The following is a 115,343-nucleotide window of genomic DNA, read 5'->3' as shown; positions in this document are numbered from 1 at the left end:
GCACAATCATGGGTATTGTCTACGGTTGGAATCAAACAAATATTGATGATTATTACTTGGGTTTTATCTATTTACCTGCCTTTATCGGAATAAGCATAACTAGCATACTCTTCGCACCTATCGGTGTTAAAGTTGCTTATCGCCTACCAATTCCTAGAGTTCGTCAAATATTTGCATTATTCCTATTCTTAGTCGTAGTGAAAATGATGTATACGCTTATTACAGGATAAGCGCCTGTTCTGAAAATCATATTCCGTTAAATTATTCTATAAAAACAAGCAATACTAAAATCTAACATTTCTAATAATGTTAGATTTTAGTAAGTTAGGGTATTTATAGATAAAATAAAATGAACGAATCTCATTAGGTAATCTTCACCTAATTAAAACAAATATATTTAAGTATCACGGATAGCTTATTCTTTTCTCACTTTGACTTGTAAAGCAAAAACAGGATCCGTTGTACCACACATAGTACGCCCTACTGTGGCTTTTATTTTTATCCGTACATTGCCACTTTTAGGTGCTGTTCCTTGTAAATGAGCAAAAATGATAGGACGCTCGTCTTGATGTATGACATGCTTTTGCCAATCTTCATCTGTAATAAGAGAAAGCCACTCCCCATCTTTATTTTTGATCATTAATGTCACAGTAACCCATTCAGGACTTTCCACAATATAATATGGAGCTAAACCAGAAAATACCCCAATTTCAATCTGTTGATCATAATTTTGATTAACAACAGCTTCTGGCATATAGATTTTTTCTTGTGATTCTGACGGTGTAAATAAAATACTGGTACTGCATGCAATACCATAGAACATGCTACAGCCATTTAGCACACCACAAAAAATAAGCAAAAATAGACTCTGAGCTAAATTTTTTATAGAAAAATACTTAAAAATTATACTTCCATGCATGCTTTTATCACTCCATTGAAAAAATTTAAACTATTATCGGAGAATTTAAATCAACCCTTATATCATCTCAAATATCATTTTATTGTTTAGCATTAAATACCGTTCCTTGCTGCCAATCAAGGACTGAAATTCCTATTTTATTTGCTAATTTAATAACCACAGGAAGAGTTTCATCTACTTTAGAGTAAACAAAACCAATAACTGGGATTTTGGTCATAAAGTTATTAATTAAAGGTCCATCACACCACACACTATCATCTATTTCATCATCAGGTAATTCGCAAAGGCATGGATATAAATAAGAAATTTCTTGATAAAAACGCAACATTGATGGGCTTAATTCTTGAATATCTTCATCTTCATATTTTTCGAAGTATTCACACGCTTTTTCAAAATCATCCGGAATAGGAAAATCAAATAATGCAATATTATAACTCATTTTAACTCCTACACTCTATTTGCGTAAATTTAATCTACAATATCGCTACGACGATAAATGTATAAATAATAAGGCTTATGTGAATACATTATTTCTATATCCCCTTCTTTAGCCTCAATACTCTCTATATCAGAAAATACAAATATTTTATTCTCACTTAATGACTCATATTCGATTACCTCTAACTCCTTACAGTTATTTACCTCTGTTAACAATGCTTTTTTATCTTTAACTAAAGGATAAATATTTTTCATTTTCTGAGCTAAAAGATCACAGACCGAATCAATGTCATCGCCACCAAAATAGGATAGCTCTACGCCAATTAATTTACCTTTATAAAATTTTAATGCATTTCTATCAGAGTCTTTCTCAAACGGAGGCTCATTATTAAAAAAACAAGTGACAATATCTTCCTCTGTTTCACACACGCCATTTTTTATAAAAGGAATATCATCAATTGATCTTCCAAAATCTAATTTCAAAGGTTCATTACTTTTAAAACCAAAACCAGATAAAAATACTATCATGCCAATACCTATAAATAGCTTTTTCATATTGTATATTCCTTTAAAAACAAGTTCATTACCCTATATGAGCTGTAACTACTTCTCCTGAACCACACAATGTTAATTGATTCATTAAGCTATCGTAACAGTATTAAATTGTTATTTTTTTATTTTTACCTATCTCATTATAAATGCGATTTTGCTACTTTACGTGTAAGCAAGAGGGATATACTCTTATGAGTATTACTAATCTATATGGCTTATAACTATAGATAAAATATATTTAGCTGTTATTTCAGCAGGTTTTTGTTAAAATAATTAGCAAAATAGCAACAAATTAGTGATTCATTTGCCTCATTTTATCAATTTAGATGAAATGATTTCAGGCACAAAACCCGAAATAGATAGTATAAAGGAGTACGCAATGTCTTTCGAATTACCAAAATTACCTTATGCGTTAGATGCTCTTGAGCCACATATCTCTAAAGAAACATTAGAATTCCACTATGGTAAACATCACCAAACCTATGTAACCAACTTAAACAATCTGGTTAAAGGTACTGATTTAGAAAGCAAATCTTTAGAAGAAATCATTAAATCTACTGATGGTGGCATCTTCAATAACGCGGCTCAAGTATGGAACCACACTTTCTACTGGAACTGTTTAGCACCAAATGCAGGTGGCGCACCAACAGGTAAAATTGCTGATGCTATCAACAAAGCATTTGGCTCTTTTGAAGAGTTTAAAAAGCAATTTAATGATGCAGCCGCTAAAAACTTCGGTTCTGGTTGGACTTGGTTAGTTAAAAAAGCTGACGGTTCAGTTGCCATTGTTAACACCTCTAATGCGGCAACGCCAGTTTCAGGTGCAGACAAACCTCTGTTAACTGTGGATGTATGGGAACACGCTTACTACATCGATTACCGTAATGCCCGCGTTAAATATTTAGAAGAGTTCTGGGCACTGGTTAACTGGTCATTTGTTGAAGCTAACCTAGCTTAATTGAACTTAGTGATCAAAAGTGAATGATTGTGATTCATTTTTGGTGACATAATAACAAAGGGCCTTGAGCCCTTTGTTATATTCAGATATTCGATAATTTATTATTACAATTGATCGGATATTTTATAAAGCAGTGATTAGAACAACATAGTTGAAAATAAAACAATCATAACAAGCGCTGCTACTGCTGTGCTCAAACCAAATTTCAGATCCGTATCCATCTATATCTCCCTCAATATGATTATAATACACGTTATTAACCATAACCTTGTCATGGTTAATTATTATCACATATCAAAATTTGCTAAAATAGCGACCAGTGCACAATTTATAACATTGATTAATACTTTCACTTTTGAGCTAGATCATACAAAATTCATAGCTAATCGCTAAATTATTGCCAGTGTTTGCCCTATGTATGACTATACTGGCAGTTAAACCACAAAATTAGATAAAAGAGACCAATGAAGGTCAGGAGTTTTCCACACCATGGCAACAATAAAAGACGTGGCAAAACGCGCAGGCGTATCAACCACGACTGTTTCTCATGTGATCAACAAAACACGTTTTGTTGCTGAGAACACACGGGCAGCAGTTTGGGCCGCTATAAAAGAATTAAATTATTCGCCTAGTGCCGTTGCGCGTAGTTTGAAAGTCAATCACACCAAATCTATTGGCCTGTTAGCCACGTCCAGTGAAGCTCCTTACTTTGCTGAAGTGATTGAAGCAGTTGAAAACAGTTGTTATAGCAAAGGCTATACACTGATTTTATGTAATTCACATAATAATCTTGATAAACAAAAAGCCTATTTAGCGATGCTGGCACAAAAACGCGTTGATGGGTTATTAGTGATGTGTTCTGAATATCCCGATCATCTTCTGACTCTTTTGGAAGGCTATCGTAATATTCCCATGGTTGTCATGGATTGGGGTAAGGCCCGTGGCGACTTTACAGATACTATTATCGATAACGCTTTTCATGGTGGTTATATCGCTGGCCGTTATCTTATCGAACGAGGTCATCGTGATATCGGTATTATTCCTGGACCATTAGAGCGCAACACCGGTGGTGGTCGTCTACAAGGCTTTCTAAAAGCCATGGAAGAAGCCAAAATCACAGTAAAAGATGAGTGGATTGTACAAGGTGACTTTGAACCTGAGTCAGGTTATAAAGCGATGTATCAAATGCTAAATCAAAAACAACGCCCTACTGCAGTTTTTTGTGGCGGTGATGTGATGGCAATGGGTGCAATCTGTGCTGCAGATGAGCTAGGTTTACGTGTTCCTTTTGATATTTCAATCGTAGGTTATGACAATATTCGTAATGCACGTTATTTTACCCCTGCACTAACCACAGTCCACCAGCCCAAAGAACGTTTAGGTCAAATGGCCTTATCAATGTTGCTTGATCGCATCGTTAACAAACGTGAAGATGCCCAAACAATCGAAGTACACCCTCGATTGGTTGAGCGTCGTTCAGTTGCTGATGGTCCTTTTATCGACTATCGTCGCTAATTCCTATTCAGTTATCTGATGTCTAGCGAAGCCATTCCTCATTTAAGGTTTGGCTATTTCCAAGATAATCTAACAACCACGTTAAAGCAGGCGATTCACTTTTATCAACCCACGTCAGACAGCATGGACTGTCTGGCAATGGCTGTGCAAGTTTTAAAGTAACTAGCTTTCCTTGGGCTATCAATGGCTCAGCACGATGCCAAGGTACCATTCCTACACATAATCCTGCCAACAAACACTCAAGCCCCATATCCCATGTTGGTACAACCATTCTACGTTGGTTATTTAACGCCCAAGTGTCACGCTTTGGTAAACTACGTGATGTATCCTCTAAACATAAGCTAGGATAAGGTCGCATTTCATCATCGGTTAATGGATGTTCTGCTTTAGCTAATGGGTGATCAACATGACAAACACAGCGCCAAGGCATAAAACCCATATCCCTGAAACTATAACGTTCACCAATCGGTGACGCTCTTGTTGCACCAATGGCTAAATCAACACGACCATTAACTAAGGAGTCCCACACCCCATTAAACACTTCTGGGTAGACATACAACTCAATATCAGGAAAATGGCGATAAAAATCGAGAATAAGTTGTTGTGTTCTTTCGGGTTTAACAATGCCATCAACTGCTATACTAAATTGACCACGCCACCCATTGGAAACCTGTTGACATAGGTGTCGAGTGTCATTCATTTTTTTGATAACAGATCGCGCTTCTTTGATGAAAATTTTACCCGCATCGGTTAATTCTACATCACGGTGACGGCGCTCAAATAAAGGAACGGCGAGCCATTCCTCTAATTGCCGAACAGTATAACTAACGGCGGAGGGCACTCTGTGCAATTCTTGAGCAGCGGAGCTAAAACTTCCTGTTCTTGCGACTGCATCAACAACTTCTAAAGAGTATTCTGACCACATAGAGTTTATTCCTTTGAAAATTTTTCACAGCATTAACCAAATATTCCCGTTTCACAAGTAAAATAAGTCTTAGTTACAATACATAAAATGTTCTACATCACATAGCATAGAAAATAAAATGAATACTAAAACGTCCACACAATCAAAAACACCTATGAGCTTCATGGTGTACCTAGCAGGTTTGAGTATGCTGGGTTACTTAGCAATTGATATGTACTTGCCTGCATTCGGTATGATGCAGCGTGAACTTGCTATCAGCGAAAGCGCTATCAGTAATAGCTTAAGTATCTTTTTATTTGGTTTTGCTGTTGCTCAGTTACTTTGGGGACCACTTTCTGACAAAGTTGGTCGTAAACCTATTCTTCTTATTGGATTAAGCCTTTTCTCTTTAGGCTGCCTTGGTATGTTGTGGGTTGAAAGTGCAACGGGTTTACTTGCGATGCGCTTCTTACAAGCTTTTGGTGTCTGCTCTGCAGCTGTTATTTGGCAAGCATTAGTTATTGATCGCTTCGATGAATCTCGCGCTCAACACGTTTTTGCTTTAATTATGCCACTGGTTGCATTATCACCTGCACTCGCCCCTTTAATTGGTGCATCACTATTAAATCACGGCGGCTGGCGTATGATTTTTATGCTATTAATGGCAGTAACACTTGTTTTAATGTTACCAACATTAATGCTGAAAAATATTAAACAAAAATCAATCTCCGATGCAAACCAATCTACTGCGTCATTTATGACATTACTGAAATCCCCTCTCTATACAGGTAACGTATTAGTTTACGCTTCTTGTAGTGCAGGTTTCTTTGCTTGGTTAGCAGGTTCACCTATTATTCTTGAGAAGATGGGTTACTCACCACAGGATATCGGTTTAAGCTATATTCCACAAACTATTGCCTTTATGGTCGGTGGCTATGGTTGTCGTATTTTACTGTCAAAAATGACGGGTAAAGCATTATTACCACTGCTGTTAATTGGCTATGCTGTTAGTATGACTGCATTATACCTTGTTGCTAAATTTACTGAGCCAACATTAACCACGATCTTAATTCCGTTCTGTATTATGGCTGCAATGAATGGTGCTTCTTATCCAATCGCTGTATCTAATGCTTTATCGGCTTATCCTGAAATCAGTGGTAAAGCAGCCGCATTACAAAATGCTCTACAACTGGGTCTTTGTAGTTTAGCAAGTTTTATCGTGTCTGCATTTATCAGCCAACAACCGCTTATTAACACCACAGCAATTATGGCGTTAACAGCGATCCCAATGGCGGTTGGCTACTTTATTCAGCGTAATAAATCCGTTAGCAAACACACAGTTCAAACAGCAGAATAACCACACCTCTCCTTTTAGGAATATTCTTAAAAAGGCCATTTTATAAAAAATGGCCTTTTTCTTTTCTAGAGAAAAATAATCTACGTCTCTATACTTATCTATACGCTGTAGTGGCGTTTTATTTATTTTTCTTTCGGATTTTGAGGCATTAAACAGATTATTAGCTGATTATGTCAGATTAGTTGTCTTATTAATTCTATTCGTTCAATCCATATTGAACACAATACCATTTTAATACTGTCAATCTGTACACGTCCTTTTTTAGCTTTATGTCTCAAAACCCGCTTAGTTTACGCCGGAGAGTATATGAGTACATCTTGTGTAGAAGAAGGCCGAAAGACCTCTAATGATCCTTATAAAAGGATCGCTATAGAACTATTAACTCATGCAGATATTCGAGTAAATGGCTCTGAACCTTATGATATTCAGGTTCACAATCAAAATTTTTATAAAAGAGTATTGCAACAAGGCTCATTAGGTCTCGGTGAAAGCTATATGGACGGTTGGTGGGATTGTGAGCGACTTGATATATTCTTTCATAAAGTATTGCGTGCAGGCCTTGAAAATAAGCTTCCGCAAAACCTACGTGATATTTTCAAAATTGCAACGGCCCGTCTTTTTAATCTACAAACACAAAAACGTGCATGGATGGTTGGTAAAGAGCATTACGATCTTGGTAATGATTTATTTACATCTATGCTTGATCCTAATATGCAATATTCCTGTGGCTATTGGAAAAATGCAGATAACTTAGCACAAGCTCAAGAACACAAATTAGATCTTATTTGCCGGAAGCTAGATTTAAAACCCGGAATGACTTTATTAGATATCGGTTGTGGTTGGGGTGGGCTTGCCGCTTACGCAGCAAAACATTTTGGTGTTTCTGTCACAGGTGTCACCATTTCTGTTGAACAGCAGAAATTGGCACAGGCACGATGCCAAGGACTTGATGTTAATATTATTTTAGAAGATTATCGCGATTTACATGAACAATTTGATCGCATCGTTTCTGTTGGGATGTTTGAGCATGTTGGCCCTAAAAATTATGCAACCTACTTTAAAGTAGTTCGCCGTAACTTAAAAGAAGACGGTCTGTTTTTACTGCATACCATTGGATCTAATCGCGATAAAGTGAATGTAGATAGCTGGATAAGTAAATATATATTTCCTAATGGTTGCTTGCCGTCAATTCAAAAAATTGCACATGCCATGGACGGTAAGTTTGTAATGGAAGATTGGCACAACTTTGGTGCTGATTATGATAAAACACTGATGGCATGGTATCAGCGCTTTTTAACCTGTTGGCCAGAGATTGAATCAAATTACACACCGCGCTTTAAACGCATGTTTAGCTATTATCTAAATGCCTGTGCTGGTGCATTTAGAGCCAGAGATATTCAATTATGGCAAATCATGTTAAGCCCTAAAGGGCAAATTGGTGGTTTACAAATTCCACGTTAATTTTTATTAAAAACAAAAAAGCCAGTTTAATCAATAGACTGGCTTTCTTTTTAATCTGGTTTAAAAAGCAATAAAGCTAATAAGTCATAATGTTATTATTACTCTTCGTTTTCACTTTGCTGTGCTGCTAATAAAGCTTGTTGCTGTGCTTGCTGTGCCATAACACGTTCAACTGTATCCACAATCGCTTGAGTTTGAGGATCAAGTTCAATATTCACTTTATCGCCAAGGCGTTTACGACCGAGTGTCGTTCTATCTCGTGTTTCTGGAATAAGATGAACACAGAATCGGTTATTAACCACATCACCAATAGTCAGACTAATACCATCAATACCGATAAAGCCTTTATGCAAAATATATTTCATCAACGATTTATCGAAGATGCGAAACCAAATTTGTAAATTGTTTTCTGAAGTAATAATTTTGGCAACTTCGGCGGTTGTGACAATATGGCCAGACATCACATGCCCGCCTATTTCATCACCATATTTAGCTGCGCGTTCAATATTAACTTCAGAGCCCACGTTTAATTCACCAAGGTTAGTGAGGCGTAACGTCTCTTTCACTAAATCAAAGCTAATGTGCGTACCTTCGATTTTAGTAACCGTTAAACAGCAACCATTGTTCGCAACAGAGGCTCCTGTCTCTAAGTTACCGACTAACTCTTTCGGTAATTCAATGATATGGGTACGAAAATCGCCTTTATCTTCTATAGCAATAACTCGCCCTTTTCCCTGAACAATACCTGTAAACATCTTACATCTCCTTGGGTAGATAAACTGGTAAACTCAATTTAGGCTTATGCTAGTTAGAATAACATAGCTCTTATTAATACAAAGGAACAATTATCGTATTTATTCCTTGCTGAGAATTGCCGTTAAATATAACGTAAAAACACCTAATAAATTATCAAAATCCTGTGTTTAAAAAGCTAAGCATCTTTCGTTGCTAATTAAACTTTTATCATTAGAATATGCCTTCTTGAGGATCTCTTTACGCCATTTTAACAATACGGCGTTTGTTCTCTTCCTTTCCTTCCTTTTTCTTATAATAAATAAAGGTGTATGCGTGCAGAAGTACATAAAAGAAGCGCGTAGCTTACTTGCTTTAGGTATCCCCGTTATCATCGCGCAATTTTCCCAAACGGCAATGGGTGTGGTTGATACTGTTATGGCGGGTGCTGTAAATGCGACAGAAATGTCCGCAGTGGCAGTAGGCACGTCTATTTGGTTACCAACGATTTTACTGGGTCAAGGCATATTAATGGCATTGACGCCAATCGTTGCACAATTAAATGGCTCAGGACAACGAAAACATATTGCGGATCGTACACAGCAAGGTTTTTGGCTCGCGACGTTCTTATCAATCATGGTTATAGCTATACTTTATAACAGCCGATTTATTATTGAAGCACAGCATGATATTGAACCTGAATTGGCGGAAAAAGCTATTGGCTTTATCCACGCCATTATGTGGGGTGCTCCTGGCTGTCTTTATTATCAAGTTTTGCGAAGTCAATGTGAAGGGTTATCCAAAACGAAACCCGGTATGATCATTGGTTTTATTGGTTTATTAATTAACATCCCTGTTAACTACGCCTTTATTTACGGTAAATTTGGTGCGCCACAATTAGGGGGGATAGGTTGTGGTGTTGCAACTGCCTCTGTTTTCTGGGCAATGTTCTTGATGATGCGTTATTACGTGCGTAGAGCACCAACACAGCGAGATGTAATGCCAGTAAAACGGTTAGTGCCTCCGCAATTCCACACTATAAAACGTATTACTTTTTTAGGCCTACCTGTTGGCTTGGCATTATTCTTTGAAGTAACACTTTTCGCCGTTGTTGCATTATTAGTATCACCTTTGGGCGTTACTGCAGTGGCAAGCCATCAAATTGCACTGAATTTTAGCTCATTGATGTTTATGTTCCCTCTATCATTGGGTATAGCAGCAACTATCCGTGTGGGTTATAACTTGGGGCAACGTTCTACAGAACAGGCTCGTATTTCAGCGATTACAGCCCTTGCAGTTGGTTTAATACTGGCAAGCTGTACCGCCGTTTTCTCTATTATCTTTAGAGAAAAAATTGCCTTAATGTATAACGATAATATTGAAGTTGTGACATTAGCCTCTCATCTAATGTTATTCGCTGCCCTTTACCAGTTATCAGATTCAGTACAAGTTATTGGCTCAGGTGTATTACGTGGGTATAAAGATACGCGTTCTATCTTCTTTATTACTTTTATTGCCTACTGGGTCATTGGTCTGCCTTCAGGTTATATCTTAGGGCGTACTGATTATTTGGTTGAAGCGATGGGCCCTGCCGGTTTCTGGATTGGCTTTATTCTTGGTTTAACCGCATCAGCGATTATGATGGGTTCCCGTATTTGGTGGATCCAGCGTCAATCTGATGAAGTGGTGTTATTACGCTCAGAGCGTTAAACAAAAAGGTTAATTTGGCAAGAGAATGACACAAATATCAACAAATAGCTTTAAATACGAGCAGTTGAGTATAAATTTGTGTTTTTCCTCTTGCCAGAATCAGATCATCTCGTTAATATTCGTTCCCGTTGTTACCCAGAATAGATAATGCGTCCATAGCTCAGTTGGTTAGAGCACCACCTTGACATGGTGGGGGTCGGTGGTTCGAGTCCACTTGGACGCACCATTTATTTTTCAACAACATCTCAATACAGTGCGTCCATAGCTCAGTTGGTTAGAGCACCACCTTGACATGGTGGGGGTCGGTGGTTCGAGTCCACTTGGACGCACCATTTCTCTTTTTTTCTGATTTTTACTCATCTTACCTACCCTACAAAATAATTAATTTGGCTTGCAAAAATTTATTGCGCAACAAAACGTTTAAAAAACAAGCAATCAGCACCGTATTTTGATCACATCACTTAAATTTACCTTTTTTCGATTTTCTTCATAGAAATTAACCTCTATAATACGAAACATAATTTTGTTGAAAGGTTTCAGCGTATTGATTTACGGGCATCTTTAGAAAACAGAACAAATGAATCGTGATAGACTATAATGTAAGATGTCTACCAACCTTTGATACAAAATAGTGACAAGTTTTTTATGATGTTGCTGGATCATTAACATGTTGCGCAACTTATCCATTAGAGATGAGTTTACATATTCTGTTTCGCACAGTTGATTAAAAATAGCGACATTAATCCTTATTCATCCATTACAATACAACCATTAAATAGACTGCCATGAAAAAGACAAAAATTGTTTGCACCATCGGACCAAAAACCGAATCTGAAGAAAAACTGAATCAATTACTGGACGCGGGCATGAATGTTATGCGTCTAAACTTCTCTCACGGTGACTATGAAGAGCATGGCAACCGTATCAAGAACCTGCGTAACGTTTGCGCTAAAACAGGCAAAAAAGCCGCTATTTTATTAGATACTAAAGGTCCAGAAATTCGTACCATCAAATTAGAAGGTGGTAACGATGTCGCTTTAGTTGCTGGCCAAACTTTCACTTTTACTACAGACAAATCTGTTGTTGGTAATAAAGAGTGTGTAGCTGTAACTTATGAAGGTTTCGCAAAAGATTTAACCGTTGGTAATACTGTATTAGTTGATGATGGCCTTATCGGTATGAAAGTAACAAAAGTTACTGATACTGAAGTCGTTTGTGAAGTTTTAAACAACGGTGACTTAGGTGAAAACAAAGGCGTTAACTTACCTGGCGTTTCTATCGGTTTACCTGCATTAGCAGAAAAAGATAAACAAGATCTTATCTTTGGTTGTGAACAAGGTGTTGACTTTGTTGCAGCTTCATTCATTCGTAAACGTTCTGATGTTGAAGAAATGCGTGCACACTTAAAAGCACACGGTGGCGAAAACATCATGATCATCTCAAAAATTGAGAACCAAGAAGGTTTGAATAATTTCGATGAAATTTTAGAAGCCTCTGACGGTATCATGGTTGCACGTGGTGACTTAGGTGTTGAGATCCCAGTTGAAGAAGTTATCTTTGCACAAAAGATGATGATCGAAAAATGTAACGCAGCGCGCAAAGTGGTTATCACTGCAACGCAAATGTTAGATTCAATGATCAAAAATCCACGCCCTACTCGTGCTGAAGCGGGTGACGTTGCGAATGCTATCTTAGATGGTACTGACGCAGTTATGCTGTCAGGTGAAAGTGCGAAAGGTAAATACCCAGTAGAAGCGGTAACTATCATGGCCACGATTTGTGATCGTACTGACCGCATCATGAAATCACGTCTCGAAGTAAGCCAAAAAGGTGCAAAACTGCGTGTTACTGAAGCAGTGTGTCGCGGTGCGGTTGAAATGGCTGATAACTTAGATTCACCACTTATCGTTGTTGCTACTTTCGGCGGTAAATCAGCACGTTCTATCCGTAAATATTTCCCAACAGCACCAATCTTAGCATTAACAAACAATGAAGAAACTGCTCGTCAACTTCTGTTGGTTAAAGGTGTAACAACTCAATTAGTTAACGAAATTTCTTCTACTGATGACTTCTACCGTATCGGTAAAGAAGCCGCATTAGCGAGTGGTTTAGCTCATGCTGGCGATCGCGTTGTTATGGTAACAGGCGCATTAGTTGATAGCGGAACAACAAATACTTCATCTGTTCACGTTCTGTAATTCACATAGTACATTAATTATTCAAAACGCCACTTTTTAAGTGGCGTTTTTTATTATTCACCCATATTTTATTTATTTCTTCTCTTTTCTTTTCCACTTCTTCTATCCTTTTAGTAAGCCTTTTATTCATATACGCTAAATAAGGATATAAAATGTCTGATGACACAATAAATACTAATGTTTTTGCTTGTACTACCCTCGCGATTAAAGATAAAAAAAATCGTATTTACCATGGTAGAACAATGGAATTCTCAACAGACAAACCCGCTTCAATCTTTGCATATTATCCTAAAGCACATACTTTCCAACAGAATGCTCCTGACGGTACACCAGGACTAAAATATGCCGTTAAATACCCTTTTATTGCCATTACAGCGCCAATTAATTTAGAAGGGACAAAAGACGTACTTGAGGGCGTCAATGCTCAAGGCCTTTCTTTTAGCTTGAATATGCTTCCTGATTCAAAACTCGATGATATTACCCCGCAAGATTACGCAACATCAGTACCTATTGCGGCCATCGGTGAATGGGCTTTAGCACAATATGCAACCGTTGAAGAGTTAAGACAAGCCATTCCTAAGACGGCTTTTTGGTCACAAAAACTATTACTTTTACGCAATTTACCCAGCCCTTTTCATTATGCTTTTTACGATAAAACTGGAGCTTGTATTGTTGTTGAAGTTTCTGATGGTCGTTTGCATATTTATGATAATCCGACTTATTGCATGACCAATGGCCCATTATTTCCATGGCATCTTACTAACTTAAATAATTACACTCATCTTTCTAATGTTAATATTTCCACCAGCACATTGGGAAATGTTAAAGTCAAACAACCAGATAGCGGGATTGCTTTAGCTTCCTTACCAAGCTCTGATACTTCTGTCGATAGATTTATTCGTGCGGTTTACTATACAACGTATTATCACCAAGTGTCTGATCCTGATATACAACTCGTTGAATTAGCACATATCATGAACCGTTTCGATCGTCCTAAAAATTCCACAATCGATCCATTACTAGGCCATGACACGTTAAAAGCGCTTCATACTAGTGAATTTTCAGTGTGGACAACGCTCACAGATTTAGAACGAGGAATACTCTTTTTTAGAGGGTATAACAATCTTAACTTCCAAAAATTTACGCTTGAAGCATTTAAAAATGAGGCAGAACCTATTTTCATAAAAGTAAATTTAGAAGGTAATTTATAGATAAATGCATGAGCAATAATAAAAAAGAGCAGATAATATGTTTTTCTATCAGACTTTTATGAATAAAATTCTTTTGTGAAATAACACGCATTTTTTGTACTGAATATTTGCGTTTTAGGTGTTATTTTTTCTATTGTTCAGTTAATGAGTAAGTAGAATATGGTAAATAAACCCAGCATTTTCTTATATCTGTGCCATACTTATTAATGGCTTCATATAAATGCTACTTGTTCCTTTACACAAATTAATAATAGAGGTTGTAACTATGAAAGCGAAACTTGTACTAGGTGCGGTAATTCTGGCTTCAGGCTTATTAGCAGGTTGTTCTTCTAGTAATAATGCACAGTTAGATCAAATCTCTTCTGATGTAAGTAGCCTGAATTCTCAAGTTCAACAACTAAGTAGTGATGTACAATCTGCTCGTGCTGAAGCTAAATCAGCTTATGACGAAGCCGCTCGTGCTAATCAACGTTTAGATAACCAAGTCACTACTTATAAAAAGTAAGTTGACTCACCGATAAGCTCAAAAGCTTTAGGTAAGCATTAATCACAAAGCCCTAACGTCGTTAGGGCTTTAATTTATATCAGATTATATTCTTTTAGGTTTTCTTGAAGCTTGGAGAATTCCTCAATTTTATATTCTATTTTTTTCTTTCAATGCTTTTTTATGATTATTCAATTCATCTTTGTATTTTTCATGCATATTACTAAGAAAATCAATAAATTTACTATTTTCATTGTTTACAGTACTCTTTTCATTTCCTGTTTTATGTTCAATAATAAAATTATCTTTAATTAAACACTCTATTTGTGATTTCAAGTACAAATTCAACCCTGGATGAATTTTGTTTTTATGAATGCACTAGCTTGTTCATGTATTTCATACAATGCCACCAACATTAAGTTGATTTGCTTATTTGGATGACCATCAGTAAACGATAGCTTATTATTCTGTTGTTTTAAAAGCTCATTCTTGACTAAACTAAATAGTTCAGTGGTATTTCCAGACAGTGAATTCTGTTTAAATCGAGAACTGATAGTGGCCTCAAGCGACAGTTTTTTTTCATTTATGGTGTCATATTTATGATTAATCGGTACTGTAATACGATTAATCAATTTTGCACATATCCAGTTTATATTTTCTTTTTTTACGTTCTTCACTACCTAACAACAATGTTTTGGCACTATTTTTAATTGATATTAATAAATCGGATAGCTGGCTAAATTTGTTTTCAATACTAGAAGTAACACGTTCAAAAGTACTAACCATGTTATTTGAATCAATTTCATAACTGCAATTTACCTATATCAACAAAAGATATTTTTGATATTAAGGAAGTAATCGTTAATTTAATGTTAAATAATACACTTTTATGATTTTAAATTGTTTTTATATAAATTAGCTACCTATAAAAAAACAGATGCTTATAAGCATCTGTTTTTTTCTATAACTTTATGGGATATCTAATCAATAGTCACATCCATAGGTATACCCGAGCGACGAATAAGCTCTGCATCGACTTTATTTTTATCGACTTTGCCACTTTCATACCAAGCATTAAATTGCTTCGTAAATGTAAAAGGCATGGTTTGTGGGTCGTCATCTTCATTGCGGGACAGTGGCTGATGAACTTCAATAAATTGTCTACCGTCTGCTGTTTCAGTAAATTTAATCGGTTTATTGATAATCTGAACTCGGCTTCCTTTAGGCACTACATTAAATAATGTCTCAATATCATTTGGACGTAAACGAATACAGCCTGAGCTCACTCTTAAACCGATACCAAAATCAGCGTTAGTACCATGAATAAGGTACTCCCCCCTGCTATGAGCCAATCTTAACGCATAAGCCCCCATAGGGTTTTCAGGGCCAGCAGGAACAACCGCAGGTAATGTTATTCCTTTTGCTGCATAATTTTTGCGAATATTGGCCGTTGGTGTCCAAGTGGGATCTTTTATAAGTTGAGAAATAGAAGTCACCATTTCAGGTGTTTCACGCCCTAATTGGCCAATACCGATAGGATAAACATCAACTGTACCACCTTCTTTGGGATAATAATAAAGGCGCAATTCGGCAAGATTGATAACAATACCTTTTCGTACAGTATCAGGTAGAATCATCTGCAACGGAATAGTTAATGTTTTACCGGCATCGGGTAGAAGAGGATCAATACCTGGGTTTGCTTCCATCATATTGAGCAATCCCACTTGATATTCAGACGCTATCGCTTCTAGTGAACGCTTGTCATCCGGCACAATGTAAGATTGATTATTACCAATAATACGCTGGCCATCATCAGGTAATAGGTATTCTGTAGCATAAGATAAGTGACTACTCATCCCTAATAGCGATGCACCCAAGAGAGTTAACCATTTTTTCATCGTTTATCCCGTGTGTTAGAAATAAAATAAACTGACTATTATGATGATAACATTATCATTGTTATGCTATTCATATAATTAGTCAGTTTAGATCATTAATGAGGGATCAGGTAACATTTACGCCACAGTGTATTCTGAAAAACGCCTAATAAGCGTTGTCACCATTGCATGTAAACCTTGTGTTCTAGATGGTGTTAAGTGACTTTCCAGGGCTAATGATGAGAAATAATGTTTTACATCCGTCGCTAAAGCTTGCTCAACTGTTTTACCTTGAAATAAGATAATAACCAAGGCAACTAGTCCTTTAACAATGCCTGCATCACTATCACCAGCAAGGATAAGTTGCTTACTCTCATTAAGAGAAACAGCGATCCAAACTTGGCTTTGACAACCTTCAATAAAGTTAGCTGAAATGCGTTGTTCATCTGTTAAAGGAGGAAGACGCTCACCTAGCTCCATCATATAAAGATAACGTTGTTCCCAATCCTGACAACGAGAGAAATTGCGTAATAATTTTGCTTCATCTGGCAAATTAGCAACTGCCATGAATAACCTCTTTGTTTTAATCTTTAACCTAATAGCATTTCGATACGCAATAGCGCATTAACCAGTGCATCTATATCGTTTTTATTGGTATACAACCCAAGAGATGCGCGACACATTGCTGGAACTTGATAATAATCCATAATTGGCATAGCACAATGATGCCCGGTACGGATCGCAATACCATAATTATCAAGAAAAGCCCCCACGTCATAAGCGTGATGTTTACCTAAATTAAAAGCTATCACACCTTGGCGAGAATCATTGCCATACAGCGTTAACGATTTTACTTTTTGTAGCTGCTCTTGTGCATACTTCATTATACTATTTTCATTTTCCGCAATATTATTCATGCCTAAATTTGAAAGATAATCTAATGCGGCACCTAAACCAATCATCCCCATAATGTTAGGCGTACCGGCTTCAAAACGCCAAGGCGCATCCGCATAGGTAATATCACCATTGATGTGGACATGTTTTATCATTGCACCACCGCCTTCCCAAGGTGGCAATTCATCGAGTACTGCTTTTTTACCGTACAACAAACCAATCCCTGTCGGTCCATAAAGCTTATGAGCACTACAAACAAAAAAGTCACAATCAAGTTGTGAAACATTAATGGATTGATGCATTGCGCTCTGCGCACCATCAACCAAAATATGTAATTCACCACCTTGTTGAGAAGCATATTGCCGAGCATCATAAATAATTTGTGCAACAGGATTCACTGTACCTAATACATTTGATTGATGCGTAATACTAAGTAATTTTGTTCGTTCATCAATTAAACTAGGCAACTGACTTAAGTCCAGCGTACCATCTTGCAATAATGGTAAAATACGGACATGAAAACCATACTGTTTTGCCAGCATATACCACGGAACAATATTCGCATGGTGTTCCATTTCTGTGATGATGATATTATCACCATCGTTTAAGAACCGTTGGCTATAAACATTCGCAATTAGATTGATCCCTTCCGTTGTTCCTTTAACAAAAACGATCTCTTCTTCGCTATTGGCACCTAAAAAATCACAGGCTTTTTTACGGACATTTTCAACTAACGTTGTCGCATTCGCACTTAACGTATGAATGCCGCGATGAACCGCGGCATATTGTGTTAAGGCAAACTGCTTTTCATGTTCAATGACGCAAGCCGGTTTTTGAGCACTTGCGGCACTGTCGAGATAAATCAAGGGTTTTCCTTTCACTTGTTGTGAAAGGATTGGAAAGTCATCTCGCGCTTTTTCAATGGAATGCGTCATAATGCCTTATTTTATACCTCTAATAAGCGCTGATTAATTCTGTCTAATACAAGCGATTTAATCACACTATTTTCTATCGATTCAGTTAACTCAGCGGCAAATGCATGAATAATCATTTTACGAGCGTCACTTAAAGTAATACCCCGTGAACGTAAATAAAACAATTGTTCATCATCAATTCTACCTACCGTGGCACCATGACTACATTTCACATCGTCGGCATAAATTTCAAGCTGTGGTTTAGTATCAATTTGCGCTTTATCACCCAACAACAGATTGTTATTAGTCATTTGACCGTCTGTTTTTAATGCTTGTGGCGTAACAGTGATCATACCGTTAAATACGGCTTTTCCTGCATCCATTGCAATACTTTTATGTAGTTGGCGACTTTGGCAATTTTTCTCACCATGAACTAACCAAGTACGAGTATCCGCAATTTCACCTGCTTTAGGTAATACAACGCTATTCATCGAAAGCTCTGTATTTTCACCTTTTAGCGCAGAACTCGTGTGATGACGGCTGAGTTTAGCACCCAATAAGAAAGCATAACTATTAACACGCGCATCACGACCTATAGTCATATCATTATGTGCAAAGTGCTGACTTTCTGCATTTTCAAAACTTAATTTTATATGGCTAAAAGAGGCATTATCACCAATCGTTGCCGTTAATCTTGCGCCTGTAAAATGACGATTTTCATTGTTACTGCTGATATAGTGCTCAATGACCTGCATTTGTGTATTAGCACCCACATCAAGATGAAAACGATAATTCGCGTTATTCACCTCTGCACCATGCTCACCTTGTGTAATATTAAGGATATAAAGTGGTTTATCCGCAATAACACCGTTTTTCAGTGTAATAAGCAAAGGATGTGGCGCTAAACTTTCAACTAAATGCAGAAAAATTTCACCATTGACGGCTTCTGGTAACTCGCTCTGGTTATCAAGTAAGGTTACTTGATAAGGGCCAAATTCTTCACTACTTTCTGTTGGCGAAAACGTACCATTCACCATCACAATACGATAGCAATCAAGCGCTAAAGCATGTTTAGCAATTAAATTTTGCACATCAAAAGGTGGCAGCTGTTGATAACTTTGGCTTAACGTCTCATCTAATGGCGTATAGTGCCAATCTTCATGACGATAAACAGGAAAACCTACTTTCTCAACTTGCAACCAATGATTGTGAGCGTTGAGGTTATCGTCACCTTTACGTTGATGATATAACTCAGAAAACGTTTTTAGTGCTTGTTGATTACGTAGTTCAACTTGGCGCTGTTTTTCACGCTTTTCATTGAGGGTCAATAAGCCAGCCATAACCTTGTTCCTCCAATTTTTGCGCCAATGAAAAATCACCTGATTTAATGATTTTTCCCTGATAAAGCACGTGCACAAAATCAGGTTTAATATAATCAAGAATACGTTGGTAGTGTGTTACAACAATAAATGCACGTTTACCATCACGTAGGCTATTAACACCATTAGACACGATTTTTAATGCATCAATATCAAGTCCTGAGTCGGTCTCATCTAAAATGCATAGTTCAGGCTCTAGTGCTGCCATTTGCAAAATATCGTTACGTTTTTTCTCACCACCTGAAAATCCCACGTTAACAGAACGTGTTAACAAATCTTGAGGCATATCCAGTAATTTGATTTTATCTTCAATAAAATCTTCAAAATCAAAGCGATCTAACGGCTCTTGCCCACGATATTCTCTTACTGCATTCACTGAAGATTGTAAGAAAAACTGATTACTAACACCGGGTATTTCAACAGGATATTGAAATGCCATAAAAATACCTTCGCCTGCGCGATCTTCAGGTTCTAATTCTAATAAATCTTTATTTTTGAAAGTAATAGAACCTTCATCTACTTCATATTCTTCACGACCAGCAAGTGTTGCAGATAAGGTACTTTTACCTGAACCATTTGGCCCCATAATCGCATGAACTTCACCTGCACGAACTTGCAAATCTAGTCCTTTCAGGATTTCATTGCCTTCAACACTGACATGTAAATTTTTAATATCTAACATAATATATGCCTTCGGTATCGTTACACCCAGAATTTGATTAATACTTAACCAACGCTATGTTCTAAGCTGATTGCTAATAATTTTTGTGCTTCTACAGCAAATTCCAGCGGTAATTCTGAGAACACGTCTTTACAAAATCCGTTTACAATCATTGAGATTGCATCATCTTCACTTAATCCACGCTGACGACAATAAAACAGTTGATCTTCACCAATACGTGACGTTGTCGCTTCGTGTTCAAGCTGTGCTGAGTTATTCATTACCTCAACATATGGGAAAGTATGTGCGCCACATTGCGTACCAATTAACATGGAATCACATTGTGTAAAATTACGGGCATTTTTTGCACTAGGGAGAACTTTCACAAGTCCACGGTAACTATTTTGACTTTTACCCGCAGAAATACCTTTAGAGATAATGGTTGATTTGGTATTTTTGCCAATATGGATCATCTTAGTACCGGTATCTGCTTGTTGATTGCCATTAGTTAGAGCAACCGAGAAGAATTCAGCAGTAGAATTATCCCCTTTTAAAATCACGCTTGGGTATTTCCAAGTGATTGCAGAACCTGTTTCTGACTGTGTCCACGACATCTTGGCGTTTTCGCCTTCACAGATAGCGCGCTTAGTTACAAAGTTAAGGATGCCTCCTTCACTATCGCCACCAGAGAACCAGTTTTGTACAGTAGAATATTTTACTTCAGCATCTTTATGGATAATGACTTCAACCACAGCGGCGTGAAGTTGATAACTGTCACGAACCGGCGCTGAACAACCTTCGATATAACTGACATAACTGCCTTCATCAGCGACCAGAATAGTTCGTTCAAATTGACCTGTTTGAGCCGCATTAATACGGAAATAAGTCGATAATTCCATTGGGCAACGTACCCCTTTTGGAATATAGACAAAAGTTCCATCAGACGCGACTGCGGCATTTAGTGCGGCAAAATAGTTATCATGGCTTGATACAACGGTGCCTAAATATTGACGCACTAAATCAGGATATTCTTGAATAGCTTCGCTAAATGAGCAGAAAATAATGCCATGTTCAGCAAGCTCTTCACGATATGTTGTTGAAACTGAAACAGAGTCAAAAATCGCATCAACTGCAACCGCTTGCCCTTCTCTTACAGGGACACCCAGTTGGTTAAAGGCATCTTCAACTTCTTTAGTTAAATAATCTTGGGCAGCTTGTTTATCACTAGTTACTGCTTCATTTGCACCACCAGCACAACTACCGTTAGCACAACATGAACTGCAAGAAGGTGCAGAATAGTAGCTATAATCTTGATAATTAAGCGATGGATAATCTGCTTTTAGCCAATGCGGCTCTTCCATTTCTAACCAATGGCGATAAGCATCTAAACGAAATTCCAGCATCCACTCTGGCTCGTTTCTTTTTGCCGATATTGCACGTACAACCGCTTCATTTAATCCTTTTTCTAAGGTATCGGTTGATATATCGGTATAAAAACCTTCTTTATAGTGGTGATCGCTTAGCCATCCCTGAACTTCATCACCAATTTCAACATTGCTCTGAGACATAATCTGACTTCACTATGTTATACCCCAAAGCTCTCACCACATCCGCAGACGTTTTGAGCTTTAGGATTATTAAATTTAAACATTTGATTAAGTCCTTCACGAACATAATCAACAACAAGCCCATCGATGAATGGCATTGCTTTTAATGAAACAAACAGTTTTGCACCATTATGTTCATACACAATATCATCTTCATTTGGGCCTGTAGCGAGTTCAATAACATAACCATACCCAGTACAACCAGAGGGTTTGATATTTAAGGAAAGCCCCTGTTTTTCAGGGTTTTTCTCAACTAAATGGCAAATATGTTTTGCTGTATTATCCGTCAGTACAATGCCTTGCCAAGCTGTGTCGTTAAGAGAAAAAGTTTCAACGTTGTTTGTCATTTCTGACCTCATTTCGAAAGGAGATTGATATCTTTCCTGACACTAATGGTAATGATAACCCTTATCACTTCAACCATGTCTTTTGAAAGGATATTATGCAAATGTATGTTTTTTGTTCTGTTATTGCGTTAAATTTGTTAAATTTTATTTTTAACGCTATGTAATATATCACTTTTATCTTTTTTTATAACAAAAAATAAAACTTTTAATTTTTATTATATTTCGCACAATAAGCATATAAGTTGCAATATAAATACACTTTATATGTTATCACTGAAATCGAGAGAAAAAAGCATAAAAATATGTATCTACACGATGATGTTTACTGTACACACGTTTCATTTTTATGCTTGTTATGCGGGATAAGATAGCACCACTGATGGAATAACTTCTTATTGTATTGTGTGTTTGCTGAACTTATTTATTAATTGAAATGGTTTGAATATGTTCTCTTGTACATTCAATAACTTGTTTGTATTTCTGCTTGTTTGATTGGCTATTTATTGTACTAATAAATTGTAATTGCCAAACGCGATTTGTGCTTAGATCTGCCACTAAAACACCTTCATAGCTTACATTTTCTCTTGCCATATTCCCTTCAAAAAGAACATGTCTGCTTTCAACACTCGGAATGGTTAATGGCTTTATTGATGTAGAAATTTCATTCATACCATCAATTATCGCAATATTATCAACGATGCCTTGTGCTCCAGCATCCACATCGTAAGTCATTGCATCGGCCATTTTAAAATAAACCAGACGAACTTCTGATAAATCGCAAATAGGCTTTGACTTATAAACTATCATTTCTGTTGTAACGTCCTGAACATTATCAGGCAATATTTTAAAATAGTTTTCAGTATCTTCTCTGCTCATTGAAAATGAAGTGGGATACGCCATATTAAAACCAGAAATAGTTTGTACTGGAATATTACTTACATCATTACTCGTTTTAGAGGTAGAATTATTATCACATCCGGTGAGTAATAAACCTGCAATTAATAATGCTGCGGTGTTGAATTTTGAAATAGTTAACATTGTGAGCGTCTTTTATTTTATTATGAAGATAATGATTATCATTAAAAATAAAATCTAAATAAAGAATAATTTCTATTTTTGTTCTCTATTTTTATTCTTTTTCTCATTATCTATAAATAAAAACGCACAAAGCGAGTATTTCACTTTGTGCATTTAATTTTTTACTTTCTTAAGAAATAACTGATGTGGTTAATCTTGAAATACATACTTGACGATCTTCATCATCAAATATTTCTATTGACCAAACTTGGTGAGAACGCCCTAAATGAATAGGTTTACATACCCCTCTCACCTTACCTTCTCTGGCTGAACGAATATGATTAGCGTTAATTTCTAAACCCACAATTTTCTGTTCACCTTCGGTACAAAGATACCCAGCAACCGATCCTAGGGTTTCAGCTAAAACAACAGAAGCACCACCATGCAGCAAACCTAGAGGTTGTTTTGTACGATGATCAACAGGCATTGTTCCTTCAAGATAATCATCGCCGAGGCACGTTAATTCAATACCTAAATGGCTCATCATATTATTTTGGCCAATATGATTAAGATGCTCGATTGTCGTTTCACGTTTCCATATCATGGCATAATCTCCAATAGCGCCTGTAGTGGGTGTTTAAGCTCAATATTATCAATACGTTTTACTTGACTACGACACGAATACCCTGTGCTTAAGCAACGCATTGTCGGCAATGTTTTTAGTGCATTACCCCATGAGAGTTGGTAAATGCCTAATGAGTTTTCATAATTGTTCAGTTCATGTCCATAAGTACCAGCCATTCCACAACATCCTGTGCTTACAAATTCGAGTTGTTGCCCATAACGTTGGAAAATTGTCTGCCACTGTTTCATGCTTTGTGGTAGTGCCGTTACTTCCGTACAATGCCCGAAAAGATACCATTTTTCAGCATCATCGCGAACAGCTATTGGTTCACTCACTAATTTATTTAACCATTCATGAACGAGTTGAACCTTAAAATCACCCCGTTTATCACCCAAAATTTCACGATATTCATCGCGATAACAAAGCACTAATGCGGGATCAACTCCCACCATTGGAATATCTAATTTTGCAACACGATTAAGCATGGTTGACGTTTTTTGTGCCGTTTTACTAAATTGTTGTAAAAAGCCTTTAATATGTTGCGCTTTTCCATTGGGTGAAAAAGGCAATAAAACAGGTTTAAACCCAATTTTTTCAATAAGTTTGATAAAATCCGCGACCACTTTTGCGTCGTAATAGCTGGTAAAAGGATCTTGCACCACCAGCACATAATGGCTTCGTTGCTTATCAGATAAACGTTCTAAATCTTCTAACGTCATATCTAGAGCGTGGTGACCTGCTAATTGTTGTTTTAATGTTGGCGATGACAGTAGCGGTAAATCTACCATTCCTATAGTATGTTTACTTAATGACTGCACCAAGGGTTGCTTCATAAAGAAATTAAAGAATCCTGGCGCTTTAGCCATGATAGGGGTTGTTAATTCAACATTCGCAACAATATGATCTTTTAATGGCCGTAAGTAGCGCTGGTGGTACAATTCAGTAAATTTAGAACGAAATGACGGTACGTCAATTTTAATCGGACACTGAGTTGAACAGGCTTTACAAGCTAAACAGCCATTCATAGCCGCTTTCACTTCATGAGAAAAGTCATATTCGCCACGTTTGGCTTTCCATGTATTACGTGTTTTTTCAATCAAACTTCTTAAGCTAGGTTTATTATTTTCTAGGCTAGATCCAAGTTGTTTTGGGTTAACACCTTGCTCTGTTAATAAACGTAACCACTCTCTTACTAGTGCAGCTCGCCCTTTAGGTGAATGAATGCGTTGCCCACTAATTTTCATGGAAGGACACATTGGACTTTTCGCATCGAAATTAAAGCAAAGCCCATTACCATTACAGTCTAAAGCTCCTTTAAAATCTTGACGAACAGATAAAGGGATGGTGCGGTCAAAGGTGCCTCGTTTAATGGTATCAACTTGTTTCATAGGTTCATCAACCTCTAACGGAGGGCAGATTTTCCCAGGATTAAGCCTATTTCGAGGATCGAATATCGTTTTGATTTGACGCAGTTCATGATAGAGCGTTTCACCGAAAAATTCGGGGCTGTATTGCGCTCTAAAGCCTTTTCCATGTTCACCCCAGAGTAACCCACCATATTTGGCTGTTAACGTGACAATGTCGTCTGAGATAGATTTCATCAACAATTCTTGTTGTGGATCGCACATATCAAGTGCGGGTCTTACGTGTAATACACCTGCATCGACATGCCCAAACATGCCATAATTGAGTTGATGACTGTCAAGTAACGCTCTAAATTCGGTAATATAATCAGCAAGATGTTCTGGTGGTACACAAGTATCTTCCACAAAGGGAATGGGCTTTGCTTGCCCTTTTGCATTACCTAATAAACCCACCGCTTTTTTACGCATGGCATAAATACGGTTAATATCCGCTAAATCATCACACACTTGATAACCGATAACACCACTTTGCCCCTCTTTCATTAATGAATCTAAACGTTGACATAATGATGTAACTTGAGAATGAATTAATACTTCATCATCACCCGCAAACTCAACAATATTAAGGCCTTGCATATCTTTATCTGGTACATCTGTGATCAATTCTTTGACGGAATGCCACACAATATCTTCACGAGCAAGATTCAAGACTTTGGAATCAACAGTTTCAACAGAAAGTGCATTGGCTTTAACTAAAAAAGGCGCGTTACGCAATGCAGAGTCAAACGAATCATATTTTACGTTGACTAAACTGCGCTGTTTGGGAATTGGCGTAATATCCAACGTTGCTTCAGTAATAAAAGCCAGCGTGCCCTCTGAACCAGTTAAAATTCGGGTTAAATCAAAGCGTTTCATGTCATCACTAAAAACATGACGCAAATCATATCCCGTTAAAAAGCGGTTTAATTTAGGGAATTTTTCAAGAATAAGTTTTCGTTGTTCTTTGCAACGGGATAAAACAGTTCGATAAACCTTTCCAATAGCAGAGCTTTCTTGTGCGATATTCTCGGCTAATGCCGTATCCATGGCGCGGGTTTCAAGCAGTTCACCACCTAACAAGACAGCCCGAACACCAAGGACATGATCAGAGGTTTTACCATAAACCATAGAACCTTGCCCTGAGGCATCGGTGTTAATCATTCCACCTAATGTGGCTCGGTTACTGGTAGAAAGTTCAGGTGCGAAAAAAAAGCCATAGGGTTTTAAAAACAGATTGAGCTCATCTTTTATCACACCAGCTTCAACTTTAACCCAACGTTGTTCTGGATTTATCTCAATAATACGTTTCATATAACGAGATAAATCAACCACTATACCATCAGTCAATGCCTGCCCATTGGTTCCGGTACCTCCGCCTCTTGGTGTCAAAGAAAGCGAATGAAATTTGGGTTCATCGACTAGGCGTGCAACAATAGTTACATCAGCCGTTGAGCGAGGAAAAACCACCGCCTGTGGCAATAACTGGTAAATACTATTATCTGTTGCCATAGTGAGTCTATCAGCATAACTGCTGGAGATATCACCGGTGAAGCCATTTTTTCGAAGAGTATCAAGAAATTCTGTTGTGAGTTCACTAACTTGCGGTGCTTGCGATATACGTGGGATCATTTGTTATAGCTCTTTAATCTAATAGTCCACATTGCTTAATTTTTGATATTGAAATGTATGCTAAGAGGTACTTTGCCTCATTTTGTACTTTCAGACCGATACCTGTTCACCTTATCATACAATTCTGGCAAATTGCGTAGTGATATAAACAACGTGATATTTGCAATGCTTATTCATCTGCTTCTAGCATTTTTATTCGTGTAGGGATTTAAAACCATGGAAAAACCGCAGATCCATACAGATATACCCAAAGTTTTATTCACTGTTCTTTTTATTTCTTTTTTTATTATCGCCAGTTTTTGGATACTCAATCCCTTTATTGTGGGTTTTATTTGGGCTGGAATGATTGTTGTTGCCACATGGCCTTTACTCCTTATTATTGAAAAACGAGTAAAATATCGTTGGCTATCTACCATGATAATGATGATCTTGATATTACTGATCTTTGTTATCCCTATTATCTTGTTAATTAGTAGTGTTATTGATAATAGTGCTCCACTCATTGAGTTAGCTAAATCACCTTCGAATATTCAGCCTCCTCAATTATTATGGCTTAATGATATCCCAATGATAGGAAGCAAACTTTATGATACATGGCACTCTATTCTCGTTTCTGGTGGCAATGCGTTAATCACCAAAATTCAACCTTATGTTGGGCAAGCCGCCAACTGGTTTTTTGCTCAAGCCCTAAATATCGGTCGATTTGCTCTGCATTTAGGTGTGATGTTGTTATTTTCTGGCTTACTGTTTTTACAAGGTGAGAACGTTGTTGCTTGGTTACGTCATTTTGCTATTCGCTTAGCAGGCCAACGTGGTGATGCGGCTATTTTACTAGCATCAATGTCTATTCGTGCCGTTGCCTTGGGTGTGGTATTAACCGCCTTAATTCAAGCAATTGTCGGTGGTATTGGCCTTGCGGTATCAGGTGTTCCTTATGCCACAGTGCTTACCGTTGTCATGTTCATTTGTTGCCTTGCACAAATAGGCCCTTTATTAGTGCTAATCCCTTCTGTTCTATGGCTATTTTGGACTGGTGATACAACTTGGGGCATTGTCATGGTGATTTGGGGAGGAGCTGTGGCAACTATGGATGGTATATTACGCCCATATTTGATCAAAATGGGGGCCGATTTACCGATGGTATTAATTCTAACGGGGGTTATTGGCGGAATTTTGACATTAGGTATGATTGGATTATTTATCGGTCCTGTTGTTCTTGCTGTTGCACATAGTTTATTAAATGCATGGATAAATGAAGTACCAAAGCCTAATCCTGATCTAACTGAAACAGTAGAATTTATGAATAAAAACTTTATTGAAAAAGAATAAATAATAATGGGCATGTAAGTGTAGCTACTTACATGCTCTAAAATTAATAGACTAAAGTTTAATAAAGATTATCAATTTAAGAATGAATTATTATATTTTTATATTCAAACTTACAATTTGAAACAAATTACATTCTTTTAAACCTGTTTGTTACCAGCTAGTTATATTCACTTTGAAATAGGCTAATATTATTTTTATTGAGATAATTCTTAGAGCATAATTAACTCATTTCTCTTAATATAAATATCAACGAAACAAATGTTTCACCGAATTAATGATTTCACCTTTCATATTAATAGATTAATTGGCGGAATTAAAGAATATAAAATATTGCTGTGTGTAGTCTTTGCCTGTCAGCCCATGATAGGCTTTTTTTTTGCCTATTATTTAATAATTGTATAAAAAAAGCTCACATTATTTTGTGAGCTTTAATTTATGACCTTTATATTAATTCTATTGTGCTAATTTCACCCAAGTTTTAATTACGGTATCTGGATTTAAAGATAAACTATCAATCCCTTCTTCCATTAGCCATTGTGCGAAATCTTCATGATCAGAAGGTCCCTGTCCACAAATACCCACATATTTACCGTTACGTTTAGCCGCTTGGATTGCCATTGATAATAATGCTTTTACTGCATCATTGCGTTCATCAAATAGTGCAGAAACGACACCCGAATCTCGGTCAAGACCTAATGTTAATTGGGTCATGTCGTTAGAGCCAATAGAGAAACCATCAAAGTGTTCTAAGAATTTATCCGCTAATAAGGCATTTGATGGAATTTCACACATCATAATCACTTTTAAGCCATTCTCACCACGTTTTAAACCGTTTGCAGCCAATTCTTCAATAACTTCTTCAGCTTGGCGTACCGTACGAACAAATGGGATCATCACTTCAACATTATCTAAACCCATATCATTACGAACACGTTTTACCGCTTCACACTCAAGCGCAAAACAATGACGAAAATCATCGGATATATAACGACCTGCTCCACGGAATCCTAACATTGGGTTCTCTTCATCCGGCTCATAACGGTCACCACCAACTAAGTTGGCATATTCGTTAGATTTAAAGTCAGACAAACGAACAATCACACGTTTAGGCCAGAATGCTGCCGCCAATGTCGCAATCCCTTCTGTTAATTTACTAATGTAATATTCAACAGGAGATTCATAGCCAGCCATCATCTCATTAATTTCAGCTTTTAATGCTTCGCTTTGATCGTCATACTCTAATAATGCGCGAGGATGGACACCAATCATACGGTTGATAATAAATTCTAAACGCGCAAGACCCACGCCGTCATTTGGTAAACCAGCGAAATCAAATGCACGATCAGGGTTACCAACGTTCATCATGATTTTCAGACCAAGTTCAGGCATGTTATCGATTGCGGAGCTTTGAATAGAAAAATCCAGTTTGCCATCATAGACAAACCCCGTATCACCTTCAGCACAAGAAACTGTAACGACTTGCCCTTCTGTAATACATTCTGTGGCATCACCACAACCTACAACAGCAGGAATACCTAATTCACGTGCAATAATCGCAGCATGACATGTTCTACCACCACGATTTGTCACAATCGCAGAGGCCTTTTTCATAATAGGTTCCCAATCTGGGTCTGTCATGTCAGTAACCAGTACATCACCCGCTTCAATTCTATCCATTTCATTTAAGTTATGAATAACTTTGACTGTACCTGTACCAATTCGATGACCAATAGCACGACCTTCAATGATTACAGTGCCACTTTCATTTAACTGATAACGCTCCATCACTTGCTGGTTAGATCGAACGGTTTCAGGACGAGCCTGTACTATATACAAACGACCATTATGCCCATCTTTAGCCCACTCGATATCCATTGGACGACCGTAGTGTTGTTCAATCAATACAGCTTGTTTTGCCAATTCTTGAACTTCATTATCAGTCAAAGAGAAACGATTGCGCAGTGCTTCTGGCGTATCTTCAATACGTACTTGTTTACCGTGCTCTATACTGTCTGCGTAAACCATTTGGATCTTTTTAGAACCTAAGTTACGACGAACAATTGAAGGTAGGCCTTTTGCTAGAGTTGGCTTGTGCACATAAAATTCATCAGGGTTTACTGCTCCCTGAACAACCATTTCACCTAAACCATAAGCTGATGTAATAAAGACAACTTGATCGAAGCCTGATTCAGTATCGATGGTAAACATCACACCTGAAGAGGCAAGATCAGAACGCACCATACGCTGAACACCTGCAGATAACGCAACACCGCGGTGATCGTAGCCTTGATGGACACGATAAGAAATTGCTCGGTCATTAAATAACGAGGCAAATACGTGTTTAATCGCAACGAGAATGGCATCAATACCTTGAACGTTTAAAAACGTCTCTTGTTGGCCCGCAAAAGAAGCATCAGGCATATCTTCTGCTGTTGCTGATGAACGAACGGCAAAAGAAGCTTCTGACTCACCTTCACTTAATGTGAGATAAGCATCGCGAATATCTTTTTCAAACTGAGGCGTAAAAGGTGTATCAATTACCCACTGGCGAATTTGATTACCTGCTTGGGCCAGTTGATTAACATCGTCAACATCAACACTATCAAGCAATTCATAAATACGCTGATTGATACCACTCTGTTCCAGAAAATCATTAAACGCTTGCGCTGTGGTAGCAAACCCATTAGGAACAGAAACTCCCAGTTCCGCGAGGTTTGTGATCATTTCACCGAGGGAAGCATTTTTCCCACCAACACGATCAACGTCATTCATACCTAATTGGTTATACCAAAGTACATTGCACGGGGTGAGGCTATTGCTGGACATTGAGAACAATCCTTTTTTAAACAATTATGAGAGAGAGAAAAAAAGAAAAACCCGCTGTCAAAACGACAACTTAAATAAGCGTATCACAATGTTATAGTGAATATAGAAAGGTGAATCGATCAACCAGAAAACTTTATTTTTTTATCCTTTATAATCACTAAAAATGCTATAGATAATGTTGTTTGATTCGCTAATTCAGCTAAAAAAAGGTGAGCGTTATGATATTAAGCTTAAATTCTATTAATTGTGATAATAATGAACCCATTGATAGAACAGTCTTTTTTATCTCTGATGGTACAGCTATTACAGCAGAAGTTTTAGGCCACGCTGTACTTTCTCAATTTCCATTAAGAATGAAAAGTTATACATTGCCTTTTGTTTCTACAGTGGAAAGAGCTGAAGAAATAAAACAGAAAATCGCTGAAATTTATAAAAAGAGTGGCTCTAAGCCCCTTGTTTTTTATTCTATTATTAGCCCCGAAGTTAAACAGGTAATAAATAGTAGTGAAGGCTTTTGTCAGGATATTGTGCAATCTCTTGTATTACCGCTTGAAAAGGAGATGGGTATTCAAGCCTCACCAAAATTAAATAAAACACACGGGTTAACAGAGAAAAATCTTAGTAAATACGATGCCCGTATTGCAGCTATTGAATACACGCTTTCTCACGATGATGGAATATCATTACGTAATCTCGATCAAGCACAAGTTATCTTAATTGGCGTTTCTCGTTGTGGTAAAACACCTACCAGCCTCTATTTAGCTATGCAATTTGGTATTCAAGCAGCCAATTACCCATTTACTGCTGATGATATGGATTTTTTAAAACTCCCTACTGAATTAAAAGAGTATCAACATAAATTATTCGGTTTAACCATTGCACCAGAGCGCCTGGCTGCTATCCGAGGTGAACGTCGTGAAAATAGCCGTTATGCTTCAATTCGCCAATGCAGAATCGAATTAGCCGAAGTGGAAGCCCTTTTCAGAAAAAACAATATTCCTTATCTCAATACCACTAATTATTCTGTTGAAGAAATTTCAACTAAGGTAATTGATTCTATGGGATTAGCGAGAAGAATGTTCTAAGTCTTAACCTTATTTTTTTTATTGGTTTTTCTCTAATAACGCTGTTGAAATTAGCTGAATTTCGTTTATTGTGATCTTAATCACTGGGTAGACTTACCCTGTATATTTATTGAGATGAATTATGTTAAAGACAGACGAACTACGGACTAAGGCTTTAGACAGTCTGGTGACACCAGAAACCTTAGCAAAAGAGTTCCCCATTTCTGATGAGATAATCCAAAATATCACATCAGCACGTAAACGAATTGAAGCTATCCTTACTGGTGAAGACAAACGACTTTTAGTGATCGTGGGTCCTTGTTCTATTCATGACCCCAAAGCAGCCAAAGAATACGCCACGAAACTTAACCAGCAAAAAGAACGCTATCATGACCGCTTAGAAATTGTCATGAGAACCTACTTTGAAAAACCACGTACAGTTATTGGTTGGAAAGGCTTAATCTCTGATCCTTATCTTGATAATTCTTGCAATGTTAATGAAGGTATCCGCCTTGCAAGAAAATTATTAATTGAGATAAATACATTAGGTTTACCAACTGCAACCGAGTTTCTTGATATGGTAACTGGTCAGTATATTGCTGACTTAATTAGTTGGGGTGCTATCGGCGCAAGAACTACAGAGAGCCAGGTTCATCGTGAAATGGCATCTGCGCTTTCTTGTCCTGTGGGCTTTAAAAACGGTACGGATGGTAATACTCGTATTGCTATTGATGCAATTCGTGCTTCTCGCGTTGGTCACACTTTCTTATCACCTGACAAAAATGGCCGTATGACAATTTACCAAACTAGCGGTAATCCTTACGGACACATTATTATGCGAGGTGGTAAAAAACCAAATTATCATGCCAGCGATATTGCAGATGCTATTGATGCACTAAAACAAGTGGATTTACCTGAACATCTTATTATCGACTTTAGTCATGGTAATTGTGAAAAGATCCATCGTCGCCAATTAGAAGTGGCTCGCAATGTCAGTCAACAAATTAAAGATGGCTCACAAGCTATTGTTGGCGTGATGGCTGAAAGCTTTTTACAAGAAGGCTCACAAAAAGTCTTGCCAGAAAAACCTCTTGTTTATGGACAATCTATTACTGATCCATGTTTAAGCTGGAATGATACCGAGCAATTGCTTGAATTATTAGCACAAGCCGTTGAGAGTCGATTTTAATAAACCTATTTATTAAGGGGATAATTCTATCCCCTGCTATTTTTCTTCTCTATTCATTCTGTATTGATCTTATTTTTTAGTAAAAAGATAAGCCTCTTTTATTCCTTTGTTTTAAATTTCATCACATACCGTTTTATCACTCACAATATGACTTAAATTTACCTGTTTACGTTAAAAAAAGCTTGTCTAAATACATTTGTTAACGATAATGATTATCATAATGATAACGCTTATTACTCTTAGTGTATTATGAATAAAAAAGCTAATAATTTGGATAGTTCATTGGTTAAACAGAACTCTCATTCTTCAATAATTCAATCTATTAATAGTATTGAATTATTGGGTAAAGATGGCGTGGTTTACATTCAACATAACGGAGAGTTGTATCAACTACGTCAGACCAAATCAGGAAAACTGATCCTGACTAAATAATCATTTTTGACAATAACTCGCAAGCCACCTATCAATTCAGCTAGGCAGCCAGCTAAATAACTCCATATACAAGGACTTTTTATGGACATTTATGGTATGTGTATGCTGAAAAAACATTTCAAATATTCAGGTATAGCAACAGCTCTTTGTCTGTTGTATTCCCCTATTGCCTCTGCACACCCAGAAAAAACGAACACGGACTCTCTTACTGTTGTTGGTCATAAATATCACGAACTAGAACATAACTTCCAATCTACGATTGAAACCTCAACACCTCAGGCAAAAACAGCGTCAACAACAGGTGAAATGTTAAAAGAAGTCGCAGGTATCACTCTCTCAGGAACAGGCGTGACTAATGGTGCCAATATTCTAATGCGAGGATATGACCAAAAAGGTGTCAAAATTCTCGTTGATGGCATTCATCAACCACTCGAAAACACCATGAATAATTTAGGGGGCATATTTCTTGACCCGTCTTTAATTAAAAGTATTAATGTCAAACACGGTTCCGCCTCGACTATTCATGGTGAAGGCGCTATGGGGGGAGTTGTCGCTTTTAATACTCTCGATCCTCAATCAATATTGAAAAAGAATAAAAACTTAGGCGCTAAATTATTCAGTTCTTATTCTTCTGCTGATCGCCATTTTTCTTATGGTGGGATAATTGCAGGTCAACATAAACTATTCTCTGGTTTGATTTCTTACACTCAACGTCAGCGTGGCCCTATCTTATTGGCTGATGGGCAAAAAATGGATAACAATGAATCCATTAATAACTACTTTGCTAAAATCTATCTCTATCCTACAAATAACCAAACCTTTATTTTCTCAGCTCGCCATTATGATAATTCAGGTGAACAACGAGAAGTATTACATCGTATGGGTGGATATGGTAAAGAAGAAAGTAATCAGGTATATCGAGATACTCAGCAAAAAAATTACTCTCTAACTCATCACTATGCCCCTGAAAGTAATTCTTGGATTGATTTAACAACCTATCTTTATTACTCACAGTTTGGTATTAAGCAAACTTTTTTAACCGATGTAAAACTTACAGAATATGACCGTAAAAAAAATGAAAAAGGTGATATCGGTCTTTTCGAAGCTCGAACACAATCAACTTATGGTGGGAAATTAGAGAATTACACTAATATTACACCTCATAATAATCTTAATTTATCTGTCATTATTGGTACTGAAGTTTACCGACAGAAAATGAAACCCAACAACAAGGCTAAAAACTTCCCATTGGCAAAAATGGATTATGCCGCAACATGGTTACAGAGCACACTGTCGACACCACTATTCCCTTTATCCTTAACTGCGGGTATTCGCTATCACTATTATGAAAGTGTTCCAAATAAAGAAATTGATAGTGTCATTTATAATCATGCAGTTAGAAATGCAGATACAAGTAAACTCATGCATAAAGCAAGTTATCGAGGTACCACTGAAAATGTAAAATTAACATTTTCCGCAACACCGTGGTTACAGCTTTACACGTCATACTCGACTGCATTTAGAGCACCGACATTAAGTGAGATGTTTAATGATTCCGTTCATTTTGATATAAACCGATTGGTAAGGTCTTATTGGATACCTAATCCTTACTTAAACCCAGAAAGAAATAGGACTTGGGAATATGGAGGAAAGATCTCATTCCAACAGTTATTATCAGAAAGTGATGCACTAGAAATTAAAGTAGCTTATTTCGATACATTATCAAAAGACTATATTTCTTATGCTGAATGGATGGGAACGATTTTTGGAAGAATGAGCCTAAAAGCCTATAACATTGCGAATGTTTATATTGAAGGTACCGATATTGCTTTACGTTATACCCACTCTTGGCTCTCTGCTGGATTAAGCTATAACCGAACAAACACATTCCAACTTACAGATAGTGAAACCATCTCCCCCGTAAGACCAGAAATTCTTACCGCCTTTATACAGGTTCCTATTGCCAAAACACCTTTCTCATTAGGTTGGTCAGGACAATTTGCCAGCGCTACTGACTCTAAAAGTGGCTACAGCGGCATTGTTGCTCCACATAATAAGGGTAAAAAAGTCACTCGATTACAAGAAGTTGTTCAACAATTTCCTGGATATGCTGTTCACGATTTTTCACTCAGCTATCAATCTAAGAAAAATAAAGATCTACAAGCAACACTGATGTTGGCAAATGCTTTTAATTATGAGTATTTCTCAACACGAGGTGTGCCACAAGAAGGCAGAAATATAAAAATGTCCATCAGTTATCGCTGGTAGATGAGGAGCAATGATTTATATAACAAAGGGCTGTTTTAACAGCCCATTAAAATAACGGAGATCCATCTGCATGTCTCAGTCATCCCTATTAATTAAATTTAGTTTACTGGCTGTTGCTGTTTCTTCTGCTTGTGTGTCAGCACAAGAGAAAACACAAACTAGCGAGGAGAAAAAAACAGAAGTGCTTACCGTTTATGCGACTGGTAATGAGCGTGATAGCTTTACGTTACCCATGATGTCAACCGTTATTAAAAATAACAATGCGTTGTCAGAAACCGCAGGTAGTGCTTCTGAATTACTTCGCCATGTGCCCGGAATTTCTATTTCCGGCGCAGGTCGTACTAATGGTGAAACCATCAGTATGCGTGGATACAGTAAAAATGGAATATTGACACTTGTAGATGGTGTACGTCAAGGAACTGACACTGGCCATATTGACAGTATTTTTATTGATCCTCTTCTTATAAAGCAAGTTGAAGTAGTTCGGGGTCCTTCTGCATTATTGTATGGTAGTGGAGCACTTGGCGGTGTTATTGCTTACGATACCGTTGATGCAAGCGATCTACTTTCAAAAAACGAACAAGGCGGTGTACGTGTTATTGGTCTTGGTAATACCGCGCAACATAGCCAAGGTTTAGGTGTTACTGCTTTTGGTAAACACGATAACCTTGATGGTCTCGTGGCATTATCAGCTCGTGATAAAGGTGATATTCGTTATGGTGGGGGTTATCGTGCACAAAATGATGAAACCATTATTAACCTACTCTCCAAAGGGCGTTGGTTTATTGATGATAGCAATACATTAAGCGGACAATTCCGTTATTACCATAACAATACTAATCAGCCCAAAAACCCTCAAGTTCCCTCAAATCCTACACTTGCTAATGTAGAAACTGATCGTACTACAACACAAAAAGATGCACAGTTAACCTATCAATACAATCCTTCGGATTTACAGTGGGTTAATCTAAAAACGCAGGCTTATTACAGTGAAGTTGATATCAATGCCAAAACGATACAAAAAGGATTTGAAGGTCGAGAACAAAAAACCTATGGCATAAAACTCGAGAATCGCTCTCAAGTGGGGATGGATAGCTTTGCATCACATGGGCTTACTTATGGTGGCGAAGTGTATAAACAGAAACAATCACCAAGTCAAAATACAGAAAGCTTCCCACAAGCAGATATCCGTTTTATGTCAGGCTGGGTTCAAGATGAGGTCACTTTACGTGATTTGCCTGTCTCCTTAATTTTAGGAACCCGTTTTGATAAATATAAAAGCCAAAACGATCGTTATGATGATATTACTGCTGATAAATGGTCATCCAAAGGAGCTATCAGCATCACGCCTACTGATTGGTCAATGCTTTATACTTCTTATTCACAAGCGTTTAGAGCACCTTCTTTAGGCGAAATGTATAACGATGCTAAGCATTTTGATGCGCCATTCCCAGGAGCACCAACAAACTATTGGCGTCCTAATCCCAATTTAAAACCCGAAACCAATTCAACCACCGAATACGGATTTGGTTTTCAATTCGATGACTTATTATCTAATAATGATAATCTGAAAATTAAAGCCGCCCATTTCAATACTCGTGCAAAAGATTATATTGATGCAGATGTCGCTATTTTTCAGGGATATACACAATCAACAAATATTCCAAGAGCAACTATTTGGGGGTGGGATGTTTCTATGAGCTACCAATCCAAATTCTTTAATTGGGACTTAGCGTATAACCACACCAAAGGAAAAGATAATGCCACAAATGCCTCAATTACTTCGATTGAACCGGATACATTGACCAGTCGCTTTGATGTTCCAGTTCCAAGCACAGATTTTTCTGTGGGCTGGGTCGGTCAATTTACCAAGAAAACGGACTTTACTAAACATGACCGTTTTAATCGCCCTACCAATCACCAACAAGCAGGTTATGGCGTCAATGATTTTTACCTTCGTTATGAAGGTAACGCCTCCTTAAAGGGGCTAACAACCTCATTTGTACTAGGTAACGCATTTGATAAAACTTATTATTCTTCTGCCGGTATTCCTCAAGAAGGTCGTAATGCAAAAGTACTTGTGAGTTATCAATGGTAATTAACAATAAAATCAACGATAGATACAATAGGAGTTTCTGTGAATAAACCTCTTTATGAGAGCTACCTGCAAGCAAAAGCGGATAAAAAAGCACCTTATGCCCGTGATCTGGCAGCATACTTAAATGTAAGTGAAGCCGAATTAACACATGCACGCGTAGGACATGATGCAAAACGCTTATGTAACGATGTGCAAGAATTATTAAAAGCCTTAAGTAAAGTGGGTGAGGTCAAAGCCATTACTCGTAACGATATCGCCGTTCACGAACATCTTGGTGAATACACTAATGCACGCTTTAACGATCATGCAGGTTTGATTCTAAATCCTCGATCAATGGATTTACGCTTTTTCTTCGCTTATTGGTCTAGCATTTTTGCACTCGCTGAAGAAACCTCAAAAGGAACTCGCTATAGCATTCAGTTTTTTGATATGCATGGCGATGCATTACATAAAGTCTATACAACTGACAATACCAATATGGATGAATGGAATGCGCTAATCCAATCATTCTTATCGGAAGAAAATCCAGCTCTAGACATTACCCCTATCGAACCTTATTCAAACACACCTGTTAGTCATGAATTGGCGGAGCAACTTGAACAACAATGGCGTTCAATGACTGATGTTCACCAATTTTTCAAACTACTAAAAGAAAATAACTTGAGTCGTCAACAAGCTTTTAAAGCTGTTGCCGATGACCTTGCTTATCAAGTTGATAACAGTGCACTGAAAACCTTATTAACCCTCGCTAAAGAAGCACAAAATGAGATCATGATTTTTGTTGGAAGCCGTGGTTGTGTGCAAATCTTTACGGGGCAGATTGACCGTTTAGTTCCTCATCAATTTGAGAATAGCGATCAAGTCTGGATTAACGTTTTCAATCCTGCATTTACACTTCATTTAATTGAAAGTGAAATCGCCGAAAGTTGGATCACTCGCAAACCAACTCAGGATGGTTTTGTCACCAGTCTTGAAATCTTTGATAGCAAAGGCCAACAGATTGCCCAGCTTTATGGACAACGTACTGAAGGCACTGCAGAGCAACAACAATGGCGCGAGCAAGTTAATACACTTGCCAAAATAGCCTAATCGGAGAATGAGTTAATGAAAAAATGGCTTCTTTTGATCCTGTGTAGCGTCATGTCGTTTGTCAGTTCCGCCAATGAACGTATTGTCACTATTGGCGGCGATATCACTGAGATCGTTTTCGCGTTAGGTTCGGGTGAACAAATTATTGCAAGAGACAGCACTAGTTTAGTCCCTGAACAAGTGAAAGCACTCCCTGATGTGGGTTATATGCGAATGCTAAACCCTGAAGGTATCTTATCGGTCAAACCAACATTAATTATAACCAGCGAACTCGCTCGCCCTTCTTTAGCACTACGCCGAATAAAAGAGGCAGGAGTCACTGTTAAAACGATTACAGGTACACATTCATTAGAAGCCATTAATGAAAAAATAGACACCATCGCCACTATTTTAAATAAACAAAAAGAAGGTGAACAGCTAAAAGAAAAACTCACCCTATCTATTAGCCAAATACCCACAACACCTATAGATAAAAAAGTCATTTATATCATGAGTCATGGTGGTGTTGTTCCTATGGCCGCTGGTCAAAATACTGCAGCAGATACCATTATTTCACTAGTTGGGGGTAAGAATGCAATGCAAGGCTTTACGAGTTATCGCCCTCTTTCTCAAGAAGGTGTCATTGCGAGCCAACCTGATATTTTGCTGGTAACTAAAGAAGGTATTAAAGGTATCGGTGGTATTGAAAAACTTTGGAATTTACCCGGTATAAAGTACACACCTGCAGGTAAAAATAAACATTATGTCGTCGTCGATGATATGGGATTGTTAGGTTTTACGCTTTCAACACCTGAAGTTATGAATCAAATTCGTCAAGCATTGGAGCAATAATGTCTCGTTTTCGTTCACCGTGGATGAGTATTTTAGTTTTACTCTTTTTGCTCACCATTGTTACATTAATTTCTGTGAATAGCGGTGCATTGGCACTCTCATTTCATACATTATGGAATAGCTCTTTTGATGATATGGAGTGGCAGGTTTGGCTTGATATACGCTTGCCTCGTGTGCTTTTGGCTATTCTTGTCGGTGGTGCATTAGCGATATCAGGTGCAATCATGCAAGGATTATTTAGAAACTCATTAGCTGACCCTGGGTTACTTGGCATAAGTAGCGGTGCGGCACTAATGGTTGCTATCGTGATTATACTACCTTTCTCTTTTTCACCTGTATTCGCATTTTACAGTCATATTGTAGCCGCCTTTGTTGGCGGCTTAATTGTGGCAATGATTATCTTCTCATTACATCAATTGAGTGATGGTAATTTAGCGCGGTTATTGCTTGCTGGGATTGCTATCAATGCACTTTGTATGTCCTTTATTGGTGTCTTAAGTTATATCAGTACAGATCAACAATTACGCCAATTTTCGCTGTGGATGATGGGGTCATTAAGCCAAATTGACTGGAAAACCTTATCCATTGCAACCCTTGTGATCATTCCAGTCAGTATTGTGGCATGTTGGCAAAGCCATAAATTAAATCTGTTACAACTTGGTGATGAAGAAGCGCACTACTTAGGGCTAAATGTAAGAAGAACCAAGTTTATTTTGTTACTACTTAGTGCCATTTTAATTGGTTGTGCTGTCGCGCTAAGTGGTGTCATTGGATTTATTGGCCTTGTGGTTCCACACCTTATTCGTATGCGTATTGGTAGTAATCATGTATGGCTATTACCTGCTACCATTTTAGGTGGTGCAACACTGTTACTCGCTGCTGATACATTATCCAGAACACTGGTATCTCCAGCAGAAATCCCTGTGGGGCTCATTACAGGATTAATTGGTGGCCCTTATTTCCTTTGGCTTATCTTACGACAACCCGCGAGAAGGATGTCATGATTCAAAAACAAAACACTTCGTTGCTCTATGGAAATAATTTGACGTATCAAATTGGTGAAAAAACTATTATTGATGATGTGTCTCTTTCACTTAATGCCGGAGAGTTAGTCACTATAATTGGACCTAATGGCGCAGGAAAATCATCATTACTACGTTTATTGACAGGTTATACGACACCAACACAAGGTGAGTGCTATTTTAAGCAAAAGACTTATTCGCAATGGAATAGCCAACAATTAGCACAAAACCGTGCTGTTATGCGCCAAAATAGCCAACTCTCATTTTCTTTTTCTGTAGAAGAAGTGGTTGCAATGGGAAGAACCCCTCATGGGCAACAACATAAAAAAATAGCTATCGAAACGGCTCTACTACAAACGGATTGTTTAAAGTTTAAAGATAGAGACTATCGTCAATTATCAGGTGGTGAACAACAACGAGTGCAACTTGCCAGAGTATTAGCTCAATTATGGCACCCTACACCACAAGAGTCGGTATTATTCCTTGATGAACCGACTTCAGCACTTGATCTTTACCATCAGCAACACAGCTTACGCTTACTAAAGCAATTAGCAAAAACACAACATCTTATGGTTTGTTGCGTTCTGCACGATCTTAATTTAGCCTCACTTTATGCCGATAGAATTCTATTATTGCATCAAGGAAAATTAGTTTGTGAAGGTACTCCACACGATGTACTGACAACAGAAAATATCCAACAGTGGTATGGCGCAGATGTGAGTGTTGATACCCATCCAGAGCATTCGTATCCACAAGTTTTTCTTCGTCCATAAGTTATCTTAGTTTTACTCAGTTGCCTTCTAGCATGGATTTTCTAGATTGTGACTGAGTTAATTTATTTTTATATGCTTATTTATTGCAAATAAAACACACTAAGTAATATCACCTTAATTGATTAATAAATCTTATTTCTAAATTTTCCTATTTAGTCAAATAAATTGACTTTAAAATACACCTTAATCACTGATTAGCTTGTAAATCACACAAAAAAACATAACAACCTAAAGAATGAATGGTATAACAGCTTTATCAATGAAAAAATAAATCAATAAATTCAACAAAGTAAAATACATTTAAAACGATTTTTTTAATCAAAAATATCTATTAAGCTCTACCTTACTTGAGATATATAGCTTTCACCTATTAATTTGATAATGATTATCAATAACAAAAAGCACTTTTTGCCTACCTGTTATTTTCCCCATGCTTAAAATAGATTATAAATAACATACGTTACTATTCTATTTACTTGGGCACTGTGTCCCCACCATTTTTGTGGGAGGTTTTATGGCTGAAAATGTCGTTAATGATATTCTAAAATGGTTAGAAACCCAGTTACAACGTAACGAAGGTATAAAAATCGATACTATTGCGAACAAAAGTGGTTATTCAAAATGGCACTTACAACGCATATTTAAAGATTTTAAAGGCTGTACATTAGGCGAATATGTCCGCAAACGTCGCTTATTAGAAGCGGCTAAATCATTACAAGAAAAAGATATGTCTATTTTAGACATCGCTTTAATGTATGGCTTTAGCTCTCAAGCAACATTTACTCGTATTTTTAAAAAACATTTTAATACTACACCGGCTAAGTTTAGAGAAAATGGCACAATGCCAGATACTCATTGTTTCATGTCATGCGAAAATCACTAATTGATTTAGCATCATGTCGATGTTACTTGCCATAAAAAACCAGCTTTAAAAAGCTGGTTTTTTACTTTATTTACAGAAAACTAAGCAATTGCCGTTATAAGCCATTCTTCAAGTTCATTAAGCTCCCCTTTATTATTAGGATAACGCTGTATAAGTTGCTGAATAAGCTCTTTTAAAGACTCAGGTGTATAACGTTTGCCAACTAGCATATCTGATAATGCTTCTAATGGTGCGGGATCTAAACTGTCAGTATAGATTTGACTTCTGATTACATTACCACGCTCAATATCAAAATGTAGTTCAACACCACCCCACTTAAAACGATTATCTAGCAAATGAGAAAATGCAGGGGCTTGTCCAAAATTCCATTCCCAACTACTTTGCTTAGCGAATGTCTCTTCAAAACTAGGTAAATCAGGTAATTTTTGCGGGGAAATAATCTCTGCATCTACTCGTTCACCATAGTATTCAAAAAAGCTTTCGGTAATAGTTTCACAAAGTTTTTCGTGAGTGATATCAGATTTCAGTTCGACCAAATTAGCCACTCGAGAGCGTACAGAAGTGATCCCTTTAGCTTGAAGTTTTTTCGGATCTGGATTGAGGTAATTGGCTAGTCTAGATAAGTTAGCATTTATTAATAATGTGCCATGATGGAAACCACGATCTTTCGTCTCTTTATAAGCCGATCCTGAAATTTTTCTTTCACCCTCTTCTTGCGGTACGACTAAATCATTACGCCCTGACGCTGTTGCTTGTATACCTGCCTTTGATAAACCATCAAGTATGATTTGAGTTGAGATCGTTTTATTATACTCTGGCTTTCCCGCCATAAAGGTAAAACAGGTATTACCAAGATCGTGGAAAACAGCGCCACCACCACTTGAACGACGTGCTAATTTCACGCCATCTTCATCCATTTTTCGTGTATTACACTCTTTCCACGGATTTTGGGCTCGTCCAATAACTACCGTGTTATCATTACGCCACAGAAAAAGTACACGCTGATCCGCTGGCATTTGTCTAAAAATACACTCTTCAACAGCAAGGTTAAACCAAGGATCATAAGATTCGGAAATTAACAGTCGCAACTTACCTGACATAAGGAATACCTATATGAAGAAAATAAGGTATAAGATAGCATAATTTTCAATATATTAGGGTCTTAAATGGCACGAAATTACAATCGACGAGCTTGCCAGAATGTTTTTTTCCAATAGACATTATCAAGAGAAGAACGAGTAACCCCTTTACTAGTTGATGCGTGAATAAATGTGTTGTCAGTATCATAAATACCGACATGAAGTCCATTTTCACCACCACCTGTTTTGAAAAACACTAAATCCCCTGGCATTAAATCGCTTTTACTGATTTGTGTTCCATATTTGGTTTGATCGATAGTCATTCGAGGCAATTTAATATCAAAACGATCACTATACGTTTTATAGACAAACCCTGAACAATCAATACCTGAAGATGTCATTCCACCATAACTATAAGGTGTGCCATACCACTGCTCAAGTTGTGATTTGAGCTGCACTATCACCATAATAGGATCGGAAAGCTGTGTTTTTAAAGGAGGGGCTGGTGGAATGCGTTTTGACGGACTAGATGAACACCCAGCCAGCAGGATAATACAGAGCAAGAAAGGATAGAAAACGGACTTTCTCATTGCATCCACCATTATTATTACGAGAGATTTTAAAATCTATCTGCTTTTTTAAGCAAAAACAAGTTATTGAAGGTGAATGAATCAAGATTAATAGAATAAATCGCACAATAACCAACAAGATATAGGAAATAAAACCCAAACTCTGAATTTAGTGTGATGTTGACTCTTTAGGTTTCTGGCTAATCAACCAAACACCTACCATAATAAAAGCAACACCTGCAGTTTTTGTCCATGAAGGGTTTTCTTGAAACCAAGGTAATATCACAGCAAGGATATAAACAAAAACATAGCTTAAACTAATAAGTGGATAAGCTTTATTTAAAGGGATAGTGCGTAAAGTGAATAGCCAGCAAACCATAGAAAGGACATAACCGACAAGGCCAGCAAACACAATAGCGATTGGCGTTATGTTCGCCCATAGCCATGAAAAATCAAACCACTGTTTTTCTAACTGTAAATCCGGTAGCTCAGACATACCAAACTTTAATAACAATTGAGCGACAGTGACTAATAGCGCACTTCCCATCGCCCATAAATAGCCTTTCATGCTTGCAGACTCATTAATAAAATGCCAACCATAATCGATGCAATACCAATCCAATGTTTCACATTAACAGGCTCTTTATAAACAAACTGCCCAATTAATGTCACCACAATAAAATTAATACTTAACATAGGATAAGCAATACTTAGCGGAAGAATTTGTAATAGCCGTAACCAAAAAAGCATCCCCAAGCCAAGCATTGCAATGGCAACAAAAAGCCAGAAAATCGTTTTTCTGGCTTTTGTTAATGAATCACTTTGCCAGCTAACCACCGCTTGTTTTTGACATACCTGCCCTATGCAGGTCAAAAAGCTCACGATTAGCAATAAAACAAAGGACATTAATTACGCTTCTCATACGTTAAAATAGCAACTCGATGATTTGTCACCAGCTCTTCAGGTCTTGGCAATTGTGCTAATTTCTTAGGATCTTTAAACGTAATAACAACCGAAACACTACCCTCTTTTCTTGCTTCTTCTAGCCACTGAGCAAAATTATCAGGTTTAATTAATTTATGCTGAGAATCTGGATATTCTTCGACACCATAAGTTAATTCGCCTGTTCTTTCATAAAGATAAATATCGCTACGTTGTAATTCCCACGCTAATCCTGCACCAATACCCACACTATTACTCACGATGTATTTGCTTGCGTTTAACATCTTTATATTTTGGCGAATAAACTCTTGAGGTAACTTTCCATCTACGCTGCTATTCGGTATTGCTTGACCGATACATAAACTTACGCCTAGCGAACAAGATGCAGCCCACAACCAGTGTTTTCCATTAAGTGTAGAGCAAAGATAACCAATAATGCCCCATAATGAGAATGCCACTATAGCTAATACCCATTTAGACCATTCATATGGCATATAAATGGGTTTTGAAGAGATTAATTGGATAACTAAAATAGCGATAACAACAGCAACACCAATAAAGATATTGATATAACCGTTAATACGCAGCGCTTTCATTCTAAATTTGCGTGCGCAATCCACACCATATTTCGCCATTAGCATTGCTAGTGGTGCCATAAATGGCAACATATAAGTCGGTAGCTTACCTTTAGCAATACTAAAAAATAAAAACGGAACAACAAACCAGCACAATAAGAAAAATAGCTCTGGACGTTTACGTCTTTTCTTCCAAGCTCCCATTAATGCGCCAGGCAATAAACCAAGCCAAGGTATTACCCCTAGTAATACAATAGGGATATAGTACCAGAATGGGGAACTATGCTGAGCATCTTCACCAGAAAAACGCTGAATATGTTCAATCCAAAAGAAATAATGCCAATAATCAGGCTCTGCTTTTGCAATAGCTAACGCCCATGGCAAACTAATCAATGCAGCACTAAACACCGCAAGTAAGCCATAGAGCAACATTTGAGTAAATTGCTTTTGATAAAGAGTAATAGGTATCATCACAATGACAGGGATAGCTAAAGCTAAAAAACCCTTAGTCATAAATGCCATACCACAAGCCAAACCTAATGTTATCCACGCTAATATTCGTGTTTTTATCGTCGTCGCTTTCAGTGCCCAAAAACAGCAGACCATACTCGCAGTAACCCAAAGTGCTAACATAGGATCTAACACACTGTAAGTGCCTACGCTAAACACTAAAAACATAGATAAATAAATTAAGCTAGAAACAAAAGCAACTTGGCGGTTACGCCACATCATTCTTGCCAATAAATAAACAAGTAATGTGCTTAATAGAATAGAAATTACTGAACCAAAACGTACAGCAAAATTTGTGTGGCCAAATATTAATTGGCTAACATTATTGATCCAATAACCTGCAACAGGTTTTTCGAAATAGCGAATGTCGAGCATATGAGGAACTATCCAGTTCCCGCTCACCACCATTTCGCGGCTAATTTCCGCATAACGGGTTTCATCTGGTTGCCATAATAACCGGCTGTTCAATGGAAATAAGTAGGTAAGAACAAAAAAAAGAGCCAAGAGGATGGCCCCGATTTTACTCGCCCGGTTATTCAACATAGTTTCGTTAGACCTCTTGTTGGCACCCTAACCAGCCTTCTCGACCTGGAAAGTCAGATCGAACAACTTTACCCATCGGAAGCGTTTCTTTATCTTGTGGTAATAAATCGCTTAACGGACAGAATTCGATGCCTTCATTTGCAATCATTGCCAGTAACTGCTCAAACTGAGCCGCTTTTGACATTCCTTCAACTTCGGTATGGATAGTATAAACAGGTATTCCACTGTCTTTTTTGATTTCATCAATAATAAATTGATTAAAATCCTCATCCTTTACCTTTGTGCCGACGACTTCATCATAAGTTGGTAATGTTACTGGAATTTGCACCGTACCGATAGAACCATTTTCTAAAATCGGCCTAAAAGGATGCGTTCCTCGGCAATCGCTATTGTAATCGAATTGAAAAGTTTCTTTAACTGTTAATACGCGCTCATCAGCACGCCACCCAGCAACTGCTGAACATTTTACAGGGTTTTCAAGTGCTTTTTCCAGTGCTTCTACACCTAAACGAACTTGTTGCATTAATTCTTCTGTTGACCAACGAGCGACTTTTGCTTGCCAACCTTGGTGATCCCATGAATGTAACCCTACTTCATGCCCTGCATTTTGGGTTTCTTTCATCAAATAACCTAGATTCTTAGCAATTTTTTTGCCTGGCCATGCCGTTCCTGCTAATAAAATATCTAATCCATACAACGATGCAGCGTTAGATCTCAGCATTTTCCATAAAAACTTTGGTTTTAAAAGGCGCCATAAATGGCGCCCCATATTATCTGGACCCACGCTAAAGAAGAAGCTGGCATGAATGTTATGTCTGGCAAATACATCCAGTAGCTGTGGAATACCTTGCTTCGTTCCTTGATAAGTATCCACATCAACTCTCAAGCCAACTTTCTTCATTATCTGATCCTATTTATCGCCTAATTCTTCAACCGCACCACGTAAGAAGAAGTCTAATGTTTCCTCTACAGTTTGACGGGTTTCAATACTTGGTTTCCAATCCAATAAACGCTCTGCGTTTTTAATACTTGGCTTACGGTGTTCAACATCTTGATAGCCTTTACCATAGTAACTGCTACTTTCAATTTTCTTAAAGCCTGCAAATGGAGGGAAATGGCCTCGTAACTCATGTTTTTCAAAGCAATCTAACAGCATTTCTGCCAATTCGCGAATACTTGCTTCGTTAGTTGGGTTACCAATATTGATAATTTGGCCATCACATTTGTTATCACGGTTTTCAATAATACGGAATAATGCTTCAATACCGTCATTGATATCAGTGAAACAACGTTTTTGTTCACCACCATCAACCAATTTAATTGGCGAACCTTCAACTAAATTTAGAATTAATTGTGTAATGGCGCGAGAACTACCAATACGTGCTGAATTTAAGTTATCTAAACGAGGTCCCATCCAGTTAAACGGACGGAATAATGTAAATTTAAGACCTTCTTTAGCACCATAAGCCCAAATAACTCGGTCTAATAGCTGTTTAGATACAGAGTAAATCCAACGTTGTTTATTAATAGGACCAACAATCAGACGTGAATTATCTTCGTCAAACTCTTTGTCATCACACATACCATAAACTTCTGATGTGGATGGGAAAATAATACGTTTATTATACTTAACGCAATAACGTACAATTTTTAAGTTTTCTTCAAAGTCTAATTCAAAGACACGTAATGGATTACGGGTATACTCGATAGGCGTTGCAATAGCCACTAATGGCAGAATAACATCACATTTTTTAATGTGATATTCAATCCATTCTGTATGAATGCTCACATCACCTTCAATAAAGTGGAAACGTGGATTACCAATAAAACGTTCAATTGCAGATGAACCGATATCCATACCATAGATATCATAGTTATCATCTTTCAATAGACGCTCTGTTAAATGGTTACCAATAAAGCCATTCACACCTAAAATCAGAACACGTTTACGACGTTTAACTTGTGCCGTAGCTTTTGGTCCAACGCGAACATCTGTCACAATGCCCATTTCAGCCGCTAAACGACTTCCTTGAACATAAAGACCATTTTCACTTTGACCTGTTAACACTTCGATTGCGCCTTTTTCACACGCAATCACTAAAGGTTCTGTTGATATAACTGTACCAGGGCGTTTACCTTGATTATCTGCAACAGCACGAGAGCGCCAGATAATCATTTTACGTTCACCTAAGAAAGTAAATGCACCTGGGTATGGTTCAGTAACGGCACGCACTAAATTGTGGACTGTTCTTGCGTCTACATTCCAGTCGATTAAGCCATCATCAGCACAACGACGACCAAAGTAAGTAGCTTGGCTTTCATCTTGTGCAGTTGTTGAATAATCACCTGATGCAATATGTGGTAATGCACTTGAGAGTAACTTATTCGCTGCTTCTCTTACTTTTTCATGTAAAATCAGAGAAGTATCATTATCTGTAATGGTAACTTTTTCTTGAGCAACAATATCACCCGCATCAGCTTTTGCTGTCATTTTATGCAGAGTAACACCTGTTTCTGTCTCACCATTCACAATAGCCCAGTTAATTGGTGCACGACCACGGTATTTTGGTAATAAAGAACCGTGTAAATTAAATGCGCCTTTTGGTGCCAAATTCAGGATCTCATCACTTAACATGTGACGATAATAGAAAGAAAAAATGACATCAGGTTTCATTTCACGAATACGTTCAATCCATAATGGGTGATTGACATTTTCAGGCGCGAATACTGTCAATCCCATTTCTGCACTCACTCGAGCCACAGATGAGAAAAAATGATTTTCGTTTGGATCGTCAGTGTGGGTAAATACAGCTTGAATATCATAACCCGCTTTTTCAAGTGCTTTTAAACCAACACAGCCGATATCGTGATAGGCAAATACTATTGCTTTCATTAGTCTTTTTCCTGATCTTCGTTGGGTTTGTTAACACCAACCACTTTTTGGATAAAATACCGAGGACGCGCTCTTACATCATTATAAATCCGGCCTATATATTCACCTAATAAGCCCATTGCAACGAACTGCGCACCGATAAACATAAATAAGATTGCGAAAAGTGTGAATACACCTTCAGCGGCCCACATTGCACCGAAAATAATACGCAAAACAATGAGAAGTAATGCTAAAACAAAGCCAGAAACAGCGATCACACTGCCGACAATGCTTAATAAACGTAACGGTGCTGTAGTAAGGCAAGTTAAAAGGTCGTACATCAGATTAATTAGCTTTAAAAAGCTATATTTTGAATCACCATATTCACGCTCTGCGTGTGCGACATCAATTTCAATAGTACGACGAGCAAATGTGTTCGCAAGAATAGGAATGAAGGTACTTCTTTCGTGACACTGTAACATTGCTTCAACAATATGGCGACGATATGCACGTAGCATACATCCATAATCTCCCATAGAGCGACCTGTCGCCTTGGTTATCATGGAGTTAATCATTTTTGAAGCTGTTTTACGAAACCATGAATCTTGACGATTGCGACGACGGGTCCCCACAACATCATAACCTTCTTCTGCAGTTGTAACGAGTCTTGGGATCTCTTCAGGTGGGTTTTGTAAATCTGCATCTAATGTAATGACTAAATCACCATCAGCTTGATTGAAGCCAGCCATAATTGCAGAGTGTTGACCGTAGTTACGATTCAAAATAATTGCAATTACATGATTTTCTTCTATTGCAGCCGCTTCTTCTAACATTTTGGCTGAATTATCACTACTGCCATCATCAACCAGGATCAGCTCATACTCTTGTTTTAATTGCTTACAGCTTTTTATAGTACGCTCTAAAAGTTGAGGAAGGCTCTCTTCTTCATTATAAACGGGGATTACAACCGATACTTTTTTGATTTTATCAAATGTTGACACTTAGATATGCTCCGAAAGAATTTCATTGATCGCATCTACAACGCGAATAACATCTTCATTACTCATATCAGGAAACAATGGCAGCGAGCATAACGTTGCAGAGTTCCACTCTGATTGAGGAAGGGATAAAGCGGGATAGCGCTCACGATAATATTTTTGTGTATGCGCCGCACGGAAATGAAGTCCTGTACCAATTTCCTTTTGCTTCAATTTTTCCATAAAGGTATCACGATCGATACCGCAAATGTTTTTATCTACTCTCACCATAAATAGGTGATTAGCATGCAAATGAGGATACTCAGGAATACTCAACATCTCTAATGGTGAGTCTTTGAGTTTTTCACGATATAGTGCCACTAATTCAGCACGTTTCGCGTTCATTTCCTCTAAACGCCCTAATTGCACCACCGCAATAGCAGCGTGAATATCAGATAAATTATATTTATAGCCAGGTTCAACAACTTCAGCTTGAGGCTTACGCCCTTGAATTTGTCTATCAAAAGCATCAACACCTAAGCCATGAAATTTTAAGCAACGTACTCGATTGGCTAATTCGTCATTATCAGTAACAACCAAACCACCTTCAGCACAAGTCACGTTCTTAATAGCGTGAAAAGAGAAAATAGAGGTTCCTTTTTCACCAATCCATTCATTTTTATAGCGTGTGCCAATCGCATGTGCCGCATCTTCAATAAGAGGAATTCCCGCATCTTGTGCAACTTTTCGTAATGCATCCAGATCACAAGGCGCACCTGCATAATGAACCGGAATAATTGCCTTCGTTCTAGGAGTAATCGCCTTTTTGACATCTTCTGCACTTACCATCAAAGTATCACGATCAACATCAATCATCACCGGCTCTGCACCTAGTAACGTAATGATATTAATGGTTGACACCCATGTTTGTGACGGCGTGATAACTTCATCACCAGCGCCAATTCCCATAGCCATTAGAACAACATGCATACCTGCAGTGGCCGAGCAAATTGCAATAGCATGTTTGCTACCAAATTTTTCACAGAAGTCTTGCTCTAATTGATGGTTTTGAGGGCCTGTTGTGATCCAACCTGAACGCAATACATCTTCAACGGCTTTGATTTCTTCATCGCCAATCGCTGGGCGAGAGAAAGGAAGGAAGTGACTCATAAAAATGTAGCCTAATTAATGAATGAATAAAAACAATTATATACAAACTATTGTTCATCGACATCCGTCTTATTAAGAAAACATTAAAAAAACCTTAATAATTACTTGGGGATAATCGTCTCAATAGCCATAATATTAAAAAATTTGCCAATCAATATGATCAACATCATTGATGCATTTGATATTTGTATTAAATGTAGTTGATAATAATTTTTCATCCAATAAGAGCGCAGATGATCCAGAATCAACCAAATATCCATTTTTTATTAGCCAAACTCTGTCTGCTTTTTGATAGGAATGATTTAAATCGTGTGTACTCATAATAACAGTGCCGCCTTGTTGGCAAAATATATCAAGCCATTTGTCCAAAATCGCCAATTGTACGACATCTAGATTATTCGTTGGTTCATCAAGTAACATTAACTTTCCTTTTAAATCGTAACTTGACCATAATTGAATAAATGCGCCAGCGATCCTGATCCGTTGCCATTCTCCCCCAGACAAATGATGAATATTTTTTGATAATAAGTTATCAATCTGAAAATCACTCAACAATACATTTAGTTGCTCAACATCCATTTCAGACACTTTGTAATATAAAGCGAGATAATGAAAAACGGGCATAAATGACAAAGCCTCTAATTGTTGTATAACAATACTTTGCATTCTAGAAAGATCATCATATTTATAATGTCTTATTGAGGTTTCGTTTAGAATAATTCCACCACTAAATGAAAGCTCTCCCGCTATAGCCATTAAAAGCGTGCTTTTTCCTGCACCATTTGCGCCAATTAAGTGAATACGTTCACCATAATCCACAAGCTCTGTAAATGTATGGAGTCGATTATCAACATTCAAATTATCAAGCTTAAGTAGCGCCATATTACAAACGCCCCATCTCTTTCGTTACTAATAACCAGATAAATAGAGGAGCACCAAGTGTTGCCGTAATCACACCTATCGGAACTTCTGCACCATTTAGCATCAAGCGAGATAAAAGATCAGCAAGTAATAACAATCCACTCCCCGTGAGTGCACACGCAGGTAACAATGTTTTATAATGAGTTATGCCACTCAATCGTAATAAATGAGGCACAACAAGACCTATAAAACTAATAGCACCAGCTATCGCCACACTTAGCCCTATCAATAATCCGACAGCTAAGATAAATCCATTGCGCCATCGATTAACTGATACCCCTAATTGCTTTGCCCTAAATGAACCTAATGATAAATAATTCAAAGTATCTGCGTGTGAAATTAGGATAGCAACTATCGGAATAAGAGCCCAAAATAATGCTTGATGACGCCAATCAATCCCCCCAAAGCTCCCCATCAACCAATACATTAATTGTCTTAAATCTAAAGCTGAACTGAAATAAACTAACCAAGTCATGACAGCACTCGCCATAACACCTAATGCAACACCAATTAATAGCAGCTGAGCATTAGACAGTTTTTTTATTTGAGCAAAACACATTAACAAAATGGTAATACCTAAGGCACCTATAACTGCCACACTGCTTATTAACCAAGGATTTGAGCCAACGTGTAAAACAATCAGTAATACAATACACACACCAGCACCACTACTTACCCCCAATAATCCTGGCTCTGCCAACGGATTTTGAAATAAAGCCTGCATAATAGCGCCAGCAATGGCTAAACTTGCTCCTACCATCATGACAGCAAGTATTCTTGGTAGTCGAATTTGCCAAATAAATAATTTAGCTTCATCGGTTAACCATTGATGTGGAAATAAGGAAATTTCACCGAGAGAAAGGGAAAAAACAAAAAGTAGACACAATATTGATGCCATTAAGAATAATTTTTTTCTATCGCCAATACTTTGTTTTTTTTTAAGTTCAATAAGAGGATTATCTTTACTCATTTTATTCCCTATTAACACTACCGCTTTTTTCATCGTTTTTATTTATAAAATACCTTTAATGCAACATAACATGTTCGTATTCAATGATGAAAAGCTAATTTTAAAACACTTTAATTGGGAGTGAATAATGACAAAGAGATGTATCTATGATTACAGTATTTAACTAAATGATAAATAATAAAAAACTACGATTATTAAAAAATAAAACATCTTCTAAATTGGAGAGCCATCATAAAATTACAGATAAAAAAGCAAAAAAAACGGCCTTCAATAGAAAGCCGTTTTGGGTGTTTTTAATTTTTACTCTTTTGGTGTTGCGCTTTCAACCCGGCTTTTTAACTTTTGTCCAGGGCGGAAAGTAACAACACGGCGAGCCGTAATAGGAATGTCTTCCCCTGTTTTCGGATTACGACCTGGGCGCTGATTTTTATCACGCAGGTCAAAGTTTCCGAATCCAGACAGCTTCACCTGTTCTCCATTTTCAAGAGAACGACGCACTTCCTCAAAAAAGGCTTCTACAAGGTCTTTTGCATCGCGTTTGCTAACACCAAGTTTTTCGAACAGATTTTCTGCCATTTCAGCTTTTGTAAGCGCCATAGGTCTAGTCCCTCAAGGATGCTTGGAATCGCTGTTTCAATGCTGCGACACAGTTACTTACTGTTGCAGCAATCTCATCTTCTTCCAGTGTATGCTCGATATCCTGCAAGATTATGCTAATAGCGAGGCTTTTATAGCCCTCTGCTACTCCCTTACCACAATACACGTCAAATAAGTTTATGCCAACTATTTGATTTCCGCCAACTTTCTTACATTCAGCTAAAATATCTTCTGCAGCAACATCATTCGGAACAACTACAGCGATATCTCTACGATTCGAAGGATAACGAGAAACTGCTTTTGCTTGTGGTAAACTACGATTTGCAATTGCATTCCAACGTATTTCGAATACTACCGTACGACCGTTTAAGTCAAGTTTGCGTTCAAGCTCTGGATGAACAACGCCAATACAGCCAATGTATTCATTTCTCAGATAAATCCCAGCACTTTGTCCCGGATGAAGCGCTGAATGATTAGCTGCTTTAAATGTAATTTCATCTAGCTGGCCTGTCAATTCCAGAATTGATTCAATATTACCTTTCAAATCAAAGAAATCAACAGTTTGCTTCTCTAAAGCCCAATGTTCTTCATAACGGTTGCCCGCGATCACACCAGCCAGCATCAGTTCCTGACGTATTCCATATTCTGCTTGATTATCAGGAACAAAACGCAGACCTGCTTCAAATAACCTAACTCTAGATTGTTGACGATTTTGATTATATACAGTAGTCGTTAATAATCCGGTCAGTAGAGACAATCTCATTGCTGACATATCAGCTGAAATTGGATTAGGTAGAATTAATGCGTCTTCATTTGGGTGTAATAAAGCTTGGATCTTCGGATCAACAAAGCTATAAGTAATGGCTTCTTGGAAACCATTGTCTACCAGCATTGTTTTAACGCGTTTTAATGACAAGTTCGCTTCACGATGATTAGTCATCACCAAATCAGCACGTAGTGGCACATCAGGAATATTGTTGTAACCATAAATACGAGCGACTTCTTCAATAAGATCTTCTTCGATTTGAACATCGAAACGCCATGAAGGAACGCTTGCTAACCAACCATCATTTTCAACAGTAACGTTGAAACCTAGGCGAGTTAATGAATCCAGAACTTGTGCATCATCAATAACGTGACCTAATAAACGGTCTAACTTGTTACGAGTTAATTTAACTGGTGCAATATTAGGTAAATATGCTTTATTGGTTACATCAATCACTTCACCAACTTCACCACCACAAATCTCTAACAGTAGCTTAGTTGCACGTTCCATTGCCTTGTATTGAAGCTCAGAATCAACACCACGCTCAAAACGATGAGAAGCATCAGTATGTAAACCATAACGGCGTGCACGGCCTGTGATGGATAATGGAGAGAAGAATGCGCATTCTAAAAATACATTTTTAGTTTCTTCATTAACACCTGATGATTCGCCACCAAAAATACCCGCCATACCTAATGCGTGTTTTTCATCAGCAATAACTAAAACATCATCTTTTAATGTAATTTCATTGCCATCAAGTAAAGTGAGTTTTTCACCTTCTTTACCCATACGAACAACGACAGCACCTTCAACGCGATCAAGATCGAACGCATGCAGTGGCTGACCCATTTCAAGTAGAATTAAGTTAGTAATATCAACAATTGGATCAATAGAACGAATACCACCACGGCGTAATTTTTCTTGCATCCATAAAGGTGTTTTTGCCTTCACATTCATATTGGTGAAAACACGACCTAAATATCGAGGACACGCTTCTGGCGCTTCAACACGAACAGAAAATGTCGCTGAAGAAGTTGCCGCAACCGGCGACATATCAGGTACTTGGCATTCCATTTTATTGATAACAGCGATATCACGAGCAACACCTAAAATACCTAAACAATCAGCACGGTTTGGTGTAATGCTAATTTCAATCGCATTATCATTTAATTTTAAGTATTCACGAATATCCATGCCAATAGGTGCATCGGCAGGCAATTCAATAATACCTTCATGATTTTCTGAAATAGCTAACTCAGAAAATGAGCACAGCATACCTTCTGAAGGTTCACCACGCAGTTTTGCTGCTTTAATTTTGAAATCGCCAGGTAATACAGCCCCTACTGTTGCGACTGCAACTTTTAAGCCTTGACGGCAGTTAGGTGCGCCACAAACGATATCTAATAATCTCTCACCGCCTACGTTGACTTTAGTCACACGTAATTTATCTGCGTTTGGATGTTGCCCACACTCAACAACTTCGCCAACAAACACACCGTGAAAATCACCGGCAACAGCTTCAACACCATCAACTTCAAGGCCAGCCATTGTCAACTGTTCAGAAAGTTCTTCGCTACTAATCGCTGGGTTTACCCACTCACGTAACCAAAGTTCACTGAATTTCATGAGATAATCCCACCTTATTTAAACTGTTTGAGGAAACGAAGATCGTTTTCGAAGAATGAACGTAAGTCGGTGACACCGTAACGCAACATAGTTAGACGTTCCATACCCATACCGAACGCAAAACCTGAATAAACTTCAGGATCGATACCAACATTACGTAATACATTTGGGTGAACCATACCGCAGCCCAACACTTCTAACCATTTACCATTTTTGCCCATGACATCGACTTCAGCAGAAGGCTCTGTGAATGGGAAATAGGAAGGACGGAAACGAATTTCCATATCTTCTTCAAAAAAGTTTTTCAGGAAATCGTGCAGTGTTCCTTTTAAATTGGTAAAGCTAATGTCTTTATCAACAATTAAACCTTCAATTTGGTGGAACATTGGTGTGTGAGTCTGATCGTAGTCATTACGATATACACGACCTGGTGCAATAATGCGGATAGGTGGCTGTTTATCTTGCATGGTACGAATTTGCACGCCAGATGTCTGCGTACGCAGTAAACGTTTCGCATCAAACCAGAATGTATCGTGATCAGCCCTTGCTGGATGATGTGCAGGAATATTTAACGCATCAAAATTATGATAATCATCTTCAATTTCAGGGCCTGATTCTACAGAAAACCCTAATTCGCCAAAGAAAGTTTCAATACGTTCAATTGTACGAGTTACTGGGTGTAGACCACCGTTTTCAATACGGCGACCAGGTAAAGAAACATCAATTTTCTCAGCAGATAAACGTTCGTTTAATAATGCTGATTCCATAATCTCTTTACGAGAGTTCAGCGCTTGCTGAACTTCTTGTTTAGCCTGGTTAATGACAGCCCCTGCAGCTGGACGATCTTCCGCGGGTAAGTCGCGCAGCGTGGACATCTGAAGCGTTAAATGACCTTTTTTCCCCAAGTATTCAACACGAACCGAATCCAGCGCAGCAACATCCTGTGCCTCTTCGATAGCTGCTTTAGCTTGAGCAACGAGTTCAGCGAGATGTGGCATCGTTTCCTCTTCCTTTGACCTGATGAGGTCTATTAGTTGTTATCAATGATGACGAATAAAATTGCCCTTTTTGGTTTCTAACCCAGTATTGGGATCTGAAAACAAAAAAGCCTCCATATTGGAGGCTCAGGCGCTACTTTTCGTTTCTTTTCTTACGCGCAAAAGCCCCTTAATTTAGGCGCTAAAGTAAAAAAAGAAACGGAAAAAAGCGATATTTAACATGAGTAATGTCTCTTCAAATATTAACTTATTGAATTTATATCATTAAGCCACAAATTTAGACAAAATAAAAGAGGGAGAAAACTCCCTCTTCCATTGACTTAATAATTAAGCCAGAGCACCTTTCGCTTTTTCAACTAAAGCAGCAAATGCTACTTTGTCGAATACAGCGATGTCAGCCAGAATCTTACGGTCGATTTCAATGGATGCTTTTTTCAGACCATTGATGAAACGGCTATAAGACATACCGTTCTGACGAGCTGCTGCGTTGATACGCGCAATCCACAGCTGACGGAACTGACGTTTTTTCTGACGACGGTCACGGTACGCATATTGACCAGCTTTGATAACAGCCTGGAAAGCTACACGATATACACGTGAACGTGCACCGTAATAACCTTTAGCTTGCTTTAAAATCTTCTTGTGACGAGCACGGGCAACAACGCCGCGTTTAGCACGAGCCATATTAAACTCCTAATGTCTATATTCTGTTAAAAAAATGATACTTATGCGTATGGTAAGCAAGCTACGACCAGACCTAAATCTCCTTTAGAGACCATGCCTTTTGGACGTAAATGACGTTTACGCTTAGTTGATTTTTTAGTCAGAATGTGACGGAGGTTAGCATGTTTACGCTTAAAGCCACCACCAGCAGTTTTTTTAAAGCGCTTAGCTGCGCCGCGTACTGTTTTAATCTTTGGCATTTCTATAATCCACTTCGCATTGTTAATAACATAAAATAATGAGGCGAATAGCAATCAGCCATTAAGGCTGACGCTATTACTTGAATTGCCCGACTATTTCTTCTTCGGCGCGAGCACCATGATCATCTGGCGACCTTCAATCCGGTTAGGGAATGATTCAACAGTTACCAGTTCATCCAAGTCGGTACGGATACGGTTAAGCATTTCCATACCAATTTGTTGGTGAGCCATTTCACGACCGCGAAAACGCAGTGTGACTTTGGCTTTATCGCCATCTTCAAGAAAGCGAATCAGGTTGCGTAGTTTGACCTGATAGTCACCTTCATCTGTACCAGGACGGAATTTAACTTCCTTGACCTGAATAACTTTTTGTTTCTTTTTCTGTTCTTTGAGAGTCTTACTTTTCTCATAGAGGAATTTGCCGTAGTCCATAATACGACAAACCGGCGGCTCGGCATTAGGACTAATTTCAACTAAATCAGCACCTGCTTCCTCGGCTTTCTCAAGAGCCTCTTTCAGACTAACAACTCCAATCTGTTCGCCATCCAAACCTGTTAAACGAACTTCATGAGCGCGAATCTCACCATTGATGCGATTCTGACGCGTTGATTGAATTCTTTTTCCGCCTTTAATACCTTATTCCTCCAACTGATGAAGACTTCTGCTTCTAATTTCTTGCAGAAGCTTTTCTTTAAATTCGCTAACGTCAATACTGCCAAGGTCTTTTCCTCGACGAGTACGAACCGCCACTTTGCCTGATTCAACTTCTTTATCACCACAGACAAGCATGTACGGAACACGACGTAGAGTATGTTCACGAATTTTAAAGCCAATCTTCTCATTTCTCAAGTCTGCTTTTGCACGAATTCCGGCATCTTGCAATTCTTTGACGAGTTTTTGTACATAATCAGCCTGTCCATCCGTGATATTCATCACGACAACCTGCTGTGGTGCCAACCAAGTTGGGAAGAATCCTGCGTACTCTTCTGTCAGAATACCAATAAAACGTTCTAAGGATCCTAGCACTGCTCGGTGAAGCATAACAGGTACTTTACGCTCGTTGTTTTCAGCTACATAAGACGCACCTAAACGACCTGGTAGTGAGAAGTCTAATTGTACTGTACCACACTGCCATGCACGATCTAAACAATCGTAAAGTGTAAATTCAATTTTAGGGCCGTAAAATGCCCCTTCACCCGGCTGATATTCAAATTCAATATTATTATCAGACAAGGCTTTTGCTAAGTCTGCTTCTGCAACATCCCATAATGCATCTTCACCGATACGTTTTTCTGGGCGAGTAGACAGCTTAACAACGATTTTTTCAAATCCGAAAGTAGAATATACATCATAAATCAATTTGATGCAGTCATTTACTTCACTTAAAATTTGTTCTTCAGTACAGAAGATATGTGCATCATCTTGTGTAAAGCCACGAACACGCATTAAACCATGTAATGCGCCTGACGGTTCATTACGGTGGCAACTACCGAATTCAGCCATACGTAGTGGCAAATCACGGTAAGAACGTAAACCTTGTTTAAAAATTTGTACGTGACCAGGGCAATTCATTGGTTTAATACAATATTCACGGTTTTCCGAAGAAGTAGTGAACATATTTTCTTTGTAGTTTTCCCAGTGACCTGTTTTTTCCCAAAGAACACGATCCATCATAAATGGACCTTTTACTTCTTGGTAATCATATTCTTTTAATTTACAACGTACAAATGTTTCTAACTCACGGAAAATTGTCCAACCATCATTATGCCAGAAAGCCATACCTGGTGCTTCTTCTTGCATATGATATAAATCAAGCTGTTTACCAATTTTACGGTGGTCACGTTTTGCGGCTTCTTCTAAGCGGTCTAAGTAGGCTTTTAGCTGTTTTTTATCAGCCCAAGCTGTGCCATAAATGCGTTGTAGCATTTTATTATCGCTGTTACCGCGCCAATATGCACCTGCGATTTTCTGTAACTTAAAGTTATGACAGAAACGCATGTTTGGAACATGAGGTCCACGGCACATATCAACATATTCTTGGTGATGATAAAGACCTGGTTGAGAATCTTGGCTAATATTTTCGTCAAGAATAGCAACTTTATAATCTTCACCACGGGAAACAAATGTTTCACGAGCTTCAGCCCAGCTTACGCGTTTTTTAATAACATCGTAATCTGTTTTCGCCAACTCTAGCATGCGTTTTTCTAGAGTTTCTAAATCTTCCTGCGTGAGAGAATGGTCTAAATCTACATCGTAGTAGAATCCATTTTCGATAACAGGACCAATCGCCATTTTGGTGTGTGGCCATAATTGTTTAATTGCATGTCCCAGTAAGTGGGCACAAGAGTGACGAATAATCTCAAGACCTTCATCATCTTTTGCGGTGATAATCGCCAGATTCGCATCATGTTCGATTAATTCACAAGCATCCACCAGCTCACCATTAACACGGCCTGCAATACATGCTTTCGCAAGTCCAGGACCGATATCTGCAGCGACATCCATGACAGAAACTGCATTTTCAAATTGACGTTGGCTTCCGTCAGGAAGAGTAATAATTGGCATTTAAAATCCTTATTTACAGTGGTGACCCATACGCAAGATCACTTGTAAGCTTTTTATTTCATCTATATTCAGTACGTTACGACAATTTCTCACTTTACCTCGCGAGGTTTGCACACAGTTATGTACACATATTTATTTTATAAATATCCATAGCATCACTGAGCCTTATCATAACTCAGGAGGGATATTATCACAGACAGTAAAGATTTATACATTTATCTGCCTATATTTCCTCAAGAAAATACGAAATAGAAACCACAAGAAAATCTCACTCATCACATTGTGTTAATTGACTCAATATTCTTTTCTCTATCTCTTTTTTATCATCTCTATTTTTTATTGTATGGTTATATTCAAGATGTCGGAGTAAATAGCTAAAACAGGTTTTTTCCTTGCCATGATCATCCGCCAAGTAATTATATCCATTGCATTTATAATTACTTGTATTTACTAGATTATTATCCAATAGTGCTATAATTAAGTTCTTACTTCCATTACTAAAAATAAAGGTATTTATATCAAAAGGCATAATCCCTTCATCACAACCAGATGCGGACAATGCAGATGTATCCATAAGAATTTGAGTAAAGAGTTCAGGATTTTTCTTTCCTTCATCAACAATATATTTAATGTCATCTTCAATGATTGCAAAACCTAATTTAATAAAAGGATCATTTTTATCGAGATGTTTTTTAAGGTATTGAGCATATTTTAATCGGTGATTTCTGAGTGCGTATATAAACTCTTTTCGATCAAAAATAATATAGTTTTTAAATTCAGGACGCTGTTGAAGAATATAATCAATTTTTTTCGTATAATCATCAAAGGTGCCTGTATACATTAATCCTTCTTGAAAAGTTTGTATTATGGTATCGCCTAGTTCCTTTTTCTCTTCTTCTGGAAGAGTGCTATAAAATTTTTTATCGATAAATAAATCGACAACATTTTCATTCCATTCTGCTATTGAAAACTCTCTATCAAACAGCGGATAGTTAGTCGGTCTATAATATAAATAAAGAGATTCTGTCTTCTTATTTTGTTTTACACACTCAGTTAAAAACCAGAGTGATTTTTTATCAAATGTTTTTATCAAATCTGTGTTATAAAAAAATTCCACTTCAATGCTATAAGGATCAGGACAACTTCCTTTCCAAACTTTATCTAATGCTTCTAAATCACCTCTTTGTAACAGCTGAATAACTCTCTCTTTTTTATCTCCCATCATTTTTTGTGGAAAATAATATGAGTTATAAGCTAAGAATGACAATGTGAAGGCTATCCAATAGCCCACTATTTTAGGGTTTCTTTTTCTGACGATATGAAGATAAATAAATGGGAGATAGAAAAATAATAGACCTAGAAAAATAAATTGAGGATCATTGCTCTTAATAAGAGCAAGCTCTCCCTTTGAAACTAAAGTGGTATTAAAATAGAAAAATATATTAATTAATATTAAAATCAAAGAGAACAAGATGGATTTTTTTAGTGGAGACTGGATATATTTAAATGCTGATATCACAACAAAAAAATAATAAACGGGCGCTAAATACAAAATGGCCATTGCAATAAAAACGACAGTCATTATGAAAACAGCAATCTCACCACTCATAAGCATCCTTATTTTGTATTATGTAAATACACTTATTTAATATATTTACTATTCTCCTATCATTTGCATAATCATATTATAGTGTGAGTTTTTCGTTATTCTGTGTTCCTCTTCTTATTTTCTATTATAAATAATACTTATTATTTAAATCATAAACACAGATGCATAAATCATCAAAAAACACTTATCTCTTTGCAATTTATAACTCGTTTCATTACCATCAGTACCCATCAAGCGGAAACCGTGGCTTTAAAAATAACATTCTCTGGGGCGGGCCAGAACTTTCATCGTTAATATAAAGGTATATAACGTGTTTTATCTAAAGCCTCGTCCTCGTAAATTAGTCTATGCCATTACTTTTGAAACTCTCGCGATTTTATTAAGCACTGTTTTACTGGCAATATTGAGCCAGAGCCAATCACATAATTCACTTCCTGTTGCAATCGCTGTTTCTGTTATTGCTCTAATTTGGAATTATATTTTTAATTCTTTCTTTGAATTAATTGAGTCGAAATTAAGGATCAAAAAACGCACAGTCATGGTACGACTTACCCATGCAATAAGTTTTGAATTAGGTTTATTTTTCTTTACTATTCCGCTTTATATGTGGTGGTATAACGTTGGTTTTATAAAAGCTATAAGCATGGAAATCACCATTTTGATGTTCTTTTTTATCTATACCTATTTGTTTACGCTAATTTTCGATAAATTATGCCCTCGAATTTACTCAGCGAAAAATAAAGCAGCGCAATAATTAGGCTTTCCTATATTCTGTAGGACTTTTATTAAAGTATTGGCGAAATACTTGGCTAAATGCAGAATGAGAATCATACCCTACCGCTAAAGCAATATTCTCAATATTTGTGGATGTATATTTCAATAACTCAGCGGCTTTATTAAGTCGCTGTTTAGTCACATATTGCATAACAGACATACCTAGCTCGGATTTCATTTTTCGTTGTAGCGTGCTTGCTGAAGTATTAAATGCTAATGCAATATCGTGTGTTGTGAGTGGCGTATGTAACTTATTTGCTAACCACGCATCAAGATTATCACGCCAATCTTTTTGTATTTCCATTTGAGCAAGTAAAAGCCGTGTTATGGTTGAATATTGCTCGGGAGGTTGGGGATATTGATGCAACCATTCTAATAACCCTATAGCGGCAGGTGACAAAGCAAATTGCCCCCCCTTTTCACTTAATTGCCATTGTGAGGTTACGGGCAATTCTAAGATAAGATTTTTATTATCTTTATTGCCAGAAAAAGCGTGATTAATAGTCGGAGGGATAATTAAGCAATTTTGATTAGAAATAAGAAAATCTTCTCGATTAAAGTTAACCTCCATCGAGCCAGACAATCCAAAAATAATCTGCCATAAATTATCATGCTGATGAGATACCGTCTCTTGTGTATAACATCGTAAATGTAATTGAGGTAATAACAAAAGACACTCCTCCTATTCAATGCGCTGGTTGATAAACACTATATCAAAACTCAACAGAACATCACTATCGAAGAGTATCTTGTTAGGAAATTATTATGTTAAACAAACTTAAGCCAAACGCGAGCCATTTGGTAAAGGCAAATTAAATTCAGCTAATACAATCGCACCTGTTTCATCTGGTGCTCCGGTAATTAGTACTTCGGATTTAATGCCAGCTATACGCTTAACAGGGAAATTACAAACACATAAAATACGGCGTCCAACAAGTTCTTCAGGTGTGTAATTTACCGTAATTTGGGCACTAGACCGTTTGATACCTAATTCACCTAAATCTACCTCCATAACATAAGCAGGTTTATTGGCTTTTTTATTTATTTCTGCACTAATAATCGTTCCTACACGCATTTCTACACGAAGAAAATCATCCCATTCAATTACATTTGTCATTTTTTACCAATCTATTTTATTTACAGTGATATCTTAATTACTGAGTTATAGATTAGCATGCATCATGCAACCTCACCTGTAGCAAGACAATCATTCTCTGTTGAGAGAGAGTCATCCTATTCTCTTTTTTCGCTATTTTAATTATTAATAATTTTCCGTATTTTTAACCATTATTTAAATAATCGTACCATTTCATAAATTTGTTATGTATAAAAAGTATTCTTAAATGACGATCCTTTTCACCACTAACGTAGGGAAAATATGAAATGAAAAAAATAACAGATTGGGTAACTCTTGAAGGAAAACTCGTACGCTTAGTGCCACTTAGTATGGATCACTATTCAGACTTATATGAGTTAATTAAAAAAGATAAACCCAATGAGCTTTGGTTTACAACTGTTCCTTCAGTGACAGAATTGAAACGTGATATTGAACATAAGCTTCAATTGCAGCAAAAAGGATTAATGTTGCCCTTCACCATTTATTCTCAAGCCAATAATCATGTTGTAGGCATAACAACCTTTATGAATATTGATAACCAAACACCAAGGTTAGAAATAGGCTCAACGTGGTATGCAAAAGAAGTACAAAGAACAGGAATTAACACTGAAGCTAAATACCTATTACTTAAATATGCGCTAGAAGAGTTACAGTGTATTGCTGTTGAATTTCGTACTCACATATTAAACCAAACAAGTCGTAGAGCGATTGAGCGCCTAGGTGCAAAGCTCGATGGCATTTTACGTAACCATAGACTAACAACAGGCGGTCAAAAAAGGGATACATGTGTTTATAGTATTACTGATTATGACTGGCTCTCAGTAAAAATGCATTTAGAGTGGTTAATGAAGAAATACCAATAAACAGTAAGATTATTATGCTTAAAAATAACTTTTTTGCTGTTTAATTTGTTATCATAAATACTCCTTAATTACCTGTTATTATAGGAGCTTTTATATTCCATGCACTCTGCTTACCAGTTTTTTCAGGCTATTGGCCTTGGTCTTATTTTACTTTTACCTTTAACTAATCCATTAACGACTGTTGCTCTCTGGCTTGGTCTTTCAGGAAATATGACCAAAGAACAGCGTAATCAACAATCTTTAATGGCATGTGTCTATATTTTCCTCATTATGACCATCGCGTTTTATGCAGGTCGCGTCATAATGACAACCTTTGGTATTTCGATACCCGGTCTTCGTATTGCTGGTGGGATGATAGTAGCTTTTATTGGCTTTAGTATGCTGTTTCCTAATACACCTAATGTTGATGATCCTATTGCTGACGATAATAATCCTCACCACAATCCCAAAGAACCCAATATTGCCTTTGTTCCTTTAGCAATGCCAAGTACCGCAGGACCAGGAACCATTGCAATGATAATCAGTACCGCTGCATCAATACCTTCGCGTACTGATATTGCTCAATGGGTCTTATATGTTGCCCCTGTAACGACCTTCTTTTTAATTAGCGTGATTGTTTGGCTGTCACTTCGTGGCTCCACCCGCATTATGAAATATTTAGGTCACAGTGGTATTGATGCTATTTCTCGTGTAATGGGATTTTTATTAATCTGTATGGGTGTTCAATTTATGATTAACGGCGTTCTTGAAATTATTGCAGATTTGCCTGCTTTATTAAAACAGGCCCAAGCCGTAGCTAATTTGCCAGATTAATTATCCCCTGCATGGTAAGCAGCTCTTACTTTAGCTAAATAACGTGGTGCTTGAGTTGCCGGATGGTTTTTTTCAACGTAACGATAAAAATCGTCCGCACTCATTGAATTAATTTTAGCTATCGCATTATCTCTATCTTTATCAAATGTTCTTAATAAAGCGCCTGCGCCATTAACATAAGCAAGAATGGTGGCGTAATAAAGTGTTTCAGGATCAGCAATACCAACAAGGTGGCGCTCTCTTAATAATTGAATATAAGCAGTACCTAAATCAATATTAATAGCGGGATCTTTCAATTGAGCTGTTGTTGGTTGCCCCGCTTTTCCTCTATTTTGATAAACATCTCTTCCTGCTGTCGATGCTTTAATTTGCATTAATCCAACTGCATTTGATTTACTAATCACCTCTGGTCTAAAGTTAGATTCAACTTGGATGATCGCTTTAATTAATGTCTCATCAACATTATAACGGCTAGAGGCTTGCTGTATGTGGTTATCAAAAGGGGTTGCTTTCCATTGTGCCGTAGATATTGAAGCATTATTAATACGACTATTTATCGGTTTTTGGCTTAAAAATCGAGATGTATCTTTTTGAATTGGTTGACGAGCATGATCAGCACAACCAGCAAGAAGCAAAATTGCCAAAGAAAAGATGATTTTTACTTTCACGTTTTATCCTTTTGCATAAAGGGTTGTACAACGACATATTTATATATCAATAAGTTGGAAATATATTATTCTATTTTCACACAAAAATGCATGTTAAAATATGGCAAAGTGTGAGAAATAAATCAATCAATTACTATTCCTAGCGTGTGCGTTTTATCTCAAATTATCCTATTTCCTGTTTTCCTCCCAAAATCTCTCAATCAGAATTGAAGCAGCCATAATAGGTTTATATTGGGTTATTGCATATTCTAAAATAAATCATATGAATTAATTACTTTAAGAGAGGTTTTTATGAGAGCTATAAAAACTGTAGAAGTATAACAAGTGTTGGTTTTTGAGGAAAAGTGAGCTTTTATAAGTAATAAAAATAAGCTCTTGCACAAATAGTTACGAACGATTGTTAATTTTTGTGACAAAACCCGACAATCTACTTAACATTTGTTGGAATACATGTTGTTATCTTATTTCTAGTCGTTATCAAATGAAGCTTTTTACACAGAGATAACTTGACTTCTTTGAAATGATATTGATAATCATTATCAATTGAGAAAATAACTCTGCAACTATAAGGCAATAATAATATGGATATATTTCGCTCTGTAAACAAATTTTCACTAACGGCTTTATGCCTTATGGCAACTGTCTTTTTAACCACGCCTACACAAGCAAAAGATAAACTTAAAGTCGTCACTACCTTTACTATTATTCAAGATATCGCACAAAATGTCGCTGGAGATGCGGCGATTGTTGAATCAATTACAAAACCTGGTGCTGAAATTCATGATTATCAGCCTACCCCAAAAGATATTGTAAAAGCCCAAAAAGCTGATTTGATCTTATGGAATGGTTTAAATCTTGAACGCTGGTTCGAACGTTTTTTTAATGAGTTACGTAATGTTCCTGCGGTTGTAGTAACTGAAGGCATCACTCCAATGGCAATTAGTGAAGGCGCTTACAAAAACAATCCGAATCCACACGCATGGATGTCACCAAATAACGCATTAATTTATATTGAAAATATTCGTAAAGCACTTGTTGAACACGACCCTGATAATGCAGCAATTTATAATCAAAATGCAGCAAATTACGCAGAAAAAATTAAACAACTTGATACACCATTAAGAGAAAGATTATCTCGTATACCACAAGAAGATCGTTGGTTAGTGACCAGCGAAGGCGCTTTCAGTTATTTAACTCATGATTATGGCTTTAAAGAAGTTTATTTATGGCCAATTAATGCAGAAGAACAAGGCACTCCGCAACAAGTTAAATATGTCATTGATACAGTAAGAAAACACAATATCCCTGTAGTCTTTAGTGAAAGTACAATTTCAGATAAACCGGCTAAACAAGTCAGCAAAGAAACCGGGGCAAAATATGGCGGTGTTCTTTACGTTGACTCACTTTCCGCTGAAGGCGGTGAGGTTCCTACTTATATTGATTTAATTACTATCACTGTGGATACAATTGCGAAAGGATTTGGTCAATGAGTAAAATAAAAACGAATCCAACGTTGACAGTTGATAACGCCACTGTCACCTATAACAATGGTCATACCGCTATCTTTGATGCAAGTTTCTCTATCACGGGCGGCACAATTTGTGCCCTCGTCGGCATCAATGGTAGTGGTAAATCTACTCTGTTTAAAACCATTATGGGGCTAGTAAAGCCCTCTAAAGGTAAAGTGACATTAAACGACAATCCTATTCAACAAGCGTTAAAGCAAAACATGATTGCTTATGTACCACAAACAGAAGAAGTTGACTGGAATTTTCCTGTGCTTGTTTCTGATGTTGTAATGATGGGTCGTTATGGAAAAATGGGTTTTTTTCGTATTCCATCAAAACATGATCATGAAGTTGTTGAAGCATCGCTAGAGCGTGTAGGGTTATCTGGATTAGGTCATCGTCAAATTGGTGAGCTTTCTGGTGGTCAGAAAAAGCGCGTTTTCTTGGCACGAGCAATGGCTCAAGAAGGTACTGTTTTATTACTCGATGAACCCTTTACTGGTGTCGATGTTAAAACCGAAAATGCTATTATCGAACTTTTACGTAATTTACGTGAAGAAGGTCATCTCGTTTTAGTTTCAACACATAACTTAGGAAGTGTGCCTGAATTTTGTGACCACGTTATTTTAATAAATAGAACTGTATTAGATAGTGGACCAACTGAAACAACCTTTACCCAAAAGAACTTAGAACACGCATTTGGCGGTGTATTGCGTCATATTAGCTTGTCGGGCTCTGATCTTCATGATGACGATGATCCACGCTCACTTACTGTAATTACTGATGATGAACGCGCGGCCGTTTTTTATGGTCATCAAAAAGAACATACTCCAGCGCACCAAAGTCAGCGCAAACAAGGAGATTAGCCATGCTAGATTTACTCCTACAACCTTTTGAATATAACTATATGGTGAAAGCTATTTGGGTTAGTGCCTTAGTAGGTGCTGTCTGTGCGTTTCTTTCATCCTATCTTATTTTAAAAGGTTGGTCATTAATGGGAGATGCCCTTTCCCACTCCGTTGTTCCTGGTGTTGCGGGGGCTTATATATTAGGTTTACCTTATGCGGTCGGTGCTTTTTTTACGGGTTTGCTCGCTGCATTATCAATGACATTTATTCGCCATATCACACGCCTTCGTGAAGATGCCGTTATTGGCTTTATTTTTTCCACTTTTTTTGCCTTTGGTCTGTTGCTGGTTTCGCTTAAACCGACAGCCGTCAACGTTCAGACCATCATCCTCGGAAATATTCTAGGTATTGCAGATGAAGATGTATGGCAAGTTGTTATTATTACAGGTGTCTCTTTTCTCGTCTTATTTTGTATCTGGAAAGACTTACTGGTAGTTTTTTTTGATGAAATCCATGCCAGATCTATTGGTCTATCACCTTTAAAATTAAAAATTATCTTTTTTACTTTATTAAGTGCTTGCACCGTTGCTGCACTTCAAACTGTTGGTGCCATTCTGGTTATTGCAATGGTTGTAACACCTGGCGCAACAGCTTATCTACTCACCGATCAATTTAAACGACTTGCTATTATTGCTATCTGCATTGGCACAATAACCAGTGCTGTAGGTGCCTATCTTAGCTATTTCTTTAATGGCGCAACGGGTGGCGTCATTGTCACAATGCAAACTGTACTTTTTTTATTAGCATTCTTATTTGCACCTAAACACGGCATGTTAGCTGCTCGTCGCCGTGCTCGCCAAAGCTCACAACAGTTAATCTCACAATCTCATCAGCCCCAAGAAGCGCCAAAACAAGAAGAGGTGAAACTATGAATGAGCTAATTGAATTTTTCATTGAACCATTTCAATATCCTTTTATGCAACGGGCTATCATTGCCGCTATCATTATCGGGATCGCCTGCGCTATTTTATCTTGTTATATGGTTTTAAAGGGCTGGTCCTTGATGGGAGATGCTATCTCTCACGCTGTGTTACCCGGCGTAGTGCTTGCTTATGTCACTGCCATTCCATTAACGGTCGGTGCCTTTCTTTCTGGCTTGTTTTGCTCGTTTGCCACAGGCTATTTAAAAGAGCACAGTCGTATTAAAGAAGATACCGTGATGGGAATTGTATTTTCAGGTATGTTTGCCGTAGGTTTGGTTATTTTTGCCAGTGTCGATACAGACCAACATTTAATGCATATTTTATTTGGTAATATTCTGGGTATAACGCCAGATGTATTAACTCAAATTAGTATTATTTGTTTAATTACCATCACAATCATGCTAGTTAAGCAAAAAGATTTTATGCTTTATTGTTTCGATCCTAATCAAGCAAGGATCGTCGGTTTACCTGTTACCTTATTGCACTATGGCTTACTGTCTATTTTGGCATTAACTATCGTTGCTTCAATGCAGGCCGTTGGGATTATTTTAGTTGTCGCTATGCTTATTTCTCCGGGGATCACTGCGTATTTATTAACACGTAGTTTCTCTCGTATGATAATGCTAGCTATTATATTTTCTGTCGCATCCAGTGTGATTGGTACATTTATTAGTTTCCATATTGATGGAGCAACAGGCCCATGTATTGTGCTAACTCAAGCTATATTCTTTATTATTGCGTTATTCTGTAATCAGATTAAATTAGCAAAAATAAAGCGACAAACAAAACCCGCGAACGCCTGATAATCTCCTTTATCTTCGCAAAAACGGGATAATCATCCCGTTTTTTAGCTTTATACTTTATTGATTTAATTAAAGTGTTATTGTCATAAGATAAACATCGCTCGTTATTATTTTATTTGGGTCTACTGAGTAAACAACTTTGCGAGGTGTAAGTATGTGGCAGAATATAGGTCGTTTACTGGAATCAAACTTAGGATTTTCAGCAAAGATAAACGAAAAAACTCACCTTTCTAGTGGCGATATTCACCATACATGGAAAATTTATTATGGTGATACACCCGTCTTTGTAAAATCTAACTTACGTGAGTTTCTGCCTAATTTTAAAAATGAAGCAGAACAACTTGAAATGCTGGCAAAAAGCCAAACAATTCGTACTCCTCGCGTTCTTGGCATTGGTAATAGCAAAGATGCCAGCTTCTTACTCCTTGAATTCTTACCTGTTCAACCTTTTACACCACATAGTGCCTATTGCTTTGGTCAACAATTAGCAAGACTACACCAATGGGAAGATCAACCTAGTTATGGTTTTGATTTTGATACCCAAATCGACACAACTCCCCAACTAAATGGCTGGGAAAAACGCTGGAACCACTTTTATTCTGAAAAACGGATTGGTTTTCAACTGCAATTGGCATCAGAAAAAGGGATGGTCTTTGGTGATATCGATGAGATAACCCAAATTATTCATCATCGTCTAGCTGATCATAATCCACAACCGTCTTTGCTTCATGGCAACTTATGGCCTAAAAACTGCGCAGCAATTGGCCAATCTGAAGGGACAGTTTTTGATCCTGCCTGCTATTGGGGAGATAGAGAATGTGATATAGCGATGCTACCACTTTGTACTGCAGTACCCGCTAATATTTTCGATGGTTATCAGAGTGTTTGGCCGTTATCTGAAAAATTTTTATTACGTCAGCCCATTTATCAACTCTATTTTTTCCTCAACCGTTGTAATTTATTTGGTGGTGAAGAAGATTACTTAGAAGCGCGAAAAATTATTGATGATTTATTAGCTACTCCCTGACAAAAGATAAAAAAACAGTTTAAACCAGGTAATAAGCTAAAAATATAACCTCGCCAGCTCACATTGTGCGAGGTTTATTTTCCCTTCAGTTAGATAAATGAACTATCCTCGTTCATTATAAAGCACTATTACCACCCTAAAAATTTCAGTAAGAAATACCCAATTGCCATGACAATAATTGGTGATAGATAAAGCACCATAATTTGAGTGAAAATAGTATGTCGTGGTAATTTGATATTTTGTTGTAGCTCTTCTGCGGTAATGCCACTCTTCATCGCTCGTTCAATGATAAGCTGATCTTGTATATTTTCTTTTAAATACTTAACTTGGCGATAAATTCGTAATCCCGATGCACTAAACGCCAACCCAACAAACATAAGAAGAAAAATAACAAAGAAAGTGATGTTTTCCTGACTCAATCCCATTTGTGTATTAGGGATAGGTGAATTTCGCCAGAAGAAGCCTAAAAATGGTGTATTAAATTGTACCATTTCCGCTAACACACGAAAAAAATCATTGATCACGGCATTTACACCATCACCACTTGGGCGTTGGATTGCAGCCAATCCTATCAACGACACTGTTGTAGAAATAAAGGCAGGAATAAAAATAAGCCAACCAAGAACGCGCTTTGAAATGGCATATAATCCTGCATATTGATAACTCATCACATCCTCACTAGTAGAATTCGTCAATATTTATCTGTTTATCGTAGTCTAATTAACGGCTAATACGACAATATATTAATAGTAGCCATTCTCTCTATTTATTTTACTAAATAAATAAGAAACTGATTAAAAAGATTTTCTTTGTAACTCTTGCTACAATCGCCATTCGACAACATAGACCTTATTTATGGAGAGTAACATGTCTTTTAAATTCCCTATTGAAGCGGCTATTTTTGATATGGATGGTTTATTAATCGACTCTGAACCATTTTGGCAGCAAGCAGAACATGAGGTCTTTGCTGAATTAGGCGTCGATTTATCCCTTTCATCGGCAATGCCCGATATGGTTGGGTTAAGAATAAACGAAGTCATTGATTTATGGTATAAAGCCTCACCATGGCAAGGCGTTTCAAAACAAGAAGCAAAACAAAAAATGGTTTCTCGTGTTGTCAAACTGGTTGAAGAAACCAAGCCACTATTACCCGGTGTCGAACATGCTTTAGAACTTTGTAAATCATCAGGATTGAAAATTGCGTTAGCATCAGCCTCTCCTGATTTTATGCTTGAACGTGTGCTTGAGTTGTTTAATATTCGCCATTATTTCTCAGCTGTCGTGTCTGCTGATGAATTACCTCACAGTAAGCCACATCCAGAAGTTTATCTAAATGCAGCCAAAGCACTCAATCTTGACCCAATCCACTGTGTTTCATTAGAAGATTCTCGTAATGGTATGATTGCCTGTAAAGGTGCAAGAATGCGCTCTATCGTTGTACCAGCAGCAACACAATTTAATGATAAGCAATGGGGTTTAGCTGATGTGAAAATTGCCTCTCTTAATGAGTTAACACAACTACATTTATTAGGTTAGTTTCCATCAATAAAAGGGATATTTTGCTTTATTCGATATCCCTTTTATTCTGCTTCTAACACTTTATTCTTCAATACTACTTTTTTACTCTTGGCGTTTTCTTACTCATATGCCTTAATGCCACCAGCTCCCATTCCACCTTTTAGGTTTTTATCCTAAATTCGATCGTTTTTAAATCAATCAAATAAAATATTTCTGTTATTACTTAATATTTAAGGCAATTTTTATCTTTTTTGTCTGTTAGTTATCATCAAAACCTTTTATACTTTATCACTGTATAAATGAACAGCAAACAAACAGACTTGGAATGACCGCAGAAGGACATTTACTTTTTTCTGTTGCAACACTTGTGTTAGCACAGAAACTTGAAATAACGCCAGCTCTTGCTCATGGTGATTGGTTTCACATGATCCCTGCTGTCTTATTAGGCTCACTTTTACCAGACTTAGATCATCCAGGCTCTATCCTTGGGCGATTGTTCCGTGTTATTTCTCTTCCCTTATCAAAACTTTGCGGCCACCGAGGTTTCACTCATAGCCTACTCGCATTTTGTGGTTTAGCGATTTTATGGGAAACCCAAGTTTCACCACGCTGGGAAATTTCAGCCGATATCTTTCATGCTCTTTTACTTGGTTATCTTAGCCATCTCATTGCCGACATGTTAACCCCAGCAGGTGTTCCTTTCCTATGGCCTCTAAAAATGCGCTTTGCGCTACCTATTTTAGGTAAAAAAAATAATAAAAAAGGTGAACGTTTTATCTCCGTCCTTATTCTTGTAGGCGCACTTTTTTTGCCACCACACCTTACTGTTACATTGCCTTCGCAAGTCAATAACTGGTTACAGATGTACCACGACAAGCGCACTAATTTTTAACACCCCCTGACAAAACCCTACGTTTCTCTATTTATTTATAAATTCTTACATCTTTTTATGCCTATTTTCTTGTCTTTATAACTAAACGATTATATAAAAGAATAATTAATTATAAAAAGTTATTAACAATCCTGTTACCCTATAACGAGTTGATGCTGTTATATCCTTTCTTACTATCTAAGAACTCATATCGCATACAATCGTCGAAATTATATAAATAAAGATCTCGTTGGAGAGTTAAGATGAATTTTCCGTTAATCATTAACGTACTCGTCTTTGTTGTGTTATTACTCGTCTTGGCTAAATTAAGTCAACGTCAGTGGAGCCTTTCAAAGAAAGTTCTTGTTGGTTTAGTTTTTGGTGTTGCTTTTGGATTAGCGCTACACGCATTCTATGACTCACACGATCCTATTATTAAAGAATCTATTCTTTGGTTTAATATCGTGGGTAATGGTTATGTTCAGCTATTACAAATGATCATTATGCCATTAGTATTTGCCTCTATTCTTAGTGCTGTTGCTCGTTTGCATCAAGCATCTTCACTAGGAAAAATCAGTGGGTTAACTATTGGTACTTTATTATTTACCACTGCCATTTCTGCATTAATTGGTATTGTGATCGCCAATTTATTTGGTTTAACCGCAGAAGGCTTAGTACAAGGCGAACAAGAAGCACAACGCTTAATTGCACTTGAACAAAATTACATGGGTAAAGTTTCTGACTTAACCATGCCTCAGCTTATTTTGTCGTTTATTCCTAAAAACCCATTTGCTGACTTAACAGGTGCAAGCTCAACATCGATTATTAGCGTTGTTATCTTTGCTACTTTCTTAGGTATGGCTGCGCTGAAATTACTCAAAGAAGACCAGCCTCGTGGCGAAAAAGTCTTAGTTGCGATTGATTGCTTACAATCATGGATCATGAAGCTAGTTCGTATTGTTATGATGTTAACTCCTTATGGTGTTATGGCGCTGATGACTAAAGTTGTAGCCAGCTCAAATATGCACGACATCATTCAATTAGGAAGCTTTGTTGTTGCCTCTTATGTTGCTATTGGCTTAATGTTTGTGGTTCATGGATTACTCGTTAGTTTTACAGGCTTAAATCCAGTTAAATTCTTCAAAAAAGCGGGCCCATTATTAGCATTTGCATTTACTAGCCGTTCAAGTGCAGCAAGTATCCCGTTAAATATTGAAACACAAATCAAACGTGTAGGTGTGCCAGAATCTATCGCGAGCTTCTCATCATCTTTTGGTACAACGATTGGCCAAAATGGTTGCGCAGGTATCTACCCTGCAATGCTCGCTGTTATGGTTGCACCAACCGTAGGTATTAACCCATTAGATCCAATGTGGATTGCCACTTTAGTTGCTATCGTAACCGTCAGCTCTGCAGGTGTTGCGGGCGTTGGTGGTGGTGCCACATTTGCAGCTCTTATCGTTCTGCCTGCAATGGGTTTACCTGTAACATTAGTTGCCCTATTAATCTCTGTAGAGCCATTAATTGATATGGGACGTACCGCATTAAACGTCAGTGGCTCAATGACAGCAGGTACAATCACCAGCCAAATTATGGGACAAACGGATAAAGCAGTCTTCAATCAAGATGAAGAAACAGAACTTACAGTAAAATAAACTTTATCTACCTCTATTGATCAAGCCAGTTCATTTGAACTGGCTTTTTTTTGTATCTATTTGTATCTATATTAAGTTACATATCTTCCATCTATATCATTCACCAATATCAATAGAAAAATCTATAAATATAACAAGGTAAAATCGTGCAAAAAATTATGCGAGTTTTGCGAAAACTCTATAAGTATGAAAACAGCCAGTATGATCCTGAACGCCAAGTTTCTCTTTATCATCTTGATGTTCTTTCAGAAAAGGAAAAAAACATATTATTAGCGACCAATTGGCAACCTAATATTATTGAAAAATTTGCGGATCACTCTGATGTTATGAATCAATTACATAGCTTAAAAAACAATCCGTTACTCACTCAAAAACGTTGTTTAGATGCATTTGTGGCTGGTGTGGGTGGTAGCTATCTTAGAGGACGTTCTGTTTTAGGTGCTTTTCATAAATTACAAAATTTACCACTACATAATTATGACGAAAAGCCTCAATATGCCTGTTGTTGGATTTGTAGTGATAGAAACCAACAAAAACATATTAATGATAGTTATTTTCAATATTGTCTCTATTACGGTAATTCTTATACTGGCAACCCCTCTTATGCTTATCTGAATTTAAAGCACTTACTAACAGTCCCTCCCGTAAGTCCAACGCAGGCAGACAAACAGACCTTTAAGCAATTACTTCATTTATTACGTAACGCCCCTGAAGATGAAACTCCGGGTAAGTTTGAAAAAAGGTTAAATGAAGCTAAATTAATTTCTGGTGATAAATACACCAAGCGGGGTATTTTGCACTCACTTGCTTTAGTAGGTGTTATTCCCAATGCCTTTATTTCATTATCTTTAAATAGCTGGGCCAATTTCGGTGATATTACCATTGCAGAGGATCAGCTTAATAACACTAAAGGACGTTCTGATATGGAGATGCCATGGGCGGGATGGAAAGGTAAGCTCAAGATTGATGAGGAAAAAACTGTGGCTTATTTTGGGGAATATTTAGATTAAATATCAATATGTTCCATAAAAAACGCCCAATACTGTTCATATTGAGCGTTTAAATATTGGCGTTAATTTATCGCCTATAATATTTTTATTTTAGATACTCACCATTGCGCAGTGCTTCAATACGCTTATCTAATGGTGGGTGAGATAAAAATAATTCACTGAATGACTTATTACGGCCATTAATACAGAAAGCCATCATACTGCTCTCTTCTTGTGGCTCATAGCTCGTTTTTAAACGTTGTAATGCTGCAATCATCTTCTCACGGCCAACAAGTTTTGCCGATCCTGCATCTGCATGGAACTCACGATAACGAGAGAACCACATGGTAATAATACTCGCCAGAATACCAAACACAATTTCCAGTACCATTGAAACACCCATATAAACCCATGGGTTACCATTGCTATTTTCACTCTCTTCATCACTCGAAATAAAGTTAGCAACGAATTGTGCAATGATACGCGAAATAAAGATAACGAAGGTATTTACAACCCCCTGAAGCAAGGTCATAGTTATCATATCACCATTAGCAACGTGGCTGATTTCGTGAGCAATAACCGCTTCTGCCTCATCACGACTCATACTGGCTAATAACCCTGTACTTACAGCCACCAGCGAAGCATCACGACGAGCGCCTGTCGCAAACGCATTGATATCAGGTGCATCATAAATAGCCACTTGTGGCATTTTAATACCGACTTGTTCAGATTGGCGTCTTACCGTATCTAATAACCAACGCTCTACTTCTGAAGTTGGGTTTTCGATAACTTGACCACCCACTGAACGTAATGCCATCCATTTTGACATTAACAGTGAAATAAATGCACCACCAAAACCAAACAAACCCGCCATGATCATCAAACCTTGAACACTGCGACCTTGTATACCTGTTAAAGATAAGATGATCCCAAAAACAAACATTACAGCTAAGTTTGTTAAAAGGAATAACGCAATTCTCATCATATTGATACTGTTCCTATTTTATCTAATTATCACATTGCAAAAACTACCTTATAAATAAGGCTTTTTTGAATTTTATCAAGTCTTTTAACGTATTTAATACTAAAAACAGTATAACTTTACATTTTGATAAATAAATAGGATTTAATTACCCACTTATTGGGCATTATTTAAAACTGGAAAGAGATGAGTGTTCAAAAATGGGCGGGACAACTGTTTGTATTATTTAGCTAAAGAGATAAGCACCAGAGAAGGCTTTATAACGTTTAATCTATCAACAAAAAAGTGGAAAAGATTAGCATATAAACAGAACACTATTATCGACGAGCTCACTGTAGCTATGCTCTTTGTGCACGACTTGTAAGTAATACAAATCGTGCACATAAGACAAGCAATAGCGTGATTAAGCTATAAACTAATTACATTTTAAAACGATATGTGGTTGTCATAGAGCCTGATAATGAATGTGCTCGTTGTGAATGACCATCATACAGTTTTGGTGTGGTGTAATCGTTTTCTTGCTGGTGGTGCCAACCGATACCACCACTTAAAGAAACAGAAAGATTTTTTGTTGGTTTCCAATAGCTAAATAAACCAAACTGTCCTTGTTTTAATCTTTCACCTGAATAACTGAACTCACTATAGTTAGTACGTGCACCAACTGACAGCTCTTTACTAATTCTGTACTCGGCTTCCAACGCACCCATAACCTCACCATCACGTACATAGTCAATATCAGCGTAAGCTGGTGAGTTAAAGCGTCCACGAGTATTACCAATTGGATTACGTGCAAATTGACCAACACCATTTGCTTTCTCAGCATCGGTATAAGTCACACCAGTACGCAATGTCCATGGTGACTCAGGAATTCGCCATTCCATCGTACCTGCAAAGTGCCATGCATCATTATCAAAGTTACGCTTACCTTTATTGGCATCACTTACTGTACGTTTACCATCACTACCATAATCGTGATAATAAACAACACCACCAATAGTCACGTCTGAGGTTAATTTATATTTTGCTTCTAAGCCTTGTTGACGGAATACATCATCCGCCTGGCCATAGAAATAAAATACTTTTAACGGTTTGGAGTTATAGTTAATTCCACCAGTTAATACATGATCGATGTTGTGTCTGTTACCATTACCATCACTGAAATACATTCTGTCGATATTTGGGCTATCACGACGCATTATTTTACCGTCAAGAAACAGTAAATCTAAGCTCCAATCACCCATTGCTGTGTTGGTAGCATAGCCATTATAGCTGTTTAATGATAAGCGCTGTGAGTTAGTAAAAATACCCGTATTTTTCAGCGTAAACCAACCTGCTTTACCGTTAATTAAAACAGGATCTAAATCAAATTTAACTTTTGCAAAGCGCTGACCAATTTTGTTATAGCCTTTTGCATCGCCATCATCATTATATAAAATTGCACGGGAGGCGAAGTCTTTACTTGCACCTAATTTGATACCACCATAATAAGAGACATCAAATCCGAGGATGCCACCTAAATAACCAGATCTGAAATCTGCTTGAAAGTTTTGACCCCAAGCATTAGCAACTTGTTTTCTATAACGTTGTTCATTTTTATCGAAACGGTTTTCTGTCTTTAGGTATTTCCACATATTAATTGTAGAAAGCTCAAGTTCAGAGTCGGAAACAAATGCGCTCTCTTTAATAGAATCTTCCCAATTTCCAGCATTGGCGGCGCTAACAGCTAAAAAACAAGGGGACAACATAAACAATACTATTCTTTTTACTTTCATTTTAAGTCAACCTGGTTAACAAATATTTGAGTTGATTTATATTGGCTTATATTCAACAAGTTCAACAAAACACCATTCTTATATTTAGCTAAAAAAACAACCCTTGATTAAATTTCTGGTTACATACATTTCAAATACTAAAGTTATTTTTAGGCATGAAAAATCCAATATGGCTATCTCACTGCACACCACATTTGTATTTATTCATTTTTTAGCAATAAAAATCCTTTAAGCAAATTATAGATTATTTGCCTTTTAGTTATTATTCCTTACGTAGAAAGACTACTCCTGAAAATATGATATTTCAGTTTTTACATGTGACTCTGATAATACATTTTGAACTCATAGAATAAAAACAACCCATTATTTAGATAAGTTTTTAGCTGTTGCATCAATGTCTCAAAGTGACACTAAATTTCTATGATCTGTATGCTATAGTAATTTTATGTCAATTTAAGCGATCATTGTCACAACATGTTACATTTATTGCAATAAGTAAACCATAAAACGTGAGAATAATCACAATAAATAATTTATTTACCTTTTTATTTTACTTACTAGATAAAAAACCAATTACATATCATCATTTGAAGAAATTTTTATCTAAAAGCTAATTTAATATCTTTTTTACATCACAAACTTATTAGAAATATATTTCAGATTAAAAATTAAGCGAAACAAAGTTAAATTAAATATCCATATATTAATAATTATTTATATTACGGGTAACTTTATAGAATAAATAAACAAGAAGATAAAAGCTCTAAGCTCCAAAATATAGCCAATGTATTTAAAATACGCCTAGTAACTTGCTTGATAAACATTGGTTAGCAAAACCTTTTTTATATCTTAATGTACTTAAATATAAAAAAACCCAGTAATTGGCTATCCAACTACTGGGGTAACTTTAAGTATCAGTTTTTATAATTGATAACTTAATTTAATAGTTTTTTCGGCTTAAGTACCTTTGAAAGATCAACTGCAATTTTTGCGGTCTCATCTAAATAAGGATCTGGCCCTTCATAATCCTTAGGTAAATCATCAAGTGATTTTAACAAAGGCTTACCTTCTAATTTAAAACGCTCATTAATACGATTTAATTTAATAGTTTCTAGCTCTTTGTTTTCTTTCTCTCTTTCAGCAAAATTCAGGATAACAAATTTATCTTCACCTTTTGCTTTAGCATCATTGTAGCGTTGAATATCATCAAAAATGTATGAGAATTCTCTGTCACTTGCAATACGTTTAGTATGCTGCTCCGTTAATGGTGCTAATGCTGTTTTCAATTTATCTGAGTATTCAGATAACTGATAACTAGCAGGAGAAATACTATCCCAAGGTAATGCGTTATCTTCAAAGCTCTCGCCCATTTCAGCACTATCAAAACTTGGTAATAATAAATCAGGTGTTACCCCTTTAAGCTGAGTACTACCACCATTAATTCGATAGAATTTTTGGATAGTGTATTGTACTGAACCTAAACCTGGCCAATCAGGGCTAAGCATTTGATCGTAAACTCGTGTTAAAGGACGATATTGTTGAACTGTTCCTTTACCAAAGGTCTGTTCACCAACAATCAAAGCACGTCCATAATCTTGCATGGCTGCCGCAAAAATTTCAGAAGCTGAAGCACTAAAACGGTTCACAATAACAACTAATGGGCCTTTGTAATAAACAACATCGTCTCTATCAAAATCTTGTCGTACACGACCATTATTGTCTCTAACTTGCACCACAGGACCACTTGGAATAAATAATCCTGACAGTGAAATGGCTTCAGTTAAAGCACCACCACCGTTACCACGTAAATCAATAACTAATGACGAAACATTATCTTTTGCTACTTTTTGCAATTGAGTTTTAACATCATTAGTTAGACCAACATAGAAACTTGGAATATCTAAAATAGCGACTTTATCACCATTGATGACTTTTTCTGTCAATTTAACAGCTCGGTCTTCTAAACGGATCTGTTCTCTCACTATCGTGATTGTTCTTGGTTTAGCGCCTTTCTCATCAGAGATAACTTCTAACTTAACTTGACTACCTTTTGGACCTTTAATCAAGGCAACAATATCATCAAGTCGCCAACCGACAACGTCTACCATCGGTTTATTTTGTTGGCCTACAGCAATAATTTTATCACCAACTTTCAACTCTTTGCTTTTTGCAGCCGGTCCACCGGTCACCATCGAGTTGATCATAGGATAGTCATCATCCATTTGTAATACAGCACCGATGCCTTCTAATGAAAGACTCATTTCAGAATCGAATGCTTCTGTATTTCTTGGTGATAAATAACTGGTATGTGGATCAATTTCGCGGGCAAATGCCGACATAATAATTTGAAAAACGTCTTCACTTTGGCTTTGTGTTTGACGACGCAAAGCGGCTTTATAGCGCTTGGTCAACGTTTCTTTAATTTCACTGTCTGTTTTTTCAGATAATTTCAGTGTTAACCAATCGTATTTAACTTTTTCATCCCAAAGCTTATCTAATTCAGCTTGAGTTTGAGGCCATGGTGCTTTCGTTCTATCTAACTCAAACTTATCCTGACCAGTTAAATCCATTGGCTTATTGATACGATCTAACGCATATTGAAAACGTTCAAAACGTCTTTTTTGCGCTAAATTGAAGAGATCATAAAGGGGTTGAAGCTCACCTTTTTTCAGGTATTCACCCACTTTAGTTTTTTCTTTATCAAATTGGGCGATATCAGACGCAAGCAATACATTGTGGCTATAGTCTAATAAATTAAGATAGCGATTAAATATCTTTTCAGAAAAGCTCGCATCTAGCGAAAACTGACGATAATGAGAGCGTTCAAAACGAGAGGTAACTCGCTCGCTCACAGTAGAGTGTTGTGGCTCTTGCTTTAATTCGGGTAACTGATCAATAGTTGCCACTGCTGGAGTGGCTGGTTTCTCAGCCATCACAACAGAAGTACCTGTTAATGTTAATCCGATTGCAAAAGCCACATTTAAAAGTTTGTTCATGCTCTGGTTGGCCTCCGTATCAGAACTTTAAATGTTCCGTGCGTACATTCATTGCCAAACCGTTAGGCAATTGTACACGTACACCCTCTTTTGCTATCTCTAGCACTGTCGCATTCATCACGCTACTACCGACGTTAACTTTCAGCGATTGACCAACAGTAAGAACTGATGTGTCTGTTACTGGAATTAACTTTTCAGTATTTTGGCGTGGTGCTTTACGAGGAGCTTGAGCCGCTTTTTGAGGACGAGGCTGCCGTTTTTCACCTTCTTTAGGTGTCTGACGACGCGTATTATTTGGCTTTTTCGCTGCCGGACGTTTACTGGTCTCCTTATCACCTTCAGCTTCGCGCTTTTTAGCACGTTGTTCAGCTCTTTGAGCTTGAACGCGCGCCTTGGCTTCTGCTAATTGTGTACGAGCATGTTCAATATGCTCAGCTTCCAGTTCGCCGCAGTCATTACCATCCAAATCGACACGTTTTGCCCCTTCTTTAACTCCATAAAGGTAGCGCCAACTTGAGGTATATAAGCGTAATGCGGAACGTAACTGTGTTTTGCTTAATTCAGCTTCATCTTTTAGAGCTTCAACAAGATCTTGAAAAATGCCAACTTTCAAAGGGCGAGCTTCGCCCTCAGCAATAAAACACTTAGGGAAACGTTCAGCTAAAAAAGCGATGATTTCTTTACTACTATTCAACTTAGGTTGATTTTCCATGAAATTTCCTGATTACAACGGTTTTGCCAACCAGCGCAGGCATGAACAAGCGACATTATAATAGTGTTGCCAACAATTTCTATGGCAAACGCCTGTTAACTTACACAAAATTCACAATATTTTGCTGTATGACAAGTTTTTAAATGCTCGCAGAGCACGTCACACAACGCTTTAAGCCCATTTTCATCTTTTTTATCAAAACGATTAAAAATAGGGCTATCAATATCGAGAACGCCTATAATTTGTCCATTCACCTCTAGAGGTAGAACAATTTCAGACTGACTTGCACTGTCACAAGCAATATGTCCACTAAATTGATGAACGTCATCCACTCTTAAAATTCTGTTTTCGGAGTATGCAGTTCCGCAAACTCCTTTTCCAAAACCTATCCTGACACAAGCAATTTTACCTTGAAATGGACCAAGAACTAATGAATCACCATCATTAAGATAAAACCCAACCCAATTTATCGTATCTAACTTCTCGAAAAGAAGTGCGCTGGTATTAGCAAGTGATGCGATAAGATCATTTTCACCAGACAACAAGGCTGACAAATTATCAGTGAGTTCCTGATAAAAAAGCGAATTTGGCATCATTAAACCCTATTTACATAACTAAAATAGATAACATACTCGTAATTTAGCCTATTTTATCTTGAGGTTGAATACTCCATTTTCAAGAATTGGGTAAAAAAACGATAAAACTTCCTTAACATCTACAAAAAAAATCAGACTCTTATTATTGTAAAATGAAAGGCATAAATATAATAAAAATGATAACTTGTGAACCATTGAGTATAGGTACTTTTTTTTAGCTTAATCAAACGATAACTCTTAAGAAAGCTAACTTAGGCGAATTAATGAGCAACACTGAGAACAATATCGCAATTAACAAAATAAAATCAATACGCTGCCAAGAATGTGACCATCTTGTGGCACTTCCCCTTGCGCTTAAGCGTGGAGAAGATGCGTACTGTCCACGTTGCCAAGCTAAACTTGCCTCTTATCGAGACTGGTCACTAACTCGCTTACTTATTTTGTCGATTACAATGCTAATCTTGGCATCTATTGCATTTACTCAACCATTAATCAAAATCCATTTATTGGGCACAATGATAACCGCCAACGTGCTTGATGGTATTCGTATGATGTCAGAGCAAGGCTCTCCTCTTACTGCAACTATGGTTCTCTTTTGTGCTGTCGCCGCCCCACTTAGTCTCCCTATTGCTATTTTGTATCTTCATTTAGGTGCGCGTTTACGTTTAAATTTACGTCCAGTACTTTTAATGCTTGGCAAATTAAAAGAATGGGTAATGCTAGATGTTTATTTGATTGGGCTGGGTGTTGCAACAATAAAATTAGGTGATTATGCCACGGTTTATATTGGCAATGGGTTAATTGCTTTTGTTTCATTAATGCTACTAAGCTTGTTGATGCTGATTAATATTAATATGGACCAACTTTGGCAACAATTTTATCCACAAAAAGAGATCCAACGAAGCCCAGCAACATGCCATGCTTGCCATTATCATTTTAAAAAAATGCCTTCAACACATTGCCCACGTTGTAAATCTTGCTACACCCCAAGACAACCAATGAGTTTGCAGAAAACATGGGCAGCATTAATTGCAGCGATTATTTTATTATTACCTGCAAATTTATTGCCTATTTCTATTTTTTATTTAAATGGCCAACGTACCGAAGATACCATTTTTTCTGGCGTCATTGCCTTGGTAAATTCAGGTAATACCCCTATTGCTATTATCGTTTTTATTGCCAGTATTTTTGTGCCTTTTTTCAAAATTATTATTATGTTGGGTCTATTGTTGAGTATTCATTTTGATTCTCACATTCACCCTCTATTACGTATGAAATTATACCGTTTTGTCTCTTGGATAGGACGATGGTCCATGCTTGATCTCTTTGTGATCGCACTGATGATGTCATTAATTAATCGAGATCAACTGATGACGTTCACAATGGGCCCAGCAGCTTTTTATTTTGGTACTGCGGTTATTCTTACTATCCTTGCCGTTGAATGGTTGGATAGTCGTTTACTATGGGATACTTATGCAACACGAAGAAAACGACGCTCAGGAAACACAAGCCCAAATACGCCGCAAGCGTAGAATTTCGACATTTTGGCTACTCCCTGTTATCGCCATTTTTATTGCAAGTTGGTTGCTTTTCCAACATTGGCAAGATAAAGGCGTACAAATTACGATTGATTTTCAATCTGCTTCAGGGATTGTCTCTGGTAGAACACCAATCCGCTATCAAGGCGTTGATGTAGGAATAGTTAAAGATATCACCTTAAGCGATGACTTACGCAGAGTTATTGTGACAGCTGATGTACGAAAAAATCTTGCTTCTGCATTACGGAAAAATACGCAATTTTGGCTTGTTACACCTAAAGCGAGCCTATCAGGTGTATCAGGGCTAGATGCTTTAGTAGGTGGTAACTACATCAGTATGCTACCCGGTGATGGTGAAAAGCAGTTTAAATTTATTGCTCAAGAAGTTCGCCCTCAAGCAAATATTGATAAAAACCAGCAATTAATTACCTTAACTGCAGATAAACTGGGATCACTCAATGTTGACTCTCAAGTTTATTACCGCCAAGTTCCCGTAGGGAAAGTTTATAGCTACGCAATTCGCCCTGACAACCAAGGCGTTTTTATTGAATTAAGTATTGATAAACAATATTCACATTTAATTCGTCAAGACAGCCATTTTTGGAATGTATCTGGATTCCAAGGTAATTTTAATTTAAAAAGTGGCGTGTCCGTTAAAATGGAAAGTGTTTCTGCTTTAATTAACGGTGCGATAGCTTTTGACTCCCCAGAAAACAGTCAACCAGCACAAGAAAACCAGCAGTTTGTTTTACAATCGGCTACCTCTGTTGAGGCGGGTAAAGCAATATATGGTGAAGATGGATTAATTCTTTCTCTAACTAGTGAAGAAAGTTGGGGCGTCGATGCAGGACAACCTATTCTCTTTAGAGGCATAACTATTGGCCAAGTCATACAACGTAATATAAGTGATGATGGTGTTATCTTCGATGTTATTATCGCCCCTGAATATAAACATTATATTTATGAGGACAGCAAGTTTGTTGCCAATAGCCGAATAAACGTCAATATGGGCTTAAATGGTATTGATATTCAAGGTGCTTCTCCTCAAGAATGGCTTGAAGGCGGTATTCATCTTATTCAAGGTAACAAAGGTACCCCTAAAGAGCAGTACCGTCTGTATCGCAATGATTTTTTTGCTAAAGCAAGCATCAATGGTAATGAATTACCAGTGACATTAACGTTAAAAGCCTCCAGCCTTCCGGGTATTCAAAAAGGCTCTGTCGTGCTTTACCATCAATTTCAAGTTGGTGAAATCACTGATGTCAGACCATTAATTGATGAGTTTGATATTGATGTTTATATTTCCAAACAATATCGCCACCTTCTTACTGAAAAAAGCGTTTTCTGGACTGAAGGTGCGGCAAAAGTTTCCGTCAATGGTTCAGGATTAACCGTTGAAGCGACACCATTAAATAGAGCTTTAAAAGGCGCTATTAGCTTCGATAACTTTGAAAATATCAACAATAACGCCTCACGTTACAAACTCTATTCATCAGAAACCAGTGCTAGGGCTATTGGTGCTCAAATCACTTTAAAAACTTACGATGCTAGTAAGCTTTCTGAAGGCATGCCTATTCGTTATTTAGGCATTGATATTGGTCAGGTTGAATCACTGATCCTCTCGCCAGATAGAAAAGCTGTGACGGTTTCAGCAGTACTCTACCCTGATTATGTAAAAACATTTGCAAGATCAGGTAGTCGCTTTGCTGTTGTCACACCAGAGCTAACAGCATCAGGATTAGATAACCTAGACTCCCTAATTCAGCCATACATTAAAGCAGAACCTGGTAATGGTGGTGTTTATCGTCAATTTGAACTTCAAACATCTAACATTACAGACTCTCGCTATCTTGATGGGTTAAATCTTGTCTTAAATGCCACAGAAGCTGGCTCAGTACAAATTGGTACGCCTATTTATTATCGAGGTCTTGAAGTTGGTGCTGTGACGGGACTTGAGTTAGGAAACATGTCTGATAGAGTCTTAATTCACATTCGAATTAGTAAAAAATATCAATACCTTGTTAGAAATAATACCGAATTCTGGCTCTCTTCTGGATATAACTTCTCCTTTGGTTTAACGGGTGGCGTTATACGAAGTGGGACATTTAAACAATTTATACGTGGAGGTATTACATTTGCAACGCCACCTTCCACGCCACTACAATCAAAAGCGAAACAGGAACAGAATTTCATTTTAAATGCAAAAGAGCCTAAAGATTGGGATGAATGGGGAACTGCGATACCAAAGCCATAAAATAAGATAATTCCCCCTTATTTCCTACTAGTTATTTAAAGCGGATCACAAAAAATGATCCGCTTTTTTTATTTGTGAAATATATTTTGGAAATGAATTCCATTTATACTATGCTTAATTTTGTTTGGTCGAAAAGCATTATTCAGAATAAATGCCACCAACAAAACATAACGGAACACAACAAAACATCGCCTAAGCAGGAGTAATAATATGAAGAAAACAACGTTAAAAATTGCTTGCTATGAAATTGAAGATATTACTTTGAAACACTCTTCTGATAATCAATTAACTTATATTCATATTCCATGTGATTATGATACAGAGTTTTGCATGCAACTAGATGGATGGGATGAAAACACGAGCATTCCGGCTCAATTGAAAGATAAAAATATTCTGCTTTATCGCCATGCTTATGACAAAGAAAACCACCATTGGATCTTAAAAGTGGCATAAGAGATGTTAAAGCAACATAAAAAAAGCCAGATAAATCATTTATCTGGCTTAGGGAAAAGGCTCATTGCGAGCCGTGCGCTAAAAAGTAATTACTGATTACTGCGTAAACAAAAAAATCGAGGACTCACTCAGACCTTTCTATTTCACAACCTACTGTTAAATATTAGCTAACAATATGTAAATATCCAGTAAACAAATCAATCGCACACTCTTTTCTATTCAAAAATTAATCTCAAGTGAAATTTATTTATTAAATCAATAAAATAGAAATAAAAAATTCCACTTTCAATTATTAATCACTTGATTAATTACTTTCGCAAAGTGCTTTAAATGCACCTTGAATAGCTTCTACTGATTTTTTCTTTTCAGGAGAATTAGGATCTGGAAGTAAAATAATATCGATTAGCTGCGCCTTAACTTTTCCACTTTCCATCTGTTTCATAGCAATTTCATTAAGTGGATACTGAACTAATGTTGCTGGATTAATCACAAACCAAGCGCCATCAGCACGGCAATTAAGCATTACCTCTTCTCGTGTAAATGGCCAATCATCACCAAATTGAAGCTTACTTACAGTGGAAATTGGAGCAGAAAATGCTTGAAAAGAGAAAAGCATTAACATTCCCGCTAATATAAAACGTTTCATGTTTATATCTCACTTAATAAATTAGATTTTTACGATTATATAACAATCTATACAGGTGAGTTAATCGCAAAGATGGCAACAGTAAAAATAACCATAGTTCCAAGTAATAGTTCAAACCAGCTATTAATTAGCAACCACTGAAAATTATTTTTCTTACGAATATGAGGCACCAAAACATAACGATTAATTACAGCCAAACCTAGCATTAGCATAACTAAGCTGATTTTAAGCCATAACATGCTTTGATATTCTGATGATAAGTGTATTGCTGGCCACCCTGGAATGAGCATAACAGCACTAATAACACCCGTGATGGTAACTAATAAAACAGCAACATGACCAAATAATGAAAATCTCTTCATTGTGCCAATAATTGGCTTGATCATCCCTTCTGCAAGCTCATCTTTATTACGCAAAAATTGTAAACAAGCAACAAATGGCCATAAACCACCAAACCAATACGCGGCACTAATAAGATGAATACTTTGATTAACTTTATAAAAGGTTGCTTCTGATCCTGTAAACATAGCACCATGTCCGATAGACGCATGTAGGATCAACATAATTGACGCAATTATTAATAAAGAAAAATTACGAATATAGCGTTGGTGTATAAATAATACAGATAAAGCAAGAGTTGCTAATATCAACTGCCATTGCCAAACCTGACCAAATGAAGTACCTAATACCGCTTTCCATATTTCAAGTGACCAAGCATCCTCCCACCCATCACCCATAATGCCAGATTGTACAGCCATCCATAGATAAGTCGTAATAAAGACTGTAATAGTACTGATGGCTAATGCAGGGCGTAAACGGACTTGAATAAGAGGAATAAACTTATCTTTTGCAAGAATGGCAGCCGAGAAGCTCAGTCCGAACATAAACATGACTGCCACAAAATGAAAGAAACGGCATAAAATATAAACGTCTTCAGGTGTCATTATTTTACACTAAATTGATAAGAACCTTTTGTCTTGTGCCCATCAACAGAAACCACATTCCAATCAACTAAATAATTGCCTTCAGCCAGATCACTTTCTAAAGGTAATAATAATTTAGTGTTGTTAACAGGATCTAAACTCAGTTTTCCTACTGTGATTTCTTTACCTTCAGCATTTGATACTTTAATTTTACTAAAAGCAAGTTCAATGCCTTCAGAAAAATCTAGTGTGATAACTTTAGGTGCTTGTGACTGCTCAATAGCCGCGCCTTCTGCAGGTAACTGTGATTTTAAATGTGCGTGAGCTAATGCTTGTTGATACGACATACCTAGGAATAAAACCGCAATGGCTGATAATTTACCCCAAGATGTCTTAAGTGTATTTAATGACATAATAACCTCTTAAATTACAGGTGATTTTTTATTTATGGAAATATTTTATAGCAAATTTACGTCAAGATCTTCGCTTCTTCTTATTAGAAATAAAAGGTTGTGAACTAGCACTCAAAATATATGTTATTTAGAGCAGTTTCTGTTTCAAATATCACCCATTTTTACACTTTAAAAAAATATAATACCCACATTGACAGTCTAAACAGTTCAATACATAACCAAATTAAGTTAAACGTAAAATAAACACCCTGTATAAATAACATCCAAAAACACATTCAGGATAAAAAATAGACAGTGTTAGTAAAGATAGACAGTGTTAGTAAAGGAAGAGATAAAAGGCATGAATAGAAAAAGAGGTAATGATAGAAGAATAAAAAAGCGCCCTACTATTCACTTATAGCAGGGCGTAATGATTCATTTATTAACTTATTATCTGAAGCTTTATGAATAATTAGACATGTGCAGATGTTGATAATGTATTCAGATCTTTATCTAACAAGAATAAAGCTTTACCACTATCACCAACCATTGCTAATTTATCTAAGATTGATTTAAATAATTTTTCTTCTTCATGCTGCTCTGCAACATACCATTGTAAGAAGTTAAAGGTTGAATAATCTTGAGTGGTCATTGCTACATGAGCTAATTTATTAATTTCAGCTGTAATATGTTTTTCATGCTCGTAAGTTTTATCGAACAATTCAGAGAGTGATGAAAACTCTGATGGTGGCGCTTCAATTGCACCAAGTAAAGGCATCGCACCTGTATCACTTAAATAATCAAATAAGCGATGCATATGCTCCATTTCTTCACGAGAATGTGCTTTTAAAAACTTAGCTGCACCATCAAATCCTTTATCGTCGCACCAAGCACTCATTTGTAAATAAAGATTTGCTGAATAAAACTCTAAATTTAGCTGTTCATTCAATTTATTAATCATATCTTGATGTAACATATTTTACGTCCTTTGCGATGAAAATTAACATTAGAGATATTATGCACAATTAAAAATAAAAATATACTTATTTAAATAGAGTTTGTTTATTTTTTTAATTAGTTAATGCGTAACAAAAATAAAAACCAATCTCATTTGCAATATAAATTTGTTATTTTAATAAAAGTTAAATGCTACTTATTATCATTGGCAACAAAAAAACCCAACACTACCGTAACACATTGTAATAATTGGTTATTGTTTAAAATTAAATTAATAAGGTTAATTTAATTATTTTTAGCCAATCAAAGCATTTAACTTTTATAAAATATAAACAAAGTACTAAAATTTAATTATTATCTTCTACTTTTAATTCTTTACTTTATTTACATCTCTATATATACATCTATTTATAGCCACTCTTCTTTTATATATCTATTTTAATACGATTGTAAAAAAACTTTATTATCACCTGTTAATTAACCTATTTTATCAGCAATTATTTCTAGTTTACTCCATTGTGTCCCTTCCTCTTAAATTACTACGATTTTTTTCATTTTTTGCATGTAAAAAAAACACACAACTCTCAAAAAATAAAAATATTTATAATTTTTATACAGTTTTTGATTTTGGCTGATAAGATTAGTAGGTAACTCATATTTGTATGTACAAAAAATTAGTATTAAAGCCCTAATCATAATAAAGGTTAATTAGGAGCCACTATGACAAAAACAGTGTTAGTACCCGTTGATTTTACAGAGCTTGGTTTATTAGACAAGGTTGTTTCTCATCTAAAAGCATTGTCTGTCGCTGACAAACTGAATATTCATTTTTTATCTGTGATCCCAAGTTATGAATCTTTTGTTGGGTTTGCATTTGCAGGCCAAGACCGACTCGCAAGTGACAAACAACGTATTGAAATTGCGTTATCTACGTTAAAAGAAAATTTATCGCATGTTGAGATTTCTAACAGTACTTCTCAGTTTTATATTTCCATTGGTAATCCACGCGATAAAATTTTAGAAACGGCGAAAAAAATTCAAGCCGAGTTGATTGTCATCGGTTCTCGTAACCCCGGCATGAAAACTTACCTCCTCGGCTCTACTGCATCTTCTGTTGTTAGCTATGCTGAATCATCAGTATTAGTTGTCCGTTAATTACTTTATTCCCTTATAAGAAATCTGGTACAAGTCATAAACCAGATTTCTTATTCTTTATTCCGTAAAATGAAGTCAAAATAATATTTTATTTTATCATTCTTATTTTTGAGAGTAATTATTAATAATATATCTTTAAACAATAAGATAATTATTAAAAAACAAGAAGAAAAAGGTGTATTAATGATTAATATATAAATATATATATTAACAACCTATTAATACTTTTATATTGTTGATCATGTGAATTTATGTAAAGATACTTTTCTTTCTATGAAAACCAAATGTAATCAATATCGGTAAAAGGAATTAACATGAATAACGAGTACTCTGAAAAATGGCAAGAGCGTTTTTCATTTTTTGATAAATATGGCTCACCTAAAACTCCTGAATTTAAAGCGGCTTATAAAGAACTATCCTTTGGTAAACGTATTCTCATTGGAATGAATATCTGGGCCTTTTTCTTTGGTTTTATTTATTTTCTTATTTTAGGTTTATGGCGTAAAGCATTAACATTACTTGCCATTAACATTGCTATTTTTACTATTATCGGTTTCTTCCCTGTCAATAATGGTGTAATCAATGCTGTCGGTATTGCCATTAATATTTTATGGGCAATAACAGCTAACTATGCTTATTATTTAAAAGAAACCAAGAATGATCAAAGCTGGAATCCTTTTGATGGGGTTCTATAATAGTTTTTCTACAATAATATCAAAGGGGTAATTACCCCTTTAGTTTTTATATTCCTCAAATCCTTTTTACTAACAACACTACAGTACCTTCTACTTTTGTCATAAAGATTCATTTTCCTAACCAGAGAAAATTCTAGTCAATGCTATAATGCGTTAACTAGAAATCAGGGAAAAAATCATGTCGAATCATTTTCAAGGTAAATTTGAAGCAGAACTAAAATATCACCTTCAAAATCCAGAAAAATTTATTGCAGCATTAGAAAAAGCTGGTGCAATCTTATTTACGCCTAATAACCAAGAAACAGATTGGTATATGGAACATTCTAATCTCAAGTTCCCGACATCAAACATAAGCTTGTGTATAAGAAAAATGTTACCTTCAGGCATAAACCTTCTTATCGTTAAAGGCCCTGATTTATCACAATGTGAAGCAGTACGCATAGAAGATGCAGAAAAAACAGTCTCCATGTTTATCACACTAGGCTACCATTGTATTCTCAATTATACCAAATCAAGAGAAATCTATTTTTTAGACGAGTTTCATATCACCATTGATAAATTAGATAATCTAGGTTCATTTGCAGAATTCGCTATTATGACTGACGATCAAAGTCAACTGCCTCTCTATACGAAACAATTACAAAATTTAGCAGCACAGTTTGGGTTTACAGAAAAACATCTTGAAAAAAATAACTATAAAAAACTTATGTTAAATAGCTTAAAAAGATAACCTAATTTAAATTAAAGATATTCTTTCTATCACTTGTTCAAACACCGACATTATAACCTTATCCTAAATATCGGTGTTTTATCTTTCCCAAGATTATTTACCCCACGTAGTAAAAAATAGAAAAAACCTCCCTTGATACAAGTTTAAACTTGAATACTATTTTTTTGGAGAGCTTCTTAAATTTTTTCTTTTTTTTCTCTTTAATAACATTCAGATTTAGGCTAATAATGCTATTCAGATCCGATTTAAAAGATATTTTTGCAATATCACTTATATTAATGCTATGTTTTTATTAGAATTAATAAAAAAATATACTAATAGGAGGGGTTATGCTTGAAAATTACCTTAATATCTTCATTAAGGCAACTTTTATTGAGAATATGGCATTAAGTTTCTTTTTGGGAATGTGTACTTTCCTTGCTGTTTCAAAAGAAGTGAAAACATCATTAAAACTAGGACTCACGGTCACTGTTTTACTTATTATTGCTACTCCAATCAATAACTTAATTTATAATTTTATCTTAAAAAAAGATGTTTTAGTGGAAGGTATCGATCTTAGTTTTCTAAGATATATTACTTTTATTGGTGTTTTAGCCGCATTAGTTCAAATATTAGAAATGTTTTTAGATAAATTTATCCCTTCACTTTACCATTCATTAGGGATTTTTTTGCCTTTATTAACTATTCATTGCGCTATCTTTGGTGCCACCATTTTTATGGTTGAGCGTGATTATACATTTTCAGAATCAGTTATATACGGTGCAGGTTGTGGCGTAGGCTGGTTACTAGCAATTGTCGCTCTATCTGGCCTACGAGAAAAAATGAAATATTCAGATATTCCTAAAGGATTAAGAGGATTAGGTATCACCTTTATCACTGTAGGATTAATGTCATTAGGTTTTATGTCATTTTCCGGTATTTCACTTTAAAAAAACATTTAATATCATTTAATTCAAATTTTCATACATCATAAATTTTATTGAAAAAACAACATAAACTATAAACGGAAAGCTCACATTTTTCGTTTATAGTATTTTTATCTATTTTCTTCCTACCCCCCTATTTCCTCTTACTTATTTTAGCTCGCACAATCACATAAATACTTCTTATTTATGCTTGTAATAAAAGAAAAACTAATTTTATTTATTGCTCTTTATATCATAAGTATTTTTTTATTTTATAAATAGAATCACTTACATTATTAAAATCTAATTGTTTAAATTACAAACTATCAATTCACATTAAATTAATAACAAATCAACAGGTTATCAATTAGTTATTAAAAACAACATTTTTTATGTCATCTTTTTACTTTTTCAAATTTTAAGTCTTAAATTAAATTTAATGAAAATCAACACGTTACATCACCAAGGAATTCATTTGAAAAATTTATTAATAAGAACAATAAATAACCATAAAGAATATTTATAAAATGCCGATACTCTTTTTTAGTATTTGAAAAAATCAAAAGGATATATGGCATTAAATCAAAGAGTGTTCTAAAAACATAACTTTACTCGTTTTTAGTCATTTTTTGTCTATACCAGTTACAGGAAGTAAAAATAAAACTTAAAAATCAATAAATTGCACAGTTGTATTTTTATAAAAAAGGAAATAACTATTCATGTTTAAGAACTTCAAACAACGTTATTTGCCAAACGTCTCTTTTAATATGTCGAATTTAAAAACAACCACCTTAGTTTGGCTTATAACCGGCTCCTTGATTTTACTTCTTGGTTTAGCCTCTGTTTTATTTCTTTCATCTGTAAATGATTACAAGAGAAACTTAAACACACTAAACAATATCTACATTGAACAATCACTACTAAGTAACACCTGGGAAAATCTGCTACAAACTCGTAATACCTTAAATAGAGCAAGCTCTCGACATTTATTAATTATTAATAAAATGGCCACCGCAAATACTGATATTTCATCTTTATTACAACAAACTAAAGAAAAACTTCAAAGTGTTGAAAATGCTTGGAGTAGTTTTAAAAATATTCCTCATAATATTAAGAATGAAAGCTATATTCAGCAATTAGAACAAAAGTATACTGAACTTAATGCTGCATTAATTGAATTTTTAGCCTTCTTAGAACAAGGAAAAACATACGAGTATTTAAATCAACCGACACAAACCTACCAAGATAATTTTGAACAAGCATACATCAACTATCATCAACAGCTACAAAGCCATTACACTGCATCATTAAATGAAGGTGAGTTACTGTATGATAGGATCATTTATAGTTTAATTGTAATTACAATCCTCATTGTCATTTTTTCTTTTTTAGTCCAAGTCGTATTACGAAAAAATTTTATTTCACCTCTCAATGCCATTATGAAGAATATTGAAGATATCAGTAATGGTGAGTTAGCCACTAATGTCACGACAAAAGGTCTATTTGAAATAAACATCCTCACTAAAAATATTGAAAAAATGCGAGATCAAATAAAGCAGATAGTTAATAACATTAATAGCAGTTCAGGCCTTATCAATTCAGAATTAAATGATATTTCTGTTATGAACAATAATCTTGCTATTCGCGTTGAACAACAATCAGCAGCTGTACTTGAAACATCCGCAGGGATAAGACAACTAAGTGTTACCTCAAAACAGCATGCAGAAAATACCCAAGCATCATGTGAACTTGTGACTAAAACAGATTCTATGATCCATCAAAGTAATGAAATGTTAGCTAACGTAGTTGAAAATATGCATGAAGTCGTCTCTTTCTCTGAGCAAATTAATGATATTACATCAACAATTGACAATATTGCCTTTCAAACTAATTTGTTAGCGTTAAATGCCGCTGTGGAAGCCGCTAGAGTAGGTGAACATGGTAAGGGATTTGCGGTGGTTGCAAAAGAAGTCCGTGAATTATCCATTAGCTGTAATTTAGCATCAAAAGAGATAAAAGTACTTGTTGCAAATTCAAGTAAAAAAATAAACCAATGTTTTCAATTAGCAGCTGACGCAAACGATAATATGGTGGATATTTCTAAACATACTGAAAATATCAATGAAATGATCCACGATATTTCTATCTCAACTAATGAACAAAGTAATGGTATTGCTCAAATTGAAGATGCTATAAACCAATTAGATCAAACAACACAAGCTAATGCCACAATGACAAGGGAGCTAGTTAATTCACTAGATTCCCTACAGACACAATCAAACCAATTAAAACAAGAGTTAACTGTTTTTCATCAATAAAAAATGCTAACTAATTCAATAGAAAGTTATCCTAAGATAGCTTTCTATTGTTCATATATTAAAGTATCAAAAATGGCTAAATTCAGAGATCTCTTTCTTCCCATGTGATTTTAAAAAATCTAAAACTTTTCTTGGGGACGTATTTAATATACGTTCTTCGGGAAAATCTATTTGAGTTAATACTTCTAATACTCGATCAAATTTTCCTAATGATAAAGCAATATGAGAGTCAGATCCTAGTGCAATCAATCCACCTGCATCACGAACTGCTTTAGCTATATCTATGCAGTTTTTCTCACTCCCTACTCTAGAATGAATAAATGATGAATTATTCATTTCTAAAGCAACGTTACTAGCCGCAGCCACTTTGGCAACTTCGGCAATATCAATGGGGTATTTAGGATTTCCAGGATGAGTTATCATTTGAACAACGCCACTTGTTATTGTCGCAATTAAAGCCTTTGTATTATCCACAATACCCAATGAACTCATAACTGGATCGTGAAAACCAGCAAGCACTATATCTAATTTCTTACTCATTTTTTCACTGCAGTCCGTTTCGCCTTTAATATTTTTAATATTTGCTTCAATACCATAAAGGATCCCAACACCATCAATCATACGGGGGATCACTGGTAAATTAGAAAAATGCCATTCATGAGGAGCATCATCCATATCAGGACCATGATCAGTAATTGCAAATAATTTAATTCCCTGCTTTTTAGCTTGCTGAAAATATTCACTCACCGTACTGTAAGCATGTGTACTGGCAATTGTATGAGCATGTAAATCAACGGGATACATAAATAATTCCTTCATAAAAAAGCGCTATGATCATCTGTAAGATGGTTCTTCTTCAAATATAAGATCTACCTAAAATCGATGGGCTACAATAACAAAAATATGAAATAGCTTATAAGCTGCTATGTCTATTTTTTCTTACATTAGTAAGAAATGAAGATAAACTTCAATAAATATGCTTTAATCTTCAACATATTATTTAATATCAATTAGATAATTAATGTTTCACTTTAGTACTATACACAATAATTCTGAAAATACATTGTATAATGCTTTTTCATTTTAACTTTACAAAGGCTAATTATGTTCAACTATCCCGCAGTCGCTTATTTTGATGAAGAAAGTGAAACCTACGAAATTACTTATCGTGATTTTGATAATATACACGCTGTTGCTTACACGGAAGATGATATTGAGTTAGAAGCCTCTGATATTTTGCATGTTGGCCTTGAGGAATTTCTTTCAAGTAAAATGCCTATTCCTGCTCCATCAAAAGCACAACCAGGCGATTTTATTGTTTACTTACCACTCATCAGCTGTTTGAAAATCGCGCTTCATAATGCCATGCTAGAAACTAAAACAAAAAAATCAGACCTTGCAAGAAAAATGAATTTAACTAGCGCACAAATAGAACGTCTACTTGAAATTAATCAATCATCAAAAGTTGATAGCTTAGAACAAGCTCTTTATTTATTAGGTTATGGGATTTCTGTTAGCGTTTATAAAGACACAAATTGATAATACTAAAGATAAAAATGGCTCTAATAAAAATTAGAGCCATTAGTTTATATTATTTTATAATCCACAAATCTTGTTATTAGATATTATAACTTTTTGCTTGCTAAAAATTTGGCATGATTAGTATAAATCGCAATAATATCTTCACCTCGTCCTACTAATCCTGCAACTTGGTTAACCATATCAATGTGATCTTCAGCATAATCATCCTTAATTAATTTGCCTAATCGCATACTCGTTCGACCAACTAAGCCATCATTTTGGCGCTCAATGAAAAAAGCACTTAATACACGCATTGCGGCATGAGTCGGATCCAGTAAATTACCTTTTTCACCCGCAATTAGTCCTTGAATATAACTACCAAATGAGTAGTAATGCACGCCATTAACAATTTCTTTACCTTCACCACCACGAACTTCAGGTAGCCCTTGTGGATAATTTTTATTAAATTCAGTTACATTTTCAGTTGTTAATGCTTCTAATGCAGCGATAGCATCTTGGGGATTGCCACGATTACCAGAGAATGTAGAAATAATAGTGCCAATAGCTTTCATTACTGCATCAGCAATATATTCTGGCACACTATCCTTGCGCATAATGCGTCGTACTAAATCTGCAATTTCTGAACCATGATTTACACCATTAACAGAAGTAACAGAAGCAATACTTTTAGCATGTTTTGCAGCAACATAACGACAAGCTAATGGGCCTTGGCTATGACCAATTAAATTGACTTTTTTTGCTTTCGTTTCTTTAAGAACTTTTTGCACAAATTCCCAAAGTTGCTCACCACGAACTTCATTAGAATTAAATGCAGAAAGAGATGCTGTAAAAACTTTATGACCATCCTTTTCTAATGCATCCGCGATACCATAAAAGTAAGGGTAACCGACGATATCATCAAAACCAGATAAACCATGAACTAAAATAATTGGATATGTTGTTGACATATTTTCCACTCCTTGGGGTTAAGTTAATTAATTGCTAAACATCCTATTAGCAATACTTACAACAATCGGTAAAATACAATATTTATAATATAACATCATATTTTGGCACTTCATTTGTCATAAGTGATTATTAGAATAATCTAAATTTTACGATCGTAAAGCCTTATTTTTATCAATTTTATATTTTTTAATCATCATCTGAAAAAATCAACATACCCTCTATCAAACCTTCTGCTTTTTTTAACTTTTTCCCAATATATGTATCTGAACATTTTTCATGTTTTGCAAGCTCAATAAAAGTTTTTCCAAAAACATAATAATTAATAAGTAATTGATAATCTTCTGTATTATACTTCATAAGCCTTTTCATTAAATCATTGATTATATTTGCTTTATGATGAGAACATTGTTTTCGTTGCTTTATTTTTTCCGGGATAATTTCTTTTTTGTTTTTATTTAAAAAGTAAACAGCAATATGATCATTAGCAACCCATGCTCCCCACTCTTCAAGTATTTTTGAAATATTCCTCATATTAACATCCTTATTTTTTCATATGGTGATAATCGCATCCAGCAATCATTTAAAAACACCTATCTAATTATTAATAGGTATTATAAATATAATGACAAAAGTTTAATTTACAACTGGATTTAATAAAGCGATGAAATTGAATGTTGAAACTATGAGAGGATATGAAAAATCTAAATATGACTTAGCTATTTTAATTAAGAATCGGATTATCTTTAAGTTATAAAGAATTTTATTCTGTGTTTTTCTTAAAATAGCCAGCCATATGAAATATCAGCGATTACGGTAATGTTTCTTCAGGTCGTAAAGTCAGTACTTCGTATCCATTTGAAGTAACCAAAATTGTATGTTCCGACTGTGCCGATAATTTTTTATCTCTCGTTACCACAGTCCAACCATCTTTTTTAGTTTTTATTTTAGCACCACCCTGATTAATCATTGGTTCAATCGTAAAAGTCATGCCTTCTTTCAATTCAATACCTTGCCCCTTAATACCATAATGTAAGACTTGTGGTGCTTCATGCATTTCTCTACCAATGCCATGTCCGCAATATTCTCTTACAACACTATATCCATGGCTTTGTGCAAAGCTTTGAATAGCATGGCCAATATCACCTAATGTTGCTCCCGGTTTAACTTCTTTAATACCTTCCCACATTGCTTGATATGTTGTTTTAGCTAATTTGCGCGCAATAGGAGATGCCTCTGGCATAATATACATTTTACTAGAGTCGGCAATAAATCCATTCTTTTCTAATGTGATATCAACATTAATAATATCTTTACTTTTCAGTCGTTCATCCGATTTTGGTACACCATGACAGACAACTTCATTAATTGACGTATTTAACACATACTCGTAACCATACTGGCCTTTACTCGCTGGTCTTGAGTGGAGTTCATTAATAATAAAGTCTTCCACTTTATCATTGATTTCTAATGTAGAAACACCTGGTACAATAAAGTCATCAAGCATTGTAAAAACTTGTGCTAATAAACGTCCAGATTCGCGCATTAATTCAATTTCATCAGACGTTTTGATTGTTATTTTATCCATATTCCTTTCCTCTTATTCTGCTTGTTGCTTGATAGCTTCTTTTTCCAGCATTTCGTTAATAATCATTGGGAACGTTTTGTCTGGATTTAACTCTGCTTGGATACCAATTTTTATCCAAAATTCAGCCTGAGCATTAACCGAGCGAGACATTACATTGCTTGCCTTTCTTAAATACTCATGTAGCTCATCAGAGATTTTTACAATACCCACGCCAATCCTTATATACAGATCATAATAAAACATATACGTTCTATAGTAGAATCAATTACCGATGCTTTCAATTGCTATTTAGTGCTGCCATAGGCATAAAATGCTCAAATAAAAAAATAAGAGTAAATAACAACCAAAACAAAAGGTCGTATTTTTTACTTTTTTTATATTTCAATACATTTATTCCAAAATGCTCAATGGTTTTTGATATTTTATTTCTTGTTATCTTAAATTAAAGATATTTATTTTTAAGTGCATTATCCTCAGAATTAGCTGAGAGACAAATTAGAAAACAAGCGTTAGTTTAATATTAATAAAACTTAGAACCGAATTTCGTATAAATACTAAGGAAAGCAATAATATGAATCCATTCAAAAAAATCACCTTACTTTCGCTATTAAGCAGTCTTTTAATATTAATCTCAGGTTGCACAACAATTGAGAGAAATTATCCCACAAGTTTAAGTGTCGCTAATGAACAAACTGAAAATAAAGCACTCTCAACAAAATGGGGAGAAAACTTATTATCTGTAACTCAGAGCATTGAGGCCCATCGATTATCACAAACACCTTCACAAACAACATCAATATATTATCAGAGCGGAGTTCCCGCTAGTTCTTACTCAAAAATTACACGTATTAAAGAGAGTCCTGTACAGATATCTATCCTGACTGAATCTAGAAATATAATTCCTCTCTATTATTCACAAAATAATCAATATTTATTATATGGTAAAGAGAATGAACGTTATATTATTTTCTTACATAACACCAGTTCAAGAAAAATATATGAAGCAATCATTACTGTTGATGGATTAGATGTTATTAGCGGTACAGTAGGCTCATACGAAAATAGAGGTTACTTATTAAGATCTGGAGAAACTTTATTTATTGAAGGATTTAGGAAAAATGACCAACAAGTCGCTGCATTTCGCTTCAGTTTACCAGATGAAGGGTATGTAAATTATAATGTACAAGGTGATAAAAGAAATATAGGCGTAATAGGTGTTGCTCTTTTCGAATCAGAAGAGGGACCAGAAAAGATAATGAAAAAATGCAGCTATTTACCTAATCCTTTTCCAAAGGATAACAACTATGCACCAGATCCTTGTATTCCCTAATATTAACCATTAATTATCTCTTATAAAAAATAGTGTATTTAGTTACACTATTTTTTATTACTAGATTTATCACTATTCTCATTCTCTCTATCCCTTCAAAAAAACCTCATTTTTTATTCTGTTAACAATAAAAATTTTTAGGAATTGTTATGTCTAAAAAACCATATCGCATTATATTAACAGGCGGCCCAGGTTCAGGAAAAAGTACGTTAATTAATGCACTTAAAAATAAAGGCTACTCTTGTTCTTTAGAGGCAGGTAGAGCCATTATACAAGATCAAACTCTTATCAAAGGTAATGGGCTACCATGGATCGATCCTGAAGCTTTCGCACAATTAATGCTAAGTTGGGAATTGCGTTCATGGCATGAAGCAGCCAACGCTGAAACTCCCTATTTCTATGATAGAGGACTTCCCGATATTGCAGGCTATCTGTTATTGTGTGGATTACCCATTCCCAAACATCTTAACAATGCAATAATGTTATTTCGTTATTCAACAAATGTATTTATTGCCCCACCTTGGCCTGAAATCTATACGCAGGATAAAGAAAGAAAACAAACAATTAAAGAAGCAGAGGAAACTTATTTAGCAATGCTAGAAGTTTATAAAAACTATAATTATAGTTTGATTGAGTTACCTAGATTAGCAATAGAGAGTAGAACTAATTTTATTATCAATAAGATTTAATATCAGCCAGTAAGATATTACTGGCATAGATAATAATAAATACTTAGTAAGAAGCTATAATTTTTAGATCTGGTTTCTCCCCTCGCATTATAGCCCGTTGTTGTTCATGAACTGCCTCATTAATGGCTTTTTGTTCCCCTGGCGTTCGAGTGTTTTTACCGCAAACTAATGTAGAACACACCGGGCTACCTATCCTATGACTCCCTGAATTGCCTGTACTAAAAGTCACATTATCAGTTGTACAACCTAATAATAGAAAAGATAACAATAAAGTGATTACTATGCGCATAATTTTCCGTATAAAATTAAATTATAAATTGATATGACAGTATTAATAAGCATCAAAAGTATAATGTGGCTTTTGTATCCACTTAAATTCAACTGTTTGTTTTTTTTCATTCCAAATAGGTTCGGGAACTGGCATCGTAAAGCTTATTTTTTGAATAGGCTTCATTGTTGAGTATTCATTATTTATGTATTGATTATTTACTGATGATTTTGACTCATTTAAACCAACTTTAAAAAGTTGTCCGAATTTACGATTATCTTCTTGTACCTCTAATTCAAAACGTGACTGTTTTCCTAACATAAAAACCAAGTTATTATTAACTGCGTTACTATCAATGTGAGGATTATCAACTTCAGGATTATCAATATGTATATCAGAAAACTTAGCTTGAGCTACTTTGCTAGAGCTACATCCAGCGATAATGAACATAGAAAATAATAAAAATAAAGGGTAATGCATAATATAAATATCAATAAGAAATAGGAGTAAATAATTATTCCATAAAAAACATTTACTAACAAAATAATTTTTATTAATTATATAAAAAAAGAAAAATAGTCTTATAAAATAAAAACCAATAAATAATCGAGCTAAAAATAAAGCAATAAATAAAATTTTATAACTACATAAGTAAAATTAACAACATACCCATATAAATTCATTTTTTATATGGTTCAATTTAATCTATATTAATTACATATACTTCTTGGGTAATATAACCACCTAATTAACCTGAATATAATTTTAAAAATATAAAAAATATCAGTAAAAGTATTTTTATTAAAAAATAGACTCAAATTATATTATTTTTATCTATTCGTGTAATTTTAAAAGAGGAAGGTAATAAAAACCAAGATATAATTAATTATTTAAAATTTAAAAAATAAAAAAGCCTTATAATTATTAAAAAATATAAGGCTTATAATGCGCAGTATACTTTATTGACCTGCTGACATTTTCTTCATTTGTTCTAAAGAATCTAATGCTTGCTTACAAGTACTTTCTTGAACATCTGTAGGTAATGCTGCAAATTGTTCTTTCGCCTGAGCATACTGTGCTTTCATTGCTTCAGCTTGAGCTTTAGTTGCATCATTTTTTGCCATTAACTCAACATAAGAGTCTGTTTCTTTAAAATAGTCTTCACATGCTTTAGATAAATCAGCAGAAACAGCAACAGAAGAGATTGATAATAAACCCAATGCTAAAATAAGCTTTTTCATAAATATCCTTTAAGTATTGTTAACAGTTAGAAAGTAATTTCTATTATTTTTCTTAAGTCGGCATTATCTCAAAAAATAGTAAAATGGGGATAAGTATTATCTTAATTAAAAAATAAAGTTTCATCTAATAATGATTAGAATAATAAATAAAATCAAAATATGATAATTGAAAATTAGCTTGTCACTTTTAGCATTAACTCTATATGTTAAATTATTCCTTTTAAATTAATGTGTTATTCTTATTAATTAAGAATTTAATTTTTAATCATAAAGCTCGTATAAAAATAATGCTCGATAAAATAATACCCACAAAAAAATATAGGTAAAAATAATAATTGATAAGATAGACTGGTACGCTTGCGATAACTTTCATTATGATCTTCTACTTGAAAATGGAATTAAAGAACTAGGAATGTTACGTAAGAGATCAATAAATAGGTTTACATTTCTTACCCAAGCTTATGACGAAAACTTATTGACGACATTTAAATAATGAAGGATACCCTTTCTCACCGTACTATTACGGATCAGAAAATGATAAGTTTTTCAAAAAGATCGAAAATATTTTAGTTCAAAAACTCCCATCTTCTTATTATGTCAAAAAACCCATAGGTAATTATCAAAATTTTTATTCTTAATTACAAATACATATGAAACACAAAAAATAAAGTAAATTGGTTTTAATTATTTCTGTATCAATTTAAAATTTAACTCTCACAACAATTATATACAACAATTTATTTAATTTATTATTAACTTATTGCTAATTAAATTAACATTTAAACTTTTAAATTTTGTTTTTATATGGTTTATTAATTTTGCCGTGATCTATATAAAAGAATCATGCTTCATTCTTATATATAGTTGCCCGTACTTAATAGGTTCTATTAGTCAGGGGGTTACCCCACCAACGGAGGCATTTAATGTCTATAAAATGGGTTTTAATTATATCTGGAATTGCTATTGGTGCTATCGCTTTACTTCTTGGTATTAACGGAAATCCCCCTAATATGGGTGTTTGTGTTGCTTGCTTTATTCGTGACAGTGCGGGCAGCATGGGATTACATAATACTGAAACAGTACAATATCTTCGTCCTGAAATATTCGGTTTTATTCTCGGTTCATTTGTAGCTGCTTTACTATTCAAAGAGTTTCAATCAAAAGCTGGATCAGCGCCAATTATTCGTTTTACATTGGGCTTTTTAATGATGGTCGGTTGCTTAGTTTTCTTAGGTTGTCCATTAAGAATGGTACTTCGTATTGGTGCTGGAGATTTAAACGCAGTAATAGGATTAGTTGGATTAATAATCGGAATTGGTATCGGAAGCTTATTCATAAAAAAAGGATTTTCCCTTCCACGAAATTATCGACAATCTCCTGTAGAAGGTTTTATTTTACCAGTTATATGCGTATTCCTTTTTGCTTTATTCTTATGGAATAGTGATATTTTTAATTCCAGTGTAAAAGGCCCTGGTGCAAGTCATGCTCCAATATGGATGTCTATTATTGCAGGACTTATTATTGGCTTTATTATTCAACGAACTCGGTTTTGTTTTATTGGAATGGCAAAACATGTTTTTTTATCACGTAACTATAATATGGCGCTTGGGGTGATCGCATTAACACTTGTTGTACTCTTAGGTAATCTCTACTTAGGCAAATTTAATCTTGGGTTTGAAAATCAACCAATAGCTCATAGTGATGGACTATGGAATTTTCTCTCTATGCTGCTTGTAGGCCTTTGTGGTGTATTTATTACTGGTTGTCCATTGCGCCAACTTGCCAATGCAGGGCAAGGCAATTCCGATGCTGCAATTAGTGTATTAGGTATGTTAGTTGGTGCTGCTTTTGCTCATAATTTCTCTTATGCCTCAAGCCCCGCAGGTGTTACAGATAATGGCAAATTCGTTGTTATTATTGGTCTATTGGTTACATTCATTGTTGGTGTTATTTATACTTATGCCGCAAATAAAATAAACCACCATGAGACTAATAAAAATGACGCATAATTATTTATTCCTTTTTCATGAACAATATGCGGTCAAGAAACTTCACCATCAACTCCAAAAGGATAATTTTTTCTCAAGCATAATTGATGCACCAAGAAAATTATCTTCTGAGTGTGAATTAGCAGTATCTGTTTATTTTTCTAATAATGAAACTTATAAGCATTATATTAATGATAACATTAGAGTTATTTATAAAATAAATTCAGATCAATTTGATGTCCTATGGCAAGATAAAACTTGAAGTAAGATATTATTGAAAGCTCAACAATGAAAGGCTACATGAGTAGCCTTTCATTAATCAAATAAATTTAGTGATTATACTTATTGTATTATTCAAATATAAAAAACCACCCAGATTTACAAAGGATGGTTTCAATATTTTAACTATTTATAAAATAATAATTTGCTATTCTTCTTCTGGTGGGTTTTTGAGGATCTGATGAATTTCCTCTTTTAGTCTTAATTTTTGTTTTTTTAACTCTACAACTTCTTCACCATACCCTCTTCTATCCTTATGTTCCAATCTTACTATTTTATGGTCAAGTTCATTATGTTGATCAAAAAGAGCGCGAAAATGAGGGTCTGTTTGGCGAAGCTTTGAAATTAAATCACGATATTCTGGAAACATAAATAGCTACCTTCCTTATTAATTGTGAATTAAGTACTATTTTAAGTCTTACTCAAACTGATTAACCTGTCATTGTCTTTATGTTAAAAATAAGACTAACATCAATTAATATTTCTAATTTAAAAATTACTAAGTATTTTTATATTAAACACTTTAATTATGATTTTCATACGTAATGCATTGAGTTATATGGCTTTATAAAGCTACTTATACTTAAGCAAATAAAAAGAAACAATACTTAGTTAATTTTTCCTATTCTGACCAAACATCTTCATAACCATCTCTATCAATAATAAAGTTATATCCTTCAGGAAGATAAAGATATTTCATTACCTCAGGTAACACTGTGTTTAAATGTTCTGTATGTAATGCCTGGTAAAAATCATCTCTTTCACAATATTCGCCACAATAAAAAAACCAACTTATCGTACCATCTTTAGATCTTTTTATACGTGTTCCATAGATAGGCGTTAAATTTAAGGTATCTAAAGCAATTGCTACCATCTCTTCCGGGTTTTCAGGTAAGACACCATATTTTTTGCATACGCTTTTTTGTTGTTCAACAATATGTAATATCTTGTTTTTATTTATCATCATATTCCAAAATTAAAAATGAGCTCAGTTAAAGCACTTTCCCCAGACAGGATTATAACGAGTTTGCTACTATGCACCTAACACCATAAAAACGAGCATTAATTTATTCAAACAGCTAGATACAAAAAACAGATAAATTCAAACAGAAAAGAATAAAAAAACACCAATTCACCTTAAAACTAGACAAAAAGCAGTATCACCGCATTTTTTGTTGAAAAAAAAGCACTTATTGTTAACTCATAAAATATAAATTCTCTATATTTGTAGTGATCTCTAATAGTTATTTATACCCATCTATTTGAGTCACTAAGCCCAATGCCGCCACATTGGGCTTTTTTATGAAGAATAGATCGATATTATTTTTCATTACAATAGCTTCAAACCTCTTTAAGTTTGTTCAAAAATACTAAACTGTAAAATCAATGGGTTTAATCAAAAATGTTTTAATTTTATATGATTTGAACAGTTTCCAGTAACCCTTAAATTTATACTAAAAATAGTAAAGTGGTTATTGCCGACCAACTCCTTTTTTGCCGGCATCAATAACTATTTATTAGGTAAAAGATCCTGCTCTTGTAATTTAGAAAGTGCTAACTCTTTCATCCAATCTGCAAGTAGTGGCGCTGTTTTTATTGAATCCAATAATGCACGCTCTTTTTTTGTTAAACGAATAATAATAACTTCTGTTTTCATTGTAGACATAATAATTCCCCATTTATAAAAGAGAAAATATTGGCACAAAATAGTAACAGAAAGGTCTGACTTACACGGTTTTACAAAATCATCATTTAAAGATAATTAGTAATACGTTATCGATAGGATATTGGCAATATAGTTCATTGTTTATTTTTAGAAAAAACATTAACATACTTATGATAAATTAGAAAATAGATAGGTATTATTCATGTTTCTAAATCCCAAAAGAACCGTAAAAGCCAATGTAAGAAAAAGAAACTCCATTTTTCCTGGTTTGGGAACTACATACAGTATTAGTCTTTCTGATGATGGGCCATCACCACAAGAAATTCAAAAAATAGAATTTAATAAATTTGCAGATAAAGCTATTGATGAAGTCACTACAATGATCGGTTGTTTTGAAAGATCAGAGAAAAAAAGTAAAAGCCCCAACTCTGATAAACCTTTGCATTATGAGAAATTAGACAATGAGTTTCTCAGGCTTACTGTTTCATTTTTTCAAATTATTCAAGAAATTAGATATTCTGGTGACACTAGTCAACATGCAAAGAATAGAATTACCACCTCATTATTTGGGATAACACGCTGGCTAGATAATAAATATCCATCATGGAATAGTGAAAGAGCTGAAGTAGAAAGAAATAGTAAAGAAATTGAGAAAAGAGTTAAAAAAGAATTCAAAGCAAAAAGGTTTTATAAAACAAAATTTGCCATTTTAGCAGTTGCCACTTTTTGGGTTCCCTTTGTTTTTTGCTGGTTTTCTCTACAAAAAAAATATCCTAAATGGTTCAAAGTCATCAGTTTCTTATGGGCTATATTTGTTGCTCTTTTAGTATACAGAACACCTAAAATATAATAACTAGCTATTATATTACTCTCTTATCTTTATCTTATGGTGTTTCTTTTAAAATAAAAAATACCATAAGTCAAATAACCCACCTAAGATATATTATTATATATATTAAATAATTATATTTTTCTTTAATAGAGTTCACCTTAAGAAAGATTATATTCTAAATATATTTTTTTAAGGTTATTTAAATTGATAAATAAAGCAAACAATATGATCATTAAGAATAATTTAATAGTTATTACACAATAAAAAATAAAAAGGTTATTTTTCATGCTACTGAATAAACATTTTAGTAAAAATATTATTACTATTAGTCTTTTATCTTTCTTCGCTAATTCGGTTTATGCCAAAGAAAATAGTACAACGGACGGTCATCTCTCTAATAATGAAATTACATCTAATTCGACTTATAGCAATAAAACAAATCTTTATATAGATACAAACCACAAAATTCAAAATATTACTCTTGAAGATGAGGCAGTATTACGAATGAACGGCGACAGTCTAGCAATAGGTACAATTATTAAAGATGATGCCAATATTAGTATGTATGCTCATGGTATAAAAGATGTGGGTATTCCCACGATTAAAGATACTATAATAACAGGTACAAGTAATATTGATATGAACGCAAATTCATCATCTATAGGCAAATTATTTATAGATAAAAATGCCAAATTATATATTGATAACATTGATTCTGAAACTACTGATGTATCCAAAAATGATCCTGTTCCTTCAGCTAACATCTTTATAGAAAATTTAACACTAGCAGGTAAAACATATATTGCACCTACATGGAACGAAATTTATGGTGATGATGGTGATGCCCCGAGACCAGAAAAATCAGGCCCAGAATTAATTACTCATATCAACAATTTAGAGATGCAAGCTAGTAGCCAATTAGAAATGGGTCATTATGCTTCTGGCATGCAATTTAATCGACTTGAATTAAAAACACTCGCTGGTGAAGGTACTTTTATTTTAAGTAGTAGCTTAGCTGATGGTTTAAGCGATAATATTTATATTTCAGATCATGCAACTGGATATTTTGGTTTAAAAATAAATGATATCGGAGAAGAAATATATGACCCTAAAAATGTTCAATTAGTTTATGTGAATAGTGGTGATGCTAATTTTAATTTATTAAATAAAGGTGGTAATGTTGAAATTGGTGTTTGGAAATATAAATTAAATAGCAAGACTAATGATGGTCATACAGAATGGTATCTTGTAGGTGGAAAAACTGGTGAACCGGATATTTCTAAACAGCCTGATACCTCCAAACAGCCTGACACCTCTAAACAGCCTGACACCTCTAAACAGCCTGACACCTCTAAACAGCCAGACACCTCTAAACAACCTGATACCTCTAAACAACCTGACACATCTAAACAGCCTGACACCTCTAAACAGCCTGACACCTCTAAACAGCCTAGTATTAGTCAGCCTGTATTAAGTAATAGTGCTCAAGCCGTTATTAACATGGCCTCAGCACCGCAACATATATTAAGTGTTGAGACGAGCAATTTACGCCAAAGAATGGGTTTCTTACATGAGAATAACAATGATCTCGGTGTGTGGGTTCGCTATTTAAATGATAATTCTCATTTGAACGATAAAGGTTATAGTCAATTTCATTCAAATTTAAATGGAATGCAAATTGGTATAGATAAGAAAATAGCTATAAATAATGATCAATTGTTATTTGGTTTAATGACTTCTTATACTAAGAGTAAAATCAAATTTGATAATATTAATAATGGTGATATTAACAGCTATGGTGGTGGTATTTATTTAACTTGGCTTGATCATTCTGGCTTTTATGTAGACTCTTTATTTAAAATTAATCATCTTCATAGTGAAATCAATACTAATATGAATGAAGGAAGAAGAGTTAAAGGGAATTACAATCAACATGCAGTTACAGCATCAACAGAAATAGGTTATCCTATTGATTTTTCAAATAAATTAACTTTCACACCATACAGTCAGGTCATTTATTCTCATGTTAGTAAATCACATTATTTATTAGATAATGGAATGAAAGCAAACATCCACAATGCTGATAGCTTAAAGAATGAATTAGGAACTATATTAGAAAGCAATTTACTTATTGCAAACCATAGTGTTAAGCCTTATATAAAAGCAGCTATATCTCGTGAATTCATAAAAAATAATGAAATAGAAATTAATAATATATCATTTGATAGTCATTATTCTGGAAATGTTGGTAAATATGGTGCTGGCTTAACAACTAGCATAGGTAATGATGCTCTTTTCTATACAGAAATAAACTATCAAAATGGAAATAAAATAGAAACTCCAATATATATAACAGCAGGATTTAGAATGAATTTTTAACAATTTTATTTTATAAAACCAATACATAAAAAACCTCATAAATTTTAATATGAGGTTTATATTTTAGCTTATTATTAGTATGTTTTGACAGATATTAACTCAAAACCAAAAGTATTCGTTTTCTTAAAAATTACTGCATTCCCAGTTTCATAAATATTGCCATGAATAATTTTATTACAAACCTTTATTTCACCTTCATTCTCATCATTTACTTTTATACCTGAGCATGACCTTCTTCCTTCAACATATGAATAATTAGATTTATAACTACTTACTTCTCCACCAGTAAAATAAACGATATTAGAAAGTATAAAATATTGAATAAAAAATATAATCATAATTAGTGCTAAAGGATAAAATAATATTTTTTTTGCTGTCTTATTAAAAGTTGGTTTTTTATATATGAAAAAAAAGCATACTATAGAAATAATAACAGAAAATACTAATGCCATTTTAATTGATACTATTGAAACTATAACGTACTCTTTAATTTCAAACTTCCAATAGAAAAACACAGCCATGATAAATAAAATTAAAAATGTGTAACTGAATAGCTGAGTATATGAATATTTTTTCATATCAATCCTAATCTATTTATTATAAATACAATACTAGTTTTTATATAGCGAAACATTCTATATCAATCTAAAAGCATTAGATTTATAATCTAAGCAAAGTTAACACCACATTATATGATTAACTCACCATTAAATGTATACGTACAACAAGAACAATAGATAGGAATACTTCCTTTATCAAATAATGGATTTACTTTTTGTAAATATCCTTTATTATCAATATATAGTTGTGAATAATATGAACTATCACCGATCCGAACATATTCACGTTTTTCAGTATTATCTAAGGAAACCATCCAATATATTGGTTCTATTTTATCTAAACGATTAACCACTTCACTAAAAATATCATTCCATAAACGACCTACTTTACTTAATAAAAATTGGAATAATGGTGTATAGTCATAACCTCTATTTACCTTTCCTTTCATTGATAAACGAGCGATGGAAAGCTCATTGATTTTATTATATTTTGTTCTTTCCCATTTATACTTTCCACCAGCATGATGTTCACAAGGGTGAATTCGTGTTGTTGTATTTTGTTTTCTGTATAATGGTTTTTTACCATATTTCATAAATCACCTATATAAATCTTTCTTATTCGTCAAATGTTTTTAAGTAATTTATGTTCTATACTAATTTTCTTTCGCTGACTTAAAAAGTAATTTTTTTATTATATTTTAATACCATTAATTAAAATTTACTTAACACTACCATAAGTTAATTTTTTATAGTTAAATTTTTTATTGGCTCATTTATAAATATAAAATACTAATACAACTTTAATGGGAAATGCCATAAAACAAAAAACCCCGCCGAAGCGAGGTTTTTTATATTCAACTATTTAATGCTTAACTCATTTGTGTTGTCATCACACTTTTGCAAAAGATACATTTTGCGCCGTGTGGATTATTCACTGTGACATCAAATTGTGATGTTCTATATTGTGAACTGCTACAACAAGGGCATTTAAAATAGAGGCGAATAGTAATAGCGCCTTTAGAGACCCACCACGTTGCCTGCTGCTGGGCCTTTCATACCATTTTCCATGGTGAATGAAACTTGTTGGCCTTCAGCTAATGTTTTGAAGTTATCACTTTGGATTGCAGAGAAATGTACGAATACATCTTTGCTGCCATCAGCTGGAGTAATAAAACCAAAACCTTTACCTTCATCGAACCATTTTACTGTACCAGTCATTGTATTAGACATAGAATTTCCTTTAATTTATTTAATTTGCCATAAGGCATATACGGTTTGTTTTGTATTTTTACTTATGGGTATCAATTAGAAGGAATTCGCAGTGAAGTGGTATCAAGGATAACGCTAAATGGGAACAACTTTAAACTTACTAACATAAATAGGCCTGTACTTCCAAACCAGTGACGCTATTAAGCCATAGAAAAAATCAGATAGCAAACTTTATTTTGAGAACAATATTTTTTATATTGAATATCCTCTTATAATTTTTTATTTAATCAATGTATAAACATGGTCATCAAAAGTAACATCACCTATAACATAATTATCTTTGAGAACTTGAGTAAGAACAAAACCATTTTTTTCTAAAACTCGTTCAGATGCTATATTTCCTGCAGTAACAATTGCTTGGAATTTTTTCAAACTAGCTAATTCAGGTAAATTTAATAATTGAGCTAAAGATTTTGTCCCTATCGACTTTCCTGTTTGTTCTGGAGATAGTATATAACCAATCTCTCCAATTAACTCTCCATCTTGATGAATAAGTCTTAATCCTGTTAAACCCAAAGGAGTGGTGTTTGTTTTATCATAGATAACAAAACATAACCAATGCAAAGATGACAAATTCCATTCAGGTAAACGACTATTAAATGCTTCTTTGATCTGCCCCTCAGTCATTGTATTTGAGATAAACTGCATAGCCTTTTCTGAATCATATAATTCTTTAAAAAAAGGCCAATCATCTTCAGTTATTTTTTTAAATATAAATTCCATAAATATCCTTAATAAATAAAATATTTTATATTACTATAAACTTCCACATGCTAAATCTTCAATAAATACTAAATAAATTCAGCAGTACATTTTGATAATTCATTCTCTAGCCATTGTAAAAAATATTGTGTCATCAAACCTGGTTCTCTTTCATGATGAATAAGACATGACCAAACATTTCCTTTAATAGAATGTTTTGAAAGTGAACTGATTTTTTTATCTTTTTTAACTTGAAGTGTAAGTAGTTGACTTACCAAACCGATCCCTAATCCTTGGCAAATAGCATCTAATAATAGGCTTGGGTCTGAAAAATTAATTCCATTTAGTTGTTGCCCTACCGATTCGCCCCCCTGCAATGTCCAGTTACTCCAATCCATAATTCCTTCTCCATGTAAGGTTAACCTTTTCTGAGTATTGAGTAGAATTGGATTACATGCAGGATAAAGCTTATCGTAATAAAGTTCTTTATAAATACATTCCTTTTGTGCCGATATATCATCACGTATAGCAATATCAATTGTCTCTATTGCCATATCTGGCACTGTATAAGTAGTAAAAAGCCAAATATCTATTTCAGGGTATTTTTGATGAAATAAATCAAGACGCGGTAATAACCAATAACGAGCAAATGCGGGTGTAGTGTTAACAATCAATTGATTTGATTTTTTATATTGATCTAAACGACGTACACCAACAGCTAATTGCTGTAAGACATCTTGGGTACTATTGTAAAAGTCCACTCCAGCATCAGTTAATGTGACGCTTCTACCTTCTC

General features: G+C 35.6%; 113 protein-coding genes, 2 tRNA genes and 1 other annotated feature (2 of these 116 running past the window's edge). Of the genes, 49 read left to right on the top strand and 66 right to left on the bottom strand.

Going from position 1 to position 115,343, the window contains the following annotated elements; translation table 11 throughout:
• Nucleotides 1–230 carry the 3' end of a sulfite exporter TauE/SafE family protein gene (locus tag LG402_RS08750; RefSeq protein ID WP_227336807.1) on the top strand. The gene continues 589 nt to the left of window position 1, outside the view, so 230 of the gene's 819 nt are visible here — the last part of the coding sequence; the start codon falls outside the window, past its left edge; it ends in the stop codon at nt 228–230.
• A gap of 185 nt (nt 231–415) precedes the next feature.
• Here the strand turns inward: LG402_RS08750 and LG402_RS08745 are convergent, their stop codons facing one another.
• The 3 genes from LG402_RS08745 to LG402_RS08735 form a co-directional block, all read right to left on the bottom strand.
• Nucleotides 416–919, bottom strand: coding sequence for a hypothetical protein (locus LG402_RS08745; RefSeq protein WP_227336806.1), 504 nt, complete (start codon nt 917–919; stop codon nt 416–418).
• A 79-nt stretch (nt 920–998) separates the two neighbouring features.
• Nucleotides 999–1,358 (bottom strand): hypothetical protein, encoded by a 360-nt coding sequence (locus LG402_RS08740; protein ID WP_166541351.1) that lies wholly within the window; start codon nt 1,356–1,358, stop codon nt 999–1,001.
• A gap of 29 nt (nt 1,359–1,387) precedes the next feature.
• Nucleotides 1,388–1,912 carry a hypothetical protein gene (locus LG402_RS08735; RefSeq protein ID WP_227336805.1) on the bottom strand — a complete coding sequence of 175 codons (525 nt, stop codon included), beginning with the start codon at nt 1,910–1,912 and terminating at the stop codon, nt 1,388–1,390.
• Nucleotides 1,913–2,288: 376 nt separating this feature from the next.
• Here LG402_RS08735 and sodB point away from each other — a divergent pair, with 376 nt between their 5' ends.
• Nucleotides 2,289–2,867, top strand: a complete 579-nt coding sequence (gene sodB / locus LG402_RS08730; protein WP_166541353.1) for a superoxide dismutase [Fe] — start codon at nt 2,289–2,291, stop codon at nt 2,865–2,867.
• Nucleotides 2,868–3,004: 137 nt separating this feature from the next.
• Here sodB and LG402_RS22345 read toward each other — a convergent pair whose 3' ends face one another.
• Nucleotides 3,005–3,088: a YnhF family membrane protein gene (locus LG402_RS22345; protein ID WP_103004765.1), complete on the bottom strand. Its 84-nt coding sequence runs from the start codon at nt 3,086–3,088 to the stop codon at nt 3,005–3,007.
• A gap of 268 nt (nt 3,089–3,356) precedes the next feature.
• Between LG402_RS22345 and purR the strand changes: the two genes are divergently transcribed.
• Nucleotides 3,357–4,382, top strand: coding sequence for an HTH-type transcriptional repressor PurR (gene purR, locus LG402_RS08720; protein ID WP_036937255.1), 1,026 nt, complete (start codon nt 3,357–3,359; stop codon nt 4,380–4,382).
• Between the two features lie 22 nt (nt 4,383–4,404).
• On the opposite strand, the gene punR is transcribed toward purR, so the two are convergent.
• Nucleotides 4,405–5,307 carry a DNA-binding transcriptional activator PunR gene (gene punR / locus LG402_RS08715; RefSeq protein ID WP_166541354.1) on the bottom strand — a complete coding sequence of 301 codons (903 nt, stop codon included), beginning with the start codon at nt 5,305–5,307 and terminating at the stop codon, nt 4,405–4,407.
• A gap of 118 nt (nt 5,308–5,425) precedes the next feature.
• Here punR and punC point away from each other — a divergent pair, with 118 nt between their 5' ends.
• Together punC and cfa are read left to right on the top strand one after the other, a co-directional pair.
• Nucleotides 5,426–6,643: a purine nucleoside transporter PunC gene (punC, locus tag LG402_RS08710; protein WP_227336804.1), complete on the top strand. Its 1,218-nt coding sequence runs from the start codon at nt 5,426–5,428 to the stop codon at nt 6,641–6,643.
• A 306-nt stretch (nt 6,644–6,949) separates the two neighbouring features.
• Nucleotides 6,950–8,104: a cyclopropane fatty acyl phospholipid synthase gene (gene cfa / locus LG402_RS08705; RefSeq protein ID WP_109408698.1), complete on the top strand. Its 1,155-nt coding sequence runs from the start codon at nt 6,950–6,952 to the stop codon at nt 8,102–8,104.
• A 98-nt stretch (nt 8,105–8,202) separates the two neighbouring features.
• On the opposite strand, the gene LG402_RS08700 is transcribed toward cfa, so the two are convergent.
• Complete coding sequence (locus LG402_RS08700) at nt 8,203–8,859, bottom strand: riboflavin synthase subunit alpha (RefSeq protein WP_109408697.1); 657 nt, start codon at nt 8,857–8,859, stop codon at nt 8,203–8,205.
• Between the two features lie 313 nt (nt 8,860–9,172).
• Here LG402_RS08700 and LG402_RS08695 point away from each other — a divergent pair, with 313 nt between their 5' ends.
• From LG402_RS08695 to LG402_RS08670, 6 genes are all read left to right on the top strand, one after another.
• Nucleotides 9,173–10,546: an MATE family efflux transporter gene (locus tag LG402_RS08695; RefSeq protein ID WP_227336803.1), complete on the top strand. Its 1,374-nt coding sequence runs from the start codon at nt 9,173–9,175 to the stop codon at nt 10,544–10,546.
• Between the two features lie 149 nt (nt 10,547–10,695).
• Nucleotides 10,696–10,772, top strand: a tRNA-Val gene (locus LG402_RS08690).
• Nucleotides 10,773–10,801: 29 nt separating this feature from the next.
• A tRNA-Val gene (locus LG402_RS08685) sits at nt 10,802–10,878 on the top strand.
• A 453-nt stretch (nt 10,879–11,331) separates the two neighbouring features.
• On the top strand, nt 11,332–12,744 hold the full coding sequence (pykF, locus tag LG402_RS08680) for a pyruvate kinase PykF (protein WP_227336802.1): 1,413 nt from the start codon (nt 11,332–11,334) through the stop codon (nt 12,742–12,744).
• A 152-nt stretch (nt 12,745–12,896) separates the two neighbouring features.
• The gene (locus LG402_RS08675; protein WP_227336801.1) at nt 12,897–13,955 is read left to right on the top strand and encodes a linear amide C-N hydrolase; all 1,059 of its coding nucleotides are present in this window, start codon (nt 12,897–12,899) and stop codon (nt 13,953–13,955) included.
• A gap of 265 nt (nt 13,956–14,220) precedes the next feature.
• Nucleotides 14,221–14,460, top strand: coding sequence for a major outer membrane lipoprotein (locus tag LG402_RS08670; protein ID WP_036937280.1), 240 nt, complete (start codon nt 14,221–14,223; stop codon nt 14,458–14,460).
• Nucleotides 14,461–14,589: 129 nt separating this feature from the next.
• Here LG402_RS08670 and LG402_RS08665 read toward each other — a convergent pair whose 3' ends face one another.
• From LG402_RS08665 to LG402_RS08615, 11 genes are all read right to left on the bottom strand, one after another.
• Entirely contained in the window at nt 14,590–14,775 is a 186-nt protein-coding gene (locus LG402_RS08665; protein ID WP_227336800.1) for a hypothetical protein, read from the bottom strand.
• Between the two features lie 644 nt (nt 14,776–15,419).
• Nucleotides 15,420–16,337 (bottom strand): L,D-transpeptidase family protein, encoded by a 918-nt coding sequence (locus LG402_RS08660; RefSeq protein WP_282186890.1) that lies wholly within the window; start codon nt 16,335–16,337, stop codon nt 15,420–15,422.
• 117 nt (nt 16,338–16,454) lie between these two features.
• Entirely contained in the window at nt 16,455–16,883 is a 429-nt protein-coding gene (gene sufE, locus LG402_RS08655; RefSeq protein WP_109408691.1) for a cysteine desulfuration protein SufE, read from the bottom strand.
• Nucleotides 16,884–16,906: 23 nt separating this feature from the next.
• A complete protein-coding gene (sufS, locus tag LG402_RS08650; protein ID WP_227336799.1) occupies nt 16,907–18,145 on the bottom strand; it encodes a cysteine desulfurase SufS in 1,239 nt (412 codons plus the stop codon).
• 11 nt (nt 18,146–18,156) lie between these two features.
• Entirely contained in the window at nt 18,157–19,464 is a 1,308-nt protein-coding gene (gene sufD / locus LG402_RS08645) for a Fe-S cluster assembly protein SufD (protein ID WP_227336798.1), read from the bottom strand.
• The gene (sufC, locus tag LG402_RS08640; protein ID WP_072070316.1) at nt 19,439–20,185 is read right to left on the bottom strand and encodes a Fe-S cluster assembly ATPase SufC; all 747 of its coding nucleotides are present in this window, start codon (nt 20,183–20,185) and stop codon (nt 19,439–19,441) included. The genes sufD and sufC overlap by 26 nt, the downstream gene beginning before the upstream one ends.
• 44 nt (nt 20,186–20,229) lie before the next feature.
• Nucleotides 20,230–21,732 carry a Fe-S cluster assembly protein SufB gene (sufB, locus tag LG402_RS08635; protein WP_109408688.1) on the bottom strand — a complete coding sequence of 501 codons (1,503 nt, stop codon included), beginning with the start codon at nt 21,730–21,732 and terminating at the stop codon, nt 20,230–20,232.
• A 17-nt stretch (nt 21,733–21,749) separates the two neighbouring features.
• A complete protein-coding gene (gene sufA / locus LG402_RS08630) occupies nt 21,750–22,118 on the bottom strand; it encodes a Fe-S cluster assembly scaffold SufA (protein ID WP_227336797.1) in 369 nt (122 codons plus the stop codon).
• 417 nt (nt 22,119–22,535) lie between these two features.
• Nucleotides 22,536–23,156 carry a hypothetical protein gene (locus LG402_RS08625; RefSeq protein ID WP_109408686.1) on the bottom strand — a complete coding sequence of 207 codons (621 nt, stop codon included), beginning with the start codon at nt 23,154–23,156 and terminating at the stop codon, nt 22,536–22,538.
• Nucleotides 23,157–23,325: 169 nt separating this feature from the next.
• Nucleotides 23,326–23,739 carry a 1,4-dihydroxy-2-naphthoyl-CoA hydrolase gene (gene menI, locus LG402_RS08620; RefSeq protein WP_072070326.1) on the bottom strand — a complete coding sequence of 138 codons (414 nt, stop codon included), beginning with the start codon at nt 23,737–23,739 and terminating at the stop codon, nt 23,326–23,328.
• Nucleotides 23,736–26,792 (bottom strand): FAD-binding and (Fe-S)-binding domain-containing protein, encoded by a 3,057-nt coding sequence (locus LG402_RS08615; protein ID WP_166541364.1) that lies wholly within the window; start codon nt 26,790–26,792, stop codon nt 23,736–23,738. Before LG402_RS08615 ends, menI begins: the two co-directional genes overlap by 4 nt.
• Before the next feature lie 216 nt (nt 26,793–27,008).
• On the opposite strand from LG402_RS08615, the gene ydiK reads away from it, so the two are divergent.
• The gene (gene ydiK, locus LG402_RS08610) at nt 27,009–28,121 is read left to right on the top strand and encodes an AI-2E family transporter YdiK (protein ID WP_109408683.1); all 1,113 of its coding nucleotides are present in this window, start codon (nt 27,009–27,011) and stop codon (nt 28,119–28,121) included.
• Between the two features lie 453 nt (nt 28,122–28,574).
• On the opposite strand, the gene ppsA is transcribed toward ydiK, so the two are convergent.
• On the bottom strand, nt 28,575–30,947 hold the full coding sequence (ppsA, locus tag LG402_RS08605) for a phosphoenolpyruvate synthase (protein ID WP_166541365.1): 2,373 nt from the start codon (nt 30,945–30,947) through the stop codon (nt 28,575–28,577).
• A gap of 218 nt (nt 30,948–31,165) precedes the next feature.
• Between ppsA and LG402_RS08600 the strand changes: the two genes are divergently transcribed.
• From LG402_RS08600 to LG402_RS08555, 10 genes are all read left to right on the top strand, one after another.
• The gene (locus tag LG402_RS08600; RefSeq protein ID WP_166541366.1) at nt 31,166–32,032 is read left to right on the top strand and encodes a pyruvate, water dikinase regulatory protein; all 867 of its coding nucleotides are present in this window, start codon (nt 31,166–31,168) and stop codon (nt 32,030–32,032) included.
• 121 nt (nt 32,033–32,153) lie between these two features.
• Nucleotides 32,154–33,200, top strand: a complete 1,047-nt coding sequence (locus tag LG402_RS08595) for a 3-deoxy-7-phosphoheptulonate synthase (RefSeq protein ID WP_072070331.1) — start codon at nt 32,154–32,156, stop codon at nt 33,198–33,200.
• Nucleotides 33,201–33,449: 249 nt separating this feature from the next.
• Nucleotides 33,450–33,632 carry a hemin uptake protein HemP gene (gene hemP, locus LG402_RS08590; protein WP_166541367.1) on the top strand — a complete coding sequence of 61 codons (183 nt, stop codon included), beginning with the start codon at nt 33,450–33,452 and terminating at the stop codon, nt 33,630–33,632.
• 81 nt (nt 33,633–33,713) lie between these two features.
• Nucleotides 33,714–35,900 carry a TonB-dependent receptor domain-containing protein gene (locus tag LG402_RS08585; protein ID WP_227336796.1) on the top strand — a complete coding sequence of 729 codons (2,187 nt, stop codon included), beginning with the start codon at nt 33,714–33,716 and terminating at the stop codon, nt 35,898–35,900.
• Between the two features lie 70 nt (nt 35,901–35,970).
• Nucleotides 35,971–37,998 carry a TonB-dependent hemoglobin/transferrin/lactoferrin family receptor gene (locus LG402_RS08580; RefSeq protein WP_227336795.1) on the top strand — a complete coding sequence of 676 codons (2,028 nt, stop codon included), beginning with the start codon at nt 35,971–35,973 and terminating at the stop codon, nt 37,996–37,998.
• Between the two features lie 39 nt (nt 37,999–38,037).
• The gene (locus LG402_RS08575; protein WP_227336794.1) at nt 38,038–39,087 is read left to right on the top strand and encodes a hemin-degrading factor; all 1,050 of its coding nucleotides are present in this window, start codon (nt 38,038–38,040) and stop codon (nt 39,085–39,087) included.
• 15 nt (nt 39,088–39,102) lie between these two features.
• Complete coding sequence (locus tag LG402_RS08570) at nt 39,103–39,918, top strand: heme/hemin ABC transporter substrate-binding protein (RefSeq protein WP_166541371.1); 816 nt, start codon at nt 39,103–39,105, stop codon at nt 39,916–39,918.
• Nucleotides 39,918–40,922, top strand: a complete 1,005-nt coding sequence (locus LG402_RS08565; RefSeq protein ID WP_109408675.1) for a FecCD family ABC transporter permease — start codon at nt 39,918–39,920, stop codon at nt 40,920–40,922. The genes LG402_RS08570 and LG402_RS08565 overlap by 1 nt, the downstream gene beginning before the upstream one ends.
• Entirely contained in the window at nt 40,919–41,713 is a 795-nt protein-coding gene (locus LG402_RS08560) for a heme ABC transporter ATP-binding protein (RefSeq protein ID WP_109408674.1), read from the top strand. The genes LG402_RS08565 and LG402_RS08560 overlap by 4 nt, the downstream gene beginning before the upstream one ends.
• Before the next feature lie 514 nt (nt 41,714–42,227).
• Nucleotides 42,228–42,596: a helix-turn-helix domain-containing protein gene (locus LG402_RS08555; protein ID WP_072070346.1), complete on the top strand. Its 369-nt coding sequence runs from the start codon at nt 42,228–42,230 to the stop codon at nt 42,594–42,596.
• A gap of 80 nt (nt 42,597–42,676) precedes the next feature.
• Here LG402_RS08555 and LG402_RS08550 read toward each other — a convergent pair whose 3' ends face one another.
• From LG402_RS08550 to LG402_RS08460, 19 genes are all read right to left on the bottom strand, one after another.
• Nucleotides 42,677–43,696, bottom strand: a complete 1,020-nt coding sequence (locus LG402_RS08550) for a lipoate--protein ligase A (RefSeq protein WP_166541373.1) — start codon at nt 43,694–43,696, stop codon at nt 42,677–42,679.
• Between the two features lie 77 nt (nt 43,697–43,773).
• Nucleotides 43,774–44,265: a C40 family peptidase gene (locus tag LG402_RS08545; protein ID WP_036913240.1), complete on the bottom strand. Its 492-nt coding sequence runs from the start codon at nt 44,263–44,265 to the stop codon at nt 43,774–43,776.
• Between the two features lie 148 nt (nt 44,266–44,413).
• Nucleotides 44,414–44,812: a 4-amino-4-deoxy-L-arabinose-phosphoundecaprenol flippase subunit ArnF gene (gene arnF / locus LG402_RS08540; RefSeq protein ID WP_227336793.1), complete on the bottom strand. Its 399-nt coding sequence runs from the start codon at nt 44,810–44,812 to the stop codon at nt 44,414–44,416.
• Entirely contained in the window at nt 44,809–45,150 is a 342-nt protein-coding gene (arnE, locus tag LG402_RS08535) for a 4-amino-4-deoxy-L-arabinose-phosphoundecaprenol flippase subunit ArnE (RefSeq protein ID WP_166541375.1), read from the bottom strand. The genes arnF and arnE overlap by 4 nt, the downstream gene beginning before the upstream one ends.
• Nucleotides 45,150–46,814, bottom strand: coding sequence for a lipid IV(A) 4-amino-4-deoxy-L-arabinosyltransferase (gene arnT / locus LG402_RS08530; RefSeq protein ID WP_227336792.1), 1,665 nt, complete (start codon nt 46,812–46,814; stop codon nt 45,150–45,152). Before arnT ends, arnE begins: the two co-directional genes overlap by 1 nt.
• 7 nt (nt 46,815–46,821) lie before the next feature.
• Nucleotides 46,822–47,715: a 4-deoxy-4-formamido-L-arabinose-phosphoundecaprenol deformylase gene (gene arnD, locus LG402_RS08525; protein WP_109408669.1), complete on the bottom strand. Its 894-nt coding sequence runs from the start codon at nt 47,713–47,715 to the stop codon at nt 46,822–46,824.
• 9 nt (nt 47,716–47,724) lie between these two features.
• Nucleotides 47,725–49,707: a bifunctional UDP-4-amino-4-deoxy-L-arabinose formyltransferase/UDP-glucuronic acid oxidase ArnA gene (gene arnA, locus LG402_RS08520; RefSeq protein ID WP_227336791.1), complete on the bottom strand. Its 1,983-nt coding sequence runs from the start codon at nt 49,705–49,707 to the stop codon at nt 47,725–47,727.
• A complete protein-coding gene (arnC, locus tag LG402_RS08515) occupies nt 49,707–50,687 on the bottom strand; it encodes an undecaprenyl-phosphate 4-deoxy-4-formamido-L-arabinose transferase (protein ID WP_109408667.1) in 981 nt (326 codons plus the stop codon). Before arnC ends, arnA begins: the two co-directional genes overlap by 1 nt.
• The gene (gene arnB / locus LG402_RS08510; protein ID WP_109408666.1) at nt 50,688–51,833 is read right to left on the bottom strand and encodes a UDP-4-amino-4-deoxy-L-arabinose aminotransferase; all 1,146 of its coding nucleotides are present in this window, start codon (nt 51,831–51,833) and stop codon (nt 50,688–50,690) included.
• 135 nt (nt 51,834–51,968) lie between these two features.
• Nucleotides 51,969–52,715: an ATP-binding cassette domain-containing protein gene (locus LG402_RS08505; RefSeq protein ID WP_166541378.1), complete on the bottom strand. Its 747-nt coding sequence runs from the start codon at nt 52,713–52,715 to the stop codon at nt 51,969–51,971.
• A gap of 1 nt (nt 52,716) precedes the next feature.
• Entirely contained in the window at nt 52,717–53,724 is a 1,008-nt protein-coding gene (gene btuC / locus LG402_RS08500) for a vitamin B12 ABC transporter permease BtuC (RefSeq protein ID WP_166541379.1), read from the bottom strand.
• A 300-nt stretch (nt 53,725–54,024) separates the two neighbouring features.
• On the bottom strand, nt 54,025–54,321 hold the full coding sequence (gene ihfA, locus LG402_RS08495) for an integration host factor subunit alpha (RefSeq protein WP_036937394.1): 297 nt from the start codon (nt 54,319–54,321) through the stop codon (nt 54,025–54,027).
• 4 nt (nt 54,322–54,325) lie between these two features.
• Nucleotides 54,326–56,713, bottom strand: coding sequence for a phenylalanine--tRNA ligase subunit beta (gene pheT / locus LG402_RS08490; protein WP_166541380.1), 2,388 nt, complete (start codon nt 56,711–56,713; stop codon nt 54,326–54,328).
• A gap of 14 nt (nt 56,714–56,727) precedes the next feature.
• Nucleotides 56,728–57,711: a phenylalanine--tRNA ligase subunit alpha gene (pheS, locus tag LG402_RS08485; RefSeq protein WP_072070368.1), complete on the bottom strand. Its 984-nt coding sequence runs from the start codon at nt 57,709–57,711 to the stop codon at nt 56,728–56,730.
• Nucleotides 57,712–57,811: 100 nt separating this feature from the next.
• Nucleotides 57,812–57,934 (bottom strand) — a sequence feature (Phe leader region).
• Nucleotides 57,935–58,038: 104 nt separating this feature from the next.
• A complete protein-coding gene (gene rplT / locus LG402_RS08480; protein ID WP_036937406.1) occupies nt 58,039–58,395 on the bottom strand; it encodes a 50S ribosomal protein L20 in 357 nt (118 codons plus the stop codon).
• A gap of 41 nt (nt 58,396–58,436) precedes the next feature.
• Nucleotides 58,437–58,634, bottom strand: coding sequence for a 50S ribosomal protein L35 (gene rpmI, locus LG402_RS08475; RefSeq protein ID WP_004263702.1), 198 nt, complete (start codon nt 58,632–58,634; stop codon nt 58,437–58,439).
• A 93-nt stretch (nt 58,635–58,727) separates the two neighbouring features.
• A complete protein-coding gene (gene infC, locus LG402_RS08470; RefSeq protein ID WP_166541441.1) occupies nt 58,728–59,267 on the bottom strand; it encodes a translation initiation factor IF-3 in 540 nt (179 codons plus the stop codon).
• A gap of 3 nt (nt 59,268–59,270) precedes the next feature.
• Nucleotides 59,271–61,199 (bottom strand): threonine--tRNA ligase, encoded by a 1,929-nt coding sequence (gene thrS / locus LG402_RS08465; protein WP_166541381.1) that lies wholly within the window; start codon nt 61,197–61,199, stop codon nt 59,271–59,273.
• 268 nt (nt 61,200–61,467) lie between these two features.
• The gene (locus LG402_RS08460) at nt 61,468–62,808 is read right to left on the bottom strand and encodes a hypothetical protein (RefSeq protein ID WP_227336790.1); all 1,341 of its coding nucleotides are present in this window, start codon (nt 62,806–62,808) and stop codon (nt 61,468–61,470) included.
• A 310-nt stretch (nt 62,809–63,118) separates the two neighbouring features.
• Here LG402_RS08460 and LG402_RS08455 point away from each other — a divergent pair, with 310 nt between their 5' ends.
• Nucleotides 63,119–63,562: a PACE efflux transporter gene (locus LG402_RS08455; protein ID WP_227336789.1), complete on the top strand. Its 444-nt coding sequence runs from the start codon at nt 63,119–63,121 to the stop codon at nt 63,560–63,562.
• Here LG402_RS08455 and LG402_RS08450 read toward each other — a convergent pair whose 3' ends face one another.
• On the bottom strand, nt 63,563–64,252 hold the full coding sequence (locus LG402_RS08450) for an AraC family transcriptional regulator (RefSeq protein ID WP_166541384.1): 690 nt from the start codon (nt 64,250–64,252) through the stop codon (nt 63,563–63,565). It abuts the gene before it with no gap.
• Nucleotides 64,253–64,360: 108 nt separating this feature from the next.
• Nucleotides 64,361–64,699: a tRNA-binding protein gene (locus LG402_RS08445; RefSeq protein ID WP_109408658.1), complete on the bottom strand. Its 339-nt coding sequence runs from the start codon at nt 64,697–64,699 to the stop codon at nt 64,361–64,363.
• Nucleotides 64,700–64,965: 266 nt separating this feature from the next.
• Between LG402_RS08445 and LG402_RS08440 the strand changes: the two genes are divergently transcribed.
• Complete coding sequence (locus tag LG402_RS08440) at nt 64,966–65,562, top strand: GNAT family N-acetyltransferase (RefSeq protein WP_166541386.1); 597 nt, start codon at nt 64,966–64,968, stop codon at nt 65,560–65,562.
• A gap of 99 nt (nt 65,563–65,661) precedes the next feature.
• Complete coding sequence (locus tag LG402_RS08435; RefSeq protein ID WP_166541387.1) at nt 65,662–66,375, top strand: MarC family NAAT transporter; 714 nt, start codon at nt 65,662–65,664, stop codon at nt 66,373–66,375.
• Here LG402_RS08435 and LG402_RS08430 read toward each other — a convergent pair.
• A complete protein-coding gene (locus tag LG402_RS08430; RefSeq protein WP_166541388.1) occupies nt 66,372–67,043 on the bottom strand; it encodes a transglycosylase SLT domain-containing protein in 672 nt (223 codons plus the stop codon). The genes LG402_RS08435 and LG402_RS08430 overlap by 4 nt on opposite strands.
• A 632-nt stretch (nt 67,044–67,675) precedes the next feature.
• Between LG402_RS08430 and LG402_RS08425 the strand changes: the two genes are divergently transcribed.
• The 5 genes from LG402_RS08425 to LG402_RS08405 all read left to right on the top strand — a co-directional run bounded on the left by LG402_RS08425 (nt 67,676) and on the right by LG402_RS08405 (nt 72,212).
• Complete coding sequence (locus tag LG402_RS08425) at nt 67,676–68,533, top strand: metal ABC transporter substrate-binding protein (protein WP_227336951.1); 858 nt, start codon at nt 67,676–67,678, stop codon at nt 68,531–68,533.
• The gene (locus tag LG402_RS08420) at nt 68,530–69,417 is read left to right on the top strand and encodes a manganese/iron ABC transporter ATP-binding protein (RefSeq protein ID WP_109408653.1); all 888 of its coding nucleotides are present in this window, start codon (nt 68,530–68,532) and stop codon (nt 69,415–69,417) included. The genes LG402_RS08425 and LG402_RS08420 overlap by 4 nt, the downstream gene beginning before the upstream one ends.
• A gap of 2 nt (nt 69,418–69,419) precedes the next feature.
• Nucleotides 69,420–70,331, top strand: a complete 912-nt coding sequence (locus LG402_RS08415; protein WP_166541390.1) for a metal ABC transporter permease — start codon at nt 69,420–69,422, stop codon at nt 70,329–70,331.
• Nucleotides 70,328–71,185, top strand: coding sequence for a metal ABC transporter permease (locus LG402_RS08410; RefSeq protein ID WP_036937443.1), 858 nt, complete (start codon nt 70,328–70,330; stop codon nt 71,183–71,185). The genes LG402_RS08415 and LG402_RS08410 overlap by 4 nt, the downstream gene beginning before the upstream one ends.
• Nucleotides 71,186–71,339: 154 nt before the next feature.
• Nucleotides 71,340–72,212, top strand: a complete 873-nt coding sequence (locus LG402_RS08405; protein ID WP_166541391.1) for a fructosamine kinase family protein — start codon at nt 71,340–71,342, stop codon at nt 72,210–72,212.
• A gap of 128 nt (nt 72,213–72,340) precedes the next feature.
• On the opposite strand, the gene LG402_RS08400 is transcribed toward LG402_RS08405, so the two are convergent.
• Nucleotides 72,341–72,880 carry a YniB family protein gene (locus tag LG402_RS08400; RefSeq protein ID WP_109408650.1) on the bottom strand — a complete coding sequence of 180 codons (540 nt, stop codon included), beginning with the start codon at nt 72,878–72,880 and terminating at the stop codon, nt 72,341–72,343.
• A gap of 199 nt (nt 72,881–73,079) precedes the next feature.
• On the opposite strand from LG402_RS08400, the gene hxpB reads away from it, so the two are divergent.
• The 4 genes from hxpB (at nt 73,080) to LG402_RS08380 (ending at nt 77,266) form a co-directional block, all read left to right on the top strand.
• Nucleotides 73,080–73,748, top strand: coding sequence for a hexitol phosphatase HxpB (gene hxpB / locus LG402_RS08395; RefSeq protein ID WP_109408649.1), 669 nt, complete (start codon nt 73,080–73,082; stop codon nt 73,746–73,748).
• A 307-nt stretch (nt 73,749–74,055) separates the two neighbouring features.
• A complete protein-coding gene (locus tag LG402_RS08390; RefSeq protein ID WP_109408648.1) occupies nt 74,056–74,622 on the top strand; it encodes a metal-dependent hydrolase in 567 nt (188 codons plus the stop codon).
• 242 nt (nt 74,623–74,864) lie between these two features.
• Nucleotides 74,865–76,256 carry an L-cystine transporter gene (locus LG402_RS08385; protein WP_072070396.1) on the top strand — a complete coding sequence of 464 codons (1,392 nt, stop codon included), beginning with the start codon at nt 74,865–74,867 and terminating at the stop codon, nt 76,254–76,256.
• A 146-nt stretch (nt 76,257–76,402) separates the two neighbouring features.
• Nucleotides 76,403–77,266: a hypothetical protein gene (locus LG402_RS08380; protein WP_227336788.1), complete on the top strand. Its 864-nt coding sequence runs from the start codon at nt 76,403–76,405 to the stop codon at nt 77,264–77,266.
• 85 nt (nt 77,267–77,351) lie between these two features.
• Here LG402_RS08380 and htpX read toward each other — a convergent pair whose 3' ends face one another.
• From htpX to LG402_RS08355, 5 genes are all read right to left on the bottom strand, one after another.
• Nucleotides 77,352–78,230 carry a protease HtpX gene (gene htpX / locus LG402_RS08375; RefSeq protein WP_109408646.1) on the bottom strand — a complete coding sequence of 293 codons (879 nt, stop codon included), beginning with the start codon at nt 78,228–78,230 and terminating at the stop codon, nt 77,352–77,354.
• Nucleotides 78,231–78,646: 416 nt separating this feature from the next.
• Complete coding sequence (locus LG402_RS08370) at nt 78,647–79,999, bottom strand: OprD family outer membrane porin (protein ID WP_227336787.1); 1,353 nt, start codon at nt 79,997–79,999, stop codon at nt 78,647–78,649.
• Nucleotides 80,000–80,934: 935 nt separating this feature from the next.
• A complete protein-coding gene (gene prc / locus LG402_RS08365) occupies nt 80,935–82,995 on the bottom strand; it encodes a carboxy terminal-processing peptidase (protein WP_166541392.1) in 2,061 nt (686 codons plus the stop codon).
• A 19-nt stretch (nt 82,996–83,014) separates the two neighbouring features.
• Nucleotides 83,015–83,707, bottom strand: coding sequence for an RNA chaperone ProQ (proQ, locus tag LG402_RS08360; RefSeq protein WP_166541393.1), 693 nt, complete (start codon nt 83,705–83,707; stop codon nt 83,015–83,017).
• 95 nt (nt 83,708–83,802) lie between these two features.
• Entirely contained in the window at nt 83,803–84,300 is a 498-nt protein-coding gene (locus LG402_RS08355; protein ID WP_115349612.1) for a GAF domain-containing protein, read from the bottom strand.
• A gap of 266 nt (nt 84,301–84,566) precedes the next feature.
• Here LG402_RS08355 and yebS point away from each other — a divergent pair, with 266 nt between their 5' ends.
• The 3 genes from yebS (at nt 84,567) to LG402_RS08340 (ending at nt 88,548) form a co-directional block, all read left to right on the top strand.
• Nucleotides 84,567–85,835 (top strand): membrane integrity lipid transport subunit YebS, encoded by a 1,269-nt coding sequence (gene yebS, locus LG402_RS08350; RefSeq protein ID WP_109408640.1) that lies wholly within the window; start codon nt 84,567–84,569, stop codon nt 85,833–85,835.
• The gene (locus LG402_RS08345; RefSeq protein WP_166541395.1) at nt 85,777–88,095 is read left to right on the top strand and encodes a PqiB family protein; all 2,319 of its coding nucleotides are present in this window, start codon (nt 85,777–85,779) and stop codon (nt 88,093–88,095) included. The genes yebS and LG402_RS08345 overlap by 59 nt, the downstream gene beginning before the upstream one ends.
• Nucleotides 88,096–88,305: 210 nt before the next feature.
• Nucleotides 88,306–88,548: a DUF1480 family protein gene (locus LG402_RS08340; RefSeq protein WP_072070409.1), complete on the top strand. Its 243-nt coding sequence runs from the start codon at nt 88,306–88,308 to the stop codon at nt 88,546–88,548.
• A gap of 304 nt (nt 88,549–88,852) precedes the next feature.
• On the opposite strand, the gene LG402_RS08335 is transcribed toward LG402_RS08340, so the two are convergent.
• The 4 genes from LG402_RS08335 to ftnA all read right to left on the bottom strand — a co-directional run bounded on the left by LG402_RS08335 (nt 88,853) and on the right by ftnA (nt 91,485).
• The gene (locus tag LG402_RS08335; RefSeq protein WP_109408638.1) at nt 88,853–89,194 is read right to left on the bottom strand and encodes a YebY family protein; all 342 of its coding nucleotides are present in this window, start codon (nt 89,192–89,194) and stop codon (nt 88,853–88,855) included.
• Nucleotides 89,195–89,241: 47 nt separating this feature from the next.
• Nucleotides 89,242–90,138: a copper homeostasis membrane protein CopD gene (gene copD / locus LG402_RS08330; protein ID WP_227336786.1), complete on the bottom strand. Its 897-nt coding sequence runs from the start codon at nt 90,136–90,138 to the stop codon at nt 89,242–89,244.
• Nucleotides 90,138–90,530: a copper homeostasis periplasmic binding protein CopC gene (gene copC, locus LG402_RS08325; protein WP_166541397.1), complete on the bottom strand. Its 393-nt coding sequence runs from the start codon at nt 90,528–90,530 to the stop codon at nt 90,138–90,140. Before copC ends, copD begins: the two co-directional genes overlap by 1 nt.
• A 451-nt stretch (nt 90,531–90,981) precedes the next feature.
• Nucleotides 90,982–91,485, bottom strand: coding sequence for a non-heme ferritin (gene ftnA, locus LG402_RS08320; protein WP_072070414.1), 504 nt, complete (start codon nt 91,483–91,485; stop codon nt 90,982–90,984).
• Between the two features lie 701 nt (nt 91,486–92,186).
• Here ftnA and LG402_RS08315 point away from each other — a divergent pair.
• From LG402_RS08315 to LG402_RS08295, 5 genes are all read left to right on the top strand, one after another.
• A complete protein-coding gene (locus tag LG402_RS08315) occupies nt 92,187–92,621 on the top strand; it encodes a universal stress protein (RefSeq protein WP_109408635.1) in 435 nt (144 codons plus the stop codon).
• Between the two features lie 314 nt (nt 92,622–92,935).
• Nucleotides 92,936–93,316 carry a DUF2628 domain-containing protein gene (locus LG402_RS08310; RefSeq protein WP_166541398.1) on the top strand — a complete coding sequence of 127 codons (381 nt, stop codon included), beginning with the start codon at nt 92,936–92,938 and terminating at the stop codon, nt 93,314–93,316.
• A 178-nt stretch (nt 93,317–93,494) separates the two neighbouring features.
• Nucleotides 93,495–94,046, top strand: a complete 552-nt coding sequence (gene cyaB / locus LG402_RS08305; RefSeq protein ID WP_227336785.1) for a class IV adenylate cyclase — start codon at nt 93,495–93,497, stop codon at nt 94,044–94,046.
• 329 nt (nt 94,047–94,375) lie between these two features.
• Nucleotides 94,376–94,975 (top strand): NADH:ubiquinone reductase (Na(+)-transporting) subunit E, encoded by a 600-nt coding sequence (gene nqrE, locus LG402_RS08300; protein WP_109408632.1) that lies wholly within the window; start codon nt 94,376–94,378, stop codon nt 94,973–94,975.
• A gap of 695 nt (nt 94,976–95,670) precedes the next feature.
• A complete protein-coding gene (locus tag LG402_RS08295; protein WP_166541400.1) occupies nt 95,671–97,269 on the top strand; it encodes a methyl-accepting chemotaxis protein in 1,599 nt (532 codons plus the stop codon).
• A gap of 66 nt (nt 97,270–97,335) precedes the next feature.
• On the opposite strand, the gene LG402_RS08290 is transcribed toward LG402_RS08295, so the two are convergent.
• Nucleotides 97,336–98,073: a phosphatase gene (locus tag LG402_RS08290; protein WP_227336784.1), complete on the bottom strand. Its 738-nt coding sequence runs from the start codon at nt 98,071–98,073 to the stop codon at nt 97,336–97,338.
• 300 nt (nt 98,074–98,373) lie between these two features.
• On the opposite strand from LG402_RS08290, the gene LG402_RS08285 reads away from it, so the two are divergent.
• Nucleotides 98,374–98,808, top strand: coding sequence for a hypothetical protein (locus LG402_RS08285; RefSeq protein WP_166541402.1), 435 nt, complete (start codon nt 98,374–98,376; stop codon nt 98,806–98,808).
• A gap of 86 nt (nt 98,809–98,894) precedes the next feature.
• Here the strand turns inward: LG402_RS08285 and LG402_RS08280 are convergent, their stop codons facing one another.
• The 4 genes from LG402_RS08280 to LG402_RS08265 form a co-directional block, all read right to left on the bottom strand.
• Nucleotides 98,895–99,758, bottom strand: a complete 864-nt coding sequence (locus LG402_RS08280) for a lipase family alpha/beta hydrolase (RefSeq protein ID WP_166541403.1) — start codon at nt 99,756–99,758, stop codon at nt 98,895–98,897.
• A gap of 187 nt (nt 99,759–99,945) precedes the next feature.
• Entirely contained in the window at nt 99,946–100,290 is a 345-nt protein-coding gene (locus LG402_RS08275) for an antiterminator Q family protein (protein ID WP_166541404.1), read from the bottom strand.
• A gap of 277 nt (nt 100,291–100,567) precedes the next feature.
• Nucleotides 100,568–101,344 carry a type I methionyl aminopeptidase gene (map, locus tag LG402_RS08270; protein ID WP_109408627.1) on the bottom strand — a complete coding sequence of 259 codons (777 nt, stop codon included), beginning with the start codon at nt 101,342–101,344 and terminating at the stop codon, nt 100,568–100,570.
• A gap of 12 nt (nt 101,345–101,356) precedes the next feature.
• Nucleotides 101,357–101,554: a ParD-like family protein gene (locus LG402_RS08265; protein ID WP_036937502.1), complete on the bottom strand. Its 198-nt coding sequence runs from the start codon at nt 101,552–101,554 to the stop codon at nt 101,357–101,359.
• Nucleotides 101,555–101,915: 361 nt separating this feature from the next.
• Here LG402_RS08265 and LG402_RS08260 point away from each other — a divergent pair, with 361 nt between their 5' ends.
• Nucleotides 101,916–102,674, top strand: coding sequence for a hypothetical protein (locus tag LG402_RS08260; RefSeq protein WP_109408626.1), 759 nt, complete (start codon nt 101,916–101,918; stop codon nt 102,672–102,674).
• A gap of 149 nt (nt 102,675–102,823) precedes the next feature.
• Entirely contained in the window at nt 102,824–103,363 is a 540-nt protein-coding gene (locus LG402_RS08255) for an AAA family ATPase (RefSeq protein ID WP_109408625.1), read from the top strand.
• Nucleotides 103,364–103,694: 331 nt separating this feature from the next.
• Here LG402_RS08255 and LG402_RS08250 read toward each other — a convergent pair whose 3' ends face one another.
• Complete coding sequence (locus tag LG402_RS08250) at nt 103,695–104,111, bottom strand: hypothetical protein (protein ID WP_227336783.1); 417 nt, start codon at nt 104,109–104,111, stop codon at nt 103,695–103,697.
• A gap of 479 nt (nt 104,112–104,590) precedes the next feature.
• A complete protein-coding gene (locus LG402_RS08245; RefSeq protein ID WP_109408622.1) occupies nt 104,591–104,872 on the bottom strand; it encodes a DUF5339 domain-containing protein in 282 nt (93 codons plus the stop codon).
• Nucleotides 104,873–105,795: 923 nt separating this feature from the next.
• Here LG402_RS08245 and yedE point away from each other — a divergent pair.
• Both yedE and LG402_RS08235 read left to right on the top strand, forming a co-directional pair.
• Nucleotides 105,796–106,881, top strand: a complete 1,086-nt coding sequence (yedE, locus tag LG402_RS08240) for a YedE family putative selenium transporter (RefSeq protein WP_227336782.1) — start codon at nt 105,796–105,798, stop codon at nt 106,879–106,881.
• Nucleotides 106,871–107,122 carry a putative Se/S carrier-like protein gene (locus LG402_RS08235; RefSeq protein ID WP_166541407.1) on the top strand — a complete coding sequence of 84 codons (252 nt, stop codon included), beginning with the start codon at nt 106,871–106,873 and terminating at the stop codon, nt 107,120–107,122. The genes yedE and LG402_RS08235 overlap by 11 nt, the downstream gene beginning before the upstream one ends.
• A gap of 165 nt (nt 107,123–107,287) precedes the next feature.
• On the opposite strand, the gene LG402_RS08230 is transcribed toward LG402_RS08235, so the two are convergent.
• The 3 genes from LG402_RS08230 to LG402_RS08220 all read right to left on the bottom strand — a co-directional run bounded on the left by LG402_RS08230 (nt 107,288) and on the right by LG402_RS08220 (nt 108,805).
• Nucleotides 107,288–107,509 carry a YdcH family protein gene (locus LG402_RS08230; protein WP_072070432.1) on the bottom strand — a complete coding sequence of 74 codons (222 nt, stop codon included), beginning with the start codon at nt 107,507–107,509 and terminating at the stop codon, nt 107,288–107,290.
• A 252-nt stretch (nt 107,510–107,761) separates the two neighbouring features.
• The gene (locus LG402_RS08225; protein WP_227336781.1) at nt 107,762–108,103 is read right to left on the bottom strand and encodes a hypothetical protein; all 342 of its coding nucleotides are present in this window, start codon (nt 108,101–108,103) and stop codon (nt 107,762–107,764) included.
• Between the two features lie 546 nt (nt 108,104–108,649).
• A complete protein-coding gene (locus LG402_RS08220; protein ID WP_166541409.1) occupies nt 108,650–108,805 on the bottom strand; it encodes a hypothetical protein in 156 nt (51 codons plus the stop codon).
• 202 nt (nt 108,806–109,007) lie between these two features.
• On the opposite strand from LG402_RS08220, the gene LG402_RS08215 reads away from it, so the two are divergent.
• Nucleotides 109,008–109,655: a hypothetical protein gene (locus LG402_RS08215; RefSeq protein ID WP_227336780.1), complete on the top strand. Its 648-nt coding sequence runs from the start codon at nt 109,008–109,010 to the stop codon at nt 109,653–109,655.
• A 267-nt stretch (nt 109,656–109,922) separates the two neighbouring features.
• Nucleotides 109,923–112,016 (top strand): autotransporter outer membrane beta-barrel domain-containing protein, encoded by a 2,094-nt coding sequence (locus LG402_RS08210; RefSeq protein ID WP_227336779.1) that lies wholly within the window; start codon nt 109,923–109,925, stop codon nt 112,014–112,016.
• 74 nt (nt 112,017–112,090) lie between these two features.
• On the opposite strand, the gene LG402_RS08205 is transcribed toward LG402_RS08210, so the two are convergent.
• From LG402_RS08205 to LG402_RS08185, 6 genes are all read right to left on the bottom strand, one after another.
• Nucleotides 112,091–112,594, bottom strand: coding sequence for a hypothetical protein (locus tag LG402_RS08205; protein WP_227336778.1), 504 nt, complete (start codon nt 112,592–112,594; stop codon nt 112,091–112,093).
• A gap of 110 nt (nt 112,595–112,704) precedes the next feature.
• Entirely contained in the window at nt 112,705–113,169 is a 465-nt protein-coding gene (locus tag LG402_RS08200; protein ID WP_227336777.1) for a hypothetical protein, read from the bottom strand.
• 276 nt (nt 113,170–113,445) lie between these two features.
• Nucleotides 113,446–113,586 (bottom strand): hypothetical protein, encoded by a 141-nt coding sequence (locus LG402_RS22260; protein ID WP_319800759.1) that lies wholly within the window; start codon nt 113,584–113,586, stop codon nt 113,446–113,448.
• Between the two features lie 7 nt (nt 113,587–113,593).
• A complete protein-coding gene (gene cspA / locus LG402_RS08195; protein WP_166541414.1) occupies nt 113,594–113,806 on the bottom strand; it encodes an RNA chaperone/antiterminator CspA in 213 nt (70 codons plus the stop codon).
• A gap of 258 nt (nt 113,807–114,064) precedes the next feature.
• Nucleotides 114,065–114,568, bottom strand: a complete 504-nt coding sequence (locus LG402_RS08190) for a GNAT family N-acetyltransferase (RefSeq protein ID WP_227336776.1) — start codon at nt 114,566–114,568, stop codon at nt 114,065–114,067.
• 68 nt (nt 114,569–114,636) lie between these two features.
• On the bottom strand, nt 114,637–115,343 hold the 3' portion of the coding sequence (locus LG402_RS08185; RefSeq protein WP_227336775.1) for a LysR family transcriptional regulator. The gene runs 163 nt beyond the window's last position; only the last 707 of its 870 coding nucleotides appear in the window; the start codon falls outside the window, past its right edge; the stop codon is at nt 114,637–114,639.

The organism is Proteus sp. NMG38-2 (genome assembly GCF_020640995.1).
Classification (GTDB): Bacteria; Pseudomonadota; Gammaproteobacteria; order Enterobacterales; family Enterobacteriaceae; genus Proteus.
This window is presented reverse-complemented; position numbering and strand designations above follow the sequence as displayed.

Bases quoted from the DNA above. Each gene is read 5' to 3' on its own strand.
- LG402_RS08700 (WP_109408697.1), bottom strand. From the start codon at position 8,859: ATGTTTACAGGTATTGTTCAGGGAAAAGGGCGAGTTATTGCTATAGAA.
- hxpB (WP_109408649.1), top strand. From the start codon at position 73,080: ATGTCTTTTAAATTCCCTATTGAAGCGGCTATTTTTGATATGGATGGT.
- copD (WP_227336786.1), bottom strand. From the start codon at position 90,138: ATGACACCTGAAGACGTTTATATTTTATGCCGTTTCTTTCATTTTGTG.
- pheT (WP_166541380.1), bottom strand. From the start codon at position 56,713: ATGAAATTCAGTGAACTTTGGTTACGTGAGTGGGTAAACCCAGCGATT.
- LG402_RS08595 (WP_072070331.1), top strand. From the start codon at position 32,154: ATGTTAAAGACAGACGAACTACGGACTAAGGCTTTAGACAGTCTGGTG.
- LG402_RS08255 (WP_109408625.1), top strand. From the start codon at position 102,824: ATGTCTAAAAAACCATATCGCATTATATTAACAGGCGGCCCAGGTTCA.
- LG402_RS08295 (WP_166541400.1), top strand. From the start codon at position 95,671: ATGTTTAAGAACTTCAAACAACGTTATTTGCCAAACGTCTCTTTTAAT.
- ppsA (WP_166541365.1), bottom strand. From the start codon at position 30,947: ATGTCCAGCAATAGCCTCACCCCGTGCAATGTACTTTGGTATAACCAA.
- LG402_RS08250 (WP_227336783.1), bottom strand. From the start codon at position 104,111: ATGCATTACCCTTTATTTTTATTATTTTCTATGTTCATTATCGCTGGA.
- LG402_RS08670 (WP_036937280.1), top strand. From the start codon at position 14,221: ATGAAAGCGAAACTTGTACTAGGTGCGGTAATTCTGGCTTCAGGCTTA.
- LG402_RS08315 (WP_109408635.1), top strand. From the start codon at position 92,187: ATGACAAAAACAGTGTTAGTACCCGTTGATTTTACAGAGCTTGGTTTA.
- LG402_RS08425 (WP_227336951.1), top strand. From the start codon at position 67,676: ATGGCAACTGTCTTTTTAACCACGCCTACACAAGCAAAAGATAAACTT.
- LG402_RS08205 (WP_227336778.1), bottom strand. From the start codon at position 112,594: ATGAAAAAATATTCATATACTCAGCTATTCAGTTACACATTTTTAATT.
- sodB (WP_166541353.1), top strand. From the start codon at position 2,289: ATGTCTTTCGAATTACCAAAATTACCTTATGCGTTAGATGCTCTTGAG.
- prc (WP_166541392.1), bottom strand. From the start codon at position 82,995: ATGAACAAACTTTTAAATGTGGCTTTTGCAATCGGATTAACATTAACA.
- LG402_RS08735 (WP_227336805.1), bottom strand. From the start codon at position 1,912: ATGAAAAAGCTATTTATAGGTATTGGCATGATAGTATTTTTATCTGGT.
- LG402_RS08410 (WP_036937443.1), top strand. From the start codon at position 70,328: ATGAATGAGCTAATTGAATTTTTCATTGAACCATTTCAATATCCTTTT.
- LG402_RS08235 (WP_166541407.1), top strand. From the start codon at position 106,871: ATGACGCATAATTATTTATTCCTTTTTCATGAACAATATGCGGTCAAG.
- arnB (WP_109408666.1), bottom strand. From the start codon at position 51,833: ATGAGTCACTTCCTTCCTTTCTCTCGCCCAGCGATTGGCGATGAAGAA.
- LG402_RS08445 (WP_109408658.1), bottom strand. From the start codon at position 64,699: ATGACAAATGTAATTGAATGGGATGATTTTCTTCGTGTAGAAATGCGT.
- LG402_RS08675 (WP_227336801.1), top strand. From the start codon at position 12,897: ATGTCTGATGACACAATAAATACTAATGTTTTTGCTTGTACTACCCTC.
- arnT (WP_227336792.1), bottom strand. From the start codon at position 46,814: ATGTTGAATAACCGGGCGAGTAAAATCGGGGCCATCCTCTTGGCTCTT.
- LG402_RS08420 (WP_109408653.1), top strand. From the start codon at position 68,530: ATGAGTAAAATAAAAACGAATCCAACGTTGACAGTTGATAACGCCACT.
- LG402_RS08370 (WP_227336787.1), bottom strand. From the start codon at position 79,999: ATGAAAGTAAAAAGAATAGTATTGTTTATGTTGTCCCCTTGTTTTTTA.
- LG402_RS08660 (WP_282186890.1), bottom strand. From the start codon at position 16,337: ATGAAAAAATGGTTAACTCTCTTGGGTGCATCGCTATTAGGGATGAGT.
- punR (WP_166541354.1), bottom strand. From the start codon at position 5,307: ATGTGGTCAGAATACTCTTTAGAAGTTGTTGATGCAGTCGCAAGAACA.
- LG402_RS08220 (WP_166541409.1), bottom strand. From the start codon at position 108,805: ATGTCTACAATGAAAACAGAAGTTATTATTATTCGTTTAACAAAAAAA.
- LG402_RS08200 (WP_227336777.1), bottom strand. From the start codon at position 113,169: ATGAAATATGGTAAAAAACCATTATACAGAAAACAAAATACAACAACA.
- LG402_RS08560 (WP_109408674.1), top strand. From the start codon at position 40,919: ATGATTCAAAAACAAAACACTTCGTTGCTCTATGGAAATAATTTGACG.
- sufS (WP_227336799.1), bottom strand. From the start codon at position 18,145: ATGACGCATTCCATTGAAAAAGCGCGAGATGACTTTCCAATCCTTTCA.
- sufB (WP_109408688.1), bottom strand. From the start codon at position 21,732: ATGTCTCAGAGCAATGTTGAAATTGGTGATGAAGTTCAGGGATGGCTA.
- arnD (WP_109408669.1), bottom strand. From the start codon at position 47,715: ATGAAGAAAGTTGGCTTGAGAGTTGATGTGGATACTTATCAAGGAACG.
- thrS (WP_166541381.1), bottom strand. From the start codon at position 61,199: ATGCCAATTATTACTCTTCCTGACGGAAGCCAACGTCAATTTGAAAAT.
- LG402_RS08600 (WP_166541366.1), top strand. From the start codon at position 31,166: ATGATATTAAGCTTAAATTCTATTAATTGTGATAATAATGAACCCATT.
- LG402_RS08555 (WP_072070346.1), top strand. From the start codon at position 42,228: ATGGCTGAAAATGTCGTTAATGATATTCTAAAATGGTTAGAAACCCAG.
- LG402_RS22345 (WP_103004765.1), bottom strand. From the start codon at position 3,088: ATGGATACGGATCTGAAATTTGGTTTGAGCACAGCAGTAGCAGCGCTT.
- hemP (WP_166541367.1), top strand. From the start codon at position 33,450: ATGAATAAAAAAGCTAATAATTTGGATAGTTCATTGGTTAAACAGAAC.
- LG402_RS08310 (WP_166541398.1), top strand. From the start codon at position 92,936: ATGAATAACGAGTACTCTGAAAAATGGCAAGAGCGTTTTTCATTTTTT.
- LG402_RS08260 (WP_109408626.1), top strand. From the start codon at position 101,916: ATGAATCCATTCAAAAAAATCACCTTACTTTCGCTATTAAGCAGTCTT.
- purR (WP_036937255.1), top strand. From the start codon at position 3,357: ATGGCAACAATAAAAGACGTGGCAAAACGCGCAGGCGTATCAACCACG.
- copC (WP_166541397.1), bottom strand. From the start codon at position 90,530: ATGTCATTAAATACACTTAAGACATCTTGGGGTAAATTATCAGCCATT.
- ihfA (WP_036937394.1), bottom strand. From the start codon at position 54,321: ATGGCGCTTACAAAAGCTGAAATGGCAGAAAATCTGTTCGAAAAACTT.
- LG402_RS08545 (WP_036913240.1), bottom strand. From the start codon at position 44,265: ATGAGAAAGTCCGTTTTCTATCCTTTCTTGCTCTGTATTATCCTGCTG.
- map (WP_109408627.1), bottom strand. From the start codon at position 101,344: ATGGATAAAATAACAATCAAAACGTCTGATGAAATTGAATTAATGCGC.
- LG402_RS08215 (WP_227336780.1), top strand. From the start codon at position 109,008: ATGTTTCTAAATCCCAAAAGAACCGTAAAAGCCAATGTAAGAAAAAGA.
- ydiK (WP_109408683.1), top strand. From the start codon at position 27,009: ATGGAAAAACCGCAGATCCATACAGATATACCCAAAGTTTTATTCACT.
- LG402_RS08275 (WP_166541404.1), bottom strand. From the start codon at position 100,290: ATGAGGAATATTTCAAAAATACTTGAAGAGTGGGGAGCATGGGTTGCT.
- nqrE (WP_109408632.1), top strand. From the start codon at position 94,376: ATGCTTGAAAATTACCTTAATATCTTCATTAAGGCAACTTTTATTGAG.
- LG402_RS08565 (WP_109408675.1), top strand. From the start codon at position 39,918: ATGTCTCGTTTTCGTTCACCGTGGATGAGTATTTTAGTTTTACTCTTT.
- arnF (WP_227336793.1), bottom strand. From the start codon at position 44,812: ATGAAAGGCTATTTATGGGCGATGGGAAGTGCGCTATTAGTCACTGTC.
- LG402_RS08615 (WP_166541364.1), bottom strand. From the start codon at position 26,792: ATGATCCCACGTATATCGCAAGCACCGCAAGTTAGTGAACTCACAACA.
- sufC (WP_072070316.1), bottom strand. From the start codon at position 20,185: ATGTTAGATATTAAAAATTTACATGTCAGTGTTGAAGGCAATGAAATC.
- LG402_RS08335 (WP_109408638.1), bottom strand. From the start codon at position 89,194: ATGAAACGTTTTATATTAGCGGGAATGTTAATGCTTTTCTCTTTTCAA.
- sufE (WP_109408691.1), bottom strand. From the start codon at position 16,883: ATGGCAGTTGCTAATTTGCCAGATGAAGCAAAATTATTACGCAATTTC.
- LG402_RS08210 (WP_227336779.1), top strand. From the start codon at position 109,923: ATGCTACTGAATAAACATTTTAGTAAAAATATTATTACTATTAGTCTT.
- cspA (WP_166541414.1), bottom strand. From the start codon at position 113,806: ATGTCTAATACAATGACTGGTACAGTAAAATGGTTCGATGAAGGTAAA.
- LG402_RS08440 (WP_166541386.1), top strand. From the start codon at position 64,966: ATGAAAAAAATAACAGATTGGGTAACTCTTGAAGGAAAACTCGTACGC.
- pheS (WP_072070368.1), bottom strand. From the start codon at position 57,711: ATGCCACATCTCGCTGAACTCGTTGCTCAAGCTAAAGCAGCTATCGAA.
- LG402_RS08230 (WP_072070432.1), bottom strand. From the start codon at position 107,509: ATGTTTCCAGAATATCGTGATTTAATTTCAAAGCTTCGCCAAACAGAC.
- LG402_RS08435 (WP_166541387.1), top strand. From the start codon at position 65,662: ATGCACTCTGCTTACCAGTTTTTTCAGGCTATTGGCCTTGGTCTTATT.
- proQ (WP_166541393.1), bottom strand. From the start codon at position 83,707: ATGGAAAATCAACCTAAGTTGAATAGTAGTAAAGAAATCATCGCTTTT.
- arnE (WP_166541375.1), bottom strand. From the start codon at position 45,150: ATGTCCTTTGTTTTATTGCTAATCGTGAGCTTTTTGACCTGCATAGGG.
- rpmI (WP_004263702.1), bottom strand. From the start codon at position 58,634: ATGCCAAAGATTAAAACAGTACGCGGCGCAGCTAAGCGCTTTAAAAAA.
- LG402_RS08190 (WP_227336776.1), bottom strand. From the start codon at position 114,568: ATGGAATTTATATTTAAAAAAATAACTGAAGATGATTGGCCTTTTTTT.
- punC (WP_227336804.1), top strand. From the start codon at position 5,426: ATGAATACTAAAACGTCCACACAATCAAAAACACCTATGAGCTTCATG.
- rplT (WP_036937406.1), bottom strand. From the start codon at position 58,395: ATGGCTCGTGCTAAACGCGGCGTTGTTGCCCGTGCTCGTCACAAGAAG.
- LG402_RS08290 (WP_227336784.1), bottom strand. From the start codon at position 98,073: ATGTATCCCGTTGATTTACATGCTCATACAATTGCCAGTACACATGCT.
- htpX (WP_109408646.1), bottom strand. From the start codon at position 78,230: ATGATGAGAATTGCGTTATTCCTTTTAACAAACTTAGCTGTAATGTTT.
- LG402_RS08550 (WP_166541373.1), bottom strand. From the start codon at position 43,696: ATGTCAGGTAAGTTGCGACTGTTAATTTCCGAATCTTATGATCCTTGG.
- LG402_RS08225 (WP_227336781.1), bottom strand. From the start codon at position 108,103: ATGATAAATAAAAACAAGATATTACATATTGTTGAACAACAAAAAAGC.
- cfa (WP_109408698.1), top strand. From the start codon at position 6,950: ATGAGTACATCTTGTGTAGAAGAAGGCCGAAAGACCTCTAATGATCCT.
- LG402_RS08415 (WP_166541390.1), top strand. From the start codon at position 69,420: ATGCTAGATTTACTCCTACAACCTTTTGAATATAACTATATGGTGAAA.
- cyaB (WP_227336785.1), top strand. From the start codon at position 93,495: ATGTCGAATCATTTTCAAGGTAAATTTGAAGCAGAACTAAAATATCAC.
- LG402_RS08245 (WP_109408622.1), bottom strand. From the start codon at position 104,872: ATGAAAAAGCTTATTTTAGCATTGGGTTTATTATCAATCTCTTCTGTT.
- LG402_RS08390 (WP_109408648.1), top strand. From the start codon at position 74,056: ATGACCGCAGAAGGACATTTACTTTTTTCTGTTGCAACACTTGTGTTA.
- LG402_RS08505 (WP_166541378.1), bottom strand. From the start codon at position 52,715: ATGGCGCTACTTAAGCTTGATAATTTGAATGTTGATAATCGACTCCAT.
- ftnA (WP_072070414.1), bottom strand. From the start codon at position 91,485: ATGTTACATCAAGATATGATTAATAAATTGAATGAACAGCTAAATTTA.
- LG402_RS08625 (WP_109408686.1), bottom strand. From the start codon at position 23,156: ATGTTAACTATTTCAAAATTCAACACCGCAGCATTATTAATTGCAGGT.
- btuC (WP_166541379.1), bottom strand. From the start codon at position 53,724: ATGAGTAAAGATAATCCTCTTATTGAACTTAAAAAAAAACAAAGTATT.
- yedE (WP_227336782.1), top strand. From the start codon at position 105,796: ATGTCTATAAAATGGGTTTTAATTATATCTGGAATTGCTATTGGTGCT.
- LG402_RS08355 (WP_115349612.1), bottom strand. From the start codon at position 84,300: ATGCCAAATTCGCTTTTTTATCAGGAACTCACTGATAATTTGTCAGCC.
- LG402_RS08385 (WP_072070396.1), top strand. From the start codon at position 74,865: ATGAATTTTCCGTTAATCATTAACGTACTCGTCTTTGTTGTGTTATTA.
- pykF (WP_227336802.1), top strand. From the start codon at position 11,332: ATGAAAAAGACAAAAATTGTTTGCACCATCGGACCAAAAACCGAATCT.
- sufA (WP_227336797.1), bottom strand. From the start codon at position 22,118: ATGACAAACAACGTTGAAACTTTTTCTCTTAACGACACAGCTTGGCAA.
- LG402_RS08745 (WP_227336806.1), bottom strand. From the start codon at position 919: ATGCATGGAAGTATAATTTTTAAGTATTTTTCTATAAAAAATTTAGCT.
- LG402_RS08280 (WP_166541403.1), bottom strand. From the start codon at position 99,758: ATGTCAACAACATATCCAATTATTTTAGTTCATGGTTTATCTGGTTTT.
- LG402_RS08405 (WP_166541391.1), top strand. From the start codon at position 71,340: ATGTGGCAGAATATAGGTCGTTTACTGGAATCAAACTTAGGATTTTCA.
- LG402_RS08460 (WP_227336790.1), bottom strand. From the start codon at position 62,808: ATGAGTGGTGAGATTGCTGTTTTCATAATGACTGTCGTTTTTATTGCA.
- sufD (WP_227336798.1), bottom strand. From the start codon at position 19,464: ATGGCTGGCTTATTGACCCTCAATGAAAAGCGTGAAAAACAGCGCCAA.
- LG402_RS08340 (WP_072070409.1), top strand. From the start codon at position 88,306: ATGAAGAAAACAACGTTAAAAATTGCTTGCTATGAAATTGAAGATATT.
- LG402_RS08585 (WP_227336796.1), top strand. From the start codon at position 33,714: ATGGACATTTATGGTATGTGTATGCTGAAAAAACATTTCAAATATTCA.
- LG402_RS08740 (WP_166541351.1), bottom strand. From the start codon at position 1,358: ATGAGTTATAATATTGCATTATTTGATTTTCCTATTCCGGATGATTTT.
- yebS (WP_109408640.1), top strand. From the start codon at position 84,567: ATGAGCAACACTGAGAACAATATCGCAATTAACAAAATAAAATCAATA.
- LG402_RS08345 (WP_166541395.1), top strand. From the start codon at position 85,777: ATGCAACACGAAGAAAACGACGCTCAGGAAACACAAGCCCAAATACGC.
- LG402_RS08400 (WP_109408650.1), bottom strand. From the start codon at position 72,880: ATGAGTTATCAATATGCAGGATTATATGCCATTTCAAAGCGCGTTCTT.
- LG402_RS08570 (WP_166541371.1), top strand. From the start codon at position 39,103: ATGAAAAAATGGCTTCTTTTGATCCTGTGTAGCGTCATGTCGTTTGTC.
- arnA (WP_227336791.1), bottom strand. From the start codon at position 49,707: ATGAAAGCAATAGTATTTGCCTATCACGATATCGGCTGTGTTGGTTTA.
- LG402_RS08580 (WP_227336795.1), top strand. From the start codon at position 35,971: ATGTCTCAGTCATCCCTATTAATTAAATTTAGTTTACTGGCTGTTGCT.
- LG402_RS08285 (WP_166541402.1), top strand. From the start codon at position 98,374: ATGTTCAACTATCCCGCAGTCGCTTATTTTGATGAAGAAAGTGAAACC.
- menI (WP_072070326.1), bottom strand. From the start codon at position 23,739: ATGATATGGAAACGTGAAACGACAATCGAGCATCTTAATCATATTGGC.